Origin of the sequence: Dulcicalothrix desertica PCC 7102, assembly GCF_003991905.1 — a bacterium.
Taxonomy (GTDB): Bacteria; Cyanobacteriota; Cyanobacteriia; order Cyanobacteriales; family Nostocaceae; genus Dulcicalothrix; species Dulcicalothrix desertica.
Genome location: NZ_RSCL01000012.1, coordinates 181,848 through 297,190, shown reverse-complemented (window position 1 = coordinate 297,190; position 115,343 = coordinate 181,848). Strand labels below are relative to the sequence as shown.

The following is a 115,343-nucleotide window of genomic DNA, read 5'->3' as shown; positions in this document are numbered from 1 at the left end:
AGCCTAGAACATTCGTCAAAAGAAATTATTTTTATCTGGATAAATAAATACGGATATCACCACTGCTTGCTCCTTCAGAAAATAGCATCACTAGGTCGGTTTTAAGCCATACCTTCAGAAAAATCAACAGCAGGAATTTGCCAGGAATTATGTGTACCACTAACTTGATGGTGGGCTTAATATTCCTGGCAAATTCCTGCTAAATATTTGTACGACTAGGGTCATAGAAAAAATCTAGACTCCCGTCGTATTCACTTTTTTATTTGATGCTGCTAATGTAAGTGTCTATGAGCAGATTAAATCTAGAGCAGTTACCAGACGTTATATTAACGCTGGACTTTGGTGGGAGCGGTACAAAAGGAATTGTACAAATTAAAGGAGGTAGACCTTACTCAATATGGATGGAACCTGCTGTTATTGAAGCAACTCCAGCATCGCTTGGATTTCAAACTCGGAACTTGGGTAATGCTTATCCAGAAAATACAGCTTGGGTAGGAATAGACGACGACTATCGAGCAGTAGGTTACTTGGCACGTAGTAGTTACGGCGCCACACCAGGATTAAGACCACGAAAATTTGAGTTAGCTGTATACAAAACGCTGGCTGTGGTATGGGTGATAAAGCAGAAGTATAAATTACCTGAATCTTTTCAAATATCTCTGGCGCTGCTACTACCACCAGGAGAATTTGAAGATTCAGCTTTACTCAAACCAATGCTCAAAGATGCTTTGATTGAGTTTGATACACCAACGGGAATTTTAAACGCGAGCTTGGTTGGCTATGAATGTTTTCCAGAAGGCGCCGGAATTTATGCGATGTACTGTAAGAATACAGGCGAGGCAATTCGACGTAAGGTTATCGCAATCGTGATGTTGGGATACCGTAACGCATCGGTGATAATTTCTCGACGCGGTATTTTAAACCGGGGTAAAACTACCAATTTAGGAATGGCGAAGATGGTTGAAAAGGTTATGGAGCGCACATCAGGACTAGAAGTTGAGCAATTAACTGAAGCGATAGTAAATGCTGCTTTTGAGCTAAAACCTCAACATTTCTATAGTATTTGCACCTCAAATAGTCATCAAGATTCTGATGTCGAGAAAATAATATCTGCCGTAAGTACTTCAAGAGCAGAGTATGTAATTATGCTAGCGAACTGGTTAAAAGAAGTATTGCCACATCCTAACGAATTAGACGAATTAATTATTTGTGGAGGTACAGCTGATTATCTACGTACAGAACTTGATGACATGTTTCCTGTAACACCTATTGAGTGGCATGGCGGTGTTGAAATACCGCAAAGTCTCAATGAAAAATGGTTGGGTAATCGTCTTGCTGATGTTTGGGCATTATCTGTTTATCACCGTATTAAAGTTAAAACAATTACTAGAGGAGTGGAGGAAAAGATAACAGAATGAAAAGTAATGCAGAATCTTAAAACTCTTCTCCCACTCCCCCTTTTAAAATTATGGGTACAATAACTGATTTTAAATGGCGCCATCAGCCACGATTAGATTCAGACAACGCAAAGTTGCTTAGTTACATCCAAGATAAAAATTTGCATCGGTCTCAAGACAAAACTGTGCTGATAATCAACGCTCTTACTGCTTATTATTTACCGTTAGCACTATATAGCGAGGGTAATTATTCTCGTGAAAGATTGGAATTAGTATTTTTCGATTCGGTGAACGCAATTGCAAATCACCTGAAATACTTATGTACTGTAATTCAGGTAGAGGAAGGAAAAGTCAATCGTATTTTGTACAGTGCATTTGGAGGGGTGGCAACAGAAGTTGATAACTCCCAAGAATTGGCGCCTTATCAAATGCCAACACCAGATACAGAAGACGAGGTGGATAATTTTGAACTGCAAATGTGGAATTTGGCAGGAATTACAACTGATAGCGAAATATTTTGAGAGTGGAGATGCAATACAGTATATGGGAAGAATACATTTAATTGATGGAGAAAAGGGAGGTGTCGGGAAGTCGCTGTTCGCGCGCGTTATGGTGCAGTACGCAATTAATAAAAAGTTGGAACACGCTTTGGTTGATGCGGATATAACGAATCAAGATGTAAAGCGATTTTATGACTATGCAGTTGATGCCGAGTTTAGCGAAGCCTTAAATAAGGGGGACAAAGCAGATATTATTTTTGAATTAGCTCGGAAGAAACCAGTTATTGTCAATCTGCCTGCTAATGTGTTTCCAAAAGTCAACAACTGGATTCATAGGGGAAAATTATTAGAAGTTGCCTCAAAGTATGGCGTAGATATTTGTAAATGGTTTGTTTGTGATGGAGGATTTGAGTCTATTGACTTATTCTATCAATCAATTAATTTGCATAAAGACAAAATGCTGCATGTCTTTGTTATGAATTTAGGTAAAACAGACGATTGGAGCTTTCTAAATGACAATCATGCTTATAAAACACTTACCAACAAGTATAAAAATACTCTCAAAATCATTGATTTTCCCTTACTGTATCCGGGTGACAGATATTTTATTGACTCAAATAAGTTTCGGTTCGATGCTTCTAATATCGAGGAGACGATGCCAATTATGTCACAGCAGCGACTATCTACTTTCTTAGAGGAATCACATCTAGCTATTGAACGCACGCAGCTTTGGTCAAAAGAGAAACAACCCGTCAAACAGAACTTAGACGTAAAAAATTAGCTTTATGTCATATCAATTTAAGTCTCTATATTCTACAGATAGCGCCTTAAACTATGATGTTACAACAAGTGACGACAATCAGTATATGGGGCGCCTGTATATCCTTACCGCAGAAAACCCAGTATTACAGAACTTGGGGATTGAGAAAGAGTGGTTTTTGGCTCACGAATCAGGAGAATTTATGATTTGCGGTCATATTAATAATGTTGGTGAGTGGAGCTTATCATCGTATAGAAGCTTGGAACCGAGTTTAGAATATACAACAAAAAGTCAAATATTTGACCAGGTTTTTAGCCATGAGTATGTACAAGAAGTACTACATAGCCAGAAAGTTATCCAATCATCAGAATTTCTTGATGATAGGAAACGTTTGAATGATAACAATGATGCTTCGGATGATACTAAAGAGACTGTTAACTCTACTACCTCAACTCAGCTAAGTATTAGTATCCCTAATTTAGAGATGTTGGGAGAGATAATTTTACGTTCTTCTCAAGACGATTTGTTAACATTACAGTCAGAAGAAGTAGACATGTATCAAATCTATCAATCGTTTGAACAAGAGGCGCTTGTTATGACTGATATAATTACAAATGAAATAATGTCCACACTACAATTAGAAAGAACTGAGTTACTAGAAATTGAACAGGCAATTATAGACAAAATTATAGAGGAGTATCAAACTCATGATACGAGTGATTTTCTCTTGCACCCAACTGGGAAAGTAACGATTCATGTTGAAGAAGATTATTTTGTATTATCTGACTCTGTTGACGGACACACAATATTAGCTGCTACTTTCGATGGAGAAGTTATGGAGGAGCTAAAGCAAGCTGACGCAATAGAGTTTACCTCATTACTGCAATCCCATGAAATAGAAGTGTCTACGCTGCTATCAAGCCAAAGTCATTCTCAAACTGAAAACGCAAACCTACAGAAGGGAATTGATTATGGTACATAGTTTACGGCAAGCTAAAACAGAAAACTTTTTAAATCGCTTACTTGAGGGTAAAGATGCTGATTTTCAAAGACGGGTTTTAGCGATAACAGTTGAGCATGGACTTTCTACCAACGACCCGCTATTTCTCGTGATGCTAGCAACAGGTCAACTTCAAGTATTACTCGAAGATAAACCCAACGAACTCGATAACTTGTTTAAGCGCTGGTCAGAATCTATCTACGACCAACTAGAGAAAGCGAAACGTACAGCTACCTCCGGTCAGGAAATAGAAATTCGTAAAATGGTAGACCGATTAATTAAGCATAGCGAGTCAAAGGAACGTAGCCGTTTAAAGGTGATGATACCAGCATTAGGAATACTTTCTTCAGCAATTGGATTTGGAGTTTTAGCTGGGTTAGCTGTTCCCGTATGGCTCGCTGGTGGATATGCACCCGTTAAACCAAGAAAATTAACTGTTGCTGAAGTTGAAACTTTGCAATGGTCGAATAGTTCTGAAGGTAAGCTCGCACGTCATATTATGACTTGGAACTCAGAAAGCTTGACTAATCTTAACTGTACCAAAGTTAATGCCCAACGTATAATAGCAGCAAAAGAGAAACGAGGCGCCGGAGATTATTGTTTGCTGCGAGTTAAGGCGCCTTAATCTATTACAAAAATCATCCCAACTAGAGGTTTTTTATGAAAAATCCAAATCAATTAGATAAAGTACTAGAAAATTCTCAACTTATCTTCGGTTGGATAATTTGTGTAACCACAGCAATTTTATCTATATTCTGTTTATTTCGTTTTCAAATATTCGCTGTTGTTTTCGCACTCACCGCTATTGCGACTTGCCCCAAATTTAAAATACCTGACGGATTAAGGATAGCAATTATTGTTATAAGCATAATTACTCTAGGTTAAAAGAACTAGCTGTTTAATTTGTCATAAAACGTAAAATTCATGACCTACACTCCAGATAAAAATCTTACTTTCGAGGAATTCGTTGCCGAATACGGCAACAATCCCCGCTACGAACTGATTGATGGAGAGTTACGCGACAAGGAACCAACAGGTCTTCACGAAACAGTTTCAGGTAATATCGCTGGTCGAGTTTTTGTTGAAATCCTGAAAGCCGAATTTGACTGGATAGTACCAAAAAGTTGCTTAATCAAGCCACCTGCTGCCCAAGCCACAGCACTACGTCCGTATTCGAGGGGAAAGTTTAAAGTATCGCTAATTCTAGCTGCTGTTTTCTGTTTCGGCGCCAAATAAGGCAGGCTAACACAGAAATATAGTTCTTCTTGACTTTGTTTTTGAGCGATGCCGATGAAAGACTCTTCTCTAAATTTCTGCATAATTTGGCTTGCAAGTGTTTTTATATACTCTGCTTTCTGAGCGTTTTCCTGCATCAAGGTGTCAAAATTATTACTTTTTATTGATACTGTACTTAGAGATGCTTCAGAGTCATGTAACAAACTTTGATTATTTTGGTGTTGATACTTAGCTCCCAGTAATGGTTTTAGTTCATCTAATAAGGTTGATTTGCTTTCTTTAACTAACGGTTGCTCTTTTATCCAGGCTTCGGGGTATTGTATTGTTTGTGGGTCAACTTTGATATTGACGATGGTGGCAGGCGCCGAGTCGAGAGTTGCTTGAAATTTAAATCCATGAACATTAAAATTTGTTGCAGCTAACTTTTCGGTTAGCGAAGCAAAAGATTCTTTATCAATAACTCCCAAGGGCTTACCATTTACTAAAGCAATCGGTGTTACGCTTTTACCGTTATCAGTTGTGCTGACTGTTATTGCCGCTTGTTCTCCTTTCCATTCAAAGTCAGCAAACGCATACTTTTTTAGTTGCCCAACTTTCAACTGATTGCCTTGATTACTGGTGATGATGACAGAAGCGCTCGGTGGGGAGGTTATTTCTGCGGTCATACTAGTACCGATGGGTAACTGTGCTGACTCGCTGCGGAACACTCCCAGTTTTTTCTCTTGAGCAACTAACCACCGTTTGTTTTGTGTTGGGTTGGCTGGGTCAGGTGCTTGGACAATACTACACTCTACTTTTTCTCCTACCCATTTACGTCCTAAGTGTTCGTTACTTGTTTTATGGGCGCCGACTATCGCAAATTCTGTTAATTGTAGTTTAGCTAGTCGTTCGATTAATTCGTCTGGAAATATTGCGAACACTGCTGAGGTCTTCTTGAAACCATATTCTTCCTTGTTGGCTGTTGAAATTTGCCACATTGCTGCTGCGATGCCTTGTTTTTGGGAATCAGGAATAGTTTCTCTCATCTCAGTAGCATATTCTCGAACTTTGGAAAACGCGGCTTTAACTTGGCTTGGCGCTAATCCAGTTACAATGTGTGTACTTAAATTTTTCAACTCGGTTTGGTGCTTAAAGATAGAAAAGTGCTTTTGAACTGAGGATTGGGCGATATACCCAAGCTGCCTATATTCAATTTCTCCATTTGGTTGACGTTTTACCATATTCTTGTCATCGAATACGGGAGAAGACGCTACCCATTTACTTTTGGCAGATTGGTGAGGATTTTTATCCTCAACAACTGTGATGTCAAGCTTTCTATCATCGAAAGCATTGGGGTGCTTTTTCTGTTCAATACCAGTAATTTCGATCTGATTGCCACGAGGACTTGTTGCAATCAGTCTTAATCCTGGCGCCGCTTGCACCTCTTTACTAATTTCAATTGCTTTATTGATTAAGATGTCATAATTTTTCTTGATAATAGAAGCTTGTTCCTTTTGAGCAGCAGTAAATTCCACTCCCTTAAACAAATCCTGAAATTGTTGTGTCGAACGAGGCAATAGCGCGTTCTCGGAAAATGCCTCGTTGGTCATTTTAGCCATCATATCAATGGCGCCATTTCCTTTGATATTCATTGCACGGTTGGTATATACATCGTCAACTTTCCTTTCTTCTACCCAAGTTGCAATATCAAAACATTTGGTAACATAGCTACAAGCATTGACGATTGATGCGTCACTACGGTTAGCACTTTTTCCCCGGTCAACCTCTATTTGTAATTGCCCTCCTAAAATACCAACTAAGTCATGATAAAATTTACCTGCTTTCTCTAAAAACTTGCTTACGTATTCTGGTGATAATAAAGGTATATTTCTTTTCTCACAATTTTGATTGTACTCTGCTAATGTGTTAATTTTTCTAACATCCATATGGTTTTGATTCGATTCTAGGCACAGATGTGATAGTTCGGAAATTTGTGATTTAATATTTTCAGGATATTTAACTGCATTTTGTGAACGAGTTCCTGCTCTTAACATTTTCGTTGCAGCACAGGAAATATCTCTTATCAAACTCCAAGCATCTTCGAGTCGAGTTGATAAACATTCATTTTCTAGTGCAATTGCCTTCATGCATAAATTAGCAACCAAGCCAATTTTATTTTCCATTGCATCTAAGGCGATTTGCTCAAACGAACCTGTATAGGCCTTCTTCTGCGGTTTGACGATTTCAGCATAGCGGTTTTGTGTGAGTTGTTTTTGTTTAATTTCTGCTGCTGTATGAGGAAACTCACTCGCAAGTGCAATTGCCATTCTGTCTCCATCACAATCTGATAGCGAATGTTTTAGTCCAGTTGGGGATAACTTAATAGTTCCAATATCCTTTGGTTCGTCAGGTAGATGGCGATTTATATAAATATCTACTGTGTTTGAGTTAGCAACCGGACCACGATAAACTATTAACTCGGCGCCATCTGGAAAGTTCGGGTAGCAAACTTCGTTCGGCGCCAAGTCATGACAAGTTTGTGCCATTGCCGAATCAAACTTAATAAACCGACCCGTTGCACAGTCCATATATGAGGAGCGCCAGTGTTCCTGCAGCTTATCTACAATTTTTGGATGTTCAAGTAACTGATAATGTCCATCTAAATCAGCTTTTAGAATACGATAAATTACATCTTGCTCTTTGTCTCCAAATGTATCATCAATTAATTTTTCAAATTCTCCTAAATTCAAATTTTCAAAATCAATCACATCTTCAGGTTCAGTTTCACTATTAATTTGGTATTTATACTTAGCATCCATCGTATCAATATAATCTTGGGCAATTTTCCTGGGGTCACTTGCAATGTCTTTGAGTTCAAGCAGGCGCCGTTCTAACCGTGGCAGGACATCCCCCTTTACCCCAAGAGGAAACAAATTCCAAAATTGGGCGCCTGTCGATGTCACACCATAATAAGCATCTGTCTTATTCCCAATACCCATCGTCATTATGTATTCACCAGGTTTAATAAGAGTGGGGGAGTGGGAGAGGGGGAGAGGGGGGGAATTGAAAGAAGTTTCTAGCCGCAAAAGTGAGTCCTCAACTTGCCCGCTCCCCTTGTCTCCCACTCCCCCACTCCCCCGTTCCCCCACTCGTCCCTTAAGTTGGTCAGTAGAGATAATCAGGTCATAACCGTTCCCGATGGAACTTAAATCGCGTGGTGCAAACGTCCCTTTCCCTATTTGCCAGGTAAAGTCAATAGCTTTATCATCAGGACTTAATCCACAACTGCGTTCCTTAATACCAAATCTGGTTTGAAACGGTGTTTGAGCTTGGTTATTTAAATCTTGATGCAACCGCACGTCTATTTTTCCGTCTCCATCCCCTACTAATTTAATTGCTTCATCTGGTGGCATTACTCCAGCATTTTCTCCAGTGCTGGCATCAACCACCAAGACGCGCAAATCCTCACGTTCGCCAAAACTTTTACATGGAGTAAACATATTGCTGCCATAAGCGGCACCGAAGTGGGGCTGGTCAAATAGCTTAGTACGCAATGCTTCATCCATAAAGTAGAAGCGTTCCGAAGCTGCAAACTCCAAACTTAAACCCTGTTCTTTAATTTTTTGCAAGTCAGCTTCCTTTGTTAAGCCTTGGTAAACTTGAACTCGAATATTTAAAAATAGCTCCAATTTTAAGAAAGTATCAAGAACCAATTCAATCAAAGGTCGATTACTTAGTTGTTGTTAAATCGATTATCTCCAGTTCATGTGTAGTTAGAACTAATTTAATTAATTTAATTCAAAAAATCGAGCCTAATAAAATATTTATAGCGGCGCCTGTAATTTACGATGGTGCCGAAGAAAAGCTAAAAAATGAATTTGAGGAACATATACATAGTAAGTTCAAGTTTTTTTACTTTGCGAAGGATAGTACACGTACTTCTGATGGTGAGGTTATACCGGGAATTGGAGGAAATATTTATTTAAGGCTTGAATTTGATAATCAGGATAATAAAAATGAATATATTCCTGAAATCGTCAAGCAACGACGCTCTCAATTTTTACGCCGAGACAATGTTTTAATGCCAAAAGTGTAATATAAACCAGAAGTTTTAATCGTGCGCGGTTGTTTTAAGGAACGGCGCCTTTTTTATTGGACTAATTTTTACTCGTAACATGCTGACTAAGGGCAGAAACCTTTAATTCTGTAGTCACCGCCCTTGCTTAATGTCCTAACAATTAACAAAGATTACTTAGTACTCGTTCAACTTCGGACGGTTGAGATTGTAACTTTTATTGAAGTTGCGCGCGTAATACTCCCAACTTTTGATAGCTTCCATCAACCTTATCTTTAATTTCTAAACGTCTTGCAGCAGTACGAACACGCGACTGCGGTAACTTTTGTATCAACAGTTCAAGAGATTTTATATTTGTGCTGTTTGGTGCAGTTGGCGCCGATAAATCTGTTGCCGATATACATACAGTTTTCATTTCTGTAGCAGTTAATTGGGGTTGCATATTGGCAATATTAGATGTTTGTAAATATACTTTTTGAACGCTAACTTCTTGGTTTGCAACGTTATTCCACAACTGTGTTAAGCTAACGCACAAATCTAACGCTATCGTAGTTGTGATAGTAGCAAACAGCACTACAATAGTAATTGTTAAGCAATCTTGAATAGTTTGCATTTTCTGTTTCTCCAAAAAATAGAGTGATTTCTGAGGGCGCCTTTTTCATCGATATCCACCCGTGAGGGTTTCTCGGTTTGTGGAAATTATTAAGCTTATTCAACCGTGCAGTTAATTTAAAGACATTTATTTCAAGTTATCTGAGCATCGTTCTGCGCTTTCAAAAAGCATAAACCTAAAAAGCTACTAGTAATTGTAAAACTAGTAGCTCTATATATTAGAGTAGAGTATCACTATTAATGCTCATTCCAAATTTTTAATATTTCTTCTTTTGCTGCGGCGCCTATTTTACCTTTCATTCTTTCAATTAATAGAAGTGCATCTTCGCTCTGGAAACTGATTGAGGCGCCATAACAGTGAGGTTCGGGCATATAAGGATTCTGCATCACAGCAATCCAGAAAAAGGCATCGTTGGGATTATCCCAACCAGTGCAATAGTCGTAGGACAAGTTTAGGTCAGTCATATTCAATTTCCTTATATTTTGATTTTGTTGAAAGACGAAAAGCAAAAAAGCTACTAGTTTTATAATTGCTAGTAGCTTAATCGTTTTAGGTGATGGCAAGTGGCTTAGGAAACGCAAGCAAGTTCATGTTCACCAGCTAACTCTGACTCTGTTAGCTCATCACAGTAACCTAACGGGTAATCAAAGACGATGGTATAATTCCAAATGTTATCATCATCAAGACGCAATCCAGTAACTCTACCAATAGCCCATTTACTTGGGGAGCAATTACTTCTCATAGCAACGCGCGAGTTGAATGTATATTTTGGAGATTGAGCGCGGAAATGAGAAAATCTAATGGTGATAGTGTTCATATTTTTGTGTAATTGAAATACTACAGTATGCACTTTTCATTCCGGCGTGAGCCTAAAAATATATGCTGGGACAGCACAAATATAAACAAATGCCTACATGCCTGTTTTTTAATAAAAATCTTCACATGCTGAAATTTGTTTATTTTTTTAGTCCACAATTTCAAGACGTTATTGACAAGTTTTACTTAATCTTCCTTGCTTCAAAATCAGCATATAATTCAGTATTATGATTAATAAATTGATTCATGAAACTCTTTTAATCCGGTATATATATTATAGCATTTAAGTCTGCGCTCTGGCTCTATTTTTTCGCAAATTTAAGCCATTTTAATAAATATTTTAGTGTCTATAATATTGCAAAAAATGAGATAAAAATTCTGTTCGTTGCATACATATGTATTAAATGAGATAACTAAGTGAGTACTACGGCGCCGCTCGCTTTGGAATTAGCTTCCTGCGAAACACAATGTCAACGAATATGAATGTTCATGTTCGCAGGAAATTAATAAAGGCGCCTTCTTTATCGATATGCAGCAACATTCATACCTTTGTTATAAAGCGCTTGCCTAACCTTTATCGCTTCTAAGGCATAGTATAGGAAATATTCGTATTCTTGTGGCATTTTATGAAATCGAATGTCATGTCCCCAATTAATTACAGTTCGATAGCCAAATCCTAATACTTGAGATAATATACGAGTGCATTCAGCAAAGAAACTATTGTTAGACAAGCGTAGTTTTATTTCTTCAGTTGTCAAGCTATCTAATCCAAGAGCATAATCTAAGAAATATGCATGGGGTTACTCTTGAAGGAGTGTACTTGTCGTTAATAATTAGGTTTGCATATTTTTGACTAATACCCGCCATTTCAACATACGCAAGTACTAATTGATAATTTTCAGGCATTGACTCAAAATTTAATGTCTTGCCCCAATGGTTGCGAACTGTTGTTGAGTTTACGCATAGTAAGCGAGAAAGAACTTTGATAGCTTGAGTACGGTAGCAACTGGTAGTCTCTGCTTCAAAATAATCAATTTCACTGCAATCTCTGCCTATTATCACATGTCGCAGGAAATTTCTTGGCTTTATTCCTTCTTTGGGTAAGTAGTTTATTGGTATTTTCATTTACCACCTTAAGGTAATTATGCTGTATAAGTAGTACTATTGTTTGTAGCTAATAAGAGTCTTGCCTAGCCAACAAGAAATTTTGACGGCTCGCTACGGTAATTTGTCTTTGCAAAGTAAAGACCAATCTCACCAATGTCGTCATGACGCGCGTTGTGATGACAAGCGATCAGAGGCATTACTGGATAAGGCGCCTAGCTTTATCGTCAGTGATTTTAAGTATTTAACAATCACTCCTACAAAATTTTGACTGTTTTTCAAACAGCAGTAAGTAATCGATGGCAACTCTAAGGGTTTTAATGCACTTGAAATAGATGTGTAGGGCTAAATCTGAAATCAAAGCGACTTGTCTCAATCTCTGGTTAGGAACAAATACAGGTACAACGACACGTTTACAATCAACTGTGGCTACTTCTTCTTTTTGTTGTTCGGGTAACGTTCCTTGCTTAAAGTGCCATGTAACGTAGTGGTAGCATTTAGTCCAAGTATTGGCTCGATGAATCTCAATACCATTTACCATTACTACCCAAGGCTGTGTAGCAAAATCACTATCGTCACGGATAATTTTGGCGATTACTTGGGTTCCAATATAAATCTTGTGTTCTTCAAACGATATTTCTACAGTTCTAATATCGTTTTGGTTGTGAAATAATTTTTGCTCATTAATTGTGACCGTTTGCTTTGTGTCTGTTGAATACGCCATAATCATGCACTCCTGTAAAAGTTCAAGGCTGTGAGCGTTTTGGTCAGTTCGGGAAGGCTCACTACTAGTAGGCGCCTTTTTTCAAACTTGACCATTCAAAATCTACATACCACCTACAGTAGCACAACCAATGGTTGGTAGAATCATCAGACAATCAAATTTTCTATTACGATTAGTAATGCTACTCTCGGTAAGTATTTATATTACTTATAGATACACACACCAGAGATTACCAACTATAAGTAGTGCTACTGTAAGGAGTAAGAGTTAGGAGATGGCTGTGCTTGTAAAATTAAAGAATACTAGAGAGGCCAAGGGTTACTCTCAAAATGAGCTAGCTAGAAGAACTGGTTATAGCTTGCAAAACATTCAAAAAATTGAGCAGGGAAGAGCTGCCTCAATAACTTTTGAAGCTCTTGGGAGATTTTGTAAAGTGTTAAAGTGTCAACCTGGAGATATTTTAGAGTGGGAACCAGATGATATTGACGACAAAAGCGATTTGTCGTTAGTCGATGATTTTGCTGATGACAAAGCAGTAGCGCTCAAAGGCGATTCTCAAAAACGTCCGAAGCACCAAGCGCACATGATTGTCATCGATAGTAATAAAGGTGTGGCATAAAAACATGATTCTCAAACTTTAGCTGTTTGCTTGAGGTACAAAATAAGAGTATCAATGTGTTAATTACTCCGTAATTGGTATCAGTATGACAAATTGTAAAGGCAGCATTTGTTTACATGCTGTTATGTTTTTATGCGCCAAAATATGAGAAAATACTGATAAGCGTATTAATGATTTAATCTTCACTCTTACGAGAATAATACTTTAGAAGTGCGGTATCTCTACATTTGCCGCTCTCTATCCTTATGCATCTACGCATCGAAACCCATACCAAATAAAAAATTTGGAGTTTCCTATGAACGCAATTTGTATTGACGAAAAAAACTTTCAACCCCAACATTTTACTGAATGGCTCAATAGCTCAGTTGATAAAGAAATCATTGCCCTTAACGTTATATCGCTATCAGGAACAACACCCTATGAATATTTACTTTATAGTTCCAGTATCTCACGCCGTAACGACGGGCGCCTGCGAGATAAGGATTTAAAGAAATATCGCCACATTGAATATGGAGGTTGGTGGTGTAACGGGATTGACCCTCTCAACAACTACAATCCAATGATGTGGGGATGCTTCAAGCCAGATAAACCCAGACGCGATTATGAAAAAATCCATAAATTTATAAAATATGAGCATCCTTATAAAGAAGTAACGCGCGCATTTTTTCTGCAAGTACCGAAAAGGATTTGGGAGAAAGTTTCAGAACGTTGTGGTATCCCCATTACAGAAGATGATTGGCAACAGGAGCATGGATTTTGGTACTGGGTCTGGCGCCGCAATGTTCCGGTAGTAATTGCTGAAGGGGCTAAAAAAGCAGCTTGTTTACTGACTGCTGGTTATGCTGCAATTGCAATCCCTGGAGTTAACGGTGGCTATCGCACTCCCAAAGATGAAGCAGGTAACGTCATCGGAAATCCCTTCCTAATCCCAGATTTGAAACATTTTGCAACTTTAGATAGACAGATTACTATTTGCTTCGACCAGGATGAAAAGCCAGAAACTGTTCAACGGGTAAGAACTGCTACCCAACGAATGGGGAAATTGCTTGCGTATTCAGGTTGTGAGGTTAAAGTAATTGATTTACCAAGACCCACCAAGGGAGTTGACGATTTTATTTTTGCTCAGGGAGAAGAAGAATTTGAGACGCTTTACGACAAAGCCGACACCTTAGAGATGTGGCAAGTTAACCTTTTTACACTTCTGACTTATAAACCTGCAATGGCGTTTGAGCAAAAATATCTTGGACAAATATCAATCCCAGAAGCTGAAAAGCTTATTATCCTTCAATCAGCAAAAGGAACGGGTAAAACCGAATGGTTAACCTCAGAAGTAGCAAAAGCTCATGAACAAAATCGTCGAGTGTTAATTATTACCCATCGTATTCAATTAGGGGAAGCATTATGCGAACGTTTTGGAGTCAATTATGTAACTAAAGTACACTCATCAGGTACGGGGGATTTACTTGGATATGGGGTTTGTATTGATTCTCTGCACCATAATAGCCAAGCTAGGTTTAATCCGAGCGATTGGTATAACGATACAGTTATCATCGATGAGTGCGACCAAGTATTTTGGCATCTTCTTAATTCTTCAACAGAAGTCGCAAAACATCGGGTTTCTGTACTTAAAAATCTTCAGTTGCTAATTCAAAATGTTTTAAGTAGCCCCAAAGGAAAGATTTATTTAGCAAGTGCGGATGTATCCGATTGTGATGCGGACTACGTGCTTTCTCTAGCAGGAGAGATTCAAGTTAAACCATTTGTAATTCTTAACAATTATAGACACGTAGCAGGAAATTGTTACAGCTATGACGGTACTAATCCGAAAAATTTAGTTGCAGCACTTGATAAGGCAATTTCCAAAGGGGGACATCATTTACTGTGTTGCTCTGCTCAGAAAGCCAAATCAAAATGGGGAACTCAGGCATTAGAGCAAAGATTTCGTCGCAAATTTCCACATTTAAGAATTTTACGAATTGATAGCGAGTCGGTTGCTGACCCAGAGCATCCAGCTTATGGTTGTATTGCCCATCTCAACTCGATTCTGTGCGAATACGATTTAGTGATTGCTTCACCCAGTTTAGAAACTGGTGTGTCTATCGATATTCAGGGTCATTTCAACGCTGTGTGGGGAATATTCCAAGGAGTCCAGTCTGCAAATTCCGCGCGCCAAATGTTAGCAAGATTAAGAGAAACTGTTGACCGCCACGTCTGGGTGAGGACTTGTGGCATGGGATTTGTTGGAAACGGCGCCGCATCATTAGGTGTACTTTTGGCGAGTCAACATGTGGCGACAAGAGCAAATATTGCATTGTTATCCGAAGCTGATAATGCTGATTACAGTTGCATCGATGAAAATTTTCAACCGGAATCATTACAAACCTGGGGAAAACGGGCTTGTGTTATCAACGCTCAAATGCGGTGCTACCGGGAATCTGTGCTGAAGGGTTTGGAAGAAGATGGTTACACAATTATTGATGTAGAAGATATTGAACTTGAAGAGAGTGAGCGAGTTTTTGAATCTGTTAAAGTAGCTTCTTTGGAATTACACACATCCGAGTGTCGGGCGGTTGAAGCGGCAGAAGACATCTCCGACGACCAGTTGAAGAAACTAAAAGATAAACGTGCGAAGACTACTACCGAACGCCAGCAACAACGCAAGGCAGTACTAAAAGAACTTTATGGTATTAACGTAACAACCTCCTTAGTATGGAAAGACTCAGATGGCTGGTATCCTCAATTACGTCTGCATTACTTTTTGACCTTGGGACGAGAGCATCTTGCCCAACGTGATGTAACAACAGCTAAGGCACAAATAGACTTGGGTGAGAATGCAGTCTGGAAGCCGGATTTTAACCGAGGGCAGTTATTACCTGTGGTTTCGTTGTTGGAAAATCTCAACATTAGTTATTTTCTGACTCCAGGGATAATGTTTCGTGGTTCTGACCCACAATTACAGCAGTTTAAGGCTCTGGCTGTGCAACATAGGTATATTATTAGGAACTATTTGGGGGTTTCCATTTCTAACCGATTGGGCGCCATCACGATTGTTCAAAAAATACTAAGTAAGTTGGGGTTGGGATTATCTTACGTTGGGCGATTTGGGAGTAGAGGTCGTAGGGAAAGAGTTTATCGATTTGTTGAGCCAAAAGATGAACGTGACATAATTTTCGCTACTTGGGAAAAACGTTATGCTCTTGGTGTCCAGCACTAATAATAAAGAGACTATTTAAATAGATTTTGGACACAACCACCCATAGTCTCCCAAATTATATAGGGGAATTTGGGCGCCTTTAAAACATAAGTCAAAATAATTACACAAAAACTACTTTGTTCATCTAAGTAACTCTTCCCCGAACGGCAAGAGTTGCCGTTCGATGAGAATCTAGTTCCAGAAATATTTCTCCAAACGTTGATAAGACGTTAATTAAGAACGCACGAACTAGTGTTGAAAATTTCTACCTTCTAATTAGAAGGTTTTCGCTCTTTTACGCACTAGTTTTATTAATTACCGTGTCATTATTATGTAGACTGCTTTACAACGGTTTTAGCAACTAGAAGTTGATTTAATTCTGTTCTAATTCCCAGTGGCGATTGATGACTGTTATATGTACGTGGTTAAAGCCTGAGAGATTGTTCTAAAAATAACATGTCTTCTTCAGTCCATTTTGTCTTTCTGCCTTTACAAGGGTTATCCCAAAGCCCTTCTGTGCCTGATTTTTTCCACCTATGTAACACTTCTCTGACTCTCCACCGCAGTCCATTTAAAATGTCCTGCTATTTTTTCTACGTACCACCCGTGTGCATTTAACCTAATTACCTCTGCTCGGTCTTTTTCTTTTTATAGTACATTTGTAGCCCTAAGTTTTAAAAGGGTTTCGTCTTCCGTGCGCGTGTTAAGAATACTCTCAAACGGGCGCCCTCCCGCTGTGTCACCTCAATGTAGATGCTTTTTCCGTATTTATATATCTTTACATAGTTTGTTTTATTGGCGCCGACTTACTTAGAAGCTTCATGTTGGAAAATTGGCACAGCTTATCTTCCCTCCCTGGTGCAGAAAAAGAAGCAATCGAAATTGCAAAAATATTAAATACTCGTTTACGCATGAATTGCTTATTATAAACGTAAAAGTTATTAAGCAAATTTTAGGAGCGTATATATAATATGGATAAAAATCAAATCATACAGCCTACAATACCCGAACATAGTTACAACTTCAAAAGCATTGAGCAGAAATGGCAAGCTATTTGGGAAGAACGCAAGACTTTTTGGGTGACAGAGAATCCAGAAAATCTGAAAGGTAAGCCTAAGTATTTTGCACTAGACATGTTCCCATATCCATCAGGAGCAGGTTTGCATGTTGGACATCCCAAATCTTATACAGCCACAGACGTTATTGCCCGTATGCGTCGGATGCAGGGTTACAACGTTCTACATTGTATGGGGTGGGATGCGTTCGGGTTACCAGCCGAACGTGCTGCAGTTCGCGAAAATATTCACCCTGCGGTAATTACCAAACGAAATATAGATAACTTTAAACATCAGGTTAAGAGATTAGGTTTTGCATACGATTGGGGACGGGAGATTAATACTACTTCACCCGATTACTACAAGTGGACGCAATGGATATTTCTCAAATTGTATGAAAAAAACCTGGCTTACGTGGCGGATGTACCAGTAAATTGGTGTCCTGCTTTAGGGACAGTTCTCGCCAACGAAGAAGTCAAAGATGGCAAATACATCGAAACGGGCGATGCCGTTGAGCGCCAGTTGATGCGACAGTGGATGCTAAAGATATCGGTATATGCAGAAAAACTTTTAAGAGATTTAGACGAGCTCGATTGGCCTGAAAGTTTAAAAGAGATGCAACGCAATTGGATTGGAAAATCCTCTGGAGCCGAGGTAGATTTTGCTGTTGAAAACACAGATATCTCTTTTACAGTATTTACAACTAGACCTGAAACTTTATTTGGTGTCACATATTGCGTTCTTGCTCCTGAAAACCCAGTGGTTGAAAAGATTGTTGTTTATGAGCGAAAAGCTTTGGTTCAGGCTTACGTAGAGTCAGCAAAAAACAAAACTGAGCTTGCTCAGACAGAACTTGCAATAGTTTTGACGGGTGTTTTCACGGGAGCTTATGCTGTTAACCCCTGTAACAATCAAGTTATTCCTATCTGGGTTGCTGACTACGTGTTAATGTCCTACGCAACAGGGGCGATTATGGGCGTACCCGGTCATGATGAGCGCGATCGCGAATTTGCAACAAAATATAATCTTCCTATTGTTGAGGTTGTTAGCGGGAGTAAAGAACCTATCGAAGAGGCAGCATATACTAGGGGTATTTTTTGTATAAACAGTGACTTTATTAACGGTATGGAGATAAATGCTGCAAAGGAAAAGATGATAGAGTGGTTGGAACAGACAGGTAAAGGTCGCCTTAAAGTACAGTACAACCTGCGGGATTGGTTGTTTTCCCGCCAGCGCTACTGGGGGGAGCCTTTTCCCATCGTACACCTGGAAGACGGCACTATCATGCCAGTCCCTTGCGACCAATTGCCTGTAAAATTACCTCAGATTGATGAGTACAAGCCTACCTCCGACGGCAAACCTCCCTTAGCCAGAGCTGAAGATGAATGGCTTATGGTTACTTTGCCTTCGGGACGCTGTGGAATCAGAGAAACAAATACGATGCCACAGTGGGCTGGTTCCTGTTGGTATTATCTACGCTACACAGACCCGAAAAACAATGAAAGACCTTGGTCGTTAGAAGCAGAAAGTTACTGGATGCCAGTTGACCTTTACATTGGCGGTGCAGAACATGCGGTTTTACATCTCCTCTACGCTCGCTTTTGGCACAAAGTCCTCTATGACTGCGGTCTTGTTTCTACAAAGGAACCTTTCCAAAGATTGTTCAACCAAGGGATGGTTTTAGCTTACTCATATCGAGACGATAGTGGTAAATATTACTACCCTACGGAGGTAGAGGAGCAAGGTGAAGAGTGGTTTGTCAAAAACGGAGAGCGACCAGTTCAAACTCAGATTGAAAAAATGTCCAAATCTCGCTTAAATGTAGTAAACCCTGACGAGATTGTGGATGAGTACGGTGCAGACGTTATGCGGGTGTACGGATTATTTATGGGGTCTTTAAGTGCGAGCGGTCCGTGGCAAAAGTCTGGTCTAGATGGCATTTCGCGATTTCTTAAAAGAGTTTGGCGCTTAATAGTTGATGAAGCAACGGGTAAAAACAGCAGAAAATTGGTTGATGCTCCCGGATATACGGAAGCAGATTTACAGAAGAAACTGCATAAAACTATTAAGGGTGTCACAGAAGACATTGAATCCATCGACAAAATGAACACAGCTATTAGCAAGATGATGGAGTTTGTGAATGTGGCTACAAACGCAAAAACACTTCCTATAAATACTATTAAGAATTTTTTGAAATTATTAGCTCCTTTTGCACCCCACATATCAGAAGAACTATGGATGCGTTTGGGTGAGTCGAGTTTAATAGCTGACGCTTCTTGGCCTGGGTATAACGAAAGTTTGTGTGTGGATGAAGTGGTAAATATTGCTATTCAAATTAATGGGAAAGTACGTTCTCTTTTGAGGGTGAATGCTGAAACAAAGAAGGAAGAATTGGAAATATTAACTCTGAATGACGAAAAAATTAAGAAGCTAATAAATGGAAAAACTATTACAAAGGTTATTGTTGTCCCTGGTAAAATTGTGAACTTGGTGGTGCAGTAACCTGCACTATATCTTGTTTTTTACTCTGGGAAGTACCATGTGGTTGCTAATAGCTGCATCTTGTAGGTGGTATTTTAATTACATAGGATAAAGTAAAAAATGAATTCAAAAGGAACTTTAATATTCTTTTGTGGAAAAATGGGTGCAGGTAAATCAACTCTATCCCGACAAATATCTCAAGAATTAAATGCAATACTATTGTCTGAAGATGATTGGTTATCAGCTCTTTATTCCAACGAAATCACCAATTTCGATGATTACCTAAAATATTCAAATCGGTTAAAACCATTATTGAAAACCCATATCACAAGCATACTTAATTCTGGGGTTTCTGTAGTGATGGATTTTCCAGCAAACACTAAAAATCAAAGAGCATGGTTCAAGCATATATTTTTAACTGAAAACATTCCCCATTGTTTAATATATCTTGAGGTAGATGACAAAACCTGCATAGAACAAATTTCCAAGCGACGAGAAAACAATCCAGAAAGGGCACTATTTGATACAGAAGAAGTTTTCCATCATGTAACTAGTTTCTTTCAACCACCATCTGCTGATGAGGGTTTCTTGTTCGAGATTGTACGACGCTAATTTGAGGTTTTTTATGTAAATATAGAATTTTGTTAGCTCATGTTAGATGTTATACCATTTTTATATAAAGATGCACATTGTGGTTCTTAGCTCCCCCCTTATTAAGGGGGGCTGGGGGGGATTTAATTAGTTGCAGCTTTATATTAAATTGGTATTATACTTTAACAAAATTGATAAGGCACTTCACACTCCTTCAATAGTAATAGCCCTACTTTTGTTACATCAAACCTAAATTACCCATCGCTTTCCATAGATTGCGTCGTCGTTGATGATTTACTTTCCATTCTGACAACAACATCTGATAATTCTCAGGTGATAATTCCTTCAATGCAGACATCCACGCTGCATTTGTACTGTAATCTGAATTTTGGGACATTTCCGGTTTAGGGACAAATTTGTGTAAATTTGCTTTCCAATAATCCATTACCCTTTCCCACAAGTCTGATGGTGCATATTCTTGGAGATATTGTCTCCGGGAAACATCATCGGGTGTAGATGTTAGACTGGGCGCAATTACCACCTCATAAAATTTAGGATAAGGATATTTTAAGAGGAACTTAATATCGGTCAAATCTTTGGTGAGCAAGCGCAAAACACCATATTCCCTACCCAATTTTTCACTATCTCCAGGTAAATTTGCCAACCACGCGAGCGCTTGCTGACCGAACCAAGCATGTCCAATTTTTTCGGATGTAATACTATCTAGTAACCAATGTAGCCACCAAATACTTACAGGTTGCTCTCTTGTATAAAAATTCGAGTAGCTATGTGGTGTAGCACGTTTAATTATCGAATTACGCCAAGATTCCAACAATGCTTGTCGAGTATTTTCAGTAACAGGTGTTTCTACAAATGCAGCCAACATTTTCGACCAATCGTAACAATACTCAAAGGTAATACACTGAATTTCCAGGGCATTTACCCGTTCGCTTTCTCCCAATTCTCGAACAGCTTGTTGGTAGTAGCGAAGTAATTTTTTTGCGTTTTCCTGATTGACATTACCGTGATAATATCCACCCATCAACAGAAAAAGTAACGAAGTTTCCGCTGTCCAGTCTTGGTTCTCGCGTTTGTGTTGTAACAAAGAATCTAAAGTTTCTTGGATGACTACAACACACTCGCGATATTCCTGTCTTGCCAACAAATCCTCAATTACAGGTAAACCATTTGACCACTGTTGTATAATAGTTGACCGTAGATTATTTAAATATACCTCTGGTGTTGCAAATTGACGCATTACCTCAATGTAAAACATATGCCAATGGGAATGGGTATTTTCTAGGTGATACTTCCACAGGGAATTTTCTTGCTCGCTCGTCATTCCCGTGAAAATCAACTGTTGCAAGCACATCTGGTAAATCACAGCAGAAATCGATAACAGCATCACCATCTAAACTAACGTGGACAAATTTTCTTCCCACTCCCGGATATTGTTAGCAAATTTAAACCCGTCTTGTCCTTGTTCTTGTGCTAATAACCATTCCCACTCCAACAAACAATGGGTTATCGCAGCTTCTAAATGAATCCCATCCTGAATTTCCATCCAGTCGGGAATACCATCGGAAATTTCGCTTTCTGCTTCTAATAAACTGATTGCAAAACCGTCATCATAGCCAAAGCCATTTTCAAAAGCTGTTTTTACCAATGGCTTCATTTTTGTGGCGATCTCTTCTAAATCCTCAACAAAAGTACAGTTATCGAAATAAGGTTCTTCCCAGTGTCGCTCTTGGACTATGTACTTCCCCTCCTCCTCGGATGCGAACCTAATGACTTGATTCCATTCAAGCCATAATTCCGACCAAGTTTGAGCATATTTTGCTAGGGAAGTCGGTTGGGTTTTGGCTGTTTTTTCTGGTTCAACTGTTGGAGACGGGTCAAGGATTTCGGTTAAAGTCGCTTTGGTGTCTGGTTGGAGTTTGGCTAAAGCCGTTAATTGTTGTTCTTCGGATAAAATTCCAAACAATTCATCAAGTAACTGGGAAATTTCCGTTTCGGTAAGTGCTTCAAAAATGCGGGAACCCAGAGAAACCCCTAGTTTAATATTACCCTGAGAATTACTTTGACTCTTTTTTGGCATCTCGCTCAACTCCCCCTCGCACTATACAAATAGCCTATTTCAAACAGCGGCAACGAGGATAGTCGAGCAAACATTATTTAACATGAACTCGCGTACCAACTCCTGTCGAGCATCACCCCCCTGAATTTTCTCAGGCGCCTCAATATGGAGATTAGTAAGCAGTTCTTCAAAGTTACCCTTCTGTACTATCCTTTCTGCTTGCAGTACATATATTCGGTCTGCCTTACGAATTGTACTCAATCGGTGGGAGATCGCAATTCGTGTGACTTGAATTTTTTCCAAACTTTCGCTCTCTCAATTGCCTGGGTTTTGTTATCAAATACGCAGTGGTTGTAATTCGAGTGGCACTTATAATACCACAGCACCTTATCTGGATAGAATTTTATTGTAAAGGTGGCGCCAATGATAAAAACCAAGGGTACCAATTTTCTGGAAGTATGTATAAATAATGACTTTAACTGCTATTTACGCTCATCTGTGCTACAAATATCTTCTAAAAAGTGAGTATGAGCTTTTTAATGTGGTAATATCTTGTCAAAAAAATAACATGTTCCATAGTCAATTAAGATGGGAGTCCTAAGTATTCTATCGAACGGCAATTTTTGCCGTTCGGAGAATCCGACTCAACACTTGCTGGTTAAAATAGCAATATTGTTTGGTATGAAAAATATTTATATTTCTTAATAAGTGAGATAGATAACCGTTAGAATGTATAATTATTGAGCTATTTTCTCATAGATATACAGGTTACATCTAATCAATAGTTCCGAATCAACATATGACACTTATCAAAAAATCTGAACAACTACTTCTCCTTAAAATTAAGAAAATAGAGGATGAAGAAGAAAATATTCAGCCTGATGCAAAGGATATTCCAGTGGTTAGTCTGGAGCAAAAACCTATAGTTATACAGAATCAGGAATCTAACTATATCCCAGTGCGCGACAACCCAATAGTTCAATCTGTCGGCAAGTCAGGATGGCAAATTTCTGATATTTGGAGAGATATTAGAGTCGATAATTTCTCTGATTGACGACGAAATTAAAGCTTTTGATTATTGCCATCTATATACTTCGCGTTCTAATGATTAAGTTGTTTGTTCACGTACAACTTAGATATTTTCAATTATCTTAATTAGAGCGAGATATTCTATTTCTGGAGATAATCGTGTTTTGAAATATATGCGAAAAGACCCATCGGAGTAAATCTTAAGGTCTTTTTCTTCAAATGATATTTCTTGCCGCTGTAACCATTTAATAACGGCGCCACTAAACTCAGCTAAAAACAAAGCAGGAAAGTAAATTCTTCCTTTAACTGCTCCAGTTTGTACGTGAGTTAATACTTGAAATTGAGGATGCGCTAAGACGATTGCCATAATAATGTTACCGTTTTTACATAGGTACGCACGGTAGAAAGGGAATGATATTAAACATCACTCCCTCATAGGCGCCAGTGCCGACTAATTTTTTTGACTATTGCACGTTGATTGTACGTATCAAAATACTTATAACTTCGCCTGAATTTGATGTAGGTACTAAGGGACTCCAATCATTAATATTGGCGTAACCAAGTTGATGCAAAACGCGAATCGTTCCGGTTACAGTTTTAGTTGAGCCAATGAGAGTATGTTTGATGGTCTCAGGTTCTGGTATTGAAGCTGGTATTGGTTGAGAACTGGCAATCAGCAAAGCATCCTTGTTATAACTTGGTACAAAACTTCGATGTTTTAACTTAATAAAAGATTGATTGACAATCTCAAATACAATACTTTGTAGCTTTCTCTTAAGTTTAGATTTGCTGCTTTGAATTGTAGAAGCTTGTAAAATAACCATAGTTGCTTTCCTGCTTTGATATCTATTTTTTACTAACAAGCCGTGCAATTAGTTTAATCACGCAAGCGTTAGTTCATGTTTATTAATGCCGTCAGGCATATTTTCAACTATGGTTTTATAAATTAAGAAGAATAAGGTAATAAAAAGCTACTAGCCTGTATGAAGCTAGTAGTAACATATGAGGCAGTAAAAGATATTACTTCTGATGAACTATGGTCTGGTTTTAATGCAAAAGCAGCTATAAATAAATATATATCCGATTTGCTTGTAGTCTGAATCATCTAAGGAGTTTGTAGAGGAATATATACTGTATTGTTTTGACAAATTTAAACAGTTTTTTGAAACGGCAGCAGTAGAAAATCAAGCTATGCTAATTTAGCTCACATAAATAACCAGATTCGTTGCATCATTCCAAAATAGTAACTAGTTAGCGCCTCCTTTAGCAGCAATAATCTGACTAAACTCTGATATAGCATCGTACTGATCAGCCATACGTGAATATCGAGCTATTAACTCTAAATCTAAGTCCGGTAGCAGTACACTTTTTGTAACTTTTTGATACGCGCCAGCTTGTAAAGAATAAACTGATACTAAACCATCTTCCCAATACCAAACCTCTGGTACATCTAAGCGCTTATATATTTCGAGCTTATTGATACCACCACTTGTAACCGTAATTTCTAAAATTAAATCAGGAATAGGTTTCTTCGTTTCTAAGTTATAGGACTCGTCAGGTTCTCGACGACCTCTATTCTGACTCCCACCCAGTGTTGCGCTCCCACGACCATAAAATCTAATATTTTTAATTCGCATATATGCTTCCAATAACATTGCCAATGTTTTCTTGGAATCTTCATGGTCATCAGATAGTGGAGACATAATTTCTAGAATACCATCCAGATAAGTTAGTCGGGCGCCTGTTCCCGCAAGAGTAACATCAAGTTGCTCTAGTTGTTCCCAACTAACGTCATGTAGCAAGACATAAGTGCTGCTAGGTGTGGTAGGTTGTTCGATGATTGGGTTTATCACGGTCATAAACGTGTACCACAAAGAAACTTATTAGTATATTATAGCTTAAGCGCGACAATTGAGATTAAAAACTAGTTTTAATAAAAAGGCACCGAATAAAATAAGAAAAAATTAACGCTTAAGGAAAATTCCTTAAAGCGTTTAATATTTGTATTGTTAAAATTACTGTTGATTCAGATATTTTACAAAATTTGAAACTTTCCAATTCAATCCGTGAACTCTATCAGCTATATTGGGTTTTGATGAGCTGCCGTTACAAAGCAAACAGCTATCACATTTTAAAGAATCATCTTCAGCATTGCGGCAAAGAATCTCATTATTACTTAAAGGTGCATCAGGAGCAATAATTCTAAATGTTCTCCAACCCATTCTCTGAGCTTCTTCCGCTTCTAATTCGGTATGAACTGATGCCATCAAATAATTTTTCCAACGGCAAGCATCATTTCCTAAATCTCTCCAACGATGTGTATAGCCAGTATGCTTATTTGATGCTAATATTATCGGTTCCCACACATCAAATGGTACTGCTGTTGGGTCTCCGTAAGAACCGATTCTGACTGGATAGCGGTATCGTTTTAATATTGCTATCTCGTTGGCGCCGAATTTCGGATAAGTGCCTGTTGTGTGCTTGCGGTAAACGTTATTTAAAGGCAGCATATTTACATAGCAACATGCTGATTTACTCATTTTCAGTTCACAATTTCCACATACGCCAAAATCCAATCCTTGCTTTGCTGCGCTTGTGGGAGTAAGATTTTTTTGTAATATCCACGATTGTATCATACTTCTTCCCGTTCGACGATTAGATGTGGGAAAAACAAAACCAGTTAATACTAAAAAGATAGGAGAACCATCTATCAAAGATTCTCCTTCCCAGACAAGGTAACTATTTTCTAACATATTGTGAAGATTGTGGTGCGTTTGATGAAGCGGTTATGGTCGCGCGCTTTGGCAGTAAGTAAAAAAGGGCGATAAAGGTTTATTTATCACCCAAATATTTACGGATATTAACGTGTTAATATGAGAAGCTGAGAAGATGAATAGTTGAAGTGTTAACTAAAGCGCAAATATCCTCTAGCATTATTTATATCTAGAGGATATTTTGCATAAATACCATTACATGGTTTTAGAAGCAGTTAGGCTCGTCAATCATTTCTGACGGGTAGCTAGCATTTGTGCGTTCTAAGTATTGTTGCCTACGCTGCCATGAAATTTGATTCTGTGCAATGAGGTCTTCGCGCGTCTTTCCAAACTTACGGATAGCGTACTCAAGTAGTTGTTCAAGGGAATAGCGCTTTTCTTGAACTTTACCAAAATCGTTAGCAAAACGCTCTTTAAACTCATTCCAATCAAATACTTCCTTTAAGGAACGCTTGGCAAGCAGTCCAGAAAGTTCACGTATAGCGTAGTAGACTTTTGAGTATACGCGCTCAGAATAATCAGCAATCGCGTAATCTCCTAAGACCGAACTGTCGATTGTTTGGAAAGATGATGTTGTAGCAGATTTTTGCTTCGGCATATCGAAAACTCCTAATTATTCAAACATGTACTGGGCGTCAGCCCAATAGTGTTAGTGTTCGTACAATTCCATTTGTTTACCACCAAGCTGAATCATCGCAGTCAGCCATCAAATCTTTCTTGTCACTGTACATTTGGTACTCAATCTCCAATTGTTCCAAATCAACATCCAATGCAAGAAGACGCACTTCGGACATTATTTCTTTAACCTGGTTTTGCTCACTTACACCTGCGTAGTAACTCTTAATAAATTTGTCGGCTTTACCCATAAATTTCTCAAGACTGGTGACAAAAGTTTGCTCAAAACTAATTTGCTGAATCATACATATTTCGCCAATTGCTTTCGTACTTATCAAAGGCGTGAGCCGCAATCTTGTTGGCGCCTACCTAGTTGTGTTCTAGTTTTGACTCATTTTTCTTGTTAACTACGTATTCCCAACTGCACTTACCGCGTTTGCCTGGAATAATCTCTAATTGTTCGCGTCTATAATAGAGAGTTAAACGAGTACCTTCAGCAATACCTGGTTTATCTTTAAAATAAATGAGATAATCGCCTGTTGCTTGAGAATAATAATCAACGACTCCAATAGAATTTGTTAAATCAAGCCAGTTGTGGCAATCGTACCCACGTACCCGAACTCTTGTACCACGTTGAATTACAAAGAAATCAAGCTCTAGTTGAGTTGTGTTGTTCTTATTCATAATGAAAATGCACGAATAGTTGGCGCGGCTTGTTGATTTCTCATTAATATTCATTGGGTAACAGTAATACTTTTTGCACTAGGTAAAGCTTGATGTGAGGTAAAGGAAAATTGGTGTATGGAATTTCCTGTCTCATAACTTCTTGATTTGTATCCAATTCACAAATTAAGATACCTGATTTATCTTGTACTACTAAACGCCAAATTTGGAATTCTTGAAGCTGAGGATTTGATAATAAATAAGGGTTTTGGTGCGAAGCAATAGCATCAAGTAACCAAAAGCATTCAGCAGCTTCAGCTAGATACTTAATTCCCGATGTGTATCTCATACCTAGCCAATGTTGATAAATGACATCTGAGCCGATAAGTTGCTTAAATTTAGCATTAATCTTTTCAACGCTTTCCACAACTTTTACCTCTATATATATTTTCATAAATTTAGAGGCGTGAGCCGTTTAAAAATTTTATAGTGTAGATAAAATTTATATATAGTAATAGTTATTATTGTTAAAATGCCAAAAACTAATGTAATAATATGAAGTAAATTCAATTAAATATTACGCGAGGTAACTCTACTAGGAGGCTTGAAAAAGATGAACTACGATTACTACAGACATCAAGCAATTATAGGTGCCCTACCATTAATCTCCCAGTATGGAATTGATAGATGTATCCACACATGCCGCAGGTTTTGCGATGTACGCTTATAAAGATGATGATTTTAAAGACATGCGACTGCTATATCTTGAATCAAAAAATGACCCTTGTTTAGACAAAATTAAGGAAGAAGCAATCGTTAAGTACGGCGCTCGCAATTTACTGTCAGCTTTTTATTACTGGGCTAATGACGTGTTACAGTCAGACCTCTGGTTCCAGAGTCATGTTCTTGCTGTCAACAGGATTTTTAACCAAACTAATGAACTGAATGATGGTGCAAAATAGATATTGTAATGTTTCACTAACTAACAAAATAGGCGCTACGAGTACTTGTGGCGCCTATACTGTTCCTAAGTAGTAGTATTAAAATCTAAGATATAGTTGTGTTATGAGTGTAAAAAATATACCACTAAGCGAAATAATTCCTTTTCTTGAATGCATCGCAAACAGAGATTTTGATAAGTTGAGAACTACTGTGCATCATTTTATGACACACCATCAAGCATCTGAACTTGAAGAAGTTTTTTTGACTAGAATCGAGCCTGCGCTTGATAAAGATTCATTGCAATGGCTTCTAACCGAAAAATTTACTAGACTTAACAGTGCTTTAAAAAAATCGTAGTAGTAAGAAATTCAACAAACATTTGTACGCCTACAAACTAGTTAAGAAGTGCCTTAAGGCGCCTCTAAGGAACATACCTTCGATAAGATACTCATTCACCGTTCGTACATGGCAAGATGCTAAGTTGTTAATAAATTAGTAATTTTACACTATACTGCTTGATGAATATTTATTTATAAACTACGCGCGCTCATACAGGCGCCTCCAAAAGTGCAAACACATAGTTAATAGTTACTACTAAGAATGGATTGTATAGTAGCATTATATACATCATGCTTAGAATCTGACATCTCATAACTTAAAACGCTCAAACAAGAGTCTTCGCGTTAAGATATATTTTTTGTGCGATGCAACACGAATTTAGGTACTGTAAATAATGGCTCACGCTAATACAAAAGAACATATTGCTCTTGCTGCACTCAATCAATATGCTGTGATGGCGCCAGAAATTCGGTTTTTGGTAAAAGCGGAAACGTAAGCTTTTACGTGGAAACACTTGAGTCAAATTTCCTCCTCCGCATTCACCAGGCATTGCCGGGGTTGCAGAATGATATATGGCAAAAACCAGATGTTATCGAATCAGAACTACAGTAGGGTAAACTAAATCTACTTATTTCTATGCAAAAGCATAAAATTAGTTGGATTTGTCTTTAATTGCTGCTATCTTCTGACTTGGTAGCGTTATCTATGGTTCGTTTTTGACACGGCAAAATGCCTTCCAAGCCAGAGCTTAAGCGTACCTTCTACCCCTGAAGGTGGTAATTTTTACGTTCTAGACGTAGTGCTGCTGTTCTAAACTTGGGCAGCAACCATCCCAAATTTAAAGCATCTTGCACTGTCTTACCCATAGAATGTAAATACCGGATCGTTCGATCCAACAACACTTCAAGTACTTCTTGAGTTTTCATTCCAACTAATAGGTCGCTGTCGGAACCTCTAAACTCAATTTCCTTGCTAGCATTGTGATCAGCTTGAATTTCGTCCCCCGTATAACGGATAAAACTGTCTCCAATCCTCGACCCCAATAGAGTACGAGTAACTGAATCAGTTTGCGACGAATATGCAGGGTTTACCGCCTTCACAATACACCCTCTTTCTTTAGCGATTTGTTCTAAAGAAACTTGTAACTCACCCTTCATCCATTGATTTAGTTTCCGGTTTGTAGCTTTGGAATTGTTCTTATTTTTGATGGGTGAGGTTAAATCTTCTGCACAAATAATTAATGGTTTTTTTATTACTCGGCGTAGGTCGCGACGAATGAAATTTTGTATTGTCGCTTTTTCCTTTTTAATTTTTTTAGACTTGACTTTATAGCCGAGATTATTTTGCCAGATACGTTTTGATATTTCTGTATTTTCAATCCGAAAAGCGTAGCAACGTATTCGGTAACGATTTTTATTCGTTTGCGTTATCCGAAGAGTTTTTGCCGTCATTAACTTACCAATACCATCAGCAATTTTTTCTCCATAAGATGTGTAAAATCCCTCAGTATATCCTTTATCTACTCCAATAGTTTCTGTTGGTTCAGCATGAGTAGAGTTATAAGAGCGTGTTCTGGTGCTGTGAATTGCTAACTGGTTTTGTTCCGAGCGGATTAAACGAATTTGACCTCGAATAATTTGTCTGGAACGGCAGATTAAAACTATCCGTTCCCTGGCATTCAATCCATAGACTTCTAATTTAACAGAGTGACGATTGATTCGGGTACAAGTGTAACCTTGCCCTTGATAAACAATTTGGTTACGTTTATAAGTGTGTCCTGGAATATAATATTTACGATACTGACGATGCAGCCAATTATCACCTGTTGGGTCAACATCTAACAACCAGAGTAGACGGTCTCTTTCCTTCTCGACATCACACTTGGGATAATGAGTGTATGCAACCTCTCTAAGGACGCCATAAAAAAGTTTATTGGCAAGCGCGCGCGTTCCTCTTTCCCCTCTGAACCTTTATGAATATTCAGAGATTTTATCTCAGATTCTACCAATGCTTTATTCTTTTCAATCCAAGCAATTCGTTGACTTTGATTTAATTGCATTGGATACTTCTGCCAAATAATATTTCTAATTATTACTTTCGCTGCTTCTTGAGAAGCAATAATATTTTTTATTGTATCGTTAACTGCCCATTCACGGACTTTCCGCGTTTTGTCTAGCTGCGGTACTTCTCGGTCTAAAATTGAAACAAATTCTGAATTTAGAGACAAGTTCATGACAGATTTCCAGTCTATGCCCCACCCTAATAGAGAGCCATATTTATTATAAGATATCGCTCTAGCAATTCCACAATGATTCATCAATATTTCTACCTGCTCATAGTCAGAACAAGAAACAATAGGTAATACGATTGTGTAGGTTTCAACATTTGTTTTTACCGTTTGTTTTTTCGCTTGTGCCATTTTGCAGATTTAACACCCTTTTATTAACTGATAATATTCTATGACAAAACATGCTCTAAAAGCAAGAGCATAAATGTAAAATTTTCTCAAGTATTATTCTGAAAACTACTCCGAGGTTAAAGTTACTTGAAAGTAAATAAAAAACGAGATATAACTCATTCTAAATATATATACAGTAATTGTTATGCAATATTTATTACACAGACTTTAACAATTTGAGCCTGCGGTAAACCAGTAGAGGAGCGGCAGGGAAACCCGCGCTTTCTTAAGTGGTTCGGAGCGCTCGCTCGTTTAGAGTGGTCAACTCGCGTTCTGAAGTATAATACTGTAATTAAAGTTTCTATATCAGAGAGTAATTTTTCATGCACAAGAATGTAATTGTACATAATGCACACGCAGGCTTAGATACTTCTGTATGCCAAGGGCGTGCAAATTTTAACCATGAAAGCTTGCCAGCAAACAACGTGCGAAAAAAACTATCCACTTGTCTGGTCATCCTAACATTTGCATAGATTTTCGTAGATTTAATCTCAACTGCGGCACCGCTTGATGCTTTGCGTCGCGAGACCAATATAATAGTGCAAGAGCCAGTGCAAAACTTAGAGGGTAGATGGGTAACACAAGTGTTGGCAGATGATACCCAAGATATTTTTAATTGTTCATTGCGGGAGTTGGATTGATGGCTGTGTCTCTAATAAGGAGCGAACGCCGCAACAAGCTCATAATCTTGACTCATTAATGGCTCAACTGCATCGCCACAGTAGTCAATGAGATTTACCACAAAATTTTGTCCGCCCAGTATTTGATGAAAATCTTTTTCGTACAGCACTTGAAGCATTTTATCCAGCAGTAACAATGAGTTTAGTTTTGCCTGAGCATTACAAGATGCTTACAGTGGCAGCCGAAAAGATTGTTGCCATGATGAAAACGTTGGGTACTACACCTGATGTTTGGGGATTAATTCATGCAGATTTACATGACGGCAATTATTTATATTACAACGAAGAAATTCAACCGATTGATTTTGCCCGTTGTGGCTTTGGACACTACCTTTATGATATTGGTGAGTCAATTCAGTATTTAATGCCTCAAGTGAGACCCTCATTTTTTGAAGGTTATCAAACTATTGGTAAGTTACCAGATGGCTATTTACAAGCAGTAGAAGGATTCTTTATCATGGCAACAATAGGTAATTACTCGTTTCATTTGAGCAATCCAGAAGAACATAAATCGATTTCTGATGATGTAGAACATATTGCTAAAACGCTGCTTCGTAAATATCTAGAAGACGAATCATTTTTGTTTGGATAATTTAGAGGTGCCGTATTATAAGCTTTTAGGAACAAACAAAACTTAATTTACTAAAGCTTCTATTGGATTTATAATTTTAAACGTCGATTTAGGATTTTACCTAGAGTTCGTAAGCGACTGTACAGTTACTTTGAGAAGTAACACAGAATTTTCTATGCATTTAGCTTTACATCTTTAAACCATAATCTTTTCCAGCGAAGAGATTTTTCCGAGACAGATAATGCACTTGGTGTAACTGATACTGCTTCTCCAAATACTGGATAGTCGGCACATAAATTTAAATTTACAGATGCATAGATTGAATCTTCAGATTCAAAGTAAACGCCCGCCAAGGTATTGCAATTACCACACAGGATAAATTTGGCTAACCCGCTACCTTGAGTATGGATATTAACAAGATTTGAATCATTAAAGAATATTTCAAGTAAGCCTTTTGGGTCAGACAGGTATTGTGCTTTATGCTTTACACAAAAGTCACATGTACAACAACGTGGAATTAATTCATTAGGAAAACATTGAAGAACAGCTTTATAAGAGATATTTCCACAAAGACACATTCCTTTTATTTGATTTTTGTTAGGTTTCATTAGAGCGCTTACATGTAAGGTCTTTGCATTATAGCCGACATTCCACACCCCCAGGTGCCATTAAACTAAAAAAAAGTTATGTTGGGTGTACACTCATTTGTTTATCAGTCGCTCTAATACTGTGCTTTAGGTTCGTGCAAACTCAACAATTATAGATGGGCAAGATATCCACCATCAACTGCTAAAACTTGACCAGTAACATATGATGCAGCATCGGATGCAAAAAATAAAACTGCACCAGCAATTTCAAATGGTTCTCCCCAACGACCAAGCGAAGTTCGTTTTGATAGCCATGTTGCAATTTCTTTATCTGCAACAACATCTAAATTGCTCTCAGTCGCAAAAAATCCTGGTGCAACAGCATTCACAGTGATACCATACATCCCAAGTTCAGCAGCCAGAGCGCGGGTTAATGCTTCGAGTCCCCCTTTGGCAATCGTATAAACGGTATCGCCCGCATCAGCTAACGGGCCTGCAATTGAAGTAATATTTATAATTCTTCCTTTACGATTCTCTATCATAAGTTGTGCGGCTTGACGAGACAAATTGAAAGGAGCAATTAAATTTGTATTGATAAGCTTATGCACCGAATTCATTTCAAATTCAAAAAGACCACGACGGTCGCGCATACCAACATTGTTTACAAGTATCTCTAAATGTCCATATTTTTCTTTAATATCACTGAAAGCTTTTTGAACATCTGTCTCTGAAGCAATGTCAAATTTTAATGGGGTAACTGTGGCGCCAGTAGAAGAGATTATCGCTACTGCATTATTTAAGCTTTCATCGCTTCGTCCGTTAATAATAACTGAAGCACCCGATAAAGCAAGTAATTTGGCAATTTCTAACCCCAAACCTCTTGTGGCGCCAGTTACTAAAGCAATTTTTCCAATGTAATGAAAAATTCGGTAGCTTCATAGGACATTAGCTTAATCAACATTGGTATAAATAACTTTATCATGCTACTGTGTTTTTTTACGCAGACAATTGCGTCCAAAGCGATTAACCGGCGGAATTGCGGCTAAAACTCTATAAAAAACTTAGGTTGAATAGCCTCGTAATAATTTGCACAAAAGAAGTCAAATCCAAAACATACCCCCACTAACCATAATGCTATAACAATGTCACGAGTTCGCTTCTGACCTAAACTGTCAACCAATTCCTTAAAGCTAGTTTTGTATAGGTTTTGGTGTTGGTAAAGCTCTGATTGCAATTTTAAGAAAATAATTATTGATGCGGTGCCCAACTTAGCATCTAAAGCAGCATCGAACAAACTCATTACATCATCAACTTTTTCTAACAAGTCCTCAAGTGTAGCATTTTTATTAGTAATTTCCTTTAAACAAGAACGATACTTATCTAATAAATCAGTGATATTATCGTTACTTGGGTAAAGCTTGCTAAGAATTTTCCCAAAATCATAAAAATAGCTAATATCAGTATTTGGCATGACTTCATGACGGGTATAGCACAATAAGTTTTCGATTAAGGCGCCATCTAAAGGAAATTCTTCACCACGGCTGTTTCGAGAGGCGCCTAACAAAGCATCATCCTTAATTGGGTTTATAGTATCTTGGTACTTATCTATATCTAATCCAGCAATTTTAAGTAATGATGTACCACCTAACAATGATAAAGATGACTGCCGTTGTTGAACAGAAGCATTAACATAACTCTCGAATATCGGCTCGGCTACGTTGATGTTGCTATCAACTCGCCCAATTAGTAAGCGTTTACCCCGTTCGGTAATTGGATAAACACAATCCAAATTGTGTATGGAAATATTGATAAATGCTGGTTGATTTTTCTCAAAGTTATACGGCGCCAATGAAGAATTATCTTCAACTTTTGCAATTAGTACTTCATAATCTTCATCATAGTCGGGCATTGCCTTTACTACTCGTGCTGCAATTTTATCTAGTTCAGAAACATTATTAATAAAGTCTACATCAAAAATTGGTATCAACCGAAACTTCATTATTTTCAATTCAGAACGACGATACCATAATAAAAATTCATTGTTAGTAAGCGGCAATAAATATTTCATTAGAAAAAGAAATCCTCCTCTGTAGCTACTTCAACTTGCTTCTTAATTGGTAGTTCAATTATTCGTAATAAGTTATCGGGTATACGGGTGATGTAGGAATGAGGTTTACCTGTATACGATAAATATAAGTTGAGTCGGCTTCTTGTTAACGCTACATAAAATAAGTTGTTGGCTATCTCTTTATCACTCCAAATATTTACATCCGCACATAAATTTGGTACTAATACCGTCTCAAAATCTAATCCTTTCACACTATGGTAAGTAAGTAAATGTACTTTTGATGAGTCGTTTAAATTACCACAGCCACCACCTAAATATTGCATGTTTAATCCACATTGAGATAGGTAGTCATTTAAGTCATTAAAGTCTTCTCCACCAAATCTATTTGTTTTTGGTTCCCATTCAGCAAAATTATGTAAATATAAAACAGCATCAATAAAGTCGAGTATATACTTTTTCTTTGACAATAATATTGCTGTGCTTACACGAGAATTAGCATAGTTTGAAGCTGTTTCAAATACATATTTAATTTCTTCGTTGACATCTAATGCTTTGGCTAAAGTAATATCAACGTTTCGTAGTTTAGAACGCGATGCTTTTTCTAGTTCATTACTTGGAAAAATTGCCTTTACTATTTCAATAGCTTTATTCGGCAAACGGTGTAAAATTTTTAATTCAATCGTAACAGCGTTGATTAATGATACCATAGCAGCTACGGGCATCCCATTATCGTATATTGATTGGGCGCCGTCGCCAGCTACTATTAGTTGACGACATTGGCTGTGCAGTAGTGATAAAACCTTTTCTGGTAAATCCTGTACCTCATCGACTAAAATCATATCATAGGCTTGAGGACTTTTCTCAAATGCACTATAAGTTTTTGCATCAACACCGCTGTTATTTACACTAGACCTTTGATTCGGCTTCGGAGCTAATATTTCATACAAACTAGCGGGTTGTGATGTAGAAGCATTCTTAATTTCAGGTGGAATACTCGCATTATACATATCCACTAAGGTTTTTGTATAACCTACTACACACACCCGCAATGCTGGATTTTGCTGTTTAGCTAAAATTAGGACATGCAGTAACAGAATAGATTTACCAGAACCTGCAAAACCTTTAATAAAAAAGTTTTGTCTGGGGTTTGCGAGAATACGATTAATAGTATCGCGCTGTTCAGCATCAAGTTTAGCAAACGGAATTAACCAAGACATGTAAAAATTAATCTCCAATTAAAATAACTTCGGTGAATTAGTCGGGTTGATTAACTTATTACTAAGATTTTGATTATTCTCCATTTGTGATGCTAGTAAGCTGTCTTCATCGTAAAACTTAGATTTAGCGCTTAATTCTAGTTTTCGCATCTTAACTGCTTTTACTACATCACTTTTACCTAAAGCTTCGGCGGCATTAATTAAGGTTTTATACGTCGATATATGTAATTTTTTATCCAAAAATGCTTTGTATAGAGAATCAAAAGCGCGCTGTACAAACTCTCTACCTCTAGCTTGCCGACTAGCATCTTTACGCATTAAATAACTGCCGTATGAAACCAAAGGAAAAACCAAATCTGGATTTAACGATAAAGACTTTTCCATTAACGACTCGTATTTACTGTAATCACCATTATTAGAATAAAGTATTGCCAGATTGGAAGCATTAATTGCGCTTTCGTCTTTTTCATAAGCTTTTTCACCCCAAGCGAGCGCTTGTTTTTTCTTATTTGACCAGTCGTAGTAACAACAAATAGATGTCTCGTACCGCTCGTTTTTATCCAACATTTGCACTAACTCTAACGTTTCAGCCGCGCGCAAATAATATTTAGCTTCCTTACAAGCTTCGACTAAATACAATAATCCTGGTACAGATGGCTTACCACCATTACGTGCTGTCATCTCGTTAGCTATTTTCTCAGCTTCAAAAACCAACCTTTCTTCGGTAGTTAGTTCTCGGTTCGCAAATGGGTTTACTAATGTGGAAACTACTTCATTGCCATTAATGCTAGCTGTGACAGATAACACTTTATCCTCACTCAACCCACAATTAACTCGTACCCATGTATTGGGAGCAAATGTTCCAGAATAAGTATCGGCATCAATAGTAATTACCGTCAATATCTTGTTTTCATTCCCGACACACAAAGGAATCTGAATTTTCTCTTGTTCGTTATCCCCAGTGCAAAAATCAAATTCCTTATTAGTGCTAGATATTTCTGTACCTGCTGCAATTAGCGTTTGTAATCCGTTACGGGTAATTAGTAAAATAGGTTCAGAGACTATGGGACGCACTAACGTCAAACCTAACCCATTCAGTAATAACGAGTTAACTGCGGCGCCAGTTGAAACATGCGAACGCAAATCACGAGGTATCTCAATCTCAACACCTGTAAAGTAGTTTGCTAAAGCAACCTGTACATAGGGGTTGCTACTACTGCCACCAATAAATAAAATTAAGTCTAAATCCGAATTATTTATCTCAGCTTTACGTAAACTCGATTCGATTGGCGCAAACACGCTAATATCGCCAGAGTCGGCGCCAACAAAAAAACTATCCATCACTTCATTAAACTCGCTGTAACTCATGCTTGGGTTGACGAAGTTTAATTTTTGTTTAGGTAAATCTACGTCTATAGAGCGATTCAATTCTAACCTTTGATTACTAGTTGCTATTGAAGGCAACCGATTAGATACCATTTGTGATGATACCGATTTACAAGCCAATATCTTCAAATCCTCGGCTGTCTTCTGTAACTTAGGAATAATTCGCTTGCTCAAGTCAGCACTTCTAAAGTCATCAAAGCTGCATTTGTTTTGTTTAAATAACTGTGGTAATAATATGTCGGTGACGATTCTCTTATCGATGTCATCCCCACCCAACGCCGTAAACTTAGATATAGCCAGGTTTTTACAAGTTAGTCCACCTGCTTCACTTCTACCAATTTCTAGTATTGACACATCTAGCGTGCCGGCGCCCCAGTCAAAGACAAGAATTTGTAATGGTGACGACTCTGGTATATTTAAACTACCCAGTCCATTTAAGCTCGATTCAGCTAAATAACTCAAAAATGCGGCATTCGGTTCATCAATTAGTAACTTACCATCAAGCTTAATTCCGGCATCAGATAGAGCAGATAGTAAACTTGTACGTTGGTTAGATTCAAATGAAGCAGGTACAGATACCGAATAACGAATATGTGATGGCAAACTGTGTTGCCTAACATAGTCCTCAACTTGATTTTTCAAAAAGTGGAAGAATACGCGCGCTGCATCTTCGGGTTTTTCAATTGTTGTACTTGGATGTCCGGCGGGTAATCTACTATTGTAGTAAACGGGACCTAAGTCCTCACCTAGACCCATTTTGAATGAAGCCCACAGGTTAATGCCTTGCTGTAATTGGCTTTTTAATGATGAGGCGCCTACACCGATAAATAGTTGTTCTTTATACCAAGCAATTACAGTTGGGACTAAGTGCGATTCGTACAGGCGCCCGTCTTCGAGCAACTGCTGCACAGGCATAGCATAAGTCTCAATCGGTACACTATCATTACCAAGTATCGAATAACTAATGGTAGTTGTGCTTGTGCCAAAGTCAATACCTACATAAGTAGTATTACTTAACTGTTCTTGAATACTATCTTGGGCTAACCTAACACCCATAACATTACTCAAACTTAATGCTGAACTCATACATTAAAATTTTTGTATAATCTAAAAAATTCTAGCAGAATAAATCAACTGCCTACATAACGTCATGTCAATATTTTATTTTTAATTTATTACGACGGAATAATTTTGGCACTGTCATACTCAGATACTGCTAACTTTATTAAAAATAATACTCATTTTTAGTGCTTACGTAATAATGGTATTGACTAAACCAGTTAAGCAGATAAGCATTTAAAAGTGTTGGTACAGCTTTGATGGCAATTGGCACTCTTTTCTCAAAATCCTAATTGGCAACACGTCTGTAGCAAACATCACATACTTTATCAAACTAAAATAGAAATGCCAAGGCGCCGATGCCGTGTGTAAGGTAAAAATTAAAGCATACTTCGATTTGCGGGTAATGGTGCCTCCTAGGTTAATTACCCTTGAGTTCTTGTAATTAATAAGTTAATGCATTAGTACTGCTAGTAATGTGGCGCTATTACTTACAAACTTCTGAACGTGATGTTTTGCGATTCATCCGAAATTGTCATTAGAATTGACTTGCAGAAAGGACTTCCCGAACGGCAATTTTTGCCGTTCGATAAATACTCTTAGTTGATAATGAATTTATTGCACACAATAATACTGATTAGGAAAACTAATGTTTAGCTGACAATAAATAGTTGTAATATAAAATAAATTTGTAAATCAATTTAAAGCAGAAGTGTGGGTGCTAGGCGGGAGCGAAAGATAAGTCATATTAAAAGTTATTGATTTGAAAAAGTTATGATTTTTCCGTATGAAACCGAGCATTATTGCAATACAGTTGAAGGTAATGTAGTTTTAGTCTCAACGCTATGGGTCGATATTATCTACACTATTGGCGCCATTGAAAAGGATAAGTTGAGTGAGGATTATCCGCCTAACCTTGAAAATATTATGGAAGGAATAGGCTGTCATGACTCAGAGGTAATTCTTGAGTTTATAGATGACTTGGTTAGTGATGGCTTTATCATAAACAGTAATGATTGTTGGTATTTAACAGAAAAAGGTTGCGAATTTTCACCTTTCATCAAATAGAGTCGCAATACTTAGTCATTATTCAGAAAATTTAATACCTTGAATTAAGCGTTATTACCCGGATAGTGGTGAACTGGGAATGTAAAAGGTGTTTGTGCTAAAAATATACCGTTTTACTACACCATGCGCTCTTTATTTAAAGTAGTTTTACTTCTGAGTCTACCTTATGCTACTTTTTTACCGTTTCCTGAAGCACAAGCAAAAGTCCCCAGTCAAACTTGTGTTACCTTATCGGATTCAGACCTAGGTTATGTTAATTGGTATCCTCCAAATCCTTTGCCAGTCAGTGTTGCAACAGATGCTGTTGGGCGCCGACTTGCAAAACTAGAAGCTATTGCAGCCTCACCGAGTTCTTTAAATTTAACTATAGAGCGAGAGTTAACACAATGGTTATTCGAGAAACCAGACCTGGGTGGAGCTGACATTGGTTCAAGAGCTAGGATGCACGGATTGCTCAAAGTACTACCCAACAATCAAAAACCTAAACTCGTTGCAATTTTTGACCAATTAGCTTTGCGAATAGAGAAGTTACCATCGCCAAGTTTACGGGCAGAAATGACTGGTAAATTAGCAAGCTATTACCAAAAATTACAGGGTAATGAACGTGCGGCTCAATTTCTTAACCGCGCGATTACCAAAACATTAAACTCCACCGATAAGCAAGTTCGTGCCGTTCAATTAACTAAGCTTCTTGATGCGGTTGTGGAGCTAAAGCTATCCAAAGCTATTGCTCCGCAGTTGCCGCAAATTGAACGCGCGCTCCAAAGCAGCACCCCAAGTGTATCTTTAGCTCGCGCGTTTGCCGACAACAATCAATCACAAAAAGCGCTCAAACTTGCCGACCGTTTTGCCAAAGCTACGAAAGCTGAAAAAATCGTTAATTCCGACTTAATTACATTATATTTACAATTAAATAAATTAGAACTCGCCAACCAAAATTTAAAAAGAATTTCTCCTGCCAATGATGCTGCCTATGGACGTTTAGTTGCTGCTTACGACCGCGCCAAACAGACCAAACTTGCTGATAAACTATTTAAAGATGGATTTGACTCATTTTTCGATACAGTAAAAAACGACGCATTTTTAGATGGTTATTTAAAAGCTGGTGGCAATCCTGACCGTTTATTTACAGGAGTGCCAGTACTTCAAGCAGTGGGTGTCATAGACCTGCGTGGTGACTATTCGTTGCGAGCGGCTGGTGAATATCGGCGCCTTAACCAACCTCAAAAAGCTCAAAGAGTAATTGCAGAATTTGTACAACTAGCAGCAGCTAACAATTTAGTTATTGATGACATTTTAATGGCAGCAATTACAGATGGTAATCAACAAGAAGCCAAAGCAGCTTTCCAACAATTGCTTGAAAAAGGCGCCTTTGTAAAAGTAGAACCACCTATTAACTTTGCTACTCAAATTAATGCACTTGATCAAATTGCACCTTTTATTAAGCGTGCGTCGAAAAATAATGAGCGTCGCATTGAGTTACTTCAATCTCTAGCACTTGCCTATGCAAAACAACAGCAAGCCAACAAAGCTGTCTCAATTGCAGAGCAAATTCCGCGCCGAAGTCCAGAATATTCTACCGCAATTGATACATTGGCACAAGTTGCCGCAGTATTTGGAAAAAGTGGTCAAAAAACTGAAGCTACTACAATATTTGCTAAAGCTTTAAGCTTGTCATCAAATATCAAAGAATTAGATACTCGTGCAATGGCATATACAGCAATTGCTCGCGCTTATACTGATGCTGGAGATACCAGTGCTGCAGAAACAACCCGTCAAGCCGCTGTTAAATTGGCTCTATCACTACCCAATGACCCAAATTTAAGCGTTAATGCCAATTATATGTTGTCCTTAATTTCGCAACAGTTTTTAAATGCGAATCAAGTAGAAGCAGCTTGGAAAATGCTTCAGGAAATTCCCAAGGATGCTTATAAAAACACAAATACTAGTAATCTAATATCCACAGCGTTGGCGTTAGGTAATTTATCTATTGCCCAGCAAGCAGTTGATTTAGAGTATACCGATGGGCGCCTTTCATTATTTCCAGAAGAAGCATTTAAACTTGCTTCTTCTTACATTGGTCGTAACCGTCAAAAAGAGGCAATTAAACTTCTTGACCAAGCTGCTGACGTAATGAATAAGCAACTCAAGCCTGAGCCTAGCTACCTAATCTCAATAGTGCGATTGTATGCTCAAGCTGGACGTATTGATGCTGCCCGTCAGATGCTATCAAAGCTACCATCGTCTTATACTGGTTTGCGGCAAGAACTCCAGCAATATATAGATTGTCACCAAAAAGCTTAGTTCCTTATAATTTATATTTAGGTTTGGCAATTGCTTGAAATACTTTACTTAATCCCCAACCAGCAAACCCGCCTATAATAGCGAAAACCAGGCTTAACAGTAACGACTGGGTGAATGGATGCAGACGACTGCCGAAGAATAGTATAGGTTTTGGCGGTTGTTGCTGGGGAATTATGTAGGTAGCTGCGCTAATACCTACTTGTGCGGCGCCTAAGCCAAAGCCAAGAATTGCTATACCAGTTTGCAAATTACGGTCGCGTATTTTATCAGCTTCCTCTTTTTGACTTATAAGCGATTGAGTAGCACGGTCACTCTCGGCTTGTTCAATTTCAATCCGCCCCTGAATTGCTGTCAAAGCTTTTTCAAGTAATGCGGCACCGTGTTGAAAATAGCCTAAATCTGACTGAATTTGTTCACTAAAAAGGCGGCAATCTTCTTCAACAAAACGCGATAATAAGCTGAGGTCTTCGTTTGGATTTAGGTTTTGTATATCTCTAATTTCTCGCCTGTAATTCTGAGCATTGATGTCAATTGTTAGGCGATAATGGTCTAAGTCGCGGATTAGCCGAGAATAAGCTAAATACTTTTGAGGAATATCTTTAAGATGTTTTTTACATTGGTTTAAATCTTCTTGACTAATGCTTTTATCAACAGGCATCTCTTGGAGAATGCTATCGATGTATGGCTCGATATTTTGATAATCTTGACGAACAACTTGATATACATGACGGCTAAGATGATATGCTGTGACAACTTTATGATAATAGCAATATAAATTAACAAACTGGGAATAACAATCTACAAACTTTTCACTAGTTGCTGGTTCACAAAATATCCAAATTAGTATATGAGAGTAATTTTTATTTTGGCTAGGAACACCATACTCAAAAATTGGACTGCCGAATAATTGACCTTCTTGGTTGAAGTCAGGACAAAAATAATTACTAGGTATAAATTCTTTTAAGCAATTATTTGCTAAATCTCTGATTTGTTGACGATTTTGAGATGATTTCCAGGGCAACCACTGTTTTTCTGGTGTGTACCAAACGGTTAAAAGTATAGTTTGACCAAGAGAACTACCAATTTCATCGGGCATTAAACACCCAGAAGGGTTTAGAAGTTTGAGAAAATGTATGTCTACTGGCTTTGTCTTAATTTGATTATTATTATCATATTCAAATTCGGGACGGCGAAGGTTTAGGGTAAGTGCATATGTATCTTGAATGCGTAGGGGAGTGGCAAACCCAGTGATAGGTAAAGGTGTGCTATTTAAGTAAACTTGACTATCAAAATTGAGAGCTACATTATCATCAGTTTTATCTTTCAGTAGGTCAACTCGGTATCCTTCTTGTTCTTCAATTTCTAGTGATGAAGCTATTTTTAGTTTTTGAGAGAGAATATTATTGCATTTGTCCCAGAGTAAATTATGTGGATTGGTTACTTTCAAATGAAAAGCAAATAAATGAACATTGGGAGCATAAATCTTCTGGGGCATTTCTCTTACCTGATTTAAATATTATTTGCTACCTTGGTTCTGGTTTACATTTGCAAGTTTTTCTTTTACCTGCTGGCTCAATTCTTGGAAGAAGTTGCTGGTACGTTGATTTTGGTTAGCTTGGGAAGGTTTGACTTTTTTGACTTCCGCGCGATCACTCGAAAAGTTCCTCAGTGCATCGCGAATAGGTCGTCGTGCTTTACACCAATCTCTAAGTATTTCATCAGCGTCATCTGGAGGGTTGCTCTCCAAAGGAGCTAAAGTTTCCAGCAAATCTTGGAGGTCGTCAGTAGAAAACAGTTCGGGTTTAGTTTCGAGAATCACAGGAAGAAATTGCAGTAAAGAGTCAGATGTCATAATCAAAGTTAAGATTTAGATTAAAAATTAGTTTCAGTATATAAGTTTACTGCCCAATAGCACAAAAAGCTGCCCACCAATAAGGGTCTTGGAATGGTTGTTCATCAAAATCAAATATGTCTAACTCTTTATCAATCTGTCGAGACAGTTCTGGTATTAATTTTAACTGGCTTGCCCATTTTTGTAATTCGACCCCGGTGGCGCCGCGCAGCCAAATTTGGGCTTGGTTAAGGGCAAGGGTGACAGTTAAGCCAGCTTTGAGATTTTGGTAAAATTTTATCATCAATAAGCTGGTAGAAAGGTCATCAACATTCCACAAAGAACTAACAACACTGGGACTACCTGCAAGTAGAAAACCACTTGGTAAACCAATGTATTCATCGCTGGTGTTGTAGAAATCAATTAATCCAGTTTCGCAAGCTGAGAGGGTAACAAGGCGACATTGTTCTAAATTGAGGCTGAATATATTATCTAATGTGAGACAGTTTTCCAAATCATGGATTTCTGAGTCTCTTAAATTGAGATAACGTTCTGCATCTGCGTTTTTAAGAACGGAAGCGACGGGAGCATCTGCCAGTATAAGGGCAGATTTGCGAGGATTGGTCGAGTTAAAGTAACCATGACAACTAAAGTGAGCGCAGTGGACAGCGTTGAGGGGAGCATTATTGATGGCGGCTTTGGTAGCTGCTGCTTTTTCTAGAACATTAGCTGATTGAAAGTAGCTTGTTATGGCTTGCACTTCTAAATCGGTAAAGGTGAGATCGCCTGTAGGATTTTGGATGGCGAACAGATGGGTAAAGTTAGGGCGTTGTCGTTTTTGTGCTAGTTGCAATAGCTGACAACTAGGAGCATAGCTAACACCTTGAGGGAACAGATCGAGGAGGCAAACTTTTTTACCTTGGTGGGATAACGGCAATGCATGAAGGGGTAAAAGATGCAAGAACGTATGCGGGATGAGAATTAGACGCTCGCACTGTGGAGGCAACTGCTCAATTATCTCATTCAAATGCAAAATCTTTGCCAATTCCTCTAGTTGCGGGGTTAGCTTCTGGCGCCAGTTGCGGTTGTTTTTTTGGTTGTAATCGTCCAGATAAGCACTCCACCAATTAATCAAAACATTTATGTCATTGGCTGTGTGCCAAATATTAACCTCACTCCGAAGTTCACCTTGCCTCAAAGGTGAGGAAGGTAATGATGATTTTTCTCCCGCTTTAGAACCAGAAAACTCTGTTGAGGGATTAGGTTTGATGATGAAGGTGTAAATTTTATTAAGGATAATATACCACTCAATAATTGCAGTGTGGTCATCTAGGGCTGCCTGAAATTGGTCAAACTTAAAGCCAGAACCAATAGGCAGATAAAGGTTTTGCAATTCGTTGCGCCGCTGTCGCAGTTCTTCAAGATGTCGTGCTAAGACTATTGGGTTATGAGCTTCGGTTTTCTGGATTTGGTACTGACTGATAGTTATTTGGTCTTGGAGTTGTTGCAATTTACTCGCAATTTCTGGAGGAAAGATGTTGTTTTGGTCGCGGTTGAGGATAAGTTCTACCAAGTTACGGGTTTTGCTGCGCTCAACGTATTCTATTGCTTGGGTAATATTGCCTAGCTCCAAGCACACTTCTACCATTTTGGTGTAGGGAAGATACCATTTCTCTGCTAGTTTTTGTTTAGCTTCATCCCCAGAGATAATTTCTCCCCGCAGAGATTCTACTGTTTCAATCGCAGCTGCAAAGGTATCGTAGGCAAGAGTTAGCTGGTTGTTTTCTCGGTAAAGAATTCCAAGGCCGAATAAAGTTCGGGCATGATCTTCGGGCAGGGCATCGCGGGTACAAATTTCCAAGGCATTTTGGTAGTAGCCAATCGCCGCTTCCAGATTTTCTGCCTTGTCTCCTTTAATTCTGTTAGCATAGGCAATAGCCAAACTATTTTGAGTCATTGCCCAATCAGTAGGAAATGCTTCACGGGTACGGACAAGCAGTGCTGCTTGGTAATACCCAATCGCCGCTTCGATATTTTCTGCCTTGTCTCCTTTAATTCTGTTATGGTAGGCATCACCCAGATTATGTTGAGCCGTTGCCCAATATTGAGGAAACGCCTGACGGGTATAGATAAGCAGTGCTGCTTGATAATAGCCAATCGCCGCTTCGATATTTTCTGCACTATCTCTTGTGCTTCTGCTATTATAAAGTGCGCCCAAATTAAGTTGAGTCCTTGCCCAATCAGTAGGAAATGCCTCACAGGTATAGACTTGCAGTGCTGCTTGGTAGTAACCAATCGCCACTTCCAAATTTTCTACCTTGTCTCCTTTGATTCTGGCATTGTAGAAAATACCGATATTATGTTGAACATGTGCCCAATCTTGAGGAAATGTGTTGCGACTAAAAACTTGCAGTGCTGCTTGTGAGTGATAAATTGCCGCTTCGAGATTTTCTGCATTATCTCCTTTGATTCTATTATTATAGGCTAAGGCCAGATTATGCTGAGTTCTTGCCCATTCAGTGGGAAATGCGTCATGAGTAAAAACTTGCAGTGCTGCTTGTGAGTAATAAATTGCCGCTTCGAGATTTTCTGCCTTGTCTCCTTTTATCCTATTATTGTAAACAGTAGCTAGATTATTTTGAATCTCTGCCCAATTTTTAGGAAATTTATCACGGGTAATAACGATAGCGGCGACTTCGTAGCTCGCGATCGCAATCTCCAAATTACTGGCTATACTCCCCAGTCGGAACTGCTGGATCAAGGAGCCGAAACTGGAATGAAGCATGGCAATAATTTCTGCATCTGCTGAATCTGCTTGTTGCAGTAATGGTGATCCCCGGTATCGTAAGAAAATAGCAAAGTTATCATCTATTTTATCTAGGTTTTTTTGCAACAGGGGGTATAAAACTTGCGAGTCTAAGCTGCTGTTCATTACTTCTAAAAGGAAATCTTTGTCGAAGTCAGGATTTGGAAGATTGGTTATTTCACTGTGGCTACCTTTCGCTTCAGGATTTTTTGCCTTGTCTGCTTCGATTTTTTGACGGTAAGCATTATTTAGATCATCTTGAGTCGCTGCCCATTCACTGGAAAATCCGTCACGCTTAAAAACTTGCAGTGCTTGAATGAAGTAGTCAATCGCCACTTGGAGATTTTCTGCTTTGTCACCTTTGATTCTTTTAGTATAGGCATTAGCTAGATTGGATTGAGTTATTGCCCAATTATAAGGAAATGCCTTATGGGTATAAACTTTTAGTGCTTGGGTATAATAGCCAATCGCTACTTCCAAGTTTTCTGCTTTGTCACCTTTGATTCTTTTAGTGTAGGCATTAGCTAGATTGGATTGAGTTATTGCCCAATCAATAGGAAATACCTCATGAGTATGAACTTGCAGTGCTTGCTCGTAGCAGCGAATCGCCGCTTCCAAGTTTTCTGTCTTGTCTCCTTTAATTCTGGCGCCATAGGCATTACCCAGATGATTTTGAGTTTCAGCCCAATATTTAGAAGATGCCTGACGGGTATGGACTTGCAGTGCTGCATTGTAATAGCTAATCGCTGCTTCTAAGTTTTCTGCTTTGTCACCTTTTATTCTTTCAGTGTAGGCATTACCCATATTGTATTGAGTCATTGCCCAATCAGTGGGAAATGCCTTTCGGGTATAGACTTGCAGGGCTTGGTTATGGTAACCAATTGCCGCTTCCAAATTTTCTTCCCTGTCTCCTTTGATTTTATTACGGTAGGCATTAGCTAGACTACGTTGAATCATTGCCCAATATTTAGGAAATGCCTCACGGGTAAAAACTTGTAGTTCTGCCATGTAGTAATTAATTGCCACTTCAATATTTTCTGTTTTGTCTCCTTTGATTCTGTTTTTGTAGGCATCGCCTAAATTATGTTGAGCCATTGCCCACTCAGTAGGAAATGCCTCACGGGTAAGAACTTGCAGTGCTAGCGTGTAATAGTGAATTCCTATTTCTATATTTTCTGCTCCGTCTCCTTTGATTCTGTCAGCGTAGGCATTAGCTAGATTGTGTTGAACCTTTGCCCAATCAGTAGGAAATGCCTCACGAGTAGAAATTTGCAGTGCTGCTTGTGAGTGATAAATTGCCGCTTCGAGATTTTCTGCCCTGTCTCCTTGGATTCTTTGTCTGTAGAAAGCTCCCAGATTATTTTGAGCGTTTGCCCAATTAGTAGGAAATGCCTCACGAGTAAAAATTTGCAGTGCTGCTTGTGAGTGATAAATTGCTGCTTCCAAATTTTCAGCCATGTCTCCTTTGATTCTCTGACTATAGACAGTTCCCAGATTCATTTGAGTCCCTGCCCATTTAGTAGGAAATGCATCGTGGGTAAAGATTTGTAGTGCTGTTTGTAAGTGATGAATTGCTGCTTCCAAATTTTCTGACGTGTCTCCTTTAATTCTCTGACTATAGACACTTCCCAGATTCATTTGAGTCCCTGCCCATTTAGTAGGAAATGTCTGACGCTTATAAACTTGTAGTGTTTGGGTATAATGGTGCATCGCCACTTCAATATTTTCAGCCGTGTCTCCTTTAATTCTCCCACTGTAGACGGAAGCTAGATTATTTAGAGTTTCTGCCCAATTTTCAGGAGATTCTTCACAAGTAAAAATGGTGGCAGCAACTTCGTAACCGGCAATCGCAATCTCCATATTGCTGGCTATACTCCCCAAAGGAAAGTCCGAAATCAAAATGCTAAAATTGTAAATGGCGCCAGCAATAATGGAAGCTAGTTCTGAATCTATTTGTGACAGTTTTGCTGTTGCCCAGTCTCGCAAAACAGTAGCAAAGTTATCATCTAGTTTATCTAGATTTTTTTGCAACAGTGGGTACACGACTTGTGAGTTATTGTCGCTTTCGTTAGTTATCCGTAATATCTGTAAGAGGAATTCAAGTTGAGAGTCAGGCTTAGGGAATGGGGCTGCTTGGGAGTAGTCGATAGCCGCTGCTAGATTTTCAACTTTGATTTTTTCACGATTGGCAGTACGTAGATTAGCTTGAATTTGTGCCCACTCAGCAGGAAATGCCTCATGCTTATAAACTTGTAGTGCTGTGTTATAATAGCTAATCGCTGTTTGGAGATTTGTTGCCTTGTCTGCTTTAATTCTTTCACTGTAAGCATAACCCAGATTATGTTGAGTCGTTGCCCAATCAGTGGGAAATTTCTCACGGGTAAAAACTTGTAGCGCTTGGGTGTAGTAACTAATTGCAGTTTCCTTGTTTTCTGCTTTGTCTCCTTTAATTCTATCACTGTAAGCATAACCCAGTTTATTTTGAGTCTTTGCCCAATTAGTAGGAAATTCCTTACTGTTACGGACGTGCAGTTCTGCCATGTAGTGAGCAATTGCAGCTTCGATATTTTCTGCCTTGTCTCCTTTAATTCTGTTACGGTAGACTTCGCCCAGATTATTTTGAGTTGTTGCCCAATTTTGGGGAAATGCTTCACGGGTATAAACTTGCAGTGCTTGCGTGTAGTAGCGAATTGCCACTTCGAGATTTTCTGCTTTGTCTGCTTTGATTCTGTTAACGCAGGCATTACCCAAATTATATTGAATCTTTGCCCAACTAGTGGGAAATGCCTCAAGGGTAAAAACTTGCAGTGCTTGCATGTAGTAGTGAATTGCCACTTCGAGATTTTCTGCTTTGCCTGCTTTGATTCTTAGAAGGTAGCCATTACCCAAATTATATTGAATCTTTGCCCAACTAGTGGGAAATGCCTCAAGGGTAAAAACTTGCAGTGCTTGAGTGTAGTAGCCAATCGCAGTTTCCAAATTTTCTGCTTTGTCACCTTTGATTCTCTCATGATAGGCAATACCTAGATCATTTTGAGTATCTGCCCAATTAGTAGGAAATACTTCACGCTTGTAGACTTGCAGTGCTTGAGTGTAATAGCTAATCGCAGCTTCCAAATTTTCTGCTTTGTCTCCTTTAATTTTCTCACGGTAGGCACTACCTAGATTATATTGAGTATTTGCCCAATCAGTAGGAAATTCCTCGCAGATATGGATTTGGAGTGCTTGGATGTAATAGCTAATCGCAGTTTCGAGATTCTCTGCTCTGTCACCTTTGATTCTCTGATGATAAGTAATACCTAGATTCTTTTGAGTATTTGCCCAATTAGTAGGAAATATTTCACGCTTGTAAACTTGCAGTGCTTGGGTGTAATAGCCAATCGCAGTTTCCAAATTTTCTGCCTTGTCTCCTTTGATTCTCTCATAGTAAGCATTACCTAGATCATATTGAATCCCTGCCCAGACAGTGGGATATACGTCACAGGTACAGACAAGCAATGCTGCTTGTATATAGCCAATTGCTACTTCAAGATTTTCTGCTTTGTCTCCTTTGATTCTGTAATAGTAGGCAATAGCTAGACAAACTTGAATCTCTGCCCACTTTTCGGAAAATGTCTTATGTGTATAAACAGTTACAGCAACTTCGTAAAGAGCGATAGCAATCTCCTGGTTGCTAGCTATATTTCCCAAAGAAAACTGCTCAATTAAGGAGCTAAACTTTAGAACAAGCTCGGCAATAATTTGTGCTGTTTCTGAATTTAGCTGTGGCAGTTTTGCCCTTGCCCAGCTTCGTAAGAAAGTAGCAAAATTATCATCTAGTTTATCTAGGTTTTCTTGCAATAGTGGGTACACCACTTGCGAGTTTGCGTCGCTGTCGCTGATTGTACGCAATACCTCGAAGAAGAAATCTTCTTGGGAGTCGGAATTTGGAAGTGAGGAAGCTTGAGAGTCTCTAATAGCCGCTACCGGATTTTCAACTTTAATTCTTTCACGGTTGGCAATACCCAAATTATGCTGAATCTCTTCCCAATCAGTGGGAAATGCCTCACGGGTAAGAACTTGCAATGCTTTGGTGTAGTAACTAATCGCTGCTTTAAGATTTTCTGCTTTGTCTCCTTTAATTCTTTCATAGTAGGCATTACCTAGACGATTTTGAGTCTTTGCCCAATCAGTGGGAAATGCCTTACGCTTATAAACTCGCAGTGCTTGGGTGTAGTAGCTAATCGCGGCTTCGAGATTTTCTGCTTTGTCTGCTTTAATTCTCTCACAGTAGGTAATACCTAGACAATTTTGAGTTGATGCCCAAATAGTAGGAGATACTTTACGGGTAAAAACTTCCTGTATTTGGGTGTAGTAACCAATTGCTACTTCGAGATTTTCTGCTTTGTCTCCTTTGATTCTGTCATGGTAGGCAACAGCTAGACGATTTTGGGTAATTGCCCAATCATAGAGAAATGCCTCACAAGTCAAAACGGTAGCAGTTACTTCATAACCTGCGATGGCAATCTCTAGATTACTTGCTATACTTCCTAAAGGGAATTCCTGAATTAACAAGCTAAAATTGACAATACCTTTGGCAATAACTTGAGCTAGTTCCGGCGCCATGTATGGCAGTGTCGTTATTGCCCAGCTTCGCAAAAAAGTAGCAAAGTTATCATCTAATTTATCTAGGTTTTCTTGCAGTAGGGAGTACACGACTTGCGAGTTTACGTTACTGTCGTGGATTGCCTGCAATACTTGAAAGAGGAAGTCTTCTTGAGAGTCGTTATTTTTGAGTGAGGTTACTGTTTCCCCTTGTGTTTGAGGAGATTGGGGAACTATATTTATGGTTTGTGCAATTTGACTCGCCAAATTTCTCAACCAATCCGCTGTATTTTCAATTTTCTGCTCTGAGAATTTTTCTGCAAACTCTTCCAATGTCTCTAAAAAGTCAGCATCCAATAAATGCTGGTTTGCAGCTAAAATATCTTGTTCTTCCCCACTAGAACAACTTAGCAAACTAGTGATGAGGTTAGTATAGACTTGCTTTTGCCGTTCATTCATGGGTTGATGCGTTTTTGCGTAAGGTTAATTTACCATATAACTGATTCAACAATTTGGCTACGCATTCCGGAAAAATACGCACGACAAATAGTTTTAAAAAAGAATAATCAGATTACTTTCAATTGCCACTAAAAATCCAAGAAGAACCCAGGTTGGATTGCTTCATAATAATTTGTACAAAAATACTCAAATCCAAAGCATACCCCCACCAACCATAATGCTAAAGCGATGTCACGTTCGCGCGTTTGAGCTAAACTGCCTAGCAATTCCTTAAAGCTAGTTTTATTTAAATCTTGGTGTTGGTAAAGCTCGGATTGCAGTTTCAAAAAAATTATTATTGATGCAACGCTTAATTTCATATCTAAAGTAGTATCAAACGAACTTATTATATCATCCGTTTTTTTCAACAAATAGTCAAATTTAACATTTTTATTTTTGTTTTTACTGGTGATTTCTTTCAAACACGAACGATAGTCATCTAGCAAATGTGTAACATCATTTTTACCTGAGTACAGCTTGCTAACGATTACCCCAAAATCCAAAAAGTAGCCAATATTAGTATTTGGTATTGGGTCATGACGACTATAGCATAGTAAGTTTTCGAGAAACGTGCCATTTAGAGGAAATTTTTCGTCACGGCTGTTTTTAGATGTACCAGACAAAGCCTCATCTTGGAGCAGTTTTATTGTATCTTGATATTTATGTACATCTAATTTAGCAATTTTTAGTAATGCGGCACCACCTAACAATGATAAAGATGATTGTTGCCGTTGAACATAAGCATTAACATAATTTTCAAATATCGGCTTGGCTAAGTTAATGCTGTTATCAATTCGTCCCTGAAGCAATTTTTCACCGCGTTCGGTAATTGGATAAACACATTTCAAATTATGTATAGAAATATTAATAAATGCTAGTTTACTTTCATCAAAGTCATAAGGCGCCACTTTATAAATATCTTCAACTTGTGCAATTAGTACTTCGTAATCTTCCTCATAATTGGGCACTGCTTCCACTACTCGTGTAGCAACTTTATCTAATTTAGACGTATCATCAGCAAAATCTTCATCAAAAATTGGTATCAACCTAAATTTCATTATCTTCAATTCAGAACGACGATACCATAACAAAAATTCATTATAACTAAGCGGTAAAAGATATTTCATTAGAAAAATAATTCCTCCTCTGTAGCAACTTCAACTTGCTTTTTAATTGGTAATTCGACTCTTCTTAACAAATTATCTGGTATACGGGTTATGTAAGGATGGGGTTTACCTGTATAAGATAGATACAAGTTGATTCGGCTTCTTGTTAATGCTACATAAAATAAGTTATTAGCTATATCTTTGCGTCCCCAAATATTTATATTTTCGCATACATTAGGCACTAATACTGTTTCAAAATCTAACCCTTTAGCACTATGGTAAGTAAGTAAATGTACCTTAGATGTATCATTTAAATCTCCATAGCCACCACCTAAATATTGTATGCTTAACCCGCATTTGGATAAATAGTTATTTAAATTATCAAAGTCTTCTCCAAATTTCTTTTTTTTAACTTGCCATTCATCAAAATTATGCAAATTTAAAACAGCATCGATAAAACCCAAGATAAACCTTTTTTGCGGTAACAATATAGCCGTACTTACACGAGAGTTAGCATAACTTGAAGCAGTTTCAAATACATATTTAATTTCTTCATTCACATCTAATGCTGTTGCTAATGTTACATCAACATTCCGTAATTTAGAACGGGATGCTTTCTCAAGTTCATTACTTGGAAAAATTGCCTTGACTATCTCAATAATCTTGTTGGGCAAGCGATGTAATATTTTTAATTCAATCGTAACAGCATTAATTAATGATACCATAGCAGCTACAGGCATTCCATGCTCATAAATTGATTGGGCGCCATCACCAGCTACTATTAATTGATGACATTGACTGTGCAATAGTGAAACAACCTTCTCTGATAAATCCTGCACCTCATCTACTAAAATCATATCGTAGGTTTGAGGACTTTTCTCGAAGGCACTATAAGTTTTTGCATCAACGCCACAGTTATTAATAGATTTTGATGTAGAAACATTCTTGATATCGGGTGGGATACTAGCATTATACATATCAACTAAACTATTAGTATAGCCTACTACACATACCCGTAATGCCGGATTTTGTTGTTTGGCTTTAATTAAGATATGCAGTAACACAATAGATTTACCCGAACCAGCAAAACCTTTAATAAAAAAGTTTCGTCCCTTGTTAGCAAGAATGCGGTCAATAGTCTCACGTTGTTCGGAATCAAGTTTGGGATAGGGAATTAACCAAGACATGTAAAAATATATCTCCAATTAAAATAATTTAAATGAATTAGATGGAGGAATTAATCTACTATTAATATTTTGATTACTTCCTATTTGCGATGCTAGCAAGCTGTCTTCATCATAAAATTTAGCTTTAGTGTTTAATTCAAGCTGACGCATCTTGACTACTTTAACCACATCATTCTTGCCCAATAACTCAGCGGCATCAATCAATTTATGATAATCTAATAAATATAAATTATTATCTAAAAATAATTTATATAGAGAATCAAAAGCCCGTTGCACCATCTCCCGACCTCTAGCTCTACGATTAGCTTCTTTAGCCATTAAATATCTGCCATATGAAACTAAGGTAAAGGTAAAATTTTGATCCAATGATAAAGATTTTTCCATTAATGATTCATACTGATGGTTATCGCCATTACGATAATAAGATAGTGCCAAATTAGCGGCATTAACTGCACTTGCCTCTTTTTCATAAGCTTTTTGAGACCAAGCAAGCGCTTGTTTTTGTTTATCAGCCCAAGCATAGTAACAACCAATGTTTGTCTCGTACCGCTTATTTTTATCCAACATTTGCACCAATTCCAAGGTTTCAGCCGCACGCAAATAATCTTTAGCCTCTACACAAGCCTCAACTAAATATAACAACTCTGGAACAGCGGGCTTACCGCCATTTTGTGCTGCCATCTCGTTAGCCATTTTCTCAGCTTTAAACACTAATCTTTCTTCCGTAGTTAGCTCTCGATTCGCAAATGGGTTAATTAATGTCGAAACAACTTCATTACCATCAATGCTTGCTGTCACAGATAACACCTTATCTTCACTCAATCTACAATTTACTCGTACCCATGTATTAGGAGCGAATGTTTCAGAATAAATATCGGCATCAATAGTAATCACCGTCAATATTTTATTTTCGTTACCGACACATAAGGGAATCTGAATTTTCTCTTGTTCGTTATCTCCAGTGCAAAAATCAAATTCCTTGTTAATGCGAGATATCTCAGTACCTGCTGCAATTAGCGTTTGCAATCCATTACGGGTAATTAATAAGATAGGTTCGGAGACTATAGGACGTACCAACGTCAAACCTAATCCGTTTAACAATAATGAGTTAACAGCGGCGCCTTGAGAAACATGGCAGCGCAAATCACGAGGTATTTCGATCTCAACACCTGTAAAGTAGTTTGCCAAAGCAACTTGCACATAAGGGTTGCTGCTACTGCCACCAATAAATAAGATTAAGTCCAAGTCCGAATTATTTAACTCACCTTTACGTAAACTCGATTCAATTGGCGCAAACACGCTAATATCGCCAGTTTCTGCACCAACAAAAAAACTGTCCATCACTTCATTAAACTCGCTGTAACTCATGCTTGGGTTTAATAAATTTAATTTCTTGGTGGGCAAATCTATATCTATGGAGCGATTCAATTCTAACCTTTCATTACTAGTTGCTATTGAAGGCAATCGGTTAGATACCATTTGTGACGACACCGATTTACAAGCCAATATCTTTAATTCCTCGGCTGTCTTCTGCAACTTAGGAATAATTCGCTTGCTTAAGTCGGCACTTCTAAAGTCGTCAATGCTGCAATTATTCTGCTTAAATAACTGTGGTAATAATATGTCAGTTACAATTCGCTTATCGATGTCATCCCCACCCAATGCTGTAAACTTAGATATAGCTAAGTTTTTACAAGTTAGTCCACCTGTTTCACTTCTAGCAATTTCTAGTATTGATACATCTAGCGTGCCCGCGCCCCAGTCAAATACAAGAATTTGTAATGGTGATGATTCTGGTATATTTAAACTACCTAGTCCATTTAAACTGGATTCTGCTAAATAACTCAGAAATGCCGCATTTGGTTCATCAATTAATAATTTGCCTTCTAGCTCAATTCCCGCATTAGATAACGCTGATAGTAAACTTGCACGCTGGTTAGATTCAAAAGATGCAGGTACAGATACCGAATAACGAATACGGGATGGCAAATTGTGTTGTTCAATATAGTCCTCGATTTGATTTTTCAAAAAGCTGAAGAAAACTCGCGCTGCATCTAATGGTTTTTCAATCGTCGCAATTGGATGTCCTGTAGGTAATTTACTATTGTAGTAAACAGACCCTAAATCCTCACCCAGCCCCATCTTAAATGAAGCCCATAAATTAATTCCTTGCTGTAATTGACCTTTTAATGATGAGGCGCCTACACCTATAAATAGTTGCTCTTTATACCATGCAATCACAGTTGGCACTAAGTGTGATTCATAAAGGCGCCCATCCTCAAGCAACTGTTGCACGGACATTGAATATGTCTCAATCGGTACATCACCATTACCAATTATCGAATAACTTATAGTAGTTGTACTTGTGCCAAAGTCAATACCTACATAAGTAGTATTACTCAACGTGGATTGAATATTATCTTGAGCTAACCCAACGCCTACAACATTACTTAAACTTAACGCTGAACTCATACATTACAATCTCTGTATAATTTAAAAAATTCTAGCAGAAGAAACCAGTTACTTACATCACATCATATTGATGTTTTATTTTTAGCTTCGATAAAAATAATCATTCTCTACGAGGTTATGTTAAAATTAACTGTTCTGGAAATTTGAACTTTTGGGCTTAATTCTTGCTTTTACCATTGGGATACTAGTTGTAACCAGACCCGAATAAATTGTGGAACTGGTTACAAATAGTAGTTTGGCTACCATTACGCTAACTTTGGTAACAAAGATTGATTGCTGCCTGCACCAACTGTAATAATATTACTGGTTTTGCCACGAGCTAAAATATCATCACTGTCATTGCCGAGAATCATATTTCTGTTTATGCTACTGCTGCCATTCAAAGTGGCGCCGCTATCTGCTCCAATTGGTGCATTTACCGTGGTGTTGAGTAGCACAGAGACATTATTCGAGAACCAATGTGGCATTGCTAAATCCTGTTTACCATCTTTGTTGAAGTCCTCCACGACAACAAATCTAGGTTCGTCTCCTGCTGCATCAAAGTTGGTGGCAGTGCCAAAGCTGCCTGTGCCATCTCCAAACAGCATCGAGACTTTGTTATAGAAATAGTTCGGTGCAATTAAGTCTTTGATACCGTCTGCGTTTAAATCTTTTATGGTAACGAAAGTAGAAGCGGCGCCGATGTTATAGTTGGTGGCAGTACCAAAGTTGCCAAAACCATCCCCTAACAGCACAGATATATCGCTGCTAGAGCTATAGTTTGCCACAGCTAGGTCTGGGATACCATCTGCGTTCAAATCTTCTACAGCTACGGAAGTTGGTTTGCCCCCCGTATTAAAATTAGTGATGTTGCCAAAGCTGCCTGTGCCATTTCCTAACAGCACTGAGACGTTAGCAGAGTCAAAGTTTGCGACAGTTAGGTCAAGGAAGCCGTCTGCGTTTAGGTCTTTCACAGCAACGGATCTAGGAGAGTCTCCTACATAAAAGTTGGTAGGATTGCCAAAGCTACCAGTGCCATTTCCTAAAAGCACTGAGATGTTATCAGAACCTAAGTTTACCACAATTAAGTCGCTTAATCTGTCTGCGTTCAGGTCTTGCACAGTCACAAAAAAGGAGCTGCTTCCCGCGTTAAAGTTGGTAGGAGTACCAAAACGACCTGTGCCATCTCCTAACAAGACCGAAATGTTGCTTCTAAAGCTTGTCGCAGGTGAACCATAATTCGCCACAGCTAAATCCTGGTTCCCGTCTGCATTAAAGTCCCCGACAGCAACGGACAAGGGCGCGTCTCCTGCGCCAAAGTTAGCGGCAGTGCCAAAGCTACCTTTTCCATCTCCCAACAGTATTGAAATGTTATCAGACTGATTATTCGCTACAGCTAAGTCCTGGTTGCCGTCTTTGTTGAAGTCTCCTAGGGCGATGGAACGGGGATCCAACCCCACACTAAAGGGAGAGTTAGGAGCATTGCTAAACGAGACATTAATCGATGGAAGATCATCATTAAGGATTGTTCCAACGGTTTGGAAGCCAGTAATATCCGTGTTGTTATCTGTATTTAGGTTGACAAAAAAAGTTTCGTCAGACTCTACATTGGTGTCACCAATAACCTGTACACTAATAATTTTTTCTGTCTCGTTTTGGGCAAAGGTTAACTGACCGCTGGTAGGATTGTAATCTGTAGTAGCTGTAGCTGTGCCATCAGCAGTGGCGTAGTTTATTGTTACCGTCGAGAGGAAGTTGAGAATATCAGTACCAGAAAGGTTAGCTACTGTTTCAATAAAGCCAGCACCAGCAGTCCCAGCTAAACCTTTAATAGTGAATAAAGCGTTGGTGGCGCCGTTATTGCCTTCGGTAATGGTGACTTCATTAATGGAGAAATTTCTTGGCGAAAAGAAGTTATCAATAGATAGGTCATCAGCCTGATTTGCAACTCCATCTTTATTAATATCTATTAATAGTGTGCTGCCCAATCGTGCCAGTCCAGCTTGACCAGAAGCTAAACCTGATAAGGAGAGGGTAATGTTTGAGAGATTAAGGATATCATTGGCGCCGTTGGTATCTTGAATTCGACTGCCCGCAGCACGAGCTAGACCTTCGATAATTGTCTGGGCATCTAGCTCATAAGTATCATTCCCTAATCCTCCCTGTAGGATATCGGCGCCACCGCCACCAATCAAAACTTCATCAGCGTCTGTTCCAATCAAGGTGTCATTATACGGGGAACCCTCATATTGTTCAATTGACACAAATTTATCTCCCTGTGCCTCTCCCGTAGCTTCGCCTGTGGCTAAGTTCAGCGATATGCCTTCTGTGGCAGTGCTATAGCTGATTTTATCGATACCTGAACCACCATAAAGCGAGTCGGCGCCTGCTCCTCCAACTAAGAAATCATCGCCAGCATCACCGTGCAATGTGTCATTTCCATCACCACCCTCCAGAAAATCATTTCCATCTCCTCCAGAGAGCAAGTCATTACCACCTAGTCCACCTAATATATTGTTAGTAGCATCGCCTATTAAAGTGTCATCATATGGGGAACCCTCATATTGCTCAATTGACACGAACACATCTCCCTGTGCATCCCCCGTAGCTTCAAGAGTAGCTAAATTGAGCGAAATGCCTGTTGTGGCAGTTTCATAGCTGGCTGTATCGTTATCAGCACCACCATCGAGAACATCGGCGCCTGCTCCTCCAACTAGCCAGTCATCATTATCACCACCACGCAATGTATCATTGCCTAAGCCACCATCTAACAGGTCGAAACCACTATTACCATCTAGAGAATCATTACCATTCCCACTCATAATCAAATCATCACCGTTACCACCTGCCAGTTCTGCCGATGTTAAAACGTTATCTTTTAGCTGAATGATGTCGTTTTTCTCTCCCCCGTTAGCAACAATCTTACTAGCGACGTTGTACTCCTTGCTCGTGTCAAATGCAGCAATCAAGACTTTCTCACTACCAATTGACCCTGATTTATGCTCAATCGTAAAAATTTCAGCATCATCGATGATATTTCCATATACGCGCGCTGCCGCATTTAACCCCATGTTCAACCGCAGGGCGCCGCTACCAATATCTGTAGCCAATATCGGCACATTTTGTGTACCACCATTGCCACCGTTATGGATATCGTCGCACTTACTATTAAATTCGGCTAAAGTTCTTCTAGGGCTGTCGTAGCGCTTTCTGATTTGAAATGGTCTTACCCCAATTGTGAAATAAGCGTTCAAACCAGCAGTTACTTTACCAGAGGCATCGAATAGGCAAAGGGGGTCGTGTTGAATCAAAGCCTTCACTTCGTCAAAATAAACCTTTCCGTCTTTGTTAGGGTCGTTAAGGTTAAAGTCAACATTGCCGTAAATTCCACCACCAACCCCAGCTGATACTACTTTTACGTTCAACTCAGCAGAAGCTTCAAGCCCAACATTAAACTTAACTTCCGCAATATCATCTCCAGTTCCATCAGCGTTAGCACGGTCGCTAACATATATACCGTTAAAAATATCCGTTGCGTCGCCAGATTTGCTGAAATCCCTTAACCCCTTGGTGTCATACCCAAACGCCAAATCTACTTCTCCACCGATGTTTCCTCCGATTCTAACCCCGAACGGGCCTACAATGGGGAAGAACTGAGTGTATCCAAAATCAAACTTCAACTGCGGTAAATCATAGGTAAAAAGAGGAATATCTTTACCTAGTAGTAATTTGAAAGCCTGCATTGGTTCGGTCAGCAAGGGGAATTTCAGTCCTTCACCAGGTATTGTAATAAGGCTATTAATAATTTGTTTTTCGTTAACGTTACCAAGATTATTAATTTGGTCACTAGCACTAGGAGCGGTGCTAATAATATTTAGATTGTCAACGTTACTTAGCAGAAAATCGGGTTTGCGGATGTCTGCCTCGTCACCCAGATTGAAGCTACCTAGATTGATTTTAGTATCACTACTATTTGAAAATTTTGAAATACCATCGACAATTTTGATAATGCTGTCAACTGAATTTATAAAGTTAATATCTGACTGATCTATATACCCAAGTTTCTTTCCTATATCTAAAAGATTAAGCTCAATGACCTTGAGATCAATCTTTTTAGTTAAAATATCAATAACTGGTTTTATAGGTTTAGTGATTTTATTAACATCTTCCAAAACTGGGCCAGCGAAGTCGCTTAAAAATGAGCCTAAGTCTAACTCTACATCCTTAAAGGCAACTGTTGGCGCTACATTCTGAACAAAATCCCAGTTTACAATCAAATCTGCACTAAGTTGAGGCAACCCCTTTAAACCGTTAATGCTAGAGAGGAGATTAAGCTTAATGTCAGCAGAACCTTCTGGTGAAACTGTAAAGCTGTTATTGTTCAGTTCGCCAATTGTTAACTGGTTATCGTTGCCATCTTCTAAGTTGAGCGAAAAGTCAAGTTGGCTACCAATATCTTTTGCATCAACTTGAAGAAACCCAAGTGTGGCTTTTGCCTTTGGTAGCGATGGTTTGAGTGAGATACTCAAATCTTTATTAGGCGAGGTGTCGAAGAAGAACTCATTAGTAGCAGTTTCAATACCGAAACCAAAATCGAATGTATAGTCAAGGTCAACACCTGCCTTAGCATTTTCACCAAGTTCTAAACCAAGCTGTGGCAAACCAAAGCCAATTTTGGACGGCAGCGAAGTTTCTAATTTATTCGTGCCGCCTAGTTTGAAATTAAATTTAACTAAGGAGCCATCTCTAGTATATATAATATCTTCTTGAGTAATATCATCTCCAGCATCGTTAGAGTCTTTGAGCAGCCCAGTTGCCCCAAATAACCCAGAAGGACCAAACAATTCAAAGAAAGCTTCCTGTATCTCATCAACAGATGCATTCTCCGCCACCTTCAATTTATCAGTAAATTTTTTCTCAATTTGAATAGATAAGTCCTTTATGAATAGCGCCCCAGTGGCAGTTTTAAGTGTGTCTCCAAGCAGCGGAATGCCATTCAAACTACTAATATTCTGAAGACCCGTTGCCCCAAAAATCTTTTCAGTTAGAGCCGTCTGGATGGCAGATAGTATCTGACCTAAACCATTCTTCAAGGGTTGAAGACCTATGCTCGGTCCTACAGAAAAAGTGTAGGCACCACTCCAATAAGAACCAGTAGAAAGAAAGTTAGGGTCAACACCAGACTTCGGATCAGGAATAGTGTCACTACCAGCAACAATAAAATTATACTTTCCTTGATTGTTTGTAACGCGAGTCCACTGTTCTAAGGTGGGAGTCCACGTGTTTGTATTTATATTTTCAGGGTTTATATTATCTTTAGTGTCCACCACACGACGTGAAAAGTCTTCATTGAAGATGATTACTTGAAAATCGTCATTGGCATCGTTATTGTTCACATTCCATGTAAACTGTGGAATCTTATTGGGGTCACTTTCATTAACCTTAAAGGTTTTTCCAATTAACTTACTTTTGTTAGGTTCTGGTGATACACCGTACTCCTCAAAGATTGCTCCAAACTTCGTGCGTTCAGCATCGGTTGAAATACCGTAGAAATAATCCCAAACATCATCGAGTTGATCCAGATCAGATATTTCGTTGTTGAGGATGTAGTAGAGTCCCTCGTGGCCAGATACCTTGTGCCCAGATAGTAATGCAATTTCAATTTCAATTCCATCATGAGGTTCGTTTTTTCCGTCTGCGAGATCCCACAATATCCGAAACACTGATGCCTCGTCGCCTTCACCTTTATTACCAGGATTATTGGCATTATTGGCATTACTGGGACTCGGTTTATTTTCTAAATCATGTTTAGCGGTTTGATCGATTGTATCCGTGTAAATCGGATCGCCCACATTTGGTACATTCGGCAACAGCCCTGCGTCAGCGGCGACATACTGAGCAGCAATCCCCAAATAAGTTGCGAGTCCCTCACCCCACGCGATACGGATGCCTTTAGATTTCCCAGAAGCTGGAATAGGTATAGTCGGCTCGCCAGTAATACTGCTGTAACCTGCTATGTGCTTACCACCAGGGGAATCGGCTAGATTGTCAATGTCTGCAAGGAAATGACCATACTCATGCAGAATTACATCCCAATCTAAACTGTCTCCAGATCGGATAAGTAAATCCTTATTTGTAGATTTGGTGTATGCCGTATTAGTATCTGGAAACCTAGCCTTCAATCTCGGCGTTGGCAGTTTTCCACGTACAGTGTCTGCATAAACTTTTCCTACATACAATGCATCACTAATTGAAAACGCACGCTCTGCGTCAGTACCGTTGCCAATAGTAAAGTTTATAGTGTTAGCACCATCCGGGATCTCATTAGTAGTATTAGTTGTCTGAGAATAAGTTGTAGCATTAAGTCCCACCACTCCATCCACATGGTGTGCTAGTCCATCAGCCAGTACTTCTATATATATGTCCCGCTTGCCTTGACCAAACGGCTCATTGTTGTCGAAGCTAGCTGAGTAACGTCCTTGAGAGTCAGTATAAACAGTTGCGATCAGCGTATCAAGACCTAGGTCTTCATCCCAGATTTTTACGGTTGCCTCACGAACTGGGTGCGTTTTACTAGGAATAGCACTATCCGTCCAAAGAATGGTTCCGGAAATCGTGACCTCATTATCTGCCTGCTCTATCTCGATGACTTGCCCATCCAAAGTGATAGTAGCTGTATCATTCTCTGCTTTCAACTGCTGTAACCGCCCTTCATCCAGCGTTTCCCCTCGAACCAGTGCAGAGAAAATAGCCCCTTCATCCCCAGGGCTATCTAATGCATTAATTTGGGCATCAACAAAATGCCCAATTTCTTCTAATAAAACATTAGTAATCGCTTGGGGATAAGAAGTATTTTGTGTAATGTATTCCCAAGATAGATAAATATTGTTGGTTGCTTTAGCAAAAGCCCCGTTAGCTCCATTCATTTCTGCGGCTGGGCGGATTTCAATCGTTGGAAGTTCTTTAAAGTTGCCAGTTGCCCATTGCCCTAACAAGTTTTCTAACTTAGAAGCATCAATTTGGTTACCAAAGGATAAATTAACTGTTTCTAATAAACTTCCGTCTTTTATGCTCTCGCTTAAATAGTTTTGTAAAATCAAAGTCGCTTCATTCAAGGCGAATTGAGTAGACTCATCTAAAATGTCAGCACCAATCAGTCTAATCTTGTTCATGATTTTAGGCTTCCTCTTATCTAATTAGTTTCTTCAGTACTTGGCAAACGGCGCCTCCCAAATCTCATCGGTTAATTTTGGCGCCCGGTAATACCAATGGATGCTGCAAAGTGTTCTTGTGTTAGTCCACTGAAAAGCCGCAAATCACAAATAAGCTTGCTGGGTTTTAGCTGGTCTATGACAAAGATTTCTGGTACTTATCTTAGTTGTAGTATAAATGACACATTGCTATAGATAAGTAAATATCTTATTTGATGTGTCTTATCTACATTCCATATCTTGTCTGCTCCGGAAAAACACGGAATTTTTTGTTTTACCGAATAAAATTTGTAATTAATCTAGCTTATGAGATTTTGTAGCAGTAGTACCCTCGTGGGTACTGTTACGTAAATCCTAAGTGAAATAGAAAGCACTAGTTTTAAATTATACTTGTAACTAGTTATTAACCTTAGCGGTCAGGATGTCCAAGATGTAATTTGGAGTTATATAAGTATAAATTCTAGTTGTTACAAAGCAAAAAACTGACTAATTGAAGGTAATAGCTTGCCACAGATTTGAACAAGTTCTACTGTTGATGGTAAGTCGGCTATTGTACCTTTGAGAAACTTGAGTGCATTTTTTACCATTTTCTGCATAGTTCCATCTTCTGGTTTTTGACCTGCTTCAGCAATAGCTTGCACCTGCTTCAATGCTTGTTCTTTGTCTTCATCACTTAAGTTGACATCAGATTCGATTGCTGTTTGTAACTCATTCAATAGTTCCTTAATTCCTGGTTCATCGGTTTCTGAGGAATCAGGCAATTGATTGATAGTATTGGTGACGTTACCACTAATGGCGCCTATTGCAACTCCTGTCATTGATGAATTTTCACCAACGGCGTTAATTCCTGTAATATCGCCTTGGGCGCCACTGATATTTACATTTCCTTTACTTTGTGACAATAAACATGACGAATTACTATTAAAGTGGCAAAATCTACGTGTATATTTTGAAAAGAAATATTTTGAAGAGTAAATCATGCTGCGGGCTATTAACAGCACTATTTATACTTCGCCTCATTGTACAACAAACGACAGGCGCCAACTCATTCTTACTAGGTATTTATTGCCCAAACAGGCGTACCATCAGGATTATAGATAACTACGTCACCGTTACTCTCAACTACTAGGTGGCTACCTGGATGTTGCCAAGTACCCGAAGACCAAACTGGGTTAGCATTCCAGTCGTAAATGACGAAATTTCCATTACCGTGCATTATACACATGCCATTTGTTTTTCCCCGTGTGTTGGAAGTCCAAAGGGGTTGATTATCACTATTACGAAAAAGCACGAGGTTGCCGTCACCTTCATAAACGAACGTATATTGTCCGTTTGCTGAAATTAGAGAATCACAAGGATTAAGAACCTCGCCAGGTTGTAAGCAGTCTTTATGTACTTTAAAAAGCTTGTCAAGAGACCCGAATGTTCCGATGTCTTCGGTTTTTTTGTATGTAATATTTACTGATTTAGTTTCTACTTGAGGCATTTTATTTCTCCTTATTTGTTTATGCCCGATTTTAATTTGATAAATATAAATTGAGCTTGTTCATACTGTTTAAAGTAACGACACATAAGCAAGAGCCGAATACTGATTTGGTTCGTTTTCAAGCTTCGACAGGTAGAGAAAACCATGCCAAGAATTACCTTTTTTATCTTTTAATACCCAGCGACTCCATGCTGTATTTCCGTTTTGCCCAGCGTCCAGGCGTTTCCAACCAGCGCTTTGAAACTGAGGGTCATAATGGGCTGCAAGAGACTTACTATCTAATTTCGTCTCTAACTTTACTCTTGAATCAAAAGAATTTTCGCCACCTCCACCAGTTGCATCTATAAGGCGAGTATTGGGTGGTGCAACTAATGTTGGAAGTGGTACATCGCCACCCGGATATTGTTGACATCTAGTACCACTGCGTCCGGTATTAAAGTTGAGGCGTACATCGGTAAGTCCTTTTTCTACTGGGTTTGCATTAATAGTTAGTTCTGTATCTTGCCCCGAACGAAAGCAAAATGCCATTGGTTTTACAAAATTGGATTCAACAAAGCCTTTACTACCATCTGCTCCAGAACTCGATATATTTTCCCATCCGGATGAACCAAGGCGCCTATTATAAAAATCGAATACTTCTGAGCGTGATTGAGGAACATCAAGTAAAATCTGACCATTGCCAGAGCTGTACATTGAACTACCAAGAACTTGGGCTTTATCAGGCAATGGCACTTTTACTGGTAAATTATCAGGAAGTTGCCCAAACCAGAATTGTGTTTGGTCGCCCAACAGGCGCCCTACTATTTTTTGAATTATTGTATCGCTGTTCGGATTTGGTAGAGCTACACTTTCGGCTTTAGCAAATGTCATTGTACTAATCATGAATAAGACAAAAGCAGCTTGTACTCGTTTTCTGAATATAAATAATTTCATGTTTTGATAGTCTCGTTGTGTAAGCAATTTATGTATGTCTTTATAATCACTGATTATTGCTTAATCGTCAGCAGGAAAAAAGCAGGTTATTTATTTAATTATTAATCAAAAATTCACTCTTAAAATAACCAAAAATACTAAGCACTAAATAAACAACCAGAAAAAATCCGGTTTTTTCCGGTTTTTTGTACGGTTGCGACTTATTGATACATCAAATAATAAAATTGTTCACAAGGGAACTTTTAAGGCTCAAACAAGTTCCTGTAAAGATGAAAACATTTGGAATTAAGTTAATTTAATTCCATTATATGGATAAATCTTCATGTTTAAGTATAAAAAAATACTATCAACTACACTGACACTTATTACGTTAAATGCTGTACTATTTTATACAAGTAAAGTTGCCGCACAATCAAGTAATAGCCAAGTGATATTAGGAAGTGAAAAATCAAGACCAAAAACAACACTAGAGATAAAACCCCGATGTAATAACTTTTGGGAATGTCTGAATTTAAACTCTGCAGCATTGCCTCTACTTCGTATATTAAGCCCAGCTACTCCATCTCCCATAAAACCGAAGCCCAAATGTAAAAATAGTGCGTGGGCATGTCCGATTTTAAGTCCACAAGGCAATACAAACGTTTCAGAAGGTATTGTAGGAAACAAAAAAAGAAGAACTTCAGAAATCAGACTCATGCAGGAGCCTGAATGTAAGGAGAATGTATGGGAATGTCTAATTTTAAGACCACTAGACGATGTGAGTTCTTCTCAAGATTAATTTAGAATAATTTTTCAAACATTTTAGACAGGCGCCTTGTGATTAAATATAGTTGCTGCAAATACTACCCTCACGGGTACTGCAATATCGGTTTATTCTACTGTATATAATCAATAGCATCAAAATATACAAGCAAGTTCATAACAGTTACATTACTGATTCCAACTTGTTGCTGCTCAGGATTCAATTGCTGAAAGCGGGATATAAACAACCTCTCAAAGGAATTGGGGTCAGGGGACATGGGATAGGTGTCAGGTTCAGCCTGATGGGCTGTAGCTTTCTCAACTGCTAATTGCATTGTAAGAACAATGTGCATTGCAAGTTCGCGAACTTCTGCGTTGTCAATTTCAGTAACTTGTGAAAATTTAATTTCAGACATGGAATTCCTTTTGACTTAACTTTAACTTGTGAATGAAGATAGCGTTTGATTTACTCGCCTCTTTCATGTCTTTATCATCGCTAATTGTTTTTAAATAGTCAGCGGGAAAAAAGCAGGTTATTTAAATCAAAATTTGCCCTTATAAAACCGGAAATATTTGGCGATAAATAAAATTTTAGAAAAAATCCGGTTTTTTCTGGTTGTTTGTACGGTTATGGCTTTGAGCAGAAGCTATTTAGTTATCGAAAATATCAATACCATTTACACCAAGATGCCTTGTTATGAAATGTATCCATCGCAAATATTACCCGCAAGAGTACTGTGATATGGGCGGATTCTTGCTATATGTAATCAATAGCATCAAAATATACTATAAAATTGCAACATGATATCAGTAATGCAGATAATATGTATTTTTTTACACAATAAAACTTAAACATCAGGATTGTGAATAGCTGCTTTTAAAGAGGTAGAAATTGTTTCCCATATTATAAATCAGCGCATTGTTGAGAATTGGTTTGGTTAGCGCACGATAAGCAACAACATTTACAAACTATATTTAGTTAAGAAGGTGCCGTTATTAAAATACCTCATTATGAGTAAGACCCTCAAAGTCATTATTCTGTGAGGGTTTCAAAGTAATTAGACTGTTAGGCAATCGGCATTCTTACAAGCAAAAGATTGCCCTTGAGGGAGCAAGCTTAATTGTTTCCAATACTAATCACATCTCGGTTTCATAGACGAATAAATAGTATTAGCGGTGTTGCTGTTACTTACTCCAAGGATTCGCATTTTGGTCATTAATTTTCACCCAATAACGCACATTTGAAATACTTAGATTGGGGTCTGTTGATTTAGCATAAAACCCAAAACCTGAAGGCTGAATACCATCGTGAAACTCTGCCATCCTAAACCCAGACAAACTATAACGCTTTTGACCTTCTTCCTGACATTTATTATCTGCATTTTGTTCTGAAAGCAAGGAATTACCTACAACTTCGGGGATAGCAAAGACTTCTCCACCAGACCAAGAGTTAGTATATGTAGTACCTTTGGCTATCTCTGGAATTGGATTACTTGTGAGTTCCGGAGACTTACGAATACAAAGTAGGGATAGGGTTTGGTCTACAGAAGTATCACCAGAATAGGGATTTGTTTTACTGTCATATCTAGCTTGCACATAAGTTTCCCCATTAACATCTACTTTGTTATTGATAACCCAAGTCATAGCTTTTTTAGCAGATTGAGTTTGAGCTATAATAACTGGCTTTGTAGTTTCACCTGGAGATATAGTGCCATCAGCATTTGGAAGTGGCATAAATCTTGAATCTGTTGGTGGCAAACTTGTTCTACTTAGCTGATCTAGTGGAATTTGGGTACTACTTAGAAAGTATCTAGTATTGGATATAGTTATTTTGGAGTTTGAAGAATTACTGTAGCTTAATCTAGGTGATTGCGACTGATTTTGTACAATATCTTTAAGTTGCTTTTGTAACAACATACTATTGCTAGAAATACCAGAAGCAACTGGAATTTCAGTCCAAACCCCCATTAATACACCATTGTTTGCTGGGTCGGACTGTTCATGGTAAGCAATTAAATATTGAGTCACACCTCCCGATGAACTTGTCACAATGGGAGTTGCCATAGCATTTATCATCGAAACAAGATTGCCGTTATTATCTCTTAGCTTAAGAATTGTTTTGAATAAAGAGGGTGTTAATGCATTTCTGGAAGTAATTTCCTCAGAATATCCATAATGCATTAGCACACAACCATCGTTATCTTTACAGGAAGTACCGTTATATGCTAATGCTGGAGGATTAGAACCACTGGAATTAAAACTTAAGGTTAGTGGCGGATTACCTTTTCTTTCAGTAAATGTAGCACTTAAAAATGGATTTGAAGTAGAAGCTTGGTCACTGTAATTAAAATCGGAACCGCCCACATTTCGGTTATTGTAATAGTCGTTAGCGAATGGGTCATATATAAAACTTCTACTAAATCTTATGGCTTGAATATCGGGAATAGTGCTGAAGTTAAGCTGACCACCAATTTGTACAACATCAGCTTGAGTAGGATTAGAAGAGATTTTTTTGAATTCCTCTTTAAGATAGTTGACGGGGTAAATAACATCAACGTTTACTAAAATTCGACTTTCTACTGATGATTCTTGAGCAATAGCTGAAGAAACAGAAAATATTGAGGAACCGATTAAGAGTACCGAAACTACTAGTTTTCTGAAAGGTTTAATTAACTGCATGATTGAAATCTCCTAAAAATAAAGATGAAGTGTTTGCTACTAAGAATGTTGATTTACCAAACTACCCTGAATATCTAAATAATCGTAAATCTTCCTTGCTTATAATTAGAACTTACGCATTCACAAGAAAAAAGTGTCATGAGTCGTGTAGTGTAATGCGGCGCATTTGCCAATAAGCAAGAATTTGGGAGATGCTTTACTACGAAAGTCATGACAAAATTTTTCTTTCAGTCCTAATAATGATGCTTTGTCTTCTAACCATATTGTTATCAACTCATATTAACAGTACCCTTCAGGGTAATATCAACAGAATTTATACATCGACACACACTGACTCAACAAATGAACTTGAGATAGGCTCTCCGTTATGATAACGATCTCCATAATTTAGAATGCATTGCCTGTTATTTTCGATATAAGTTTGAAAGGCTTCGTTCAAGGTGCAAAGTTTTTGGCTTCAAGATTGGGTTAAAAGTGCGAGTCGCTTGTTCGGGGGTAGGAGGATTATTAACGTTTTAAGCTTAACCAGGTTTCAGTTCCTTTGCTATGCCCGCCCCAGCTAACATGAGAGTAAGAGCGGAAATTGCAGCAATTCTTCTGAGTTTCATATTTTTAACCTTTGTGATTATATATTGAACTGAAGTTAACAGTTAATGTTTTTCGTTGTGCTGTTTGGTTGGCTTACTTCTTCCATGACCCTATAATCACTGATTCTTTTTTAATAGTCAGCAGGAAAAAATCAGGTTATTTATTTACTTGTTAACCAACAATTCACCCTTATAAAACCAGAAAAATAGGCGCCTTTCTAAACTTCCAGAAAAAATCCGGTTTTTTCCGGTTGTTTCTACGGTTATGGCTTAAGGGAACGAAAAATAATGATAATCTATCAATCAGATTAAAAATGACGAGCAGTTTTACAATGAGAGTAAACAGTTAAAATATCCTGTTTGATTAGAATGTTGTATGAATTAAGAATATTTTGGGGCACAAATACCTATGAAATCAGACTTAAAATTAGAATTAGATTGGGCACAGACGCAAAACCTTGTAGATGCTCTGGTTTTCTCTGTCACTCGCAAGCATCTTGGTAATGCTGAGGTACAGGTACTACGAGGTGCCTGGGACGGTAAAACTTATGAGACTATTGCTTCAGAATGTCATTTGGCTGTTAAGTACATTGGGGAAGTGGGTGGTAAATTATGGCACAATCTTTCTGACGCATTAGGGGAAGAGGTTAAAAAGACCAATTTCCGTCAAGCGCTGCAACGAGAGTGGGAAAAACAAGGTTATAAAAATGGAAATACATCAATAGTCTCAGAACAACTTCCAAAAACAATGGAATTTTCCGAAGAACCTTATATAGAGCGCCCTCCCGTTGAGTCTCGCTGTTATGAGGAAATATGCAACAGAGGCGCCTTGTTGCGAATTCAGGCCCCGTTACAGTTTGGTAAAACTGAGTTGATGTCACGGGTAATGTATTATGCTGAACAACAAGGATATCGTACAGTTGTTTTAAACCTACGCGATGCAGTAGCTGAAGATTTTAGTAGTTTGGATAAGTTTTTGCAGTGGTTTATTACGAGTATTGCTGAGACATTAAAGTTAGAGCAACCTGTAGAAGAACATTGGCGTAAAAGTTTGGGTAACTGTAAGATTAAATGCCGAACCTACTTTGAAAAGTATGTCTTATCTGGAGATGATGTTTTTGCTGTTGCTTTAGATGAAGTAGATAGACTGTTTCAATTTGGTGCAATAGCTGGAGAGTTTTTGGGAATGTTACGAACTTGGCACGAAGACGCAAAAACTAAGCCTCTTTGGCGCCAGCTACGGTTATTGATGTTGCATACACAAATATATAGCGAGCTAAATATTAACCAGTCACCGTTTAATGCGGGTACAGAAATTAAATTAACAGATTTTACTAGTGAACAAATAAAATCTTTGGCGCAACAATATAAATTAAACTGGGGAAATACTCAAGTTGAACAACTAATGGCAATGGTAGGAGGACATCCTTATTTAGTCGCAAAAGCGATACAGACAATAGCACGTCAAGATATGAGTTTAGAAAATTTATTAGTATCGGCGCCTACTGCTTCTGGAATTTATCGAAATCATTTAGAAAGGCATTGGCGTTATTTACAGTCAAACTCTACATTAGTAACGGCTTTTAAAACTATACTTTTAGCAGATAATCCTGTTGAATTTAATTCAAACTTGAATTTAGAAGATGCAGTAAAATTATATGATTTTGGATTAGTACAACTGCAAACCAATAGTGCGGCACCGCGTTATCATATTTATTGTTTATATTTTAGAGAACGATTAGGAAGTTAATCCGTCTCTTCTTCCCCCCTTAATAAGGGCAGGGCTGTTTCATTCTCTAGAGATAAAAGCTGTAACCATGATTGTTCGGTTAACCAACTACTAAAATCTCGTTCGGTAAAGGCGGATTTATAGGCGCCTGGTATTATTCTTTTTAGAATGAAACAGCCCTGCCTTAATAAGGGGGGTTAGGGGAGATTATAATCATTAAAAAATTTATATAAAAATCGCATTTGTATACAACTATGAACTACTCAAGGCAAAATACAATATATCAAGTAGGGGGAAGTCTTTCAGAAGAAGCTTCAACTTATGTTGTACGGCAAGCAGACTCTCAACTTTACTCAAGTTTAAAGGCTGGGCAATTTTGCTATCTACTCAATTGCCGACAAATGGGTAAATCTAGTCTACGTGTACAAACAATGAGGCGCCTTAAAAATGAGGGTACTGCTTGTATTGCCTTTGAAATGCGTGAACTTTGCCTACACGAAGTTACAGAAGAAGAATTTTATGGCGGTTTTGTTAGCTATTTGGTAAGTGAATTTAATTTAGATATAGACCTTGAAACCTGGTGGCATGGGTATAATATAATGCATCCAGCTTTGAGGTTAAATAAGTTTATTGAAGAAATATTATTATCACAAATTACATCAAATATCGTTATATTTGTCGATGAAATAGACAGCGTTTTAAATCTAAATTTTAAAGATGATTTTTTTGCCTTTATCCGCTCCTGTTATAATAAGCGCGCTGATAAACCCAAATATAACCGTTTAACTTTTGTACTATTAGGAGTTGCAACACCTGCTGATTTAATTACAGATAAAGAGCGTACACCGTTTAACATCGAAAGCCAAGCAATAGAATTAACAGGTTTTCAATTACATGAAGCAAAACCCCTAGAAAAGGGACTTATTGGTATCGCTGCACATCCGCATACAGTACTTCAAGAAATTTTGCATTGGACAGGTGGGCAACCCTTTTTAACGCAATGGGTTTGTCAGCTTGTATCTTCTTTATCACACATTGAGAGCGGCGCCGAAGCAGATTGTGTTACTCAAACAATACGCACACGTATTATTGAGAATTGGTTAGCACAAGACAAACAGCAGCATTTACAAACAATACGTGACCGTATATTAAATAATGAACAACTCGCTTGCTGGTCTTTAGGAATATATCAAAAAGTTTTAGAAGTTGGAGAATTAGCCGTAGATGATACCCCAGAAATCATGAAACTACGGTTATCGAGTTTAGTCATCAAGCAATCAGGCTACCTTAAAGTTTATAACCGCATCTACCAATCAGTCTTTGATAACAATTGGGTAGAAAAGGAACTACAAAAAATGAGACCATACGCCGAAGCATTTGCAGCATGGGAAGCATCAGAACGTGATACATCACAATTGTTGCATGGAGATAATTTACGTAATGCCCTAACCTGGGCAAACGGTAGAAGCTTGAGTGATAAAGATTATCAGTTTTTAGTTGCAAGCCAAGAATTAGAGCTTTCACAAGTGCTTTCTAGAACAGAAATCGCCTTAGAGCAGGAGAAACAAGCTATTGAAAATTCGCAAAAAGCTCAACTGCAAGTGAGACGAAGCAAACGATTAAGTTTGATTGCTGTAGTTGCAGGTTTGGCGATAGGCGCCATTCCAATTATTTTCACTTCAGAACCGCTAGCAGTTTTGTTAAACAACATTGGATTGGAGAACTACCAAGCAGAAAAATTAAATACAGCTTTACCGTTCTACAACCTAGCGCTTTTAATCAAACAAAACTATAGAGAAGCCTATTACAACAGGGGAAAAGTTTACGAAGATCTGAATAATTTTAATTATGCCCGTATCAATTATAATGCTGCCAAAAATTTAGGTTTACCTCAAGCATACAGCAGGTTAGCTCGACGGTACATTTTGGATAAAGAATATCTTCTGGCAGCTAATTTACTTTCGGAGGGTTTAGAACTACCTCTGAAAGACCAACGAGAAAAGTATACTATGTTAAAAAATTTAGGTTGGGCACGGTTAGGTCTAGCAAGACTTGGTAAAAAAACTTACACTTACCTTGAAGCGGAAGTTCCTCTGCGTCAAGCTATTGATTTATATGAAAAACGTGGTTCAGCACACTGCTTGTTAGCACAAGTCTTGGAAGATAAAAAAGAAACACGCTCCTCGCTATCGCAGTGGCGCAAATGTCTTGAGTTTTCTGACCCACTACACCCTGATGAACGCTATTGGATTGAAGATGCAAAAAGGCGCCTGGTGTCTGATACTGCCAAATGAGATGTAATACATTAAACATTTAAATTGTTAACGGGGGAACTTTCGAGACTTAAACAAATTCCTATAAAGATGGAAACATCTGGGATTGAACTAATTTCATCTCATTATATGGAAAAACTATTATGTTTAAGTATAAAAGTTTACTAATTATTGCGTTGACATTTAATGCAGCATTGTTTTATACCAAAGAAGCAGCGGCTCAACCCAGTAATGCTCAGGTAATATTAAATAGTGAAAGATTAAGACCAAAAGCAGCACCAGACGTAAAACCACGATGTAATAATTTTTGGGGATGTCTAAATTTAAATTCTGGACGATTACCCGTAGTTCGCATTTTCAACCCTGTAACTCCACGCAGAAACCTGAAACCCGAATGTAAAAATAATGCATGGGCTTGTCCAGTTTTAGCTCCACAAGGCAATACGAGTTCTTCCCAGAGTTCATTCAGATAATTAATGTTTAAGGGCGCCTTTTATTTCTACTGTCGGTGCCATCGGGTATTTATCGAACGGCAAGTCTTGCCGTTCGGTAGGATTAAAGCGAAACATTGGAATGACGATGACCTGCTGTATAGTAAATCATAAATAGAACGTACACGTATCAAATAAGCTAGCGCATAAATATGAATATTTCAATACGCACCGTTCATCAACTCGAATTACCAGCACTTCTAAATCTGTATAAACATTTAAACGCGACGCTATAAATAGACAATCATACGTCGGTTTCAAAATTAGCCTTACGTGGCGTGCTTTGGATTCTTAAATTCCAAACTTGGGCTTCTATTACTCCAAGTACGGTTTCCCGTACTAACCAAACACGTAATGGATTACAGCCTGGAAAATTTGTGCGCCAATGGCGCACAAATTTTCCAGGCTGTAAGTTCAAAAAACAACACCGACATAAAGCGTATTAGTTCTCTCCCAAAGTAGTACAGGAAAAATACTTAACAGGCTAACAAATCCATTGGCGCCATCCACTCTCTTCTTCTTCAATATCTTCCACATTAATAATTGTGTAGCCATCTTCTTCCAAACCCTGAAGCACTGATTCTCGATAGCACCGCATTTGAGTGTTAATAACACAAGCGCGCTTACCCCAGGTTTGTAAAGATTCGGGTTGAAAATTCTCATCGATGCAAGTGTAATCAGCGTTATCAGCTTCGGACAGTAGCGCGATATTTGCTCTTGTTGCTGCATGTTGACTTGCTAATTAAATTTTTAATACTTTTTTAGTATAAAGTTGTTAGAACACCAACGCCCATAAGATATCAAAATTTTCCTTTACCGCATCTTAATTGAAGTATTTCGCAAACGTATGCTTAACGTAGTTAATCCCAACAGAAGAGCCAGGGCTTTTCGTCAATGTCCGCGCGCTAGCGTCTCTACATGCTTGAATTGTTGCTCAATCTGATGAGCGCTAATTTGTTTTGCTGATAAAAAATCTACTAACCCATCTAGTCCACGTTTGTTGTAGGCACTAGCATAACCCTTAATTTCCCTATCTCGGCAAAAATTTCTAAGTTTACGGGCGCCTAACGCTTTCAAATTTTGGTACTCAGTATCAACATCGAATGATTTAGCTTTGGTGTTATGCTCCTCAATTGTTGCAGCCGTGTTGGCAGGCAAGCTTTCGAGGATTAAGTCATCTCCAGCTTTTTGAGTATCATCTTTATAAGTTGAGTTACCATCAGAGGCGAACTGCTTATCAATCATTTTTGATTGAGTTTCAAAACTAACATCTAAGAAAATCTCACACAAAAACCAGAAAATAGCAGCAAACAGTACAACCGGAAAGAAAAAATCATTTAACGTTGCTACAGTAGCAGATGTTTCAAATGCAGAACAATCAATTAAATCAAACATGATATTCCTCCAAAATATTGATGGGTAACTGTAAAGTAATTACCCAGTAGCGGGGGTAAATCCCCCGTACTGAGAATTAATTACATTCCATCAACATTTCTGGTAAGACAAAAGGCGCTACTTTCCTAGTAGCAGATAGACTCTTGTCAAAGAAATTTGAGTTAATTTCAAAGGAACATACAGACAATACATCGCTAATGGTATTTGTAGCAGGCACCTAGAATTGAATCTTGATTCATCTTCTGATTTTAGATTTATTAGCCTTCGACCACTCAACAAAAGTGACAAGATTGTAATTGTGCTTCAACTCTACAGGAACAATCGACTCGTAAGGGTATAAGGGGATACCATCAAAACGGAAACGATAAGTACGAGTAATATTAATATTCAAATGTGGACAATAGTTAGTCCGGACATTAATACCTTCGTCTTCAATTTCAACGGTAGCGATACCTTTCAATTGTTTAATAAACTTATCAATTTTAGTAGAGTAATCAAACTCAATTACCGCACGTACAGCAAAATATTGGCAGTAAGAAAGTAAACGGGCATGTGTACCCAATTCTAAAAGCCTATCAGAATCATTTAGAAGAATTCCCGTCCAGGTAAAGTTAAATCTACGTAAAGTATGATTATCCCATAATGTCAGAGTACCATCATCGTTCTTATGGATTACTGCCTTATTAGGCTCAATATCCTGATTTAAACGTTCGATAACTTCTTCTCGCTCGTATGGAAAATAAGCTCGCTGTTTGTTTTTAATAGGTTGCCAGTCTGGACAAGTACAATCTTCTTCCCACCCGAAAACATATAGTCCGCACACTATATTATTGTCGCCGTGAAAATAACAACACCCAGTACATTTTTCAATGCAATTCCCAAACCAGTATTTTTTTCCCAGTTGAGGACGGTGGTAGTCAATAAAATCACAAACTGCGTCCCAAGGATTTGAAAGGGTTGACGAAAATGCTTTTCCTACTAGCTCCAGTTCATCACAATCAGCGTCAAATATTTCCATTAAACTATCAACATGATGGTTTAGCGTATCGTAAATTACAACTTTTCGGGTTTGTTCATCTTCAATTCTTCCCACTATTAACTTATTTTCAAGCGCACGAGAACCTTCGATTCGCATTACCTGATATAGGTATAACGACGAATCAGTTAGTTCTTGTTGCACGCTATCACCTGGCTTAAATACCACACGATTATTATTAGAAGCCTGAGATTCCTCCTTATCAGTTGCATCCAAAAGGCTTGCGGCGCCAGCGGCAACTACAACTGCACCAGCAAATCCGACTCCACCACACAAACAAAGACCCATACCAAGACTAGTTAGCCTCTCTGTACGTTCTTCAGGAATGATAGAGATTCCCCCTCTTGCAATTAAGCGAAGTCCTAAACCTGAAAAGGTAGATACGGCGCCAATCGCAATTGCAGTTAGAGAAATAAATCCCATTGCTGCATTAACCGTTTTAAATGCCTGACCACAAAATTTCTTCAACATCGTCTATCCCTCTTAAATAGCAGGTTACAAGAACAAAAATTACTCTCGCCCCGGCATCTTTGTAATTGGGATTTGAGGAGAAACAATTAACCAACACTTTACTCTGTTAAATCTTCCAGAACTTTCAAATTATCCTGTACTATTTAATTTTCAGTATCAGTAATCATTGCATCCCCAAAAGTGATAGTAAGAATCGAACTTACCTTGTTATAAATAACAATCCACCACTTGGAATATCACTAAAATACTAGTCATATAAACATCTCTTAATTTTTTGTTGACATTCTTGCAGCGCACAAGACGAATACCGATTAGCATCGATAATATTTTCTAACAAAAAATCTGGTGATTCGGATATTCTCATAATTACACCATTATCTTGACTACTGCGATGATAGTAATGAAGTACTGGAGATTGTATTACGGTTAAATTATCGTTACGGATGGTTTTGGCGTTGGCTACACCGTCCATTATGAATTTGGAGGCAGCAGCAACGTTATCAGCATCTCTTCCAAAGTTAGTAAGATACCAATGAAATTCCAGCCAAACTTGACCCAAAAATTTAATCTCACATTCAGCCACAAACGCTGTGATTTTATTAGTCCACTGTTTTTTCATAGCCGCACTTTTTTGCCAACTTTCACGTGCGGCATCTATTATCTCGTTTAATGTTGGAGGTAATTCCATAGTTAAGGTGTAAATCATAAATTACCTTCTTCGTTCAACGAACGAATATAGCGCTCAACAGCATTTTTAAGTTTTGTAAATTTTCTATCCCCATTGCGACCTCCAGGTAAATCACCGAATATCTCCTTAACTATTTCTTCAGCGCCATAGCCACGACGATGTAGTCCTAAAATCTGATTCTTTTTCTCGGCATCAAATTCAACGTTAAAATCATAGTTCGCTCGAAACTCAACTTTTTCTCCATGCTTATACAAATCAGCATTATCTAATGGTTTGTTTTTAATCGAGTCTTGTATTTTTATTTCCTTGGTAGTAACAATTCTATCAACAGCATTTGGGTCAACTAATCCCTTATTTAAGTATAATTGCTTAACAAAATTATCGAATGTTAGCTCAGATTCCCATGCTACATACGGGTCATGCTGATTTATTGCTTCAGAGAGTAAGCAACGAAAATACTCTACGTCCTCATCATCTGCTAGGTACGGCGCCTGTAAACGCTCATCAAATTCGTTAGTACGCAAAATAAAATCACCACGACCAAGTAAATGAAACGCGCGTCTATCTTTATCGTCTGCTAAAGCAATATAACTATCTTCGGGTCGCGCGGCTGCAAATGCTGTTTTGCAAGGAAAGTTAGACCGTATTTGTGGTTTAATTGCATCTCTATCAGGACGCTGCGAGTAAACAAGTAGATGAATGCCAGCGGCGCCAGCTTTCCTCAGTAATGTTGATAAAGCTGTCTCAACTCTTTGGGTGTAAGCCTCGTCAGCTAACATTTCCGGCGCCTCATCAACCCAACAAACTACGCGCGGCATTACCTTACGACCAAGATAAAAACGGTTGTACTGAGCAATATTTTCAATACCCTCGTCTTCATGAATATCAAACTCTTGATAACGTAACTCCATTTCTGCTACCAAAAATTCCAACATATCAGCCGTACTCTTGGCATCTTTACAAACAGGCGCCATCAAATGTGGCAGATTCTTGAATTTACCCAACGTTACGCGTTTCACATCCGATAGCGCTAACCGCACAACCGATGGTGGATACTTACGTGCTAAATATAATACACCTCCTTTTAAAAACTGTGACTTACCACTACGGGTACGCCCTGAACCAATTACATGGGTAATATTATCGTCACAAAGATTTATCCAATGAAAGTTGCCGTTTACATCTATACCTCCAGGAATGCAAATGCGATTTATATCAATTTCGTTTTCAAAATCAACGTGGTCACGGAAGTAAGCAATCTCTCTGTCAATCCTTGGAATGTCAATTGCAGTACGCCCACATACCGAACTGACCATTGGGGGAATCTTAATTCCCAATTCCATTCCCAACTGCTGCACCAAGTCATCACCAAAGTTGGCAACACTGCTAAATTTTGTACCGCGCGCCAGTTTTAATTCAATCCGATTAAATGTTGGACCACTTTTGGCGCCAACAAACTCAGTCTCAATTTTAAAATCTTTCAGCACGCTAACAACTAGCTCACCAGCCTCATTCAAATCAACCTGCGAGGATTTGATAATTTCATCAACAGCATCTGATGCTTCTAACGATTTCGGCGCCGAAGTAGGAGTAACACCCGTAATAACATCAAAATCTAATTCCTTGCAGGTTTCTTTTGCAATCAGGCTTGCAACACGCTTTAATCTATCTCGCACCCAATTATCAGCTATTTTCTCACGTAAATCAAGAAAATACTCGACTGGCTTTGATACTACGTATAGCTGATAAATATAATTTTCTAATACCTTACGAAGCAAATTGGTTAGGTATATATTCTTCAATCCCACGAACAGTTCGCATACTACCTCTAACCCCTTACTGCTTTTTGAGTCAACAGTCCGCAGAAAATGAGCTTGTTCGCTATCAGATGGAATGCGGTTAACCAAAATATACTCAAGCGTTAGCTGGCAAAATGCAAAATCGTCCAGATTACAATACTCACCGCATATGCTAATTATATCAGCATTGCCCATACCAGATAATACAGACTGGTAAATAGCATTAAACAAAAATTCACGGTTATAAGCAATTGTTGGACGATTAAGCTTCTCTAAAAATTCAATTTGATTAATCGTCGTTAAAACAAACTGGTATCCAGCATAATCTCCATTACATTCAGCGACACGTTGCGCTTCTTGTATTATTTCCTGATTGTCGTAACCTTGCTGCTTGGCGCTTAATACCACTGTAAGCAAGGGATTTGACTCACTTGTAATAATATTTGATTCATTGACTGGCAAATACATTTATTAAACCTCCATGCTCGCCTTGGAATCAATTCCAAGGCTAATAGCGAAAGTACGTTGAAACGTACTAAAATTCAGAAAAACGTTTAATCAATTGCTGATTATAATAATTTCTTAATTCTTCCACTGTCTTTGGATGCTGTTCATAATCATTGCAAATTAGGCTAGCCCATACCTTACCAACTTTACAAAATGCCATTTCTACGTTCCCTGACTCAACATCATCGATAGCTTTATTCCGACGAATATATTCAATTGCCATTTTGTCCTGCGACGGTGGAGAAAAATCTTTCAAGCCTAAATCAGGTTGCAAATCATTCCATGATATATCTAACATTTGATAGGCGCCAGCAGCAGTTGAACAAACATTTCTTCCGGAAACCCGCGCGCATTGCCTAACCTTCGGATGGGTAGAGAAATCGTTAAAAGTGCCATTGAATACCAACTTCCGATAACTATCATAGCCACTTGTACCTGTTTCTGCCCACCTGATAGTGGCAAGAAATGCAGCCATCTGAGGCGAATAGTTAGTAACAACTGCTTTATTCTTTGTGTTACCAATCATAGAGATACCCTGATTGCTAAAACCATATAAGCTTAAAACAGTAACACTACCAATTGAAATTGCTGCTGGATGTAGTTTAGATTTAATTAGATGAGGCATGACTATTTATCCTGCTCTATAAAACTTACTCAAACCTACCTACTATCAAAATTCAATAGATTTAACGTTTACTTCTTGCTTCAACCTGGGGAGTCGGCTCCTTCCAGTCCACAAGCGTTTTCCTTGCCGTAACAAAGCTTCAACCCCAAGCCAGGGTCACTACGATACTTTAAATTTTTAGCAAGATTTTTTCTTAGACTTTTTGATGCTTTTCTTTATCTTTGGTTTAGCCAAGTAACTATCAGCTTTTTCCAAATTTATTGCAGCATTTAAATCTCGGTTGATGGAAAAGTTACAAGCGCCACAATTAAAAACACGGTCTGATAATTTCATGTCTTGAACGTGTCCGCACTTAGAACAAGTTTTAGAACTTGGATACCATCTATCCACAACTTCTAATTTTGTTCCGTAATGTGATTGTTTATAATCAAGCATTCTGCGAAATTCGTACAAACCCAAACTAGACAGGGCGTCAGCCAATTTGTGATTGGCTACCATTCCAGACACGTTAAGGTCTTCAACACGAATTTTGTAATACTTTTTACTAATTTCCGTGGTGGTTTTCTGCAAAAAGTCTCTACGAATATTTGCTATATGAGCGTGTTTTTGAGATTGCGTGTCAAAGAACTTTTTAGCATTGTTGGATGCACGTACACCTTGTTTCCTATTACCAAACTGTTTATTCTTATTCTGCCACTGAACCTTACTTAGCTTGGTTTTCGCTTTTTTAATAGATTCTGGAGCAGTCAAAAAGGAATTATCTGATAATGTAGCAAAAGTTTTTATACCTAAATCAATACCTACTTTTTCAACTTTATGTATGATTGGTGGAACACGTTCTGCATCAATGTTCGAGGATACGAACCATTTATCCGCAGTCCGAGATACAGTAAAGGTTTGTGAGGAATAGTAGTAATCAACTTTTTCCTTTGAACGGACTGTACCTACTCCAGGTAAATCAATCTTTTTCCCAGGTTCGATTACAACACGGTTTGTAAAAGGTAAGGCTGGTTCCCCCTTTTTTGGATAAACAGCATTGGCTTTATAAACAGTAAATGAATCACCTTTTCGCTTAGTAGCTAAAACTGGAAAATCAGCTAGTCCTTTACGCCACCTTGTAACAGCTTCTCCCAAGGCTTGAAATGCTGATTGGTAGATGGGGAAGCGAATAATTTCTAGTCCAGGCATATTCAGGTAACGTCATCACATTGTTCGTAAAAACTTTTTTTATCTCGTTTAAACGAACTGAATCAGAAGCTTTTATTCCTTCAAAACTCCAAGATGCTTTTAACATGGATAATCCAAAGTTATAAACAAATCTCCTGAATCCTGCCATACCACGCATTAAAGATGTTTCCTTGTTATTCAATTTCAATTCTCTCTTTAATGCGTACATGTCAATCACTCCTGAGTTATGTTTTAGCGACTAGTCAACCTCCTCAATGACTATAAACGCATTTAGGGTATTTAGTTACTACATAGCTATAAATTGCTGGTAACACAGGACGATACTTTACCGGGTAAGGATTACTTAATTCTTGACTAGTAACTAAATATGCCCACTGAAGAGCGTATGTTTGTCCTTTTTCAAGTTGTAATTTACCTTTAAATGCATAAAACCCAAAAGATTGATTATTGTGACAAGCACTCGAAGCCAGATTACGAATAGTTTGTAAGTTAATAGAGTTAACTATTTTCTTATCCTTAGAATTTAGTAACCGTATTACACCACTCTTGATGTTAGATATATCACTAAGCGTAAAATCAACTTTATTTACTACACGCTCAAATTCTTGTTGAATTATTGGTACTTCAGGTTCAGCAAAAACAGGTGTTGATGCAACAAGTACCAATTCCACAATTAACAAAGACCCGAAAATCAACTTATGCATAGGAAAATCTCAATTTAATAAACATGTGGACGCACTGCAATAACGCGCGAATTAGGGAAAGAACGTCGAATATTTCTTTGCTTCACAGGTTCGGAACGAGTACTTCTATCAATAAACTCGCCATTTCCCACATAAATACCAACGTGAGTAATAGCCCCAGTAGGTAAACTGCCATAAGTATTGGTCAAACCAATCAAGTCACCAGGCAAGAATTGATTTTGGTCGGTCATCACTTTACCAATATCACTGCCAAAGAACGAGCGCGCCATTAATTCTCCATTGTTGGTTTGTTTACCTGCATCCCAAGGTTGATTTGTAACTCCCACACCTTCAACGAAAGCTTCAGCAAGAATGTTACGTACAAAATCAGCACATCGCTCACTCTCACCTGGCTTGAAATCACGTCCTACCCATGCGCGCGCACGCTTTAACACTCGAACAGCTACCGGAGATGTTGTAGAGGCGCCTTTCTGTGGTAATATACCCACCATTGATTGAAGCTTGTGTACTATTGTTAATGAATCAAGCCAACCTGATGCTGGAGACACCATCAGTACAACCAATACAACAGACGCAATTGCATATTTCCAATCATCAAAACTTTGAGAAGCATCATCTGTACTTAATTGATTAACAGAAGCTTGAGGTCGATGCTTACTACTTTCACCAATTTCAAAAATTATTCTCATCACGAGGGCGGGTTCGCTCGCAGCCTGTTTGTTGAATGCGCGCGAGTCTTTCAAAATCATTTGTCGGCGCCGCACAGGCTGTATCTATATATTCATCGTTATTATTCGTGGGAGTCTGTGTGGGAGCTGGTTTATTGGCATTTGCTTTCGGGCTATTTACAACCTTAGACTTCATCACAACTGCTGCAACATTAGATAAAACACTCCTTGCATCGTAAAATCTCATATATCCAGGTTGCAGGATATCCAAAATCCAAAGCACAAACAAACACCAAAATATAATCCGGCTCCACACTACGCTGCTCCTAATTCAATCGACGTACTACTGGCACTGCCAGCGAAGGTAAATTATCGGGAATAACTTTGATTTCTTTACCTGCCGCATAACCAGGTCCTGTGATTTGCGAATTAAGTACAAACCCAATTGCGCTTAGTACTAAAAATGCAGCAGTACAACATACCCCAACAGGTGAACCAAGAATATTGCCACACCACGTAGCCGGATGCCAGAAATAACGCCACGGGTTATGGGGGTGAAACCTGTGTGCTTTGTATGTTTCTACGTAATCGATTTCAATTTCTGGTACACGGCGCCTTGACAAACGGTCTTGCATACGGACAGAAGGCGCCTGTTGAGGGGAGGGATATATTATTGGTGTTGGTTGTGATACGGTCTGTGCCGTAGTGTTAACAACTCCAGTTCCATTTTGTTGCTGCATTGCGGAACCTAACATAGTTGCCAAGTTGTTCATTGCTACCAAACCTCCAGCTTGGGAATAATCGACATCTAAATCACGAGTTTTATTGCCGTTACCACGATTTGACATTTAATCCTCCTCTTCGTGCCAAAAATCTTCTAATTCCATAGCTTTCCTAAATTCATCTGGTGCCAATTTACTTGCTGGCGCCACAAAATTAGTATTCGTATCATGTGGTATCGCACCATCAGCAGTTGGATGTACTAATCGTAAATGTGGATACTTAACCAAATTTGATTGCGTTTCTAACTGATTTGAAGGGTTAATATTGTCTACCACATAGTCGGGTTGTGCTTTTGGGTGGTCCTCGGACTCCTTTCCCACAGCAGATTCTATGTAAATACTCAAGTTGTATCCCTTCAATCCTAAGTAGAGAAAGTATATAAACCCCCCAAAAAATACAACACCACATAACAAGTGCAAATTCTTCCCTGGCGAGGAAATCGCCACAATTCCAGTTCGACTACTTTCTTGGTAGTTAGTCTCCACCAAATCTTGCTTAAACGAGTAGATAACGTTGAAAATACTTAACCCTAAGCAAGCAATGCCAACTACAAAACTAATTAAATAAGTATTACCTCTTTTACTTTTTTCCTCCATTGCGATCACCTTTGATTACTGGTTTTGGTTCTGCTGTTGGTAACGTCCGCAATTCCTTTAACTGTTGGCGCCGTAATTGCTCTAATAATTGCAACTCTTCAACCGCTTTGTTGACATCGCTCATTTGTTTGAGGGGGTCAGAGTACCCTTGCGCTCTCAATAATTGTTTTTGGCTATCAACATATGGCTTGTATCCACGCTGAATCTCAGTTAACATTCGCGTAAAATCAACACTAGGTTGACTTTCAAGATTGTGTGCCAAATCAATTGCTTCGAGTTTACCCAGCAGTAGATACGCAACCGCGCTCGCTGGTAATTTTTGCTTTACTTCTGTACCCTCCGTGTCTTTGTAGGACAAATAAAATTCATCGTTTCCACCTGACACTTCGCCAAAAGTATCAAGAGTCCGTATCCTCTCAACCTCTAAACCAGGTGTCATATGCATCCGGTAAAATGGATTGCCCTGTTGGTTTCGATTCCGCTCCGATTCGATGTAGGCTTTTATGTCTTGTGACCAACGTGCTGCTGCTAACTGGCGCCAACCTACCATTGATGTTCCATCTGGATTATTAAGGCGCAAATTTGTTGAGTAGTCAGTTCGGGATAATTTCTCAAGTACAGCTTCGCGCGCTACTTGTAATTGTTGTTTAGCCGCAACAACTTCAGACCTATCTTCATTCCCGTTAATGGCATTTACATCAACTCGTTGCTTTGATGCTGCAATCAAGGAAATTGTCACCAAAACTAAGAATCCAGCTATACCCAACAATAAAAGTAAAGTATTTTGGGGTATTGGTTTTCGCTGCTTACTCCCATCAACAACTTCATAACGCTGTTTCGATGAAAGATGTTGCATTAATTTACACCTCCATCAATCACAACAAAGCAACGTTTTGGCTGTTCAATCGTGCGTAATATTGCTACAGTGGCGCCACCTATCAACACTCCAGCTACTATCAACAGCGGGTTGAATGCAAGCGAGGCGCCAACACCAGTCAACGTTCCTACAACAGAGGAAATAGTTACATTCAAACCTAACCCAGCCAAACCGTTGACTAAAAAATTAATTGCTCCCATCTTTCAGTTCCCTGGTTTTATTTAATACAACACCTATACCAATCAAAAAACCAATCACAGTACCCCAAAACCCACCATTTAATATTGGTTCTGGCTTGACTTCTACTTTTTGAGAGTTTGGCGGTTGGCTAACATACCACCCAACCAACAGTCCAGAAAAGGTAGACAATCCCATAGTTATCAACGCCGTAAATGAAGCATTTCTTAAACTAGTCAGCGCACGATTACGAAAATCAATTGCGATGGGCATCATTTTGCTGGTGAGTTCTTCACTGATGTAGAAGTCTTCGGATTGGATGACTTCAATTGTTTTTGCGGTTGTGTCGATGCACCCAGCAGCATTGGATGTTCCCCTTCCCCCCAATTTATACTCTCGAAAAAATTTACATCAATTGCCTGTAATGCCCTTTCTTGTGCGGCGCCAAACTCAGCAGCGTTTTTTGTACACCCTGATGACGAACTACCATTAGTTAAGCGGTCACGTAACACATGTGTGGAAGCTTCAATAATTGACATGAAACGTGTATCACCTAATTGATACGCAACTGGCATGTCATTGTACAAAATCCCTACAAAGCTATCTTTAGCTTCATTCTCAGGGTCTTTGCCAAATCTTTGTTTGATGTAAGAGCGCGCGTCAAATTGGTAGCCATCAGCAGAAACTTTTTTTGCTTGCTGCTGCATCTCTAGTACATGATTAGCAGCTACCAAAAAAGAAATATTACCTTCTGTTGAAATATCTTTGATTTTCTTCAAAAATTCAACAGTATCTGATGGTAACTGGTCGCCATTTACATCCAGTGTAAACATTTCACATACAGCCAAAATTTCATCACGCTGCACTTTCAACTGTGAAACCACTTGATTGATATGCTGCATCGTTCTCTAATCTCCTCAATACTTCAATTACAACTTCATCTTCTTGATTGACATACTTCGGGTCTAGTAAAAAATCTTTCAGCGGTATTTTGTGGCTACTTAATACATATTCGCTTAATCCTCCCATTGGTAAGACGTTTAATTGATATTCATTCTTTGTTACTTTTACATAGCGAGTAGCAATGCACAAAAAATCCAATTGTTCAATATCAATTTCTTTGAAAAACCCTCCTTTTTTGCGTGGTGGGATTACGCCAGCAGGCGAATACCACTCTTTTAAGCTAGTTGTCGTTATTCCATATCTTGCTGCTAGCGTTGTTCGCGTATACAACATGAAAATGTTTTTTACCATTCAGGTATCCTCGAACACCTTACCAATCGTGCGCTCCAGGTTTATCTTAGAATTAGCTTATATTTAATCAAGCTAGCTTTAGAGGTGATTATATAAAAGGCGCCAATTCTATTCAACCTTTACCAAATCTTGGTAAAACCAACCTTTCACCTTGCTATTCTTTACTGACTATACACACAAAAAAATAGTTCTGCAAGCAAAACTTAACAGGTATATAAAAAAGTTTTTTAACCAATGAATATAGTAAACACTGCTTAAACAAAATAAACGAGCCTATGTATGAATTATCAATATTTTATATTTACGATATCTTTCAAGCTAATAGTTTGTGTAGCTGCAAACATCAAACTCAATAAAAAATCTTGCTAATTACAGTTCATTCTGATTCTTGACGGCGTTTTTGATTAGCTCTCGCTGCCGCGCGCACAATTCGATTACCATCTTTTTCTAAATGTTTCAAAATATTACTTGGAGTGTTTGTATTTTGAGCTATGGCGTATCTTTCTAACCACGATGGAATACCTCTAAACGTTTTGCTGAAGTGCTTGTTTGTTGTGCTTCTATTTCCCATTTCTTCGTTAAGTATAATTACTCAACAAAAGCAAATGAAAATTCCAATACACTACTTAACCTCAGAGCAAGTAAAGCCAAGAGATTTCCTGCGACATCTACTAATTGGTAGAAATTGCAGTGAAATTGAGTATTTTGAAGCAGAAACCACCAGTTATTGCGGATTTCAAAATTGCTAGGAACCTGGTTTCTAAGGCTTCTCTGCTAACGAGAGAAACCCGTGTATTGCCATGAGTGATAGGGATTTTTGCACCTGGCGAAATCTGTGTCAGCACAAGAATATTTTTTCGGATGTGGCGGGCGTAAATGCGGACACTGCGGTGAAGAGTGTCAAGCAGAGGTCGGCTTGCTAGCAATGTTCTAGAAATTGTAAGGCGCCGAAAAGCAAATTGGAAGATAACTGATGTTGGCTCGCCTCAAAGTTATGGTATGATTATTATCATACTTTAAACATACTTTCTACATAAGTAGAAGGAGTAAGCATAATGGTGATGATGCGAAAAACTATTACTATCCCTGATGCTATGGATGAATGGGTTAAAGCTCAAATCGAAAGCGGACGCTATGGGAACGATAGCGAATACTTTCGTGATTTGATACGTCGTGATCAAGATAAGCGACAGGCAGAACAAAATTTGCTTTCTCTTATTCAGGAAGGCTTAGATAGTGGTGTAAGTGGATCCACTGTACACGATATTATGAAACGGGTAGAAGATAGGCTCAAAAATAATGGCAGCTTACCAACTGACTAATCAAGCCGAAAGCGAAATTGAGGGCATCTACGAATACTCAATTTTAAACTTTGGATTACAAGTGGCACAAAATTATGTTTCTGGGCTTCATGATTGTTTCACATTATTAGCGAACAATCAGAGTTGGGGCAGTGACTATGGCTTTATTATACCAGGGTTGCTCCGTTATGAATATCGCTCCCATTCTATCTATTATTTGCCCATAGAAGATGGTATTTTAATTGCACGTATTCTTGGAAATAAACAAGACCCAGCACGACATATTATGATTTAAAGCGTCTTTATTGGATAGCAATGCCTTCACTAGAAAGGCTTCTAGCCTGTTCTGTTTTAGGATTTTTTGCTAGTTTTGTATTAAATAGCGTTTTAGTTAGACAAATTTTACGGTGGGATGACAGATTAGTGAGTAAGTAAGAAAATAAGACTTTTTATAAATCATTATACTGGTAAAAAAAATATCTCTCAAAAAGAGATACTGTTACTGCACTATTTTGTATTACATAGTTGGACATGCTGGAGGTGATAATACTAGTACATCATGGTGTAAATAAAGCTACCATTGTAAATGCCTGAAAAGACTATTTTACAAGCCTTCTTTCTTTTGCCTTTTGCCTTTTTACTTTTACCTTGTTGTACTAGCAACTAGGACAAAACCGATAATCTCACTTTGTGTGCAGCAGCCGCAGCGATTGCTTCCTTGTCCTCAGAAGTCAGAAGTACTTCAAGTAGTGATTGTAGTACCTCTCGATTTGATATAAATTCTTCATTATATAAATCGTCCTGTGCCAACACAGCTTCCAGATGGGGAAGGATTTCAGGGGATGGAGAAATTAATTTTTCTTTAATAAAAGCTCTTGCTGTTTCGAGCGCTGGTTTCTTACCTACTCCCAAATCCATATTTTCGAGTTTTAACCGTATTTCTCGGTTTAAAGATATACGCAGTGTTTTCAGGCGCCAGTACAAACCTGGGTTGAGTAAAAGTTTTGGTAACGCATTGCCCCAATCCAGTCCAGCACAGATATTTGGAACTTCTGCTTCTTTCTCAAGTTCGGCGCCTCTTGTACTAGAACCTTTACCCAAAAGTAACTCAAACGCCTCTTCAGTACTCATAACGTTTTCTTGGTCAGTAGCCATATATTATTCCCTTGATTAAAGTGCGTTTCTCAATATTCCGTGTTCAAAGTATACTAAATTTTCATAATCTTCGTCTTCACCAAGATTGTACATGTTTTGTTTATTGTAAAAACCAACTGCTTCGGGTAAAGAATGTAACCCAACTCTGCCCTTATAACCGAAGTATACACTTCTAATTCTGGCAAATTCTAATAAGATTGTACCGACGTTTCTAAACCTTGGAGGATTTTGAATTTCAATTCTGTTCAGTGGCGCGCTAAATAATCCGTCGATGTAAACGAGTCGTTGTCCTCTTTCTATTTGCGAACCGTGCAATTGTGTTTCTATTTGCATCAAACCTTGTGTTTCATTCTCACACTCAATTGCGTAAGCTTCAATATTACTGTTATTTGCTGCATATCTTAACTTAAATTTCCAATCCCAAAACTTATCTTCTTGCTCAAATTCAATCAATATATTTTTCCATAAGTTTTCAAAATCCTCAGCATGTTTGAGTTTTAAGTCTACTAAGTATGCTTGAACTGATGTGTCATCAATACCGCGTTTTAACTCAACTTCTAGCTGCACCATTGTGTTTATATTTTATTTAATAAACTTATTATATTTTACTACAAAAAGAACTTTTAACCTAACAAAAATTGTAAGTATTAATTTGTAATAAATATACTATTCATCACTCAAGTCTAAAACAGCTATAACAGGATTTAACAGTTTTTGTTGTAAGTAAAGCAGCCACTGTATCTCCATTTTTAGAATTAATAAATACTCCAATATTTTATTTCTAGTAGGGTGTCTGGTACAGGCGCCAGTACTCACGAATTATACTAGATACAATAATCCCGCATTTTTACCAACAGACACCTGGGAGTGCCAGAGGCTAAAGTTGATAAAACATATTTTGACGTTTAACGCATTCGCTGCATACTCAAAATATACTGGCTCTTGGTTAAGCAACTTAATCTTGAATGCTCCTTTCGTTTTTCAACCTGCTTGTTCCGCACCTAAAAATCCTTGTAGCATATGCTTTGTAGCTAATTAAGACAGTGTTTGTTCCGCACCTGCAAAACTAACCTTGATAACTTTGTCCTCTACTTCAGCAAGCCTAGTCGTAGCGTGAATACTCAGTTTTTTAATTTATATATTTATACGCTGACTTTTAAAAGAAGTGCCCAGTCAGAATAAGCGTATTTTAATTTGCCTGATGTTGTGTATTGTTCACGAATCTTGTCTACTAAGCTTTTGACGAATGCGCCGTTCAGCAGCCATCACAGCAACTACTTCACCATTCTCATCGCGTTCACAATTGAATTTCTTAATCATTGCCATTTTTGCTGCTTCCAATCTAAGTTCTTGGCTTGAGCTTACTAACCACTCGTTAAGTAGCGCTATCTGAGCTTCTGGCTGTTTATGGAGGTAGTTGAAACGGCGCCTTTCTTCCTCGAAGTTGATTGATTCAAAGAATTGGGGTAGTTTTTTGATTTGTGCGGCGCCAATAGCTTCAGAAAAAGGTATTGAAGCGTCCGTTGGTGTGGCTGATTTCGTTGGGAGTAAAACAGCGGCGCCACGTTCAACCAATATTTTGATATTTGCCATCAGGGTTTGTGTATTTTCCTGTGTAGCTTCAGGCTTGGCAACAAAGCAGCTAGGTAAAATAGCCTGCCGATTATCATTTTGAACTTGGTTACACGTCTGGGTTGCGGTTGTGATGTATTCCAGAAATTGGGGATATAAAGCTACCTCAGTTCGAGACGGATTTTTATAAAACTCGCTATATGCACATCCGTAAGCGTCTGCTTCCCAACGTCCGCCTTGAGGTTTGTACTTGGTGTCAGCCCACCAATTCAGAAAAACTGGGTAAGGGCGCCCAACCTCTATTTCCCAGACAAATTTTTCTCGATTTTCATTTTCTAAGCTTGTTCGCTTTTTCGTGTTTATCGAACCAGTAACGGGAACATTGCTCTCATGATTAACCTTGTGTTCATTGAAGATTTTGGGTGGGGTTTCTGAGTTGGAAGAGATTTCTGGCGCCTGTGGATTTGGGGTATTTGAAGGAATTGGGGGAGTCTCTCTCTCGCTCTCTAGAGAGTGAGGAGTTTTATTTGAAGCGGAATCTATGTTATGTGCTGCTCTTTTTGAACAATTTGAATTGTCCATGATGGGCGCCTCGATGTATTCATTTTGAACAAAGGTCTCCAAAACGTCTCTATTTAAGGTGTACCAGTTGGCCTGATAATAAGTTTTGGCTGCCAGTCTTTCAACTGATATCAGCCCAAGTTGTTTCAAGTGATTTACTACCCTTCTAACAGTGCTGATTGATAGACACATTTCTTGGGCCCACTGCTCATATGTTTTCCAAAACCACTTAGTGCCATCAATGACTTTGCCTCCTTTTACACTCATCCAATAATGTGTTTGTTGTAAAAAAGTTGCCTCGTTTCGTCCGATTATGGCAGCCAGTTCAGTCGAGTAACACAAATGATTCCCATCATGCAGAAGTCTGCTCATATAGCTATATCCTTTAAAAAATTGAAAGAATAAATCAGCGCAAATCTTGCCACGTAGATATACCTGTGGCAAAGTTTGCACCTTTATTTCAATTCCACTTAGTCAACGTAGTTTTTTACACCTTTAATGTGAAATTCTTGATATGTTGCTAACTGCTGGCAGCAATACATATTTATTCATATCATTCTCGACCTTCTGAGAGCGAAGGTAAATTTTGTTCAGCAGGGCTGTCCGTTTGAAATGTGGCGCCTTCATAGGCTTTCCAATAAGCGCATAGGAAAGTCAGCAACTGAAGGTGTAAATTTATGCGCGTATTCCTTGAGAATTTCTACTCCCTCTTGTTTGGTATGCGCGATAGTCCAAATTCCTCCATGAACTCTCCAACTTTCACCAACAGCAAAGTAAGGTTTTTCGCATTTACCTACGTAACCAATGTATTTACCTTGGAAAAAAACTCGATAGATATTCCCGTGAGCAATTAGTTGTGTTTCTTTCGAGCTTAAATTAGTAACTTTGGAAGGCATGGCGCCCAGTATTACCAGTATCCAGTTTGCTTTAATGCGCGCGTCGCCTGGGGGTTTAACGTTAAGTGAGCAGGCTATTTCCTTAAGTTCTCCAAGAATTTTTTCTTGGAGTTGCGTTTCGTTGTAGGTTTGCATTTTGCTAGAATCCTAATAGTATGTTTTTTATTCCCCTTAGTTGATAGCTAGGGGGTTTTGCCTAGAGAACTCCACAAAAAGAGATGCAAATGCCATTTTGAACGCAATGTAGCGGTGAAGAATGTCCGATACTACCCTATCATGTGAGAAAACTCCGTTTACGGATAATAGGAAATGCTCCACATAACACTTATACTGCACTCAACATGACAATACAAAATCATTGATTTTATGGCTTACTCCTAATCAAGTTTTTCACCTGATAAATATATGTTAGTACCTCGTTAGTATTTAGTCAACACAAGTTAGTACCTAAAATTTACTGTGATATCTATAAACATTGAGTTTTGGGTAAGCAATGCTATATTCGTTAGTACGAGTTCTACAAGTAAACTATGGCAGAAGAATCAAGACTAACAATCCGTATAGACCCTATGAAGAGAAGCGCTCTTCAATCAAAGGCTAAGGAAGAAGGTAAAAATACAACCGAGGTAATTACCGCTTTTATAGACCAGTATCTAGGTATTAGCCAGCCAGAAAATGAGATTGAAACGCGACTGGAGCGACTTGAAAAAATTGTTGAAGAAAAATTGTTGGGGGAATTAGTCGCCTGAGAGAGGAGAATGCATCTCTCAGGCGTTGGCAAAATCATATACTAAAAGCAGCAAAGGAAAGTCCGCCCCCGTCGTCACGGTGAGGCGGATTCGTTTTTTTAATCCAGCACTTGTGCTAACAATCGCATGACGCTATACTAACAGATAAGGAGAGGCGCGTAACTAATTTACCCGGTTACGGGCTTCTAAACTTCGATATTGCTCTTGTCGGGATTTGTTTTCCACAACACCTAAGAATATTTTTATGAACAATCCACTGATAAATAGCCTTCCATCAAAAAGGGTGGCGCCGCGCGACTCCCCATGCAGCCTACTCCTATGCGCTTGCAAATTTTATCTAATACGCTTTTGATGAATGCACCAAGACGCTGTAAGTATTTCAGCGATTCTAGGCGGATAGATTTGCTCACTACTATCTATATAGCTTATTTACCCTCCTTTTGTTTATTGGTGGGGGGGTGAGGCTGATTTTTTTCAACATATTCCCTTACAAACTCAATAATTGCTTCGTTCATGTTTTTGCCATTTAAAGCGCAGGCTGCTTTAAATTGCTCTCGAAGAGACCTGTCGGGAAAAGTAATCTTTAATGTTGCTGCTGGCTCAGGTTTTTTCGTGTCTGACACTGGGATGTTTGATACTAATGGGTTATACATCCCAAATTATCCACCTTTTATTAGGTCTTTCCTTAAAATATGGCATATGGGTTAAATATCCCGTTTGCACTAAACATCCCTTATGCTGTATTATAGCTATGTAAGATTAATTTCACTCAAAAATCTTACGTTGACTAAAAAGCAACACAAAGCATGTGTTTTCTTCGTATGCCAAAAATCGCCTTAATCCTATTTTCAGCAAGGATTAGGTATATTCCACCAGAGTAATTGGAGGAAATGATATTGATACAACCGCAATTGGCGCCAAATGCTCCAAAATACTCCAGAAACACCTGTGAGCAATGATGAGAGCGCATCTGAAAACTAGTTTAAGGTGCTTGCGATAGGCAATCAAAAAGGCAAGGACTTTTTAGAATTCGTTTCTGGCAGTTTTCATACACAATCTCAAAAATGTTGAAGATTTACTAACTTTCCAAGACAAATAATATTTTACTAGCGTAGAAATTTATGAATAATCTACCGATAAACAGCCTTCCATCAAAAAAGATGGCGCCACGAGACTTCCTGCGTAACCTACTAATTGGGCACAATCTACAGGAAGTTGAGTATCTCAGACAAGAAATGGAACGAGGATACAAAAAACAGTGCGCGCGCATATTGTCCTGCCTACTTGGCGTAAGTATGTCAACCGTTCGATGCGGATGGGGGACATTAGACTTTGAGACCATGCCCGAATACTATAGGCTAGTGCTGGGATACATTAATATTGCGGGAATAGATTCTTTACATGCAAACAATATCAAGAGTGGCGCCTACAAACCAGAAACAATCGAAGCGCAAGAGTTTTTGGAATACACGCTCTCACTAAATAATCTTAATGGTAATGAAAGAGATATAAGACTTTCAAAGAATGGTTTTTTTAGTGAATGTGCGCGCGCACTGGCTTCTTCGACAGGATTTGATTATAAAACAGTGGTGTTGTGGGGTAACGATATTCGCTTCCACAAAATGCCGCGCGAACATGGGCGCACTTTATACTATGCCCAATTAGCAATACAAACATCTATAAGTCAGCGTTCTAAACGCGCCCTTTACATCGACCATATCGGTCTGTTTGCAATAGACGAATTGCTCCCTCAAAACTTCTACGAAGGGTGCCACGCCAATCACCATTTTCTCAATATTCGATTAGTGACATCGTTGTTGAGTGCAGATGTTTTACGTTTCCTATTTTACTGTTTGATAGGAAAACGGCGCCTGATATTCATCACGGTATGTATTGGCTATCGCGGAATTCTAAGAAACTTTCAAATTCTTGTAACATTAATTCGGCGAAACTTGCAGTCAACCATTCCATTGCAGGATTCCAAGATGCCCATCGACCAGCTGACCATTCTCCGTGTGCGTCTTTTTCTTCAGGGTCTAAAAGCCAAACTGCTGCATCTCCCCAAGAACTAATAACTAACGACCTTTTTACTCGCGTTCCTTGTTCATAACGGTAATCATCTCGAAATTCTTCGTTTGTCCATCCTTGATCATTATTATTTTCTGCATTAAGCGCCAATTCATAAAGATGGTCAATCACACACTTGAAGCCAATCGATTTCTTCAACAGGAAGAATATCATAAATACAAAGACCTGTTGTTCGCCATCCGTTAGTCACAGAGTAAAAAGTTCGTAAAGAAGGAGGTAAACTTTTACCAATTCTTTGTTCGGCTGCAAGTATTTGTGATTCACTTGCTGGGGAATAACCCATCCATTTACTTAAATGAACATATCGAAGGCACTTCATAGGCTACAATTTCATCTTCGAGTAACTCCGCACTATAATTTTCTAGAAACTTTCGCCACTCTTCAATATTCATAGTCGGTGCCCTCCAAAGATAATGCTATTGGATACTGAAATAAGGAATGTTTCATAACTGGCGCCAATCAACAACTGGGATACAGGATTATTGTAGTTATTTTATACTATATAGCATTGTGGCGCCCCAATTAACTATAAAAAGTTTGCCAACTACGAAATTATTGGTATTCCTGATTACACTAACAAAAAAACAGGCGCCTCCCAAAGTGAATTATTATTGGCATAAAGAAACTATCCTTTATACAATAAAAGTAATTCCATCAAAATCTAAATTAATTTTGTAACTTCCCTTAGTGAATATGGCGAGCAAGAAAACAAGCAAGTCCTCTAAACCCAAGACATCATCTGAAAAAACTAAACAAAGTAAACCTACTGAACCCAAGGCATCAGCCCAGAAAGTGAAACAAATTAAGCCCAAAGCTGAGGAGGCACCAGCTAAAAAAGCTGAACAAATTAAACTCTTAGAAGGTAAGGCATTAATTGATAAAGTCAAAGAAATGCCAAATAGCAGTAAAGAAGAAAAAGCTAAGGCGTGTGGCTACTATAACGTTACTAAAGATGGTCAAGAACGAGTTAACATGATGAAATTTCTCAATGCTCTACTTGATGCAGAAGAGATATCATTAGATTCTCGCTCGGAGGAGCATGGTCGTGGACGTAGCGCTAGTTACCGAATCGCTGTGCAGTCTAACGGCAATTTGTTAATAGGTTCTGCCTATACAAAACAATTGGGCTTAAAGCCAGGGGATGAATTCTCCATCAATGTAGGTAGAAAGCACCTATGCGTTGGTAGCAATTTCTGAGCAAGAAAATCAAGAAGAGCAAGCTGCTTAATAGCAAATGTTTATAGAAACTTGATATTAACATCACATTCAGTAACATTCCGGTGCCACAGGTAAAGTTGGCCGCTTGGTGGTTCGACACTTGGTGGCAACAGTTTATACTGAGGCGGTTACTGGGTGCGCTCTTTGAACAACTGTTGTAGGAATAAGACGTGAAGCTCTGTTACTGTTCTAAAATTAAAACTTACATTCCTTTTTGTAAGGTTTCATAACATTCTTTCGGAGACATTATAGGTTTTTGCATTGTCACAGACATTTCGCTATTGCGGTTAACGTAAACCATAACTACATCGCTTGGAGGTTCGTAAACTTCTACCATATTTTGTATTGCTTTTATATTTTCGTTATCTACACTAAGTCGGCGCATTTTTTTGAGAATAGATTGACGAGTAATGTAATTTATTTTTGGAGAAGACTCTGTAACATCATTAACCAAAACAAGACCTGGGGAGTTTGTTTTTTGGTAGCCTTCCCAAGCAACGGCGCCTAAAACAGTATCATTTTCTTTAAAAAAATCACTTGCTTCAAAAGAAGCTTGATATTTATCATCTACTTTAGGAAACGGATTTAGCCAATCTATAATCTTTCCAAACAATGATGTGTTTTTTTCTTCTGCTTTTCAGCGGGCTTTTTTACAAACTTAGACCAAGGAGAAGCAGAAGTGAGTTCTTTTAATGGTACGTCATTACCATCCTGTTTTCTTTGCTGGCGCAGCTTTGATTTTCTTCCCATGATTTAAAAAGTTATTTTAACTTCAGATACGATTCTTTTATTTAATATCATACATTATCGCAAGTTAACGAACCAAACAGAATAATTATTAAGCAACTGTTCGTTATTTAGGCTTGAATCATCACTTTCCAAATCTGATAAAGGTAAGATAAATTTCTTATTATCCGACTCTCTTTTAACCGATACCTTCAACCCATAAAAAGTATCTATCTCATCTGTAAAGTTTAGTAGTTTATAAGTATCTAAGTAAGAAGGTTTTGTTTTTCGTAATTTATCATGCTCTTCTTTAGAACCTCCTCCCAGCATATAATATTCTTCCCACTTAAAATCTTCTATACCTGTCACTATGCAAGGAGATTCCAATTCTTTTTTGAGGTAATCGCGATAAATGCTTAAAGTCTTTTTATTGACTGCGGGAATTTCACCTTCTGATGTCAACCCTAAAATTTGTCCTATTCTGATTTCTTGCTCATCCAAATTTGATATATCATTATTAGATTTACCAGTCGGCGCCTTTATTGTTATTTTAGGAAGAGCTTGAGATTTGTTCTGTTGTTTGAGTAATTCACCAAAACCCTTAGATTCCTTAGCCATAATTGATACACTTTAATATGTTAAGACACATAAATAAAAACTTACAACATAGAGTGTTTGTGGTTCTTAAAGATTAATAAATATTTATAGTTAGAGAGTTAATTAGAGGCGGTAAGCTCTAATATAAAGTAGTAGCTTTGGGGAAGCATTGCGTTGCTCTAGAGAAGTCGATGATGAGTTCAGTAGAGTCGTGCGTTGTAACGAACTGGAGAACCACAGAGGTTAAGTCTCCATCTCGCTCAAATTAGAGGTTTCCCCATTTGTATCAAGTGTCCCTGGATACTTGGCAAAACCCGAAGCCGCATAAGTTAATATATAATATTTAATCAGGGAAGATGCACGTAATTAGCTTTAAAGCCTTGAGGGAGTATGCTGAAATTCATGCAGATTGTCGGGAAGCTTTTATTTACTGGTATAAAGTTGCGAGTAAGGCTAAATGGTCAAACTTGACTGAAGTACAGGAAATGTTTCACTCTTCAGAAGCAGTCAGTAATTTTACAGTCTTTAATATCAAAGGAAACAAATACCGATTAATTGTTAGTATAGATTATGCAGAACAATTAATTTATGTTAAGTATATCCTCACACACGCAGAATACAATAAGGACTACTGGAAAAATGACCCTCACTTTTAATCAAGACAAATATAGAGAGTTATTAACAACTCACCTTCCCAAACTTATTAAAACAGAAGCTGAAAACGAACAAGCTTTAGCTGTTGTGGAAGATTTAATGCACCGTACACGGACTCCTGAAGAAAACGAATTATATCAATTACTAATTACATTAATTGAGAAGTTTGAACAAGAAAACTATCATTTTGGTGTAACGCCAAGTAATCCTCAATCTTTCTTATTATTTCTTTTTGAGCAATCAAACAAAAATAAAGATGATTTACAGGTATTTTTAGGATTAGAAACTTCCGTGGATGATATTTTAGAAGGTAAACAAAATATCACTTCAGAGCTTGCTCAGAAACTTGGCGCCTTTTTTCACGTAGAACCAAGCTTGTTTACAGAATAAATCAAAAATTATTTAACAAGGTGGGTGCCATGATGATAAGGAGTAATGATTACACTCAATAATAAAAACCTATAAAAGTTATAATTAAAGAAATTCCTGCAAGTTGCTGATACACTATACCGGATAAGAATTATGTCTAGAACATTACCTAGTAAACCACAGCCATATCATGTCTTTCTGGGTGGAATATCTGTTTACAAAGAGAGCCATGACGAAGAAGGGGATTGGTATCCGCCGATAGTATTACCTTATTTTTGGCGCATACAATTCACTTTGGGTGAGCCGTTCCCTGCCGGAATTAGGCTATGAAAAAGACAAAGGAACAGTTAATGCAAATTCGAGGTTTCCTATACATAGTGATTTTTTCATCATTTTAGGGGTAGAATTGTATGGTTATGCCAAAATTGACGGCTACATAACCGTTTTCCTTGAACAACTCCAAGGAAATGAAGCTATACTTTGGCAACCTCATAGAGAAAGCTAATTATTGCTCCCAAGAGTGGACTGAAATATAACCTTTATGTCTATTATTATTAATACGAGCTAATTATGACTTCAATCACCAAAACAGTTACGATTAATGTAGTCTCTGATGATAATGGAAGGTATCATTGTCAAATATCGCCTTCTGTTGAGCAGCCCCCACATGAGATTTATTGCTATGGTCAAAGCGAAGAACACGCCATCGCCATTGCATTAGAGCAGTTAGCCAGCCAATATCGCGAAATCGCAGAAGTAAGTCAAAATAAAGATTGGGAAGCAGTAGAGCGTTCAGCATCTTCTGAACCAATCAAAAAACGTTATCATGTAATTTTTTGGACTTTGGACAAAAAAAGTTTGTTCACGTACTAACATCGCGAAAAATAATTCGATTATTTTTATTTATGCTTTTCAATTTGTTATACCAATTTTTTGTGAAGCTGCATAGAAACTATGCTTATATAGCAAGGCTTTAAGCCAATTGATTATGTGCAGCTTCGTATTAAAATGGTATTAGATTAATTTTATTAAATATTCAAATGAACTAAATTGAACGTTAGTACTTAATTTTTGAATTATAAAATAGCTATCAGCATCTCAATACATAGTATTATCAAGACAAACCATGTACCAAATCTGCTGATGAGCTATGCAAAAAATAAACCATAATCAATTAATAGCGCAATTCCAGTCTTTTCGACAACATTTACGTGGATTATTTAAATCATACAGTGATAGTGTTATTGATTTAATTGATGCTTTAGCTAGTAACTCAAATAGCGCTTATTCTCCTGCCGAGTTATCTTTAAGTCCTTTATTTGAAAGAACTTATAGCTCCCTCTATAAAGCAATTCAAAAATCATTTAATTTTAATGATAATAAGAAAAAGAAGAGAAAGAAGTTGAAAAATTTAACTAGGCTGATAGCTGAAGTTACGCCCCAACCGGAAAAATGCTCTTTTTATTTATTTGCAACGGATACGACTCCTCATCCACGTCCTCACTCCCCAACTTTGCCTGAACGAGGTTATATCTACCAGCCAAATACTGTTGCAGGTAATAATCCCGTTGGTGTTGGACATGCTTTTTCATTTGTCTCAATGTTACCAGAGAAAGACCTTCAATCCTCAGCACCCTGGTCAATTCCTCTATCAGCAGAAAGAGTACCTATTGAGAAAAAAGGTACAAGTGTTGCCATTGAGCAAATTGATGCACTGATGACCGATGAATCACTTCCCTGGCACAACAAATTATCAGTATTAACTGCCGATAGTGTTTATAGTCAGCGCTCATTTCTATTTGATGTATCTAAGCACAAAAATTTGGTTTTAATTGCCAGAGTTCGTAGTAATAGAATTTTTTATTCTACGCCACCTATACAACAAGAAGAAAAGAAACGTGGGTGTCCAAAAAAATTTGGTGAACGCTTTGATTTGGCGCTTGAAGACACTTGGCACCCACCAGACGAAACAACACAAATCAATAGTACTACGAAGAAAGGTCGTCAATTCACAGTAACCCTTAAGGCTTGGCACCATATGTTGATGAGGGGAACTCAACAAGAACAGATGTATAAATGCCCGTTTACCTTAGTCCGGGTTCATGTTACTGATGATACTGGCTGTGCTATTTGGAAACCGATGTGGTTGATAGTTATGGGCGAGCAACGTGTATGTATTTCCCTTGCAGAAGTCTATTCTTGCTATCGGCAAAGGTTCGATATAGAACATATGTTTAGATTTAAAAAGCAACGTTTACTGATGACTAACTACCAGACTCCTGAAGTTGAACATGAAGAAAATTGGATACGTCTAGTTATGCTTGCCTATGTACAATTATGGGCTGCAAAGGATTTATCTAAGCATTTACCAAGACCTTGGGAGCGCGCTCAAGAGCCAAACAATGATAAAATTGCTTCTCCCAGTACCGTACAACGTGACTTTCAACGAATTATTTCAGAGATAGGAAAACCAGGAAATTCACCAAAACCCAGAGGAAATTCGACAGGTCGGGTGAGGGGTCAGACCCAGACTAAAAGAGTTAAGCATCCCGTTATCAAAAAAAGTAAAAAATCAAATATTTCACAGCCTCAAGCTGCGTAATTTTTCTGTAAATATACTTGTTTTACTCAGTTAATCTCATAACTGGGATAAAAAGCTATGTCCTTTTTTAGTTCACGAACATTGTTCGCAAACAAACATTTTTGTCCAAAGTCCAAAATTTTGCACTACGAACGGATAATAAAAGCTGAGTCTAAATTTGAAGCCTTGCAGGACACATTGCTAGGAAATACAGTGGTAGAAAATGCCAAAGTTACCTTGATTGAGATTGATCCAAATTTGCCAGTCCAGCCCTTAACTTGATAACCCACCTTCGTGAACCTTTCGGAACGCTAATATATAGTTTAGTAATAAGGTTATGGGAGTTAGAAAACGCGCGTCCTTATGAGTTTCCTGTTGGTGCGGTGAATGTCGCCCATTATGCTAGTGTAGAACAGCCTGAAATTTGGATTTCCTTACTTGAGGCGCCTTCTTCACTACCTCCAATACCCTTGGGCAGTATCGCTGACCTAAATTCTACAGAAGCAATGCGGGGTCTACATTTAATTCGCTTTGGTGAACATGAAAATACAAATAATTTTCAAGATGCTCCAGTGCGGGTAGATAGTAATAATAGTGGTTATGACATTGAGCAGGAGGTACAACCAGCAAAATTAAACCTGCGTCGGAACCGTCCTCTCGTTAGCTTAGGCTACGTAAGTGCGGGTAAACCGGAATTAACTATATTAGAAAACACTTGGGCATCTACATTTATTCGGGCTGGTTGCAGTACCTTTGTTGGCGCCCTTTGGGCAGTTAACCCGGATGTAGAAGCCGCTTTTATTGGTAATTTTTACAAAAATATCTGGGCTGGGCAATCACTGGGTGCAGCGTTTTGCAATGCTCGTAAGTTAGCTAAAATTGCGGTTCCTAATTCTCTTGACTGGCTAGCTTATGTACTATTTGGCGACCCAATGGCACGTGCTTATCGACCTGTGGAAGGTAAAGGTTATGCGGTGGTTGAGCCTATTGGTCAGGAAATTGATGACCCAGTGGCGCCAGGAACAACAGTTAGATATCGTGTGAGTTTGCGACGGGCGCCTCCTGTATGGTACGAAAACCGATTAATGGAGGTTGCAGAAAATTTAACCTTTGAGGATTTGCGTGTTTTTATAGTCACATCCGGATTACAGGTTAGTTCTAGTGATTCTGTAATAATGACACGCACAGCAACCGGGGATTACTTAGGTTGGTTTACGTTAACTGTTCCCACAGAAATGGATAATCGGTCAGTATTAGTTCAGGTTTACTTTGAGGACGGTATAGAACCTGTCCACAACTTGCGGTTTTCACTTAAAGTTAGTAACGGGATGGTAGGGGGTAATGAGGGGTACCCCTGTTAAGGTGTACTGAAAAAATGGTACATTTAAGAGCGTAACGCTTGCGGCATAGGAGTTTTAACCACGTTAGAAGGTTGTTGATTCAGTAGGGAAAGCTTACGGTCGCGTTCTTTCTGGGCTAGAAGTCGGGCAGTGGAGACATGGGTACGGTTAGGTTCTTTTTTTCTTTCCGGTTTAGGCTTTTTTTGACCTTTAGGGCTTGAAGCAAAGCGTTTGAGGTCAACTTGTGCCGCCAATTGTTTTAATAGCTCTGCAAAAGTTGATAGATGAAGCGTGCTTACAAATTGCCATTCAATATCAGGAATTGCAATCATCATACCCGTATAAGTACTTTGAATTTCTTCAACTAAATAGTAATTGGAGATGCCAGCATCAATTTTTCCTTGACCATGAACACTACGCAATGCAGCTTTAATTACAGATAAAATATTGTAGGCTACTAATGCCATGCAGAAGCTAAACAAAGCGGCTTTGGGATAACCTAAAGTATTAATTTCGCATTCAAGAGTATCAGTAATAACTTGAAATAATCCTTCAACAGTCCAGCGTTTTAAGTAAGTTTGTGAAACTAAAATTGCATCCACTTCTTCTTTAATCAAATTTGTAAAGACAGCAACTTTTGTTTCTCCATCACGAGTCGGTTCATTTAAATGTACAACAATACGACGAGATTTAATTGATTCTCTCTCAAATTCAATTATTACGTCTTGTTCAAAAACTTTACCTGTTGGAGAATCACCTACTTCTATCAATTCACTTTCTACCTCATAATGCATGGAAGCATGTTGACGAATAATAAAATACGCTTTTTTTTGAGCGGTACCAACAAGGAATTTACAAGTACAAAAATTTCTGTCACCAACCCAAGCATCACGAGCTTCTACAGTTGCTAGAACTTGATCAAATAGCGCTCTTTCCGAAGTGTAAGCGTCTTCGCAAGGGAATTCGTCAATTGCTAACATTAGAATTGGGTCAAGTACAACCAAGGATTTTCCTGGTAACGGACCACCTGCAACATCACGTAAAACTGACAATCGATGTTGAGTTGCTCCTAAATTATTTCCATCAATTACTTTGACTCGATAACCAGGTAAAATTTCTGGCTGTTTTCCTTTTAGTTCTTCAACAATTGGAGCTAATTGCTCACCACTATAGCGCACCAATGCTTGAGAAACTTGTGGTTCTATACCATTTATTTTGCTGTAGAAAGCTACGCGCGACACACCTATGTTTTTAGCGAATGCTTTATATGCTGCACTGATTGATGGGCGCTCTCTTGCATACTACCAGGCTCATAATTGCTACAACTGTTGAAAACAATAATTCTTGAGTATATTGCTTTTCTCGCTTTGCTTCAAATAATGCGTCTAGTTTTTCTGCACTGAAAATCCTCTCCAAGGTTGCTCTAAGCATTACTGTTATTGGTGATGATAAAGCGCAAATCGCTCAAAAATTGGACTTAGCATGGTAAAACACCCATCAATGGTTTCTGTTCAGTTAAATACATAATCCCATGCTTGATTGTTCTCAAATTCCTAAATTTTTCCTAAATTTTCCTACTCTTTTGATGAGTTTTAATGGAATTGCTTATAGGGCAAGGCTTTCAGGCTTTTATTAGTTTATTTTTTAGTACACCTTAACAGGGGTAGTAATGAGGGGAGCAATTAGCCAAGTAGGGACACAAACAGTTAATTCATATCTCGAATTTGTTATTGAGAAAGATTCTTATAATATTGGTCGCTGGTCTTTTCCTAAGCCTACTGACAAGATTTTGGAAACCCTAACAAACGAAATTTTAGAATGTTTTGATAAATTAAGAATTAGTATCAATACGAATAAAAGTCTCAAGCTAGACGTTAATACATGTGATTATTCTTTAGTAAAACTAGCCGAATGGGGACGCACTGCTTATCAGGCATTTTTTGGTGAAGACAGAGCCAACAAAATCTTAACCAGTCGTCTAAATGAAACAGTGGCACCTACCTTTGTTTCTGAGTGTACCCCCTTTCCTTGGGAAGTTTTGTTCGAGGGAAGTGAGAATGACTACGAACAGGGGAACCCAGAGATGTTTTGGGGACTACGCTACACCCCAGCTAGGATTCTCAACCCAGAAAAAGATATTTCCGATTACGTTTTAGAGCAAGCACAACCCTCAGACATGTTGTTTTGCTTGCACCATCGACTATTGCAAGCGCATCAAAACGAAAAACCAGAGATTGAAAAGTTAGTTAGAGCGACACCTGGAAATCGCTTCACACTGCTAGGGTCTAAATGTGATTTGACCAACGGCAAAAACTGCGACCCACTAGGTGATGATTTGCTCAAATATCTTTACAAAGCCAGCCATAACATGTTGCATTTCGCCTGTCATTGCAAAGAAAACAACCTAGGTGACGCATTAATGATTTCTTTCCTCAAAAGCGTCGTAAGGAGACCAAACAACAGCTTCTGTTGATGCCAGTTGCTCTAACAATAAATTTTCTGCCTCTTTTTTAAGCTCTACTGCAAGACGAGAAGCTATAGCATTTTGCTGCTTTTCGGGGAGCTTCTCAATTTCTGCAATCACTTGGCGGAGTAAATCTGTCATCTTTGAGATCGAATATTACAATAATCTACCTTTCCATCTTACCGTTTGCTTTGTACTTTAACTTATCCGTTACATCCGTTGCAAAGGAGGCGCCAAACGAATTTTGCTCGACTTTAATATTTTCTAAGCTTGTTCGTTCTTTCGGTTTAGCCGAATTCTTTGTGCGCCGTTGGCGCACAAAAGGGTTAAAATTTAGGTGTTATTTGAGTAGTAGGGGCAAGTTTTCAATATCAACCCCTTGTTGCTAGCTGGGAAGCGTTTGACTCGAAAGCCACTATGAGTTTCTAAACGTTGTGCAATTACTTCCGCGTCAGATGCAGGAGTGGTGAGATGCTTCGTGGCGCCTGATAAATCTTAAAGAAAAGGGTACTTGTTGATTGTTGATTCCTACTACCAAAGTATCTCGGCTTATGAGGCAGTGTAAATTAAATCTTCTTATTTATGTATAAATTATAACTATAAAATACGGCATATTTTTCAAAAAAATTTGTGAATGCTATTTTCTTTCACTGGCACATTATTATGATTAAGCGATCATCCATAACCTTTCCGCAAACATTCCTTTCTGATTTCGCTTAACTTCCATTTCCACACGAGAGCCTTTTTGTAATTTAGATGTATATTTTGGTGCTATCGAACTCTCTTGAAAGTATATGTCATCACTCATGTCTTCGGTTGCAATAAACCCGTATATCCTACCACGTTTGTCTGTTTTTATAACTTTAATGATTCCCTGCTTGAACACATTTGGATTTGGTATTTGTTTCGATGAACTAACTTTATCATCGATTTCCAGAAAAAGCACTTCATCAGAAGAGATAAGAAGGCAACGTTTACAAAAGCTTATAGCTTCTTCATGTCTTCCTAAATGTATTAATGAATATATTAAGAAAGGAGTTACTTTCTTCAAACCCTCGATGTTTGCTGACCTTTCATCTATTTCAAAAGCCTTACATAACTCTTCGATTGCTTGTTCAAATTTCTCAAATTGAAATAAATATTTTCCTAAAGTAGTATAAATTTTTGATAAATGTTTTGTAGAACTATTATATTTAATACTTTCTTTTAAATATATGCAAGACAATTTAAAATTATCTTCTCCTCCTTTGAAGTACATAATTTTACCTAAACGATAGAGTATTAATGCCAAACTTTTTTTGTCATCTATCTTAATGCATAAATTATAACAAGTTCTAAGAATAATTTCTATATCACGTATTTTTATTAATTCTCTATTATGAAATATATATGTAGCATAAGCTTTGCATAAAAAGAGTATATATTTGATAGAGTTTTCTAAAATTTTTTCTAATAACTGCCTGTTGTTTGCCTCTTCTGCAATCATAACTATATGCTTTAATGACTGGATAGCTTTCTCTATTTGCCCTTGCTGTCGATGCAATTCAACCACGAGCTTTAATGTAATTGCTTGCGAATATTTATCATCCATTTGTTGCGAAATGTTGATTGCCTCCTCAAAGAATTCGATAGCTTTGTCAAACTGTCTTTGCTCCTTATATAAGCCACCAAATTGATTTAGAGCGATTAATGTTTGTTGCTTGTCATCTATTTGTTGTGCTATTTCCAAACTTTCATTCAAGGATATAATCGCTTCATTAATTCTCTTTTGCTGTTGGTACAATCCGGCTAACTTATTGAGAGTAATTGGTAATTGTTTTTTGTTATCTGTTTCTTTGTAAATTCTGATTCTATATTTATAAGATTCAATGGCTTCGTTAAATTTTCCTTGCTCTTGATAAATTACACATAGCTGAGTCAGTATAAACGTTAACTGTTGTTTATTATCATTAATTTCTTTTGCAATAGAGACTGCATCCTCACAGGATTGTATGGCTTTATCGAATTGCCCTTGCTGCTGATATAATCCACCCAATTGATTTAAGGTAATTGCTAATTGTTTTTTATTACCATCTTCTTGGGCAATGGCAATCGCATGTTCACAGGATTGTATAGCTTTTTCTTCTCGTCCTTGTTCCTGATACATCCCAGCTAACTGAGTTAGGGTAATTGCTAATTGTCGTTTGTGATCAGTTTCTTGTGCAATAGCAATCACATACTCAAGATATTGAATAGCTTTATCTATTCGTCCTTGGCGTTGGTACAATCCACATAATCGATTCAAAGTCATTATTAATGATTTCTTATCATTCGTTTCCTTATCAATTTCAATTGTAAGCCGATGCTCAAAGGACTGAGTGGCTTCCTCGATGAGTCCTTGCTCTTGGTATAATCCGCCTAATTGATTTAAGGTAATTGCGAATGAATGCTTATTACCTATTTCCTGTGCAATTGCCAGCGCACGCTCAAAAGATTGGATGGCTTGTTCAATTTGTCCTTGCTCTTGGTAAAATCCACCTAACTGATTTAAAGTAATTGCTAATGACTGCTTGTTTTGTAGTTTCTCGGCAATTGCAATCGCACGCTCAAAAGATTGAATAGCTTGTTCTATTTGTCCTTGCTTTTGGTACAATCCAGCTAACTTAATTATAAGAATTACCAATACTTGTTTGCCCTCAGTTGCCTCATCCATTTTGATGCTTTGCTCCAATGATAGAATAACTTCATTTATTTGTCCTTGCTCTTGTAAAAATTTATCGAACTGATTTAGTGTAATTACTAATAGTTTTTTGTCATCTGTTTCTTGAGCTATTTGTAATCTATCTTTAAAAGATTTGATGGTTTCATCTATTCTTCCTTGCTCCTGGTATAATTTACATAATTGGCTTAAGGTAATTGCTAATTGTTTGTTGTCGTCGGTTTCCTGTGCAATTGTAATTGCACGCTTAAAACATTGGATGGCTTCCTCTACTTTTCCTTGCGGCTGGTACAATCCACCCAATTGAGTTAAAGTAATTGCTAATTGTTGTTTATTACCCGCTTCTTGTGCAACTGTAATTGCACGCTCAAAGGTTTGAATAGCTTGTTCGATTTGTCCTTGCTGCTGATATAATCCACCCAATTTATTTAAAGTAATTGCTAATTGCTTTTTGTCCGTTTCCTGTACAGTTGTAATTACACGCTTAAAGGATTGGATAGCTTCCTCTACTTGTCCTTGCTGCTGGTATAATACACCCAATTGAGTTAGAGTAATTGCTAATTGTTGTTTATTGTCCGCTTCTTGTGTAACTATAATTGCACGCTCAAAGGTTTGAATAGCTTGTTCAATTTGTCTTTGCTGCTGATATAATCCACCCAATTGATTTAAAGTAACTGCTAATTGTTGTTTATTACTATCTTCTTCGGCAACTGTAATTGCATGACCAAAGGTTTGAATAGCTTCCTTGATTTGCCCTTTCTGTTGATACAACCCACCTAACTTATTTAATTTAATTACGAAATTGTGTCTGTCATTCAACTTTTCTTCAATAGCTACGCTTTCCTGAATTGCTGCTATCGCTCCATCAATTTTTCCTTGTTTTTGCAAAATTCCACTCAAGCTGTTTAGCACTATTGATAAACTGCGTTGGTTTCCCAATTCCTTAAAAATGTTACAACTGCGCTGTAGGCTGTGACAAGCTTCATCCAAGCGATTTTGCTCAAGAAAGACTAGCCCTAAGTGGTGTTGTACGAAAGCTGTATAACCTTTATCATTTAACTCCTCAGAAATAGCGTAACTGCGCTTAAAAACCTCCTCGGCTTCGCTGAGGTTTCCCTGTCGTCGCAGCAACCCACCCAAACAATTCAGTGCTATCGTCAAACCTTCTTGATTATTCAGTCGTTCTTCAATCTCTAAAGCACGCTTGAAATTACTAACAGCTTCATCAAATTTTCCTTGCCGCATAACTATACTACCTAGAGTATTAAGACATTTTGCTTCAGAATGCTGACGAGTCCATTCTTCCTCAATTTTGTCCAATATTTCTGCAATAAGTTCAGGTTTAAGTCGTTCTTCTGCAATTGCCAACTTACCTTGTAAAGATAGATATTTTGCCTGTTGAACCCGAAATTTAATAACAGCTTGCCAATCTTTATTACTTTCTGCTAGTTGCTCAAATCCCAACATAAAATCAACAGCCTTTTCCCAGTAACCATACTGCTCAAACAATGGTTGTAGGCAAATTGCAAATTTATACTTGTCTTCTTCTTGAGATTTTGATGTCGTTTTTTGTTTCTGTAACCACTGAGCAGCTAAAATAATGTCATCTAATTCTGTTGCAATTTCTTGTGCAGTTGCGTAATTAAGTTCTCTTTGGGTAAACTCGATAAAATACTCAGCATGTCTTGTCGCTGCTTCTTCTTGCAAACCCAACTCAATTGCCTTTTCCCAAGCAAATTGATGGATAAGTGGATGAAATACAAAGCGGTCTTTTTGTATTTCGGAATAGTTAATTAATGAAAGCTGATAAAGCTTATTTAAATTATCTTCTGTGGTGTATTCATCACAACTTGTAGCCATCATTGCAGTTCGTAACGAGAACCCGTTTTTGGCACAAACGCTTAAGCAGGCAAAGAAATCTACTTCATTTGGCTGCAAATATTCTAAACTTATTGAAAAACAAGCAAATAAATCTAAATGTTCGGCACTACCGAATTTCATGCTTGCTAGTTGTCGTTCTCTTTTTAATCTATCTGCGTGGCGAGCAAGACTACGCCTTTCATGTAAACTTAATTGTGACCCAATAATTTTAATGGCGATGGGTAAATAACCTGCTAATTCGATTAACTCGTGCGCTGCTTCTGGTTCTGCTGTAACACGCTCTTTCCCTACCAACTTTTCTAATAGTAATAATGCATCAGCTTCAGGAAGTGTTGGTATATTTATTCTACCCTCGCTGGGTATTTCTAGCGAAATTACTAGTCCACGGTCACGTGTCGTTACAATTACAGCACATTTATTTCCACCTGGACGTAATTGGTAAATACTAGCATTTTCTGCATTATCAAATATTAACAGCATTCTTCGATGTGCAAATATCTCTTGCATGATAGTTGCTGCATCACGTTCGTCTTCCAAGTTAATTTTTTCCTCATATCTATCCTCATATCTATCCTCATATCTATTTTCATACCTACGAGCAAAGTCGCGCGCTATGGTATCTATATCTTTACCATCAACCCGTAAACAAATTATTCCATCTGGAAAATCTGCTCGGTGTAATGTTGCGAAATAGCAGGCAAGAGCAGATTTTCCAATACCTCCTACACCTGTTAACCCAGCAATACTACAAAATTTTGTTCCTTGAGAATTTAAAAGTAATTCTTCAAGTTGTTTTAACTCGTCATTACGCCCTGTAAATGTGGATACGTCTAATTGAGGTAAAATGAATGGGACTTCGCGTTCCGAAGTTTTTTGTGCCTCTAATTTATTAGTACTAGGCTGACCTTTACCTTGAATTATACGAATTTCTTGGTCAGGTATTCTGATTTGCGGTAACTGAGGTATTTTTGTTTCTTCGTAATATTTTTTTAACTCAGTATCAATAGAAGCTCCTAGAGTACGAGCTGTTATCCAGTTGGTAGATGTAATTTTATTAGCATCTAGTTCATTTATTAACGCTCCTGAAAGTACACCGTGCTTACCATCGAAACGCTCGTAGGCAACTTCTGAACTATGAGATGCAGCAATTAAAAAGCGTTTTCTTGCCGACTGTTTTGGAAATTCATTGTCTTTAAAATTTAATAAGGCGCCACTATAACAGCAGTCTAACCATATTATTTGCTCTTTAACAGTACTTTCCTCGATGATGTCCCATAAATCTCGTAATATTATACCATTCCACTTTTTGGAATAAGGATTAGCATCACTAGTGGCTAATAATGTTTGCTTCAAAGTTCCTAAAGGCTTTTGTAACCCATGTCCCGCAAAAAATAATAGTGCTGTATCTATATTTTCTTCTGGTAAAAATAATTTTGTAACTGCTTCTAGTAGTGCATCAGCAGTAACCATTCCATCGGGGTCAACCTGCAACTTATTATTCACTAGCTTGGAGGGAAGTCTTATAACTCGAAAATTCTTGTCAGCTTCTAGAAGTTGAGCAATGGTTTCCGCATCGACCGCAGGAGTTGTTAAATTTTTAGCTTTACTGGTGGGTGTTTCTTTTAAACTTGGATATTGATTTATACCTACTACTAGCGCATCTCTTCTCATGTAAAGTTATTTTAAATAGATTTACTAATTTATACTGCAATTAATACACCCTGTCGTGATGAATCATTCCAACAAAACTCTTATGGGTCTGTTGCTAACTCTTAAAGAGCTACAAACTCCTTTGAGCAAAGATGAGCAAGCAATTTTACAAGATATCGGACAGCAGCTTGATATCGACCCTGATGATTGGGACTTTATCGAAGAGGAGATAACAGCACTTCTTGAATCTAATTATACCTTAAAACAGCTTTTTCACGCGAAAATAGCTAGATTAAATGCTTTAGACGGTCGAATACCTAGATTCCTACCTAACGTCACTGAGTTAAAAAAAGAACTGTTTGGCGAAACTAAGGAAATTGTCACCTTTGACGGTCAGAGTGCAGGTGAACCAGAAGATAAATCTAAGCAGGTAATTAATATAATAAGTACTATCCTGCTTACCGAAAACCAAGACCAAACTGCAAAGCAACTCGTTTTTTTAGAACAAATATCAGAATACGTACAAAACTACCGTTACTTTAATACATACTTTACAGGCGCCAACAACCAAGCACTAATTCCACCAACCGAACCACTCATCCACGGTCAAGCATATTTACTATATATAGATATTAGCCCAGAACCAAAAGGAACAGATAACTCGCCATTTCCGGAACAAGCATTAGCTCAAGTCTGGAATAACCAGCAAAATTTACTTATAGACGTAGCAGTAACATCCAAAGATTTCAGTATCAATGCAAAAGTCAAACAACTTACTCTACCCCGAACAGGCGCCTCAGACAGCATCCATTTTACAATAAAACCTAACCTGCTTGAAGGTCGAGGTTACATACAAGTAGAGTTGTTCTACCGTGGTTACTTGCTCCAGTCGAAACAACTTGCAGTATTAATTATCCCCAACGCAGGCGCCGAAATACCAGAATCTTTACGTCCTCCTCAAAGCAGTCGCATAACATTTACCACAACAGACTTATTAACTAACGAGCAGCTAGCGAAACTCCCCGAACGAGTATTCACTGTAGATGTAGAACTCGACCAACGGGATGGCAGTATTGATTTTCGCTTTCTTGATAGGACTCAAGGTAATAAGGAAATAGCATTCTACGACACATCCTTACAACCCACTGCACTAGGAAATGTAATTACCGCAATTCGCCATCAACTTCATTTAACTATACATAACGGATATTGGGGACAAGCTGAAGGAAGTATTGAACAACTCAATACCTGGCTTCCCAGTTTAGCAAACACAGGACGCGAACTCTATCGTTTACTTTTACAGCAAGACCAAGAAACATTAAAAGCTGCGTTAACTCCAGATACAGTTATTCAAGTCAACCCTGTGTTAGGAAAAGTTACAATTCCTTGGGCATTATTATACGAACGAAAAATTTTAACCAGAAAAGAAAATCCAGTATGCGCGCGCTTTACCGAACATGATTTAGATTGTACTAATTGCCCGAATAAAAATGACCCCAAGTATATTTGTCCTAATGCGTTTTGGGGTTATCGCTATTCCATCGAACAATTACCATGTTGGACTAGTAATAAGCATAATTACCCTGTAGCCCTAGTACGACAAATTCAAAACAATCAACCATTGCAGTTGAGTTTTAATGTATATCGAGATTTTCAACTTTGGCGCCAACATTTGCCTAAACTAGAGCTAGCAGCGAAGCTAAATATCCTACCAGCAGAGGAAATGTTAGAGTTAGAAAACATTTGGAGTACACATGGTCAGGATTTAGATTTGGTGTACTTCTACTGTCATGGTGGTGTGGAGGAAATGCCAAAGCGACCTTATTTAGAAATCAGCGATGAGCGAATTTACAGTAATTTTTTAGAATGTTACGAGTCAACTTGGTCGCATAACCCCCTTGTTTTTCTCAATGGTTGTGCAACTGGTGATTATAGTCCCGAAAGCTATGTTAACCTGATTGATGACTTTTTAAATGCAGGCGCCAGTGGAGTAGTTGGTACAGAGTGTCCAGTACTCGAAAACTTTGCCGAATATTATGCCACAGAAGTACTTCAACGTTTGTTTGCAGGCGAACCAATGGGACAAGCTATGCTAAAAGTACGTCGCTCCTTACTACAAAACAACTATAATCCCCTTGGCTTGGTTTATTCTTTATATGCTGCCCATGAAATTGCTTTAGCTCGTTCGGTATCTATGAAATAATATGAAAACTATTATCTTTACCACAGAGACACAGAGGACACAGAGAAATTTTGGTATTCTCTATTCTCTCTGCGTTCTCTGTGCCTCTGTGGTGAAAAAATATATACTGGTTTATTCTTTATATGCTGCCCCTAGAAAACGAACGTTCGGGATTGCAAGAATAATATGAAACGCTGGATTTTTACTGCTGTCTGCTTATTATTAATCTGTCCTCAAACTGCTCTAGCACAAACTACCATTACAGTAGATGCATTAGATAAACCTTTGCAAATCAAAGGTTGGTTGAATGAAGAAAATACCCTGATTGGTAGTGTACGTCTTTCTGCACCTGCAAAAGTAGACCAGTTTACATTCCTTGCTTCTGACTTAAAGCGTACTGAAGGTTCAGAAATAATCGGGCGCCAGAATGTATCATTTATAGGTGAAACTAAACTAGCTGCGGGTATACCCAAAGATTTCCAAGTCAAAATCAGCAACCCCCAATTACCGGGAACATATAAAGGGCAAATCGAAATACGACTTCCTAATCAAACACAAGCTATTAATATTAATGTATTAGTCAAAGCTAGACCAAAACTGGCGCCGTTACGAGGAAACGAGCAAGTACAATTACAATTAACTCAATGCAGTTGGTGGTTAGATTGTGGATTAGCACATATACTATTTCCCAAAAGTGCTTTTTTACAAACTTGGGATTTAGCTTTCGACAACAGCGAAGATGCATCTGTAACAGTAAACAGTGCAGAAGTATTATTAAAAGGCGAACAAACAGCTTACCAATTAAGCAACAATCAAATTAAAGTAGCTAGCATTCCTCAAACATTAAAAGCCGACCGCATAGTTAAACTACCCTTACAATGGGATAGTACTAAAATACCTTCAGACCGTTACACAGGAGCAGTTTACTTAACCTTAGAAGGCGCCAGAGAAAGATTAATCGTTCCGGTCAACCTCACAATGCGAATCGCTCCTATTGTGCCACTTTTAGTACTATTTTTAGGAATTCTATTAGGTCGTTTAATCAAATACATGCAAGAGAAAGGCATTCCCCAAGCAGAAACATTCGGTAAAATCAAGCAATCAGAAAAACAAATTACTTCTGCACATCAAGAAGACCAAAAAATCTTAATACCAATGCTATCTCAAGCCGAGCAATTAGTACAGCAAATGAAACTAGAAGCAGCAAATACAGAAATAGAAAAAATTACTGCCCGTTACGAATGTTTGCTATCTCTGCGTACAATCGAGCAAAAATTAGAACCATACAAAGCCTTGCCTCAAGTCAAAGGTGACAATGGC

General features: G+C 38.2%; 105 protein-coding genes and 2 pseudogenes. 36 read left to right on the top strand and 71 right to left on the bottom strand.

The features are described 5' to 3' along the window. The first annotated feature begins 287 nt into the window (after window positions 1–287). The 6 genes from DSM106972_RS25295 to DSM106972_RS25270 are packed head-to-tail and all read left to right on the top strand — an operon-like array spanning window position 288 to window position 4,542. The gene (locus tag DSM106972_RS25295; protein WP_127083289.1) at window positions 288–1,418 is read left to right on the top strand and encodes a ParM/StbA family protein; all 1,131 of its coding nucleotides are present in this window, start codon (window positions 288–290) and stop codon (window positions 1,416–1,418) included. Between the two features lie 50 nt (window positions 1,419–1,468). Continuing rightward, the gene (locus DSM106972_RS25290) at window positions 1,469–1,918 is read left to right on the top strand and encodes a hypothetical protein (RefSeq protein ID WP_127083288.1); all 450 of its coding nucleotides are present in this window, start codon (window positions 1,469–1,471) and stop codon (window positions 1,916–1,918) included. Between the two features lie 22 nt (window positions 1,919–1,940). Next, a complete protein-coding gene (locus tag DSM106972_RS25285; protein ID WP_127083287.1) occupies window positions 1,941–2,678 on the top strand; it encodes a P-loop NTPase family protein in 738 nt (245 codons plus the stop codon). A 4-nt stretch (window positions 2,679–2,682) separates the two neighbouring features. Then, window positions 2,683–3,639: a hypothetical protein gene (locus DSM106972_RS25280; protein WP_127083286.1), complete on the top strand. Its 957-nt coding sequence runs from the start codon at window positions 2,683–2,685 to the stop codon at window positions 3,637–3,639. Then, a complete protein-coding gene (locus DSM106972_RS25275) occupies window positions 3,629–4,282 on the top strand; it encodes a DUF6753 family protein (RefSeq protein ID WP_127083285.1) in 654 nt (217 codons plus the stop codon). The genes DSM106972_RS25280 and DSM106972_RS25275 overlap by 11 nt, the downstream gene beginning before the upstream one ends. A 35-nt stretch (window positions 4,283–4,317) precedes the next feature. Further along, entirely contained in the window at window positions 4,318–4,542 is a 225-nt protein-coding gene (locus DSM106972_RS25270; protein WP_127083284.1) for a hypothetical protein, read from the top strand. Between the two features lie 155 nt (window positions 4,543–4,697). On the opposite strand, the gene DSM106972_RS55870 is transcribed toward DSM106972_RS25270, so the two are convergent. Next, window positions 4,698–8,501 carry a hypothetical protein gene (locus DSM106972_RS55870; RefSeq protein ID WP_411675330.1) on the bottom strand — a complete coding sequence of 1,268 codons (3,804 nt, stop codon included), beginning with the start codon at window positions 8,499–8,501 and terminating at the stop codon, window positions 4,698–4,700. 11 nt (window positions 8,502–8,512) lie between these two features. Here DSM106972_RS55870 and DSM106972_RS25255 point away from each other — a divergent pair, with 11 nt between their 5' ends. After that, window positions 8,513–8,968: a hypothetical protein gene (locus tag DSM106972_RS25255; protein WP_233787459.1), complete on the top strand. Its 456-nt coding sequence runs from the start codon at window positions 8,513–8,515 to the stop codon at window positions 8,966–8,968. A 196-nt stretch (window positions 8,969–9,164) separates the two neighbouring features. Here DSM106972_RS25255 and DSM106972_RS25250 read toward each other — a convergent pair whose 3' ends face one another. The 5 genes from DSM106972_RS25250 to DSM106972_RS25230 form a co-directional block, all read right to left on the bottom strand. Further along, entirely contained in the window at window positions 9,165–9,560 is a 396-nt protein-coding gene (locus tag DSM106972_RS25250; RefSeq protein ID WP_127083283.1) for an aminoglycoside phosphotransferase, read from the bottom strand. A gap of 236 nt (window positions 9,561–9,796) precedes the next feature. Further along, window positions 9,797–10,024 (bottom strand): hypothetical protein, encoded by a 228-nt coding sequence (locus DSM106972_RS25245; RefSeq protein WP_127083282.1) that lies wholly within the window; start codon window positions 10,022–10,024, stop codon window positions 9,797–9,799. Window positions 10,025–10,128: 104 nt separating this feature from the next. Further along, window positions 10,129–10,377 carry a hypothetical protein gene (locus DSM106972_RS25240; protein ID WP_019488462.1) on the bottom strand — a complete coding sequence of 83 codons (249 nt, stop codon included), beginning with the start codon at window positions 10,375–10,377 and terminating at the stop codon, window positions 10,129–10,131. Window positions 10,378–10,897: 520 nt separating this feature from the next. Further along, a complete protein-coding gene (locus DSM106972_RS25235) occupies window positions 10,898–11,134 on the bottom strand; it encodes a hypothetical protein (RefSeq protein WP_127083281.1) in 237 nt (78 codons plus the stop codon). A gap of 1 nt (window position 11,135) precedes the next feature. After that, window positions 11,136–11,501, bottom strand: a complete 366-nt coding sequence (locus DSM106972_RS25230; RefSeq protein ID WP_127083280.1) for a hypothetical protein — start codon at window positions 11,499–11,501, stop codon at window positions 11,136–11,138. A 61-nt stretch (window positions 11,502–11,562) separates the two neighbouring features. Here DSM106972_RS25230 and DSM106972_RS25225 point away from each other — a divergent pair, with 61 nt between their 5' ends. Beyond that, window positions 11,563–11,751: a hypothetical protein gene (locus tag DSM106972_RS25225; RefSeq protein WP_127083279.1), complete on the top strand. Its 189-nt coding sequence runs from the start codon at window positions 11,563–11,565 to the stop codon at window positions 11,749–11,751. On the opposite strand, the gene DSM106972_RS25220 is transcribed toward DSM106972_RS25225, so the two are convergent. Next, window positions 11,725–12,204 (bottom strand): hypothetical protein, encoded by a 480-nt coding sequence (locus tag DSM106972_RS25220; RefSeq protein WP_127083278.1) that lies wholly within the window; start codon window positions 12,202–12,204, stop codon window positions 11,725–11,727. The genes DSM106972_RS25225 and DSM106972_RS25220 overlap by 27 nt on opposite strands. A 274-nt stretch (window positions 12,205–12,478) precedes the next feature. On the opposite strand from DSM106972_RS25220, the gene DSM106972_RS25215 reads away from it, so the two are divergent. From DSM106972_RS25215 to DSM106972_RS25200, 4 genes are all read left to right on the top strand, one after another. Further along, on the top strand, window positions 12,479–12,823 hold the full coding sequence (locus tag DSM106972_RS25215; RefSeq protein ID WP_127083277.1) for a helix-turn-helix domain-containing protein: 345 nt from the start codon (window positions 12,479–12,481) through the stop codon (window positions 12,821–12,823). A 295-nt stretch (window positions 12,824–13,118) separates the two neighbouring features. Then, window positions 13,119–16,037 (top strand): plasmid replication protein, CyRepA1 family, encoded by a 2,919-nt coding sequence (locus DSM106972_RS25210; RefSeq protein ID WP_127083276.1) that lies wholly within the window; start codon window positions 13,119–13,121, stop codon window positions 16,035–16,037. 950 nt (window positions 16,038–16,987) lie between these two features. Further along, window positions 16,988–19,573, top strand: coding sequence for a leucine--tRNA ligase (gene leuS, locus DSM106972_RS25205; RefSeq protein ID WP_127083275.1), 2,586 nt, complete (start codon window positions 16,988–16,990; stop codon window positions 19,571–19,573). Window positions 19,574–19,672: 99 nt separating this feature from the next. Then, entirely contained in the window at window positions 19,673–20,164 is a 492-nt protein-coding gene (locus DSM106972_RS25200) for a P-loop nucleotide/nucleoside kinase family protein (protein ID WP_127083274.1), read from the top strand. A gap of 217 nt (window positions 20,165–20,381) precedes the next feature. Here DSM106972_RS25200 and DSM106972_RS53845 read toward each other — a convergent pair whose 3' ends face one another. The 3 genes and pseudogenes from DSM106972_RS53845 to DSM106972_RS25185 form a co-directional block, all read right to left on the bottom strand. Further along, the gene (locus tag DSM106972_RS53845; RefSeq protein WP_233787463.1) at window positions 20,382–21,548 is read right to left on the bottom strand and encodes a hypothetical protein; all 1,167 of its coding nucleotides are present in this window, start codon (window positions 21,546–21,548) and stop codon (window positions 20,382–20,384) included. 6 nt (window positions 21,549–21,554) lie between these two features. Further along, entirely contained in the window at window positions 21,555–22,241 is a 687-nt protein-coding gene (locus DSM106972_RS25190; RefSeq protein WP_127083273.1) for a hypothetical protein, read from the bottom strand. 39 nt (window positions 22,242–22,280) lie between these two features. Further along, a pseudogene (locus DSM106972_RS25185) lies at window positions 22,281–22,558 on the bottom strand (hypothetical protein); the annotation flags it as partial. Between the two features lie 461 nt (window positions 22,559–23,019). On the opposite strand from DSM106972_RS25185, the gene DSM106972_RS25180 reads away from it, so the two are divergent. Beyond that, window positions 23,020–23,274: a hypothetical protein gene (locus tag DSM106972_RS25180; RefSeq protein ID WP_127083271.1), complete on the top strand. Its 255-nt coding sequence runs from the start codon at window positions 23,020–23,022 to the stop codon at window positions 23,272–23,274. A gap of 78 nt (window positions 23,275–23,352) precedes the next feature. Here the strand turns inward: DSM106972_RS25180 and DSM106972_RS25175 are convergent, their stop codons facing one another. From DSM106972_RS25175 to DSM106972_RS25140, 8 genes are all read right to left on the bottom strand, one after another. Beyond that, entirely contained in the window at window positions 23,353–23,616 is a 264-nt protein-coding gene (locus DSM106972_RS25175; protein ID WP_127083270.1) for a hypothetical protein, read from the bottom strand. Between the two features lie 97 nt (window positions 23,617–23,713). Beyond that, window positions 23,714–24,073, bottom strand: coding sequence for a hypothetical protein (locus tag DSM106972_RS55420; protein ID WP_325052211.1), 360 nt, complete (start codon window positions 24,071–24,073; stop codon window positions 23,714–23,716). A gap of 423 nt (window positions 24,074–24,496) precedes the next feature. Next, a complete protein-coding gene (locus DSM106972_RS25165; protein WP_127083269.1) occupies window positions 24,497–25,108 on the bottom strand; it encodes a Uma2 family endonuclease in 612 nt (203 codons plus the stop codon). Between the two features lie 156 nt (window positions 25,109–25,264). Continuing rightward, window positions 25,265–26,002, bottom strand: coding sequence for a hypothetical protein (locus DSM106972_RS25160; protein ID WP_127083268.1), 738 nt, complete (start codon window positions 26,000–26,002; stop codon window positions 25,265–25,267). Window positions 26,003–26,228: 226 nt separating this feature from the next. Then, on the bottom strand, window positions 26,229–26,621 hold the full coding sequence (locus tag DSM106972_RS25155) for a hypothetical protein (protein WP_127083267.1): 393 nt from the start codon (window positions 26,619–26,621) through the stop codon (window positions 26,229–26,231). A gap of 76 nt (window positions 26,622–26,697) precedes the next feature. Beyond that, window positions 26,698–26,943 carry a Pb-reticulocyte-binding protein gene (locus DSM106972_RS25150; protein ID WP_127083266.1) on the bottom strand — a complete coding sequence of 82 codons (246 nt, stop codon included), beginning with the start codon at window positions 26,941–26,943 and terminating at the stop codon, window positions 26,698–26,700. A 64-nt stretch (window positions 26,944–27,007) separates the two neighbouring features. Then, complete coding sequence (locus DSM106972_RS25145; protein WP_127083265.1) at window positions 27,008–27,322, bottom strand: hypothetical protein; 315 nt, start codon at window positions 27,320–27,322, stop codon at window positions 27,008–27,010. Window positions 27,323–27,365: 43 nt separating this feature from the next. After that, window positions 27,366–27,755, bottom strand: coding sequence for a DUF6876 family protein (locus DSM106972_RS25140; protein ID WP_127083264.1), 390 nt, complete (start codon window positions 27,753–27,755; stop codon window positions 27,366–27,368). Between the two features lie 220 nt (window positions 27,756–27,975). Between DSM106972_RS25140 and DSM106972_RS25135 the strand changes: the two genes are divergently transcribed. Together DSM106972_RS25135 and DSM106972_RS54975 are read left to right on the top strand one after the other, a co-directional pair. Beyond that, complete coding sequence (locus tag DSM106972_RS25135) at window positions 27,976–28,263, top strand: hypothetical protein (protein ID WP_127083263.1); 288 nt, start codon at window positions 27,976–27,978, stop codon at window positions 28,261–28,263. Window positions 28,264–28,465: 202 nt separating this feature from the next. Then, complete coding sequence (locus DSM106972_RS54975; protein ID WP_267901149.1) at window positions 28,466–28,600, top strand: hypothetical protein; 135 nt, start codon at window positions 28,466–28,468, stop codon at window positions 28,598–28,600. Window positions 28,601–29,343: 743 nt separating this feature from the next. Here DSM106972_RS54975 and DSM106972_RS25125 read toward each other — a convergent pair. From DSM106972_RS25125 to DSM106972_RS53835, 3 genes are all read right to left on the bottom strand, one after another. Continuing rightward, window positions 29,344–30,426: a zinc ribbon domain-containing protein gene (locus DSM106972_RS25125; RefSeq protein WP_233787466.1), complete on the bottom strand. Its 1,083-nt coding sequence runs from the start codon at window positions 30,424–30,426 to the stop codon at window positions 29,344–29,346. After that, a complete protein-coding gene (locus DSM106972_RS53840) occupies window positions 30,420–31,001 on the bottom strand; it encodes a hypothetical protein (RefSeq protein ID WP_233787468.1) in 582 nt (193 codons plus the stop codon). Before DSM106972_RS53840 ends, DSM106972_RS25125 begins: the two co-directional genes overlap by 7 nt. A 691-nt stretch (window positions 31,002–31,692) precedes the next feature. After that, window positions 31,693–31,839: a hypothetical protein gene (locus DSM106972_RS53835; protein ID WP_233787469.1), complete on the bottom strand. Its 147-nt coding sequence runs from the start codon at window positions 31,837–31,839 to the stop codon at window positions 31,693–31,695. Between the two features lie 17 nt (window positions 31,840–31,856). On the opposite strand from DSM106972_RS53835, the gene DSM106972_RS53830 reads away from it, so the two are divergent. Beyond that, window positions 31,857–32,312: a phosphotransferase gene (locus DSM106972_RS53830; protein ID WP_233787475.1), complete on the top strand. Its 456-nt coding sequence runs from the start codon at window positions 31,857–31,859 to the stop codon at window positions 32,310–32,312. A 152-nt stretch (window positions 32,313–32,464) separates the two neighbouring features. On the opposite strand, the gene DSM106972_RS25115 is transcribed toward DSM106972_RS53830, so the two are convergent. From DSM106972_RS25115 to DSM106972_RS25095, 5 genes are all read right to left on the bottom strand, one after another. Next, window positions 32,465–32,899, bottom strand: coding sequence for an aldehyde-activating protein (locus DSM106972_RS25115; protein ID WP_127083261.1), 435 nt, complete (start codon window positions 32,897–32,899; stop codon window positions 32,465–32,467). 149 nt (window positions 32,900–33,048) lie between these two features. Then, window positions 33,049–33,753 (bottom strand): SDR family oxidoreductase, encoded by a 705-nt coding sequence (locus tag DSM106972_RS25110; RefSeq protein ID WP_233787477.1) that lies wholly within the window; start codon window positions 33,751–33,753, stop codon window positions 33,049–33,051. Between the two features lie 167 nt (window positions 33,754–33,920). Then, window positions 33,921–34,946, bottom strand: a complete 1,026-nt coding sequence (locus DSM106972_RS25105; RefSeq protein WP_127083259.1) for a hypothetical protein — start codon at window positions 34,944–34,946, stop codon at window positions 33,921–33,923. Next, window positions 34,946–36,163 (bottom strand): 3'-5' exonuclease, encoded by a 1,218-nt coding sequence (locus DSM106972_RS25100; protein WP_127083258.1) that lies wholly within the window; start codon window positions 36,161–36,163, stop codon window positions 34,946–34,948. The genes DSM106972_RS25105 and DSM106972_RS25100 overlap by 1 nt, the downstream gene beginning before the upstream one ends. Before the next feature lie 18 nt (window positions 36,164–36,181). Next, a complete protein-coding gene (locus tag DSM106972_RS25095) occupies window positions 36,182–38,635 on the bottom strand; it encodes an Hsp70 family protein (RefSeq protein ID WP_127083257.1) in 2,454 nt (817 codons plus the stop codon). Window positions 38,636–39,382: 747 nt separating this feature from the next. Here DSM106972_RS25095 and DSM106972_RS25090 point away from each other — a divergent pair. Beyond that, on the top strand, window positions 39,383–39,676 hold the full coding sequence (locus DSM106972_RS25090) for a hypothetical protein (protein ID WP_127083256.1): 294 nt from the start codon (window positions 39,383–39,385) through the stop codon (window positions 39,674–39,676). Between the two features lie 123 nt (window positions 39,677–39,799). Further along, window positions 39,800–41,980 (top strand): tetratricopeptide repeat protein, encoded by a 2,181-nt coding sequence (locus tag DSM106972_RS25085; RefSeq protein ID WP_127083255.1) that lies wholly within the window; start codon window positions 39,800–39,802, stop codon window positions 41,978–41,980. A 4-nt stretch (window positions 41,981–41,984) separates the two neighbouring features. Here the strand turns inward: DSM106972_RS25085 and DSM106972_RS25080 are convergent, their stop codons facing one another. The 10 genes from DSM106972_RS25080 to DSM106972_RS25035 form a co-directional block, all read right to left on the bottom strand. Further along, a complete protein-coding gene (locus DSM106972_RS25080; protein WP_127083254.1) occupies window positions 41,985–43,475 on the bottom strand; it encodes a hypothetical protein in 1,491 nt (496 codons plus the stop codon). A 21-nt stretch (window positions 43,476–43,496) separates the two neighbouring features. Further along, on the bottom strand, window positions 43,497–43,832 hold the full coding sequence (locus DSM106972_RS25075; RefSeq protein ID WP_127083253.1) for a hypothetical protein: 336 nt from the start codon (window positions 43,830–43,832) through the stop codon (window positions 43,497–43,499). A 46-nt stretch (window positions 43,833–43,878) separates the two neighbouring features. Continuing rightward, complete coding sequence (locus DSM106972_RS25070; RefSeq protein ID WP_127083252.1) at window positions 43,879–51,660, bottom strand: CHAT domain-containing protein; 7,782 nt, start codon at window positions 51,658–51,660, stop codon at window positions 43,879–43,881. 128 nt (window positions 51,661–51,788) lie between these two features. After that, window positions 51,789–52,826 carry a hypothetical protein gene (locus tag DSM106972_RS25065; RefSeq protein WP_127083251.1) on the bottom strand — a complete coding sequence of 346 codons (1,038 nt, stop codon included), beginning with the start codon at window positions 52,824–52,826 and terminating at the stop codon, window positions 51,789–51,791. After that, window positions 52,826–53,992: a 3'-5' exonuclease gene (locus tag DSM106972_RS25060; RefSeq protein ID WP_127083250.1), complete on the bottom strand. Its 1,167-nt coding sequence runs from the start codon at window positions 53,990–53,992 to the stop codon at window positions 52,826–52,828. Before DSM106972_RS25060 ends, DSM106972_RS25065 begins: the two co-directional genes overlap by 1 nt. 18 nt (window positions 53,993–54,010) lie before the next feature. Continuing rightward, window positions 54,011–56,464, bottom strand: a complete 2,454-nt coding sequence (locus tag DSM106972_RS25055; RefSeq protein ID WP_127083249.1) for an Hsp70 family protein — start codon at window positions 56,462–56,464, stop codon at window positions 54,011–54,013. A gap of 245 nt (window positions 56,465–56,709) precedes the next feature. Then, window positions 56,710–63,615 (bottom strand): FG-GAP-like repeat-containing protein, encoded by a 6,906-nt coding sequence (locus tag DSM106972_RS25050; RefSeq protein ID WP_127083248.1) that lies wholly within the window; start codon window positions 63,613–63,615, stop codon window positions 56,710–56,712. Between the two features lie 506 nt (window positions 63,616–64,121). After that, window positions 64,122–64,556 carry a hypothetical protein gene (locus tag DSM106972_RS25045; protein WP_233787479.1) on the bottom strand — a complete coding sequence of 145 codons (435 nt, stop codon included), beginning with the start codon at window positions 64,554–64,556 and terminating at the stop codon, window positions 64,122–64,124. A 152-nt stretch (window positions 64,557–64,708) separates the two neighbouring features. Next, window positions 64,709–65,140 (bottom strand): lectin, encoded by a 432-nt coding sequence (locus tag DSM106972_RS25040; RefSeq protein WP_127083247.1) that lies wholly within the window; start codon window positions 65,138–65,140, stop codon window positions 64,709–64,711. Window positions 65,141–65,209: 69 nt separating this feature from the next. Beyond that, complete coding sequence (locus DSM106972_RS25035; RefSeq protein ID WP_127083246.1) at window positions 65,210–66,073, bottom strand: hypothetical protein; 864 nt, start codon at window positions 66,071–66,073, stop codon at window positions 65,210–65,212. Between the two features lie 322 nt (window positions 66,074–66,395). Here DSM106972_RS25035 and DSM106972_RS53825 point away from each other — a divergent pair, with 322 nt between their 5' ends. Beyond that, a complete protein-coding gene (locus DSM106972_RS53825) occupies window positions 66,396–66,851 on the top strand; it encodes a hypothetical protein (RefSeq protein ID WP_127083245.1) in 456 nt (151 codons plus the stop codon). A 97-nt stretch (window positions 66,852–66,948) separates the two neighbouring features. Here DSM106972_RS53825 and DSM106972_RS25025 read toward each other — a convergent pair whose 3' ends face one another. Together DSM106972_RS25025 and DSM106972_RS25020 are read right to left on the bottom strand one after the other, a co-directional pair. Continuing rightward, the gene (locus tag DSM106972_RS25025; protein WP_127083244.1) at window positions 66,949–67,230 is read right to left on the bottom strand and encodes a hypothetical protein; all 282 of its coding nucleotides are present in this window, start codon (window positions 67,228–67,230) and stop codon (window positions 66,949–66,951) included. A gap of 769 nt (window positions 67,231–67,999) precedes the next feature. After that, a complete protein-coding gene (locus DSM106972_RS25020) occupies window positions 68,000–69,493 on the bottom strand; it encodes a hypothetical protein (RefSeq protein WP_127083243.1) in 1,494 nt (497 codons plus the stop codon). A gap of 996 nt (window positions 69,494–70,489) precedes the next feature. Between DSM106972_RS25020 and DSM106972_RS25015 the strand changes: the two genes are divergently transcribed. From DSM106972_RS25015 to DSM106972_RS25005, 3 genes are all read left to right on the top strand, one after another. Beyond that, the gene (locus tag DSM106972_RS25015) at window positions 70,490–71,830 is read left to right on the top strand and encodes an AAA-like domain-containing protein (protein WP_127083242.1); all 1,341 of its coding nucleotides are present in this window, start codon (window positions 70,490–70,492) and stop codon (window positions 71,828–71,830) included. 233 nt (window positions 71,831–72,063) lie between these two features. Beyond that, window positions 72,064–74,103, top strand: a complete 2,040-nt coding sequence (locus DSM106972_RS25010; protein ID WP_127083241.1) for an AAA-like domain-containing protein — start codon at window positions 72,064–72,066, stop codon at window positions 74,101–74,103. Between the two features lie 122 nt (window positions 74,104–74,225). Then, window positions 74,226–74,555 (top strand): hypothetical protein, encoded by a 330-nt coding sequence (locus DSM106972_RS25005; RefSeq protein WP_127083240.1) that lies wholly within the window; start codon window positions 74,226–74,228, stop codon window positions 74,553–74,555. A 526-nt stretch (window positions 74,556–75,081) separates the two neighbouring features. On the opposite strand, the pseudogene DSM106972_RS25000 reads toward DSM106972_RS25005, so the two are convergent. The 19 genes and pseudogenes from DSM106972_RS25000 to DSM106972_RS24915 form a co-directional block, all read right to left on the bottom strand. Next, window positions 75,082–75,315, bottom strand: a pseudogene (locus DSM106972_RS25000) (hypothetical protein); the annotation flags it as partial. Between the two features lie 149 nt (window positions 75,316–75,464). Further along, a complete protein-coding gene (locus tag DSM106972_RS24995) occupies window positions 75,465–75,968 on the bottom strand; it encodes a hypothetical protein (RefSeq protein ID WP_127083239.1) in 504 nt (167 codons plus the stop codon). A gap of 235 nt (window positions 75,969–76,203) precedes the next feature. Continuing rightward, entirely contained in the window at window positions 76,204–77,475 is a 1,272-nt protein-coding gene (locus DSM106972_RS24990) for a hypothetical protein (RefSeq protein WP_170213598.1), read from the bottom strand. 247 nt (window positions 77,476–77,722) lie between these two features. Then, window positions 77,723–78,181, bottom strand: coding sequence for a hypothetical protein (locus DSM106972_RS24985; RefSeq protein ID WP_127083238.1), 459 nt, complete (start codon window positions 78,179–78,181; stop codon window positions 77,723–77,725). Then, window positions 78,178–80,430 carry a DNA translocase FtsK gene (locus DSM106972_RS24980; RefSeq protein ID WP_127083237.1) on the bottom strand — a complete coding sequence of 751 codons (2,253 nt, stop codon included), beginning with the start codon at window positions 80,428–80,430 and terminating at the stop codon, window positions 78,178–78,180. The genes DSM106972_RS24985 and DSM106972_RS24980 overlap by 4 nt, the downstream gene beginning before the upstream one ends. A gap of 67 nt (window positions 80,431–80,497) precedes the next feature. After that, complete coding sequence (locus DSM106972_RS24975; RefSeq protein ID WP_127083236.1) at window positions 80,498–81,094, bottom strand: glycoside hydrolase family 24 protein; 597 nt, start codon at window positions 81,092–81,094, stop codon at window positions 80,498–80,500. 177 nt (window positions 81,095–81,271) lie between these two features. After that, complete coding sequence (locus DSM106972_RS24970) at window positions 81,272–82,282, bottom strand: RNA-guided endonuclease InsQ/TnpB family protein (protein ID WP_201800781.1); 1,011 nt, start codon at window positions 82,280–82,282, stop codon at window positions 81,272–81,274. Then, window positions 82,200–82,490, bottom strand: coding sequence for a helix-turn-helix domain-containing protein (locus tag DSM106972_RS55865; protein ID WP_201800780.1), 291 nt, complete (start codon window positions 82,488–82,490; stop codon window positions 82,200–82,202). Before DSM106972_RS55865 ends, DSM106972_RS24970 begins: the two co-directional genes overlap by 83 nt. 43 nt (window positions 82,491–82,533) lie before the next feature. Beyond that, window positions 82,534–82,986 carry a hypothetical protein gene (locus DSM106972_RS24965; protein WP_127083235.1) on the bottom strand — a complete coding sequence of 151 codons (453 nt, stop codon included), beginning with the start codon at window positions 82,984–82,986 and terminating at the stop codon, window positions 82,534–82,536. 14 nt (window positions 82,987–83,000) lie between these two features. Then, window positions 83,001–83,675 (bottom strand): NlpC/P60 family protein, encoded by a 675-nt coding sequence (locus tag DSM106972_RS24960; protein WP_127083342.1) that lies wholly within the window; start codon window positions 83,673–83,675, stop codon window positions 83,001–83,003. Continuing rightward, a complete protein-coding gene (locus tag DSM106972_RS24955) occupies window positions 83,659–83,937 on the bottom strand; it encodes a hypothetical protein (protein WP_127083234.1) in 279 nt (92 codons plus the stop codon). The genes DSM106972_RS24960 and DSM106972_RS24955 overlap by 17 nt, the downstream gene beginning before the upstream one ends. A gap of 43 nt (window positions 83,938–83,980) precedes the next feature. Next, on the bottom strand, window positions 83,981–84,502 hold the full coding sequence (locus DSM106972_RS24950; RefSeq protein WP_127083233.1) for a hypothetical protein: 522 nt from the start codon (window positions 84,500–84,502) through the stop codon (window positions 83,981–83,983). After that, entirely contained in the window at window positions 84,503–85,033 is a 531-nt protein-coding gene (locus tag DSM106972_RS24945) for a hypothetical protein (protein WP_127083232.1), read from the bottom strand. Then, on the bottom strand, window positions 85,017–85,889 hold the full coding sequence (locus DSM106972_RS24940; protein ID WP_127083231.1) for a hypothetical protein: 873 nt from the start codon (window positions 85,887–85,889) through the stop codon (window positions 85,017–85,019). The genes DSM106972_RS24945 and DSM106972_RS24940 overlap by 17 nt, the downstream gene beginning before the upstream one ends. After that, window positions 85,889–86,110, bottom strand: a complete 222-nt coding sequence (locus DSM106972_RS24935) for a hypothetical protein (protein ID WP_127083230.1) — start codon at window positions 86,108–86,110, stop codon at window positions 85,889–85,891. Before DSM106972_RS24935 ends, DSM106972_RS24940 begins: the two co-directional genes overlap by 1 nt. Further along, a complete protein-coding gene (locus DSM106972_RS24930; RefSeq protein ID WP_233787481.1) occupies window positions 86,097–86,363 on the bottom strand; it encodes a hypothetical protein in 267 nt (88 codons plus the stop codon). Before DSM106972_RS24930 ends, DSM106972_RS24935 begins: the two co-directional genes overlap by 14 nt. Further along, complete coding sequence (locus tag DSM106972_RS24925) at window positions 86,360–86,989, bottom strand: hypothetical protein (RefSeq protein WP_233787488.1); 630 nt, start codon at window positions 86,987–86,989, stop codon at window positions 86,360–86,362. The genes DSM106972_RS24930 and DSM106972_RS24925 overlap by 4 nt, the downstream gene beginning before the upstream one ends. Next, window positions 86,943–87,341 (bottom strand): hypothetical protein, encoded by a 399-nt coding sequence (locus DSM106972_RS24920; protein WP_127083229.1) that lies wholly within the window; start codon window positions 87,339–87,341, stop codon window positions 86,943–86,945. Before DSM106972_RS24920 ends, DSM106972_RS24925 begins: the two co-directional genes overlap by 47 nt. A 376-nt stretch (window positions 87,342–87,717) precedes the next feature. Next, entirely contained in the window at window positions 87,718–87,912 is a 195-nt protein-coding gene (locus DSM106972_RS24915) for a hypothetical protein (protein ID WP_127083228.1), read from the bottom strand. A gap of 484 nt (window positions 87,913–88,396) precedes the next feature. On the opposite strand from DSM106972_RS24915, the gene DSM106972_RS24910 reads away from it, so the two are divergent. Further along, window positions 88,397–88,663, top strand: a complete 267-nt coding sequence (locus tag DSM106972_RS24910) for a type II toxin-antitoxin system ParD family antitoxin (protein ID WP_127083227.1) — start codon at window positions 88,397–88,399, stop codon at window positions 88,661–88,663. Beyond that, window positions 88,641–88,937 carry a type II toxin-antitoxin system RelE/ParE family toxin gene (locus DSM106972_RS24905; protein ID WP_127083226.1) on the top strand — a complete coding sequence of 99 codons (297 nt, stop codon included), beginning with the start codon at window positions 88,641–88,643 and terminating at the stop codon, window positions 88,935–88,937. The genes DSM106972_RS24910 and DSM106972_RS24905 overlap by 23 nt, the downstream gene beginning before the upstream one ends. 368 nt (window positions 88,938–89,305) lie before the next feature. Here DSM106972_RS24905 and DSM106972_RS24900 read toward each other — a convergent pair whose 3' ends face one another. From DSM106972_RS24900 to DSM106972_RS24885, 4 genes are all read right to left on the bottom strand, one after another. After that, on the bottom strand, window positions 89,306–89,797 hold the full coding sequence (locus DSM106972_RS24900; protein WP_127083225.1) for a hypothetical protein: 492 nt from the start codon (window positions 89,795–89,797) through the stop codon (window positions 89,306–89,308). 15 nt (window positions 89,798–89,812) lie between these two features. After that, window positions 89,813–90,364 carry a GNAT family N-acetyltransferase gene (locus tag DSM106972_RS24895; RefSeq protein WP_127083339.1) on the bottom strand — a complete coding sequence of 184 codons (552 nt, stop codon included), beginning with the start codon at window positions 90,362–90,364 and terminating at the stop codon, window positions 89,813–89,815. A gap of 648 nt (window positions 90,365–91,012) precedes the next feature. Then, a complete protein-coding gene (locus tag DSM106972_RS24890; protein ID WP_233787490.1) occupies window positions 91,013–92,302 on the bottom strand; it encodes a helix-turn-helix domain-containing protein in 1,290 nt (429 codons plus the stop codon). Between the two features lie 251 nt (window positions 92,303–92,553). Beyond that, window positions 92,554–92,961 carry a hypothetical protein gene (locus DSM106972_RS24885; RefSeq protein WP_127083224.1) on the bottom strand — a complete coding sequence of 136 codons (408 nt, stop codon included), beginning with the start codon at window positions 92,959–92,961 and terminating at the stop codon, window positions 92,554–92,556. A 395-nt stretch (window positions 92,962–93,356) separates the two neighbouring features. Here DSM106972_RS24885 and DSM106972_RS24880 point away from each other — a divergent pair, with 395 nt between their 5' ends. Continuing rightward, window positions 93,357–93,575, top strand: coding sequence for a hypothetical protein (locus tag DSM106972_RS24880; RefSeq protein WP_127083223.1), 219 nt, complete (start codon window positions 93,357–93,359; stop codon window positions 93,573–93,575). Window positions 93,576–93,817: 242 nt separating this feature from the next. On the opposite strand, the gene DSM106972_RS53820 is transcribed toward DSM106972_RS24880, so the two are convergent. Then, window positions 93,818–93,985 carry a hypothetical protein gene (locus tag DSM106972_RS53820; protein ID WP_186538743.1) on the bottom strand — a complete coding sequence of 56 codons (168 nt, stop codon included), beginning with the start codon at window positions 93,983–93,985 and terminating at the stop codon, window positions 93,818–93,820. A gap of 15 nt (window positions 93,986–94,000) precedes the next feature. Further along, on the bottom strand, window positions 94,001–94,228 hold the full coding sequence (locus tag DSM106972_RS24875) for a hypothetical protein (RefSeq protein WP_233787492.1): 228 nt from the start codon (window positions 94,226–94,228) through the stop codon (window positions 94,001–94,003). A gap of 468 nt (window positions 94,229–94,696) precedes the next feature. Here DSM106972_RS24875 and DSM106972_RS53815 point away from each other — a divergent pair, with 468 nt between their 5' ends. Then, a complete protein-coding gene (locus DSM106972_RS53815) occupies window positions 94,697–95,647 on the top strand; it encodes a hypothetical protein (RefSeq protein ID WP_233787494.1) in 951 nt (316 codons plus the stop codon). 119 nt (window positions 95,648–95,766) lie between these two features. Here the strand turns inward: DSM106972_RS53815 and DSM106972_RS24865 are convergent, their stop codons facing one another. After that, window positions 95,767–95,946, bottom strand: coding sequence for an SMI1/KNR4 family protein (locus tag DSM106972_RS24865; protein WP_186538745.1), 180 nt, complete (start codon window positions 95,944–95,946; stop codon window positions 95,767–95,769). 563 nt (window positions 95,947–96,509) lie between these two features. On the opposite strand from DSM106972_RS24865, the gene DSM106972_RS53810 reads away from it, so the two are divergent. Further along, complete coding sequence (locus DSM106972_RS53810; RefSeq protein ID WP_411675331.1) at window positions 96,510–96,860, top strand: AbrB/MazE/SpoVT family DNA-binding domain-containing protein; 351 nt, start codon at window positions 96,510–96,512, stop codon at window positions 96,858–96,860. Between the two features lie 223 nt (window positions 96,861–97,083). Here the strand turns inward: DSM106972_RS53810 and DSM106972_RS24855 are convergent, their stop codons facing one another. From DSM106972_RS24855 to DSM106972_RS24850, 3 genes are read right to left on the bottom strand one after another with little or no spacing between them, the layout of a single operon-like run. Further along, window positions 97,084–97,494, bottom strand: coding sequence for a hypothetical protein (locus tag DSM106972_RS24855; protein WP_127083220.1), 411 nt, complete (start codon window positions 97,492–97,494; stop codon window positions 97,084–97,086). Then, window positions 97,476–97,631 carry a hypothetical protein gene (locus tag DSM106972_RS53805; protein ID WP_186538748.1) on the bottom strand — a complete coding sequence of 52 codons (156 nt, stop codon included), beginning with the start codon at window positions 97,629–97,631 and terminating at the stop codon, window positions 97,476–97,478. Before DSM106972_RS53805 ends, DSM106972_RS24855 begins: the two co-directional genes overlap by 19 nt. A gap of 54 nt (window positions 97,632–97,685) precedes the next feature. Further along, window positions 97,686–98,225, bottom strand: coding sequence for a hypothetical protein (locus tag DSM106972_RS24850; RefSeq protein WP_127083219.1), 540 nt, complete (start codon window positions 98,223–98,225; stop codon window positions 97,686–97,688). Window positions 98,226–98,560: 335 nt separating this feature from the next. Between DSM106972_RS24850 and DSM106972_RS24845 the strand changes: the two genes are divergently transcribed. From DSM106972_RS24845 to DSM106972_RS24815, 6 genes are all read left to right on the top strand, one after another. Continuing rightward, window positions 98,561–98,860 carry a type II toxin-antitoxin system HigB family toxin gene (locus DSM106972_RS24845; protein ID WP_127083218.1) on the top strand — a complete coding sequence of 100 codons (300 nt, stop codon included), beginning with the start codon at window positions 98,561–98,563 and terminating at the stop codon, window positions 98,858–98,860. Then, complete coding sequence (locus tag DSM106972_RS24840; RefSeq protein WP_127083217.1) at window positions 98,844–99,248, top strand: helix-turn-helix domain-containing protein; 405 nt, start codon at window positions 98,844–98,846, stop codon at window positions 99,246–99,248. The genes DSM106972_RS24845 and DSM106972_RS24840 overlap by 17 nt, the downstream gene beginning before the upstream one ends. A 277-nt stretch (window positions 99,249–99,525) precedes the next feature. Next, on the top strand, window positions 99,526–99,732 hold the full coding sequence (locus tag DSM106972_RS24835; RefSeq protein WP_127083216.1) for a hypothetical protein: 207 nt from the start codon (window positions 99,526–99,528) through the stop codon (window positions 99,730–99,732). Window positions 99,733–99,797: 65 nt separating this feature from the next. Then, entirely contained in the window at window positions 99,798–100,100 is a 303-nt protein-coding gene (locus tag DSM106972_RS24830) for a hypothetical protein (protein ID WP_127083215.1), read from the top strand. Window positions 100,101–100,377: 277 nt separating this feature from the next. Beyond that, window positions 100,378–101,829 carry an NF041680 family putative transposase gene (locus DSM106972_RS24825; protein WP_127083214.1) on the top strand — a complete coding sequence of 484 codons (1,452 nt, stop codon included), beginning with the start codon at window positions 100,378–100,380 and terminating at the stop codon, window positions 101,827–101,829. A gap of 257 nt (window positions 101,830–102,086) precedes the next feature. After that, on the top strand, window positions 102,087–103,169 hold the full coding sequence (locus DSM106972_RS24815; protein ID WP_127083212.1) for a hypothetical protein: 1,083 nt from the start codon (window positions 102,087–102,089) through the stop codon (window positions 103,167–103,169). A 23-nt stretch (window positions 103,170–103,192) separates the two neighbouring features. Here the strand turns inward: DSM106972_RS24815 and DSM106972_RS24810 are convergent, their stop codons facing one another. Continuing rightward, window positions 103,193–104,389, bottom strand: a complete 1,197-nt coding sequence (locus DSM106972_RS24810; RefSeq protein ID WP_201800779.1) for a transposase — start codon at window positions 104,387–104,389, stop codon at window positions 103,193–103,195. Between the two features lie 428 nt (window positions 104,390–104,817). On the opposite strand from DSM106972_RS24810, the gene DSM106972_RS24805 reads away from it, so the two are divergent. Next, window positions 104,818–105,621 carry a hypothetical protein gene (locus DSM106972_RS24805; RefSeq protein ID WP_127083211.1) on the top strand — a complete coding sequence of 268 codons (804 nt, stop codon included), beginning with the start codon at window positions 104,818–104,820 and terminating at the stop codon, window positions 105,619–105,621. Here the strand turns inward: DSM106972_RS24805 and DSM106972_RS24800 are convergent. The 3 genes from DSM106972_RS24800 to DSM106972_RS24795 all read right to left on the bottom strand — a co-directional run bounded on the left by DSM106972_RS24800 (window position 105,565) and on the right by DSM106972_RS24795 (window position 111,862). Continuing rightward, window positions 105,565–105,753 (bottom strand): prevent-host-death protein, encoded by a 189-nt coding sequence (locus DSM106972_RS24800; protein ID WP_127083210.1) that lies wholly within the window; start codon window positions 105,751–105,753, stop codon window positions 105,565–105,567. The two genes, DSM106972_RS24805 and DSM106972_RS24800, sit on opposite strands and share 57 nt — an antisense overlap. A gap of 25 nt (window positions 105,754–105,778) precedes the next feature. Further along, window positions 105,779–105,931 carry a hypothetical protein gene (locus tag DSM106972_RS53800; RefSeq protein WP_186538750.1) on the bottom strand — a complete coding sequence of 51 codons (153 nt, stop codon included), beginning with the start codon at window positions 105,929–105,931 and terminating at the stop codon, window positions 105,779–105,781. A gap of 348 nt (window positions 105,932–106,279) precedes the next feature. Then, entirely contained in the window at window positions 106,280–111,862 is a 5,583-nt protein-coding gene (locus DSM106972_RS24795) for a DUF2225 domain-containing protein (protein WP_127083209.1), read from the bottom strand. Between the two features lie 82 nt (window positions 111,863–111,944). On the opposite strand from DSM106972_RS24795, the gene DSM106972_RS24790 reads away from it, so the two are divergent. Both DSM106972_RS24790 and DSM106972_RS24785 read left to right on the top strand, forming a co-directional pair. After that, window positions 111,945–114,044, top strand: coding sequence for a CHAT domain-containing protein (locus DSM106972_RS24790; protein WP_233787495.1), 2,100 nt, complete (start codon window positions 111,945–111,947; stop codon window positions 114,042–114,044). A gap of 165 nt (window positions 114,045–114,209) precedes the next feature. After that, on the top strand, window positions 114,210–115,343 hold a 1,134-nt coding region (locus DSM106972_RS24785), incomplete at its 3' end, for a hypothetical protein (RefSeq protein WP_127083337.1).

Excerpts from the sequence above, each read along its gene's own strand:
- DSM106972_RS25295 (WP_127083289.1), top strand. The coding sequence starts at position 288 with ATGAGCAGATTAAATCTAGAGCAGTTACCAGACGTTATATTAACGCTG.
- DSM106972_RS25290 (WP_127083288.1), top strand. The coding sequence starts at position 1,469 with ATGGGTACAATAACTGATTTTAAATGGCGCCATCAGCCACGATTAGAT.
- DSM106972_RS25285 (WP_127083287.1), top strand. The coding sequence starts at position 1,941 with ATGGGAAGAATACATTTAATTGATGGAGAAAAGGGAGGTGTCGGGAAG.
- DSM106972_RS25280 (WP_127083286.1), top strand. The coding sequence starts at position 2,683 with ATGTCATATCAATTTAAGTCTCTATATTCTACAGATAGCGCCTTAAAC.
- DSM106972_RS25275 (WP_127083285.1), top strand. The coding sequence starts at position 3,629 with ATGGTACATAGTTTACGGCAAGCTAAAACAGAAAACTTTTTAAATCGC.
- DSM106972_RS25270 (WP_127083284.1), top strand. The coding sequence starts at position 4,318 with ATGAAAAATCCAAATCAATTAGATAAAGTACTAGAAAATTCTCAACTT.
- DSM106972_RS25250 (WP_127083283.1), bottom strand. The coding sequence starts at position 9,560 with ATGCAAACTATTCAAGATTGCTTAACAATTACTATTGTAGTGCTGTTT.
- DSM106972_RS25245 (WP_127083282.1), bottom strand. The coding sequence starts at position 10,024 with ATGACTGACCTAAACTTGTCCTACGACTATTGCACTGGTTGGGATAAT.
- DSM106972_RS25240 (WP_019488462.1), bottom strand. The coding sequence starts at position 10,377 with ATGAACACTATCACCATTAGATTTTCTCATTTCCGCGCTCAATCTCCA.
- DSM106972_RS25230 (WP_127083280.1), bottom strand. The coding sequence starts at position 11,501 with ATGAAAATACCAATAAACTACTTACCCAAAGAAGGAATAAAGCCAAGA.
- DSM106972_RS25220 (WP_127083278.1), bottom strand. The coding sequence starts at position 12,204 with ATGGCGTATTCAACAGACACAAAGCAAACGGTCACAATTAATGAGCAA.
- DSM106972_RS25215 (WP_127083277.1), top strand. The coding sequence starts at position 12,479 with ATGGCTGTGCTTGTAAAATTAAAGAATACTAGAGAGGCCAAGGGTTAC.
- DSM106972_RS25210 (WP_127083276.1), top strand. The coding sequence starts at position 13,119 with ATGAACGCAATTTGTATTGACGAAAAAAACTTTCAACCCCAACATTTT.
- leuS (WP_127083275.1), top strand. The coding sequence starts at position 16,988 with ATGGATAAAAATCAAATCATACAGCCTACAATACCCGAACATAGTTAC.
- DSM106972_RS25200 (WP_127083274.1), top strand. The coding sequence starts at position 19,673 with ATGAATTCAAAAGGAACTTTAATATTCTTTTGTGGAAAAATGGGTGCA.
- DSM106972_RS53845 (WP_233787463.1), bottom strand. The coding sequence starts at position 21,548 with ATGCTGTTATCGATTTCTGCTGTGATTTACCAGATGTGCTTGCAACAG.
- DSM106972_RS25190 (WP_127083273.1), bottom strand. The coding sequence starts at position 22,241 with ATGCCAAAAAAGAGTCAAAGTAATTCTCAGGGTAATATTAAACTAGGG.
- DSM106972_RS25180 (WP_127083271.1), top strand. The coding sequence starts at position 23,020 with ATGACACTTATCAAAAAATCTGAACAACTACTTCTCCTTAAAATTAAG.
- DSM106972_RS25175 (WP_127083270.1), bottom strand. The coding sequence starts at position 23,616 with ATGGCAATCGTCTTAGCGCATCCTCAATTTCAAGTATTAACTCACGTA.
- DSM106972_RS55420 (WP_325052211.1), bottom strand. The coding sequence starts at position 24,073 with ATGGTTATTTTACAAGCTTCTACAATTCAAAGCAGCAAATCTAAACTT.
- DSM106972_RS25165 (WP_127083269.1), bottom strand. The coding sequence starts at position 25,108 with ATGACCGTGATAAACCCAATCATCGAACAACCTACCACACCTAGCAGC.
- DSM106972_RS25160 (WP_127083268.1), bottom strand. The coding sequence starts at position 26,002 with ATGTTAGAAAATAGTTACCTTGTCTGGGAAGGAGAATCTTTGATAGAT.
- DSM106972_RS25155 (WP_127083267.1), bottom strand. The coding sequence starts at position 26,621 with ATGCCGAAGCAAAAATCTGCTACAACATCATCTTTCCAAACAATCGAC.
- DSM106972_RS25150 (WP_127083266.1), bottom strand. The coding sequence starts at position 26,943 with ATGATTCAGCAAATTAGTTTTGAGCAAACTTTTGTCACCAGTCTTGAG.
- DSM106972_RS25145 (WP_127083265.1), bottom strand. The coding sequence starts at position 27,322 with ATGAATAAGAACAACACAACTCAACTAGAGCTTGATTTCTTTGTAATT.
- DSM106972_RS25140 (WP_127083264.1), bottom strand. The coding sequence starts at position 27,755 with ATGAAAATATATATAGAGGTAAAAGTTGTGGAAAGCGTTGAAAAGATT.
- DSM106972_RS25135 (WP_127083263.1), top strand. The coding sequence starts at position 27,976 with ATGGAATTGATAGATGTATCCACACATGCCGCAGGTTTTGCGATGTAC.
- DSM106972_RS54975 (WP_267901149.1), top strand. The coding sequence starts at position 28,466 with ATGACACACCATCAAGCATCTGAACTTGAAGAAGTTTTTTTGACTAGA.
- DSM106972_RS53840 (WP_233787468.1), bottom strand. The coding sequence starts at position 31,001 with ATGGCACAAGCGAAAAAACAAACGGTAAAAACAAATGTTGAAACCTAC.
- DSM106972_RS53835 (WP_233787469.1), bottom strand. The coding sequence starts at position 31,839 with ATGCTTCAAGTGCTGTACGAAAAAGATTTTCATCAAATACTGGGCGGA.
- DSM106972_RS53830 (WP_233787475.1), top strand. The coding sequence starts at position 31,857 with ATGAGTTTAGTTTTGCCTGAGCATTACAAGATGCTTACAGTGGCAGCC.
- DSM106972_RS25115 (WP_127083261.1), bottom strand. The coding sequence starts at position 32,899 with ATGAAACCTAACAAAAATCAAATAAAAGGAATGTGTCTTTGTGGAAAT.
- DSM106972_RS25105 (WP_127083259.1), bottom strand. The coding sequence starts at position 34,946 with ATGAAATATTTATTGCCGCTTACTAACAATGAATTTTTATTATGGTAT.
- DSM106972_RS25100 (WP_127083258.1), bottom strand. The coding sequence starts at position 36,163 with ATGTCTTGGTTAATTCCGTTTGCTAAACTTGATGCTGAACAGCGCGAT.
- DSM106972_RS25095 (WP_127083257.1), bottom strand. The coding sequence starts at position 38,635 with ATGAGTTCAGCATTAAGTTTGAGTAATGTTATGGGTGTTAGGTTAGCC.
- DSM106972_RS25090 (WP_127083256.1), top strand. The coding sequence starts at position 39,383 with ATGATTTTTCCGTATGAAACCGAGCATTATTGCAATACAGTTGAAGGT.
- DSM106972_RS25085 (WP_127083255.1), top strand. The coding sequence starts at position 39,800 with ATGCGCTCTTTATTTAAAGTAGTTTTACTTCTGAGTCTACCTTATGCT.
- DSM106972_RS25080 (WP_127083254.1), bottom strand. The coding sequence starts at position 43,475 with ATGCCCCAGAAGATTTATGCTCCCAATGTTCATTTATTTGCTTTTCAT.
- DSM106972_RS25075 (WP_127083253.1), bottom strand. The coding sequence starts at position 43,832 with ATGACATCTGACTCTTTACTGCAATTTCTTCCTGTGATTCTCGAAACT.
- DSM106972_RS25070 (WP_127083252.1), bottom strand. The coding sequence starts at position 51,660 with ATGAATGAACGGCAAAAGCAAGTCTATACTAACCTCATCACTAGTTTG.
- DSM106972_RS25065 (WP_127083251.1), bottom strand. The coding sequence starts at position 52,826 with ATGAAATATCTTTTACCGCTTAGTTATAATGAATTTTTGTTATGGTAT.
- DSM106972_RS25060 (WP_127083250.1), bottom strand. The coding sequence starts at position 53,992 with ATGTCTTGGTTAATTCCCTATCCCAAACTTGATTCCGAACAACGTGAG.
- DSM106972_RS25055 (WP_127083249.1), bottom strand. The coding sequence starts at position 56,464 with ATGAGTTCAGCGTTAAGTTTAAGTAATGTTGTAGGCGTTGGGTTAGCT.
- DSM106972_RS25050 (WP_127083248.1), bottom strand. The coding sequence starts at position 63,615 with ATGAACAAGATTAGACTGATTGGTGCTGACATTTTAGATGAGTCTACT.
- DSM106972_RS25040 (WP_127083247.1), bottom strand. The coding sequence starts at position 65,140 with ATGCCTCAAGTAGAAACTAAATCAGTAAATATTACATACAAAAAAACC.
- DSM106972_RS25035 (WP_127083246.1), bottom strand. The coding sequence starts at position 66,073 with ATGAAATTATTTATATTCAGAAAACGAGTACAAGCTGCTTTTGTCTTA.
- DSM106972_RS53825 (WP_127083245.1), top strand. The coding sequence starts at position 66,396 with ATGTTTAAGTATAAAAAAATACTATCAACTACACTGACACTTATTACG.
- DSM106972_RS25025 (WP_127083244.1), bottom strand. The coding sequence starts at position 67,230 with ATGTCTGAAATTAAATTTTCACAAGTTACTGAAATTGACAACGCAGAA.
- DSM106972_RS25020 (WP_127083243.1), bottom strand. The coding sequence starts at position 69,493 with ATGCAGTTAATTAAACCTTTCAGAAAACTAGTAGTTTCGGTACTCTTA.
- DSM106972_RS25015 (WP_127083242.1), top strand. The coding sequence starts at position 70,490 with ATGAAATCAGACTTAAAATTAGAATTAGATTGGGCACAGACGCAAAAC.
- DSM106972_RS25010 (WP_127083241.1), top strand. The coding sequence starts at position 72,064 with ATGAACTACTCAAGGCAAAATACAATATATCAAGTAGGGGGAAGTCTT.
- DSM106972_RS25005 (WP_127083240.1), top strand. The coding sequence starts at position 74,226 with ATGTTTAAGTATAAAAGTTTACTAATTATTGCGTTGACATTTAATGCA.
- DSM106972_RS24995 (WP_127083239.1), bottom strand. The coding sequence starts at position 75,968 with ATGTTTGATTTAATTGATTGTTCTGCATTTGAAACATCTGCTACTGTA.
- DSM106972_RS24990 (WP_170213598.1), bottom strand. The coding sequence starts at position 77,475 with ATGTTGAAGAAATTTTGTGGTCAGGCATTTAAAACGGTTAATGCAGCA.
- DSM106972_RS24985 (WP_127083238.1), bottom strand. The coding sequence starts at position 78,181 with ATGATTTACACCTTAACTATGGAATTACCTCCAACATTAAACGAGATA.
- DSM106972_RS24980 (WP_127083237.1), bottom strand. The coding sequence starts at position 80,430 with ATGTATTTGCCAGTCAATGAATCAAATATTATTACAAGTGAGTCAAAT.
- DSM106972_RS24975 (WP_127083236.1), bottom strand. The coding sequence starts at position 81,094 with ATGCCTCATCTAATTAAATCTAAACTACATCCAGCAGCAATTTCAATT.
- DSM106972_RS24970 (WP_201800781.1), bottom strand. The coding sequence starts at position 82,282 with ATGCCTGGACTAGAAATTATTCGCTTCCCCATCTACCAATCAGCATTT.
- DSM106972_RS55865 (WP_201800780.1), bottom strand. The coding sequence starts at position 82,490 with ATGTACGCATTAAAGAGAGAATTGAAATTGAATAACAAGGAAACATCT.
- DSM106972_RS24965 (WP_127083235.1), bottom strand. The coding sequence starts at position 82,986 with ATGCATAAGTTGATTTTCGGGTCTTTGTTAATTGTGGAATTGGTACTT.
- DSM106972_RS24960 (WP_127083342.1), bottom strand. The coding sequence starts at position 83,675 with ATGAGAATAATTTTTGAAATTGGTGAAAGTAGTAAGCATCGACCTCAA.
- DSM106972_RS24950 (WP_127083233.1), bottom strand. The coding sequence starts at position 84,502 with ATGTCAAATCGTGGTAACGGCAATAAAACTCGTGATTTAGATGTCGAT.
- DSM106972_RS24945 (WP_127083232.1), bottom strand. The coding sequence starts at position 85,033 with ATGGAGGAAAAAAGTAAAAGAGGTAATACTTATTTAATTAGTTTTGTA.
- DSM106972_RS24940 (WP_127083231.1), bottom strand. The coding sequence starts at position 85,889 with ATGCAACATCTTTCATCGAAACAGCGTTATGAAGTTGTTGATGGGAGT.
- DSM106972_RS24935 (WP_127083230.1), bottom strand. The coding sequence starts at position 86,110 with ATGGGAGCAATTAATTTTTTAGTCAACGGTTTGGCTGGGTTAGGTTTG.
- DSM106972_RS24930 (WP_233787481.1), bottom strand. The coding sequence starts at position 86,363 with ATGATGCCCATCGCAATTGATTTTCGTAATCGTGCGCTGACTAGTTTA.
- DSM106972_RS24925 (WP_233787488.1), bottom strand. The coding sequence starts at position 86,989 with ATGCAGCATATCAATCAAGTGGTTTCACAGTTGAAAGTGCAGCGTGAT.
- DSM106972_RS24920 (WP_127083229.1), bottom strand. The coding sequence starts at position 87,341 with ATGGTAAAAAACATTTTCATGTTGTATACGCGAACAACGCTAGCAGCA.
- DSM106972_RS24915 (WP_127083228.1), bottom strand. The coding sequence starts at position 87,912 with ATGGGAAATAGAAGCACAACAAACAAGCACTTCAGCAAAACGTTTAGA.
- DSM106972_RS24910 (WP_127083227.1), top strand. The coding sequence starts at position 88,397 with ATGGTGATGATGCGAAAAACTATTACTATCCCTGATGCTATGGATGAA.
- DSM106972_RS24905 (WP_127083226.1), top strand. The coding sequence starts at position 88,641 with ATGGCAGCTTACCAACTGACTAATCAAGCCGAAAGCGAAATTGAGGGC.
- DSM106972_RS24900 (WP_127083225.1), bottom strand. The coding sequence starts at position 89,797 with ATGGCTACTGACCAAGAAAACGTTATGAGTACTGAAGAGGCGTTTGAG.
- DSM106972_RS24890 (WP_233787490.1), bottom strand. The coding sequence starts at position 92,302 with ATGAGCAGACTTCTGCATGATGGGAATCATTTGTGTTACTCGACTGAA.
- DSM106972_RS24885 (WP_127083224.1), bottom strand. The coding sequence starts at position 92,961 with ATGCAAACCTACAACGAAACGCAACTCCAAGAAAAAATTCTTGGAGAA.
- DSM106972_RS24880 (WP_127083223.1), top strand. The coding sequence starts at position 93,357 with ATGGCAGAAGAATCAAGACTAACAATCCGTATAGACCCTATGAAGAGA.
- DSM106972_RS24875 (WP_233787492.1), bottom strand. The coding sequence starts at position 94,228 with ATGTATAACCCATTAGTATCAAACATCCCAGTGTCAGACACGAAAAAA.
- DSM106972_RS53815 (WP_233787494.1), top strand. The coding sequence starts at position 94,697 with ATGAATAATCTACCGATAAACAGCCTTCCATCAAAAAAGATGGCGCCA.
- DSM106972_RS24865 (WP_186538745.1), bottom strand. The coding sequence starts at position 95,946 with ATGGGTTATTCCCCAGCAAGTGAATCACAAATACTTGCAGCCGAACAA.
- DSM106972_RS53805 (WP_186538748.1), bottom strand. The coding sequence starts at position 97,631 with ATGGGAAGAAAATCAAAGCTGCGCCAGCAAAGAAAACAGGATGGTAAT.
- DSM106972_RS24850 (WP_127083219.1), bottom strand. The coding sequence starts at position 98,225 with ATGGCTAAGGAATCTAAGGGTTTTGGTGAATTACTCAAACAACAGAAC.
- DSM106972_RS24845 (WP_127083218.1), top strand. The coding sequence starts at position 98,561 with ATGCACGTAATTAGCTTTAAAGCCTTGAGGGAGTATGCTGAAATTCAT.
- DSM106972_RS24840 (WP_127083217.1), top strand. The coding sequence starts at position 98,844 with ATGACCCTCACTTTTAATCAAGACAAATATAGAGAGTTATTAACAACT.
- DSM106972_RS24830 (WP_127083215.1), top strand. The coding sequence starts at position 99,798 with ATGACTTCAATCACCAAAACAGTTACGATTAATGTAGTCTCTGATGAT.
- DSM106972_RS24825 (WP_127083214.1), top strand. The coding sequence starts at position 100,378 with ATGCAAAAAATAAACCATAATCAATTAATAGCGCAATTCCAGTCTTTT.
- DSM106972_RS24805 (WP_127083211.1), top strand. The coding sequence starts at position 104,818 with ATGAGGGGAGCAATTAGCCAAGTAGGGACACAAACAGTTAATTCATAT.
- DSM106972_RS24800 (WP_127083210.1), bottom strand. The coding sequence starts at position 105,753 with ATGACAGATTTACTCCGCCAAGTGATTGCAGAAATTGAGAAGCTCCCC.
- DSM106972_RS24795 (WP_127083209.1), bottom strand. The coding sequence starts at position 111,862 with ATGAGAAGAGATGCGCTAGTAGTAGGTATAAATCAATATCCAAGTTTA.
- DSM106972_RS24790 (WP_233787495.1), top strand. The coding sequence starts at position 111,945 with ATGGGTCTGTTGCTAACTCTTAAAGAGCTACAAACTCCTTTGAGCAAA.